Source organism: Pantoea sp. SYBGC1 (genome assembly GCF_057197005.1).
Map to the genome: position 1 here is coordinate 1 of NZ_JBXUNM010000008.1, position 114,058 is coordinate 114,058.

General features: G+C 56.6%; 105 protein-coding genes and 1 other RNA gene (1 of these 106 cut by a window edge). 60 read left to right on the forward strand and 46 right to left on the reverse strand.

Features of this window, described 5'->3' with window-relative positions:
• Nucleotides 1-342: 342 nt before the first annotated feature.
• Nucleotides 343-1,647 carry an MFS family transporter gene (locus AC2CF9_RS13500; RefSeq protein ID WP_484557242.1) on the forward strand — a complete coding sequence of 435 codons (1,305 nt, stop codon included), beginning with the start codon at nt 343-345 and terminating at the stop codon, nt 1,645-1,647.
• Here AC2CF9_RS13500 and AC2CF9_RS13505 read toward each other — a convergent pair whose 3' ends face one another.
• The 5 genes from AC2CF9_RS13505 to trxC all read right to left on the reverse strand — a co-directional run bounded on the left by AC2CF9_RS13505 (nt 1,648) and on the right by trxC (nt 7,390).
• Nucleotides 1,648-1,968 (reverse strand): YfiM family lipoprotein, encoded by a 321-nt coding sequence (locus AC2CF9_RS13505; protein ID WP_150018110.1) that lies wholly within the window; start codon nt 1,966-1,968, stop codon nt 1,648-1,650. It abuts the gene before it with no gap.
• A gap of 4 nt (nt 1,969-1,972) precedes the next feature.
• Nucleotides 1,973-3,328, reverse strand: a complete 1,356-nt coding sequence (gene pssA / locus AC2CF9_RS13510) for a CDP-diacylglycerol--serine O-phosphatidyltransferase (protein WP_484557298.1) — start codon at nt 3,326-3,328, stop codon at nt 1,973-1,975.
• A 75-nt stretch (nt 3,329-3,403) separates the two neighbouring features.
• On the reverse strand, nt 3,404-6,103 hold the full coding sequence (locus AC2CF9_RS13515; protein ID WP_484557299.1) for a bifunctional acetate--CoA ligase family protein/GNAT family N-acetyltransferase: 2,700 nt from the start codon (nt 6,101-6,103) through the stop codon (nt 3,404-3,406).
• Between the two features lie 86 nt (nt 6,104-6,189).
• On the reverse strand, nt 6,190-6,894 hold the full coding sequence (locus AC2CF9_RS13520) for a tRNA-uridine aminocarboxypropyltransferase (protein WP_484557243.1): 705 nt from the start codon (nt 6,892-6,894) through the stop codon (nt 6,190-6,192).
• A 76-nt stretch (nt 6,895-6,970) separates the two neighbouring features.
• Nucleotides 6,971-7,390 (reverse strand): thioredoxin TrxC, encoded by a 420-nt coding sequence (trxC, locus tag AC2CF9_RS13525; protein WP_150018194.1) that lies wholly within the window; start codon nt 7,388-7,390, stop codon nt 6,971-6,973.
• Nucleotides 7,391-7,546: 156 nt separating this feature from the next.
• Here trxC and AC2CF9_RS13530 point away from each other — a divergent pair, with 156 nt between their 5' ends.
• Complete coding sequence (locus tag AC2CF9_RS13530; protein WP_484557244.1) at nt 7,547-8,740, forward strand: tRNA/rRNA methyltransferase; 1,194 nt, start codon at nt 7,547-7,549, stop codon at nt 8,738-8,740.
• Nucleotides 8,741-8,779: 39 nt separating this feature from the next.
• Here AC2CF9_RS13530 and emrB read toward each other — a convergent pair whose 3' ends face one another.
• The 9 genes from emrB to AC2CF9_RS13575 all read right to left on the reverse strand — a co-directional run bounded on the left by emrB (nt 8,780) and on the right by AC2CF9_RS13575 (nt 18,040).
• A complete protein-coding gene (gene emrB, locus AC2CF9_RS13535; RefSeq protein WP_484557245.1) occupies nt 8,780-10,315 on the reverse strand; it encodes a multidrug efflux MFS transporter permease subunit EmrB in 1,536 nt (511 codons plus the stop codon).
• Between the two features lie 16 nt (nt 10,316-10,331).
• Complete coding sequence (emrA, locus tag AC2CF9_RS13540; protein WP_150018113.1) at nt 10,332-11,504, reverse strand: multidrug efflux MFS transporter periplasmic adaptor subunit EmrA; 1,173 nt, start codon at nt 11,502-11,504, stop codon at nt 10,332-10,334.
• A gap of 149 nt (nt 11,505-11,653) precedes the next feature.
• Entirely contained in the window at nt 11,654-12,184 is a 531-nt protein-coding gene (mprA, locus tag AC2CF9_RS13545) for a transcriptional repressor MprA (RefSeq protein ID WP_039379772.1), read from the reverse strand.
• Nucleotides 12,185-12,358: 174 nt separating this feature from the next.
• Entirely contained in the window at nt 12,359-13,537 is a 1,179-nt protein-coding gene (locus tag AC2CF9_RS13550) for an MFS transporter (protein WP_484557246.1), read from the reverse strand.
• A gap of 189 nt (nt 13,538-13,726) precedes the next feature.
• Complete coding sequence (gene nrdF / locus AC2CF9_RS13555; RefSeq protein ID WP_370513345.1) at nt 13,727-14,686, reverse strand: class 1b ribonucleoside-diphosphate reductase subunit beta; 960 nt, start codon at nt 14,684-14,686, stop codon at nt 13,727-13,729.
• A gap of 7 nt (nt 14,687-14,693) precedes the next feature.
• The gene (gene nrdE, locus AC2CF9_RS13560; RefSeq protein WP_484557247.1) at nt 14,694-16,832 is read right to left on the reverse strand and encodes a class 1b ribonucleoside-diphosphate reductase subunit alpha; all 2,139 of its coding nucleotides are present in this window, start codon (nt 16,830-16,832) and stop codon (nt 14,694-14,696) included.
• Nucleotides 16,811-17,215, reverse strand: a complete 405-nt coding sequence (nrdI, locus tag AC2CF9_RS13565) for a class Ib ribonucleoside-diphosphate reductase assembly flavoprotein NrdI (protein WP_039379768.1) — start codon at nt 17,213-17,215, stop codon at nt 16,811-16,813. The genes nrdE and nrdI overlap by 22 nt, the downstream gene beginning before the upstream one ends.
• A gap of 4 nt (nt 17,216-17,219) precedes the next feature.
• Nucleotides 17,220-17,462, reverse strand: coding sequence for a glutaredoxin-like protein NrdH (gene nrdH / locus AC2CF9_RS13570; protein WP_150018117.1), 243 nt, complete (start codon nt 17,460-17,462; stop codon nt 17,220-17,222).
• Nucleotides 17,463-17,725: 263 nt separating this feature from the next.
• The gene (locus AC2CF9_RS13575; RefSeq protein ID WP_150018118.1) at nt 17,726-18,040 is read right to left on the reverse strand and encodes a DUF883 family protein; all 315 of its coding nucleotides are present in this window, start codon (nt 18,038-18,040) and stop codon (nt 17,726-17,728) included.
• Nucleotides 18,041-18,188: 148 nt separating this feature from the next.
• Between AC2CF9_RS13575 and AC2CF9_RS13580 the strand changes: the two genes are divergently transcribed.
• The 4 genes from AC2CF9_RS13580 to AC2CF9_RS13595 all read left to right on the forward strand — a co-directional run bounded on the left by AC2CF9_RS13580 (nt 18,189) and on the right by AC2CF9_RS13595 (nt 21,516).
• Complete coding sequence (locus tag AC2CF9_RS13580) at nt 18,189-18,527, forward strand: DUF2002 family protein (protein ID WP_039379762.1); 339 nt, start codon at nt 18,189-18,191, stop codon at nt 18,525-18,527.
• A gap of 132 nt (nt 18,528-18,659) precedes the next feature.
• Nucleotides 18,660-20,072: an S-methylmethionine permease gene (gene mmuP / locus AC2CF9_RS13585; protein WP_484557248.1), complete on the forward strand. Its 1,413-nt coding sequence runs from the start codon at nt 18,660-18,662 to the stop codon at nt 20,070-20,072.
• A complete protein-coding gene (mmuM, locus tag AC2CF9_RS13590; RefSeq protein WP_484557249.1) occupies nt 20,062-20,994 on the forward strand; it encodes a homocysteine S-methyltransferase in 933 nt (310 codons plus the stop codon). The genes mmuP and mmuM overlap by 11 nt, the downstream gene beginning before the upstream one ends.
• Nucleotides 20,995-21,093: 99 nt before the next feature.
• On the forward strand, nt 21,094-21,516 hold the full coding sequence (locus tag AC2CF9_RS13595; protein WP_094111732.1) for a hypothetical protein: 423 nt from the start codon (nt 21,094-21,096) through the stop codon (nt 21,514-21,516).
• Nucleotides 21,517-22,158: 642 nt separating this feature from the next.
• Here the strand turns inward: AC2CF9_RS13595 and speG are convergent.
• The 6 genes from speG to AC2CF9_RS13625 form a co-directional block, all read right to left on the reverse strand.
• Nucleotides 22,159-22,704 (reverse strand): spermidine N1-acetyltransferase, encoded by a 546-nt coding sequence (gene speG, locus AC2CF9_RS13600; RefSeq protein ID WP_150018121.1) that lies wholly within the window; start codon nt 22,702-22,704, stop codon nt 22,159-22,161.
• 105 nt (nt 22,705-22,809) lie between these two features.
• Nucleotides 22,810-23,475: an ABC transporter ATP-binding protein gene (locus AC2CF9_RS13605; RefSeq protein WP_039379752.1), complete on the reverse strand. Its 666-nt coding sequence runs from the start codon at nt 23,473-23,475 to the stop codon at nt 22,810-22,812.
• Nucleotides 23,468-24,301 (reverse strand): ABC transporter ATP-binding protein, encoded by an 834-nt coding sequence (locus tag AC2CF9_RS13610; RefSeq protein ID WP_150018122.1) that lies wholly within the window; start codon nt 24,299-24,301, stop codon nt 23,468-23,470. The genes AC2CF9_RS13605 and AC2CF9_RS13610 overlap by 8 nt, the downstream gene beginning before the upstream one ends.
• On the reverse strand, nt 24,291-25,148 hold the full coding sequence (locus tag AC2CF9_RS13615; protein WP_065648634.1) for an ABC transporter permease: 858 nt from the start codon (nt 25,146-25,148) through the stop codon (nt 24,291-24,293). Before AC2CF9_RS13615 ends, AC2CF9_RS13610 begins: the two co-directional genes overlap by 11 nt.
• Nucleotides 25,145-26,197, reverse strand: coding sequence for an ABC transporter permease (locus AC2CF9_RS13620; RefSeq protein ID WP_484557250.1), 1,053 nt, complete (start codon nt 26,195-26,197; stop codon nt 25,145-25,147). Before AC2CF9_RS13620 ends, AC2CF9_RS13615 begins: the two co-directional genes overlap by 4 nt.
• Nucleotides 26,197-27,765, reverse strand: coding sequence for an ABC transporter substrate-binding protein (locus AC2CF9_RS13625; RefSeq protein WP_094111730.1), 1,569 nt, complete (start codon nt 27,763-27,765; stop codon nt 26,197-26,199). Before AC2CF9_RS13625 ends, AC2CF9_RS13620 begins: the two co-directional genes overlap by 1 nt.
• An 801-nt stretch (nt 27,766-28,566) precedes the next feature.
• Here AC2CF9_RS13625 and mgtA point away from each other — a divergent pair.
• Together mgtA and AC2CF9_RS13635 are read left to right on the forward strand one after the other, a co-directional pair.
• Entirely contained in the window at nt 28,567-31,278 is a 2,712-nt protein-coding gene (gene mgtA, locus AC2CF9_RS13630) for a magnesium-translocating P-type ATPase (RefSeq protein ID WP_484557251.1), read from the forward strand.
• 155 nt (nt 31,279-31,433) lie between these two features.
• Nucleotides 31,434-32,111 (forward strand): SDR family oxidoreductase, encoded by a 678-nt coding sequence (locus tag AC2CF9_RS13635; protein WP_150018125.1) that lies wholly within the window; start codon nt 31,434-31,436, stop codon nt 32,109-32,111.
• Nucleotides 32,112-32,125: 14 nt separating this feature from the next.
• Here the strand turns inward: AC2CF9_RS13635 and AC2CF9_RS13640 are convergent, their stop codons facing one another.
• Nucleotides 32,126-32,785 (reverse strand): epoxyqueuosine reductase QueH, encoded by a 660-nt coding sequence (locus AC2CF9_RS13640; protein WP_065648639.1) that lies wholly within the window; start codon nt 32,783-32,785, stop codon nt 32,126-32,128.
• Between the two features lie 121 nt (nt 32,786-32,906).
• Nucleotides 32,907-33,263, reverse strand: coding sequence for a hypothetical protein (locus AC2CF9_RS13645; RefSeq protein WP_150018195.1), 357 nt, complete (start codon nt 33,261-33,263; stop codon nt 32,907-32,909).
• A gap of 824 nt (nt 33,264-34,087) precedes the next feature.
• On the opposite strand from AC2CF9_RS13645, the gene AC2CF9_RS13650 reads away from it, so the two are divergent.
• The 3 genes from AC2CF9_RS13650 (at nt 34,088) to AC2CF9_RS13660 (ending at nt 37,869) form a co-directional block, all read left to right on the forward strand.
• Nucleotides 34,088-34,888: a DUF3800 domain-containing protein gene (locus AC2CF9_RS13650; RefSeq protein ID WP_484557252.1), complete on the forward strand. Its 801-nt coding sequence runs from the start codon at nt 34,088-34,090 to the stop codon at nt 34,886-34,888.
• A gap of 609 nt (nt 34,889-35,497) precedes the next feature.
• The gene (locus tag AC2CF9_RS13655; RefSeq protein ID WP_484557253.1) at nt 35,498-37,030 is read left to right on the forward strand and encodes an AAA family ATPase; all 1,533 of its coding nucleotides are present in this window, start codon (nt 35,498-35,500) and stop codon (nt 37,028-37,030) included.
• Nucleotides 37,027-37,869, forward strand: a complete 843-nt coding sequence (locus tag AC2CF9_RS13660; RefSeq protein ID WP_484557254.1) for an HNH endonuclease — start codon at nt 37,027-37,029, stop codon at nt 37,867-37,869. The genes AC2CF9_RS13655 and AC2CF9_RS13660 overlap by 4 nt, the downstream gene beginning before the upstream one ends.
• A 152-nt stretch (nt 37,870-38,021) precedes the next feature.
• Here the strand turns inward: AC2CF9_RS13660 and AC2CF9_RS13665 are convergent, their stop codons facing one another.
• The 6 genes from AC2CF9_RS13665 to AC2CF9_RS13690 are packed head-to-tail and all read right to left on the reverse strand — an operon-like array spanning nt 38,022 to nt 41,986.
• Entirely contained in the window at nt 38,022-40,337 is a 2,316-nt protein-coding gene (locus AC2CF9_RS13665) for a primase-helicase zinc-binding domain-containing protein (RefSeq protein WP_484557255.1), read from the reverse strand.
• Between the two features lie 14 nt (nt 40,338-40,351).
• The gene (locus AC2CF9_RS13670; RefSeq protein WP_285720155.1) at nt 40,352-40,693 is read right to left on the reverse strand and encodes a DUF5375 family protein; all 342 of its coding nucleotides are present in this window, start codon (nt 40,691-40,693) and stop codon (nt 40,352-40,354) included.
• Nucleotides 40,680-40,946, reverse strand: a complete 267-nt coding sequence (locus tag AC2CF9_RS13675; RefSeq protein WP_484557256.1) for a hypothetical protein — start codon at nt 40,944-40,946, stop codon at nt 40,680-40,682. The genes AC2CF9_RS13670 and AC2CF9_RS13675 overlap by 14 nt, the downstream gene beginning before the upstream one ends.
• Nucleotides 40,943-41,470 carry a host cell division inhibitor Icd-like protein gene (locus AC2CF9_RS13680; RefSeq protein ID WP_484557257.1) on the reverse strand — a complete coding sequence of 176 codons (528 nt, stop codon included), beginning with the start codon at nt 41,468-41,470 and terminating at the stop codon, nt 40,943-40,945. Before AC2CF9_RS13680 ends, AC2CF9_RS13675 begins: the two co-directional genes overlap by 4 nt.
• A 13-nt stretch (nt 41,471-41,483) precedes the next feature.
• Nucleotides 41,484-41,732, reverse strand: coding sequence for a hypothetical protein (locus tag AC2CF9_RS13685; protein ID WP_484557258.1), 249 nt, complete (start codon nt 41,730-41,732; stop codon nt 41,484-41,486).
• The gene (locus AC2CF9_RS13690) at nt 41,729-41,986 is read right to left on the reverse strand and encodes a helix-turn-helix transcriptional regulator (RefSeq protein ID WP_293002970.1); all 258 of its coding nucleotides are present in this window, start codon (nt 41,984-41,986) and stop codon (nt 41,729-41,731) included. Before AC2CF9_RS13690 ends, AC2CF9_RS13685 begins: the two co-directional genes overlap by 4 nt.
• 533 nt (nt 41,987-42,519) lie before the next feature.
• Between AC2CF9_RS13690 and AC2CF9_RS13695 the strand changes: the two genes are divergently transcribed.
• Together AC2CF9_RS13695 and AC2CF9_RS13700 are read left to right on the forward strand one after the other, a co-directional pair.
• Nucleotides 42,520-43,236, forward strand: coding sequence for a hypothetical protein (locus tag AC2CF9_RS13695; protein WP_484557259.1), 717 nt, complete (start codon nt 42,520-42,522; stop codon nt 43,234-43,236).
• A complete protein-coding gene (locus tag AC2CF9_RS13700) occupies nt 43,233-43,484 on the forward strand; it encodes an ogr/Delta-like zinc finger family protein (RefSeq protein WP_484557260.1) in 252 nt (83 codons plus the stop codon). The genes AC2CF9_RS13695 and AC2CF9_RS13700 overlap by 4 nt, the downstream gene beginning before the upstream one ends.
• Before the next feature lie 294 nt (nt 43,485-43,778).
• On the opposite strand, the gene AC2CF9_RS13705 is transcribed toward AC2CF9_RS13700, so the two are convergent.
• The 3 genes from AC2CF9_RS13705 to smpB all read right to left on the reverse strand — a co-directional run bounded on the left by AC2CF9_RS13705 (nt 43,779) and on the right by smpB (nt 46,050).
• Entirely contained in the window at nt 43,779-44,969 is a 1,191-nt protein-coding gene (locus tag AC2CF9_RS13705) for an integrase domain-containing protein (protein WP_150018134.1), read from the reverse strand.
• Nucleotides 44,970-45,161: 192 nt separating this feature from the next.
• Nucleotides 45,162-45,524, reverse strand: a transfer-messenger RNA (tmRNA) gene (gene ssrA, locus AC2CF9_RS13710).
• A gap of 43 nt (nt 45,525-45,567) precedes the next feature.
• Complete coding sequence (gene smpB / locus AC2CF9_RS13715) at nt 45,568-46,050, reverse strand: SsrA-binding protein SmpB (RefSeq protein ID WP_065648644.1); 483 nt, start codon at nt 46,048-46,050, stop codon at nt 45,568-45,570.
• 160 nt (nt 46,051-46,210) lie between these two features.
• Between smpB and AC2CF9_RS13720 the strand changes: the two genes are divergently transcribed.
• Together AC2CF9_RS13720 and AC2CF9_RS13725 are read left to right on the forward strand one after the other, a co-directional pair.
• A complete protein-coding gene (locus AC2CF9_RS13720) occupies nt 46,211-46,645 on the forward strand; it encodes a type II toxin-antitoxin system RatA family toxin (protein ID WP_039379733.1) in 435 nt (144 codons plus the stop codon).
• Nucleotides 46,638-46,928: an RnfH family protein gene (locus tag AC2CF9_RS13725; RefSeq protein WP_039379730.1), complete on the forward strand. Its 291-nt coding sequence runs from the start codon at nt 46,638-46,640 to the stop codon at nt 46,926-46,928. Before AC2CF9_RS13720 ends, AC2CF9_RS13725 begins: the two co-directional genes overlap by 8 nt.
• Nucleotides 46,929-46,982: 54 nt before the next feature.
• Here AC2CF9_RS13725 and bamE read toward each other — a convergent pair whose 3' ends face one another.
• From bamE to nadK, 3 genes are all read right to left on the reverse strand, one after another.
• The gene (gene bamE, locus AC2CF9_RS13730) at nt 46,983-47,333 is read right to left on the reverse strand and encodes an outer membrane protein assembly factor BamE (protein WP_094111713.1); all 351 of its coding nucleotides are present in this window, start codon (nt 47,331-47,333) and stop codon (nt 46,983-46,985) included.
• 185 nt (nt 47,334-47,518) lie between these two features.
• Nucleotides 47,519-49,180, reverse strand: coding sequence for a DNA repair protein RecN (gene recN, locus AC2CF9_RS13735; RefSeq protein ID WP_484557261.1), 1,662 nt, complete (start codon nt 49,178-49,180; stop codon nt 47,519-47,521).
• Nucleotides 49,181-49,265: 85 nt separating this feature from the next.
• On the reverse strand, nt 49,266-50,144 hold the full coding sequence (gene nadK / locus AC2CF9_RS13740; protein ID WP_039379723.1) for an NAD(+) kinase: 879 nt from the start codon (nt 50,142-50,144) through the stop codon (nt 49,266-49,268).
• 122 nt (nt 50,145-50,266) lie between these two features.
• Between nadK and grpE the strand changes: the two genes are divergently transcribed.
• On the forward strand, nt 50,267-50,845 hold the full coding sequence (grpE, locus tag AC2CF9_RS13745; RefSeq protein WP_484557262.1) for a nucleotide exchange factor GrpE: 579 nt from the start codon (nt 50,267-50,269) through the stop codon (nt 50,843-50,845).
• Nucleotides 50,846-50,892: 47 nt separating this feature from the next.
• Here grpE and ung read toward each other — a convergent pair whose 3' ends face one another.
• Nucleotides 50,893-51,570 (reverse strand): uracil-DNA glycosylase, encoded by a 678-nt coding sequence (gene ung, locus AC2CF9_RS13750; RefSeq protein WP_094111711.1) that lies wholly within the window; start codon nt 51,568-51,570, stop codon nt 50,893-50,895.
• A 177-nt stretch (nt 51,571-51,747) separates the two neighbouring features.
• On the opposite strand from ung, the gene grcA reads away from it, so the two are divergent.
• The gene (gene grcA / locus AC2CF9_RS13755) at nt 51,748-52,131 is read left to right on the forward strand and encodes an autonomous glycyl radical cofactor GrcA (RefSeq protein WP_484557263.1); all 384 of its coding nucleotides are present in this window, start codon (nt 51,748-51,750) and stop codon (nt 52,129-52,131) included.
• A gap of 184 nt (nt 52,132-52,315) precedes the next feature.
• Here grcA and srmB read toward each other — a convergent pair whose 3' ends face one another.
• Nucleotides 52,316-53,644 (reverse strand): ATP-dependent RNA helicase SrmB, encoded by a 1,329-nt coding sequence (gene srmB, locus AC2CF9_RS13760; RefSeq protein ID WP_150018137.1) that lies wholly within the window; start codon nt 53,642-53,644, stop codon nt 52,316-52,318.
• A gap of 136 nt (nt 53,645-53,780) precedes the next feature.
• On the opposite strand from srmB, the gene trmN reads away from it, so the two are divergent.
• The 12 genes from trmN (at nt 53,781) to acpS (ending at nt 64,235) form a co-directional block, all read left to right on the forward strand.
• Nucleotides 53,781-54,530 (forward strand): tRNA(1)(Val) (adenine(37)-N(6))-methyltransferase TrmN, encoded by a 750-nt coding sequence (gene trmN, locus AC2CF9_RS13765; protein WP_484557264.1) that lies wholly within the window; start codon nt 53,781-53,783, stop codon nt 54,528-54,530.
• Nucleotides 54,531-54,894: 364 nt separating this feature from the next.
• On the forward strand, nt 54,895-55,470 hold the full coding sequence (gene rpoE / locus AC2CF9_RS13770; RefSeq protein WP_039379714.1) for an RNA polymerase sigma factor RpoE: 576 nt from the start codon (nt 54,895-54,897) through the stop codon (nt 55,468-55,470).
• A 30-nt stretch (nt 55,471-55,500) separates the two neighbouring features.
• On the forward strand, nt 55,501-56,160 hold the full coding sequence (rseA, locus tag AC2CF9_RS13775; protein ID WP_484557265.1) for an anti-sigma-E factor RseA: 660 nt from the start codon (nt 55,501-55,503) through the stop codon (nt 56,158-56,160).
• A complete protein-coding gene (gene rseB, locus AC2CF9_RS13780; protein ID WP_071667883.1) occupies nt 56,160-57,116 on the forward strand; it encodes a sigma-E factor regulatory protein RseB in 957 nt (318 codons plus the stop codon). Before rseA ends, rseB begins: the two co-directional genes overlap by 1 nt.
• Nucleotides 57,113-57,577 carry a SoxR-reducing system protein RseC gene (rseC, locus tag AC2CF9_RS13785; RefSeq protein ID WP_150018139.1) on the forward strand — a complete coding sequence of 155 codons (465 nt, stop codon included), beginning with the start codon at nt 57,113-57,115 and terminating at the stop codon, nt 57,575-57,577. Before rseB ends, rseC begins: the two co-directional genes overlap by 4 nt.
• A gap of 217 nt (nt 57,578-57,794) precedes the next feature.
• The gene (gene lepA, locus AC2CF9_RS13790) at nt 57,795-59,594 is read left to right on the forward strand and encodes a translation elongation factor 4 (protein WP_108569434.1); all 1,800 of its coding nucleotides are present in this window, start codon (nt 57,795-57,797) and stop codon (nt 59,592-59,594) included.
• A 9-nt stretch (nt 59,595-59,603) separates the two neighbouring features.
• Entirely contained in the window at nt 59,604-60,575 is a 972-nt protein-coding gene (gene lepB, locus AC2CF9_RS13795) for a signal peptidase I (RefSeq protein WP_104085297.1), read from the forward strand.
• Nucleotides 60,576-60,686: 111 nt separating this feature from the next.
• Nucleotides 60,687-61,367, forward strand: a complete 681-nt coding sequence (rnc, locus tag AC2CF9_RS13800) for a ribonuclease III (protein ID WP_039379698.1) — start codon at nt 60,687-60,689, stop codon at nt 61,365-61,367.
• 48 nt (nt 61,368-61,415) lie between these two features.
• Nucleotides 61,416-62,321: a GTPase Era gene (gene era, locus AC2CF9_RS13805; protein ID WP_150018140.1), complete on the forward strand. Its 906-nt coding sequence runs from the start codon at nt 61,416-61,418 to the stop codon at nt 62,319-62,321.
• A 3-nt stretch (nt 62,322-62,324) separates the two neighbouring features.
• Complete coding sequence (gene recO, locus AC2CF9_RS13810; RefSeq protein ID WP_039379693.1) at nt 62,325-63,053, forward strand: DNA repair protein RecO; 729 nt, start codon at nt 62,325-62,327, stop codon at nt 63,051-63,053.
• 70 nt (nt 63,054-63,123) lie between these two features.
• Nucleotides 63,124-63,855, forward strand: coding sequence for a pyridoxine 5'-phosphate synthase (pdxJ, locus tag AC2CF9_RS13815; protein ID WP_094111706.1), 732 nt, complete (start codon nt 63,124-63,126; stop codon nt 63,853-63,855).
• Nucleotides 63,855-64,235: a holo-ACP synthase gene (acpS, locus tag AC2CF9_RS13820; protein ID WP_039379688.1), complete on the forward strand. Its 381-nt coding sequence runs from the start codon at nt 63,855-63,857 to the stop codon at nt 64,233-64,235. The genes pdxJ and acpS overlap by 1 nt, the downstream gene beginning before the upstream one ends.
• Nucleotides 64,236-64,246: 11 nt before the next feature.
• Here acpS and AC2CF9_RS13825 read toward each other — a convergent pair whose 3' ends face one another.
• Both AC2CF9_RS13825 and AC2CF9_RS13830 read right to left on the reverse strand, forming a co-directional pair.
• On the reverse strand, nt 64,247-64,498 hold the full coding sequence (locus AC2CF9_RS13825) for a YfhL family 4Fe-4S dicluster ferredoxin (RefSeq protein ID WP_071667884.1): 252 nt from the start codon (nt 64,496-64,498) through the stop codon (nt 64,247-64,249).
• Nucleotides 64,499-64,554: 56 nt separating this feature from the next.
• A complete protein-coding gene (locus AC2CF9_RS13830; protein ID WP_071667885.1) occupies nt 64,555-65,394 on the reverse strand; it encodes a MurR/RpiR family transcriptional regulator in 840 nt (279 codons plus the stop codon).
• A 200-nt stretch (nt 65,395-65,594) separates the two neighbouring features.
• Between AC2CF9_RS13830 and yfhb the strand changes: the two genes are divergently transcribed.
• Together yfhb and tadA are read left to right on the forward strand one after the other, a co-directional pair.
• The gene (gene yfhb, locus AC2CF9_RS13835) at nt 65,595-66,233 is read left to right on the forward strand and encodes a phosphatidylglycerophosphatase C (protein WP_150018142.1); all 639 of its coding nucleotides are present in this window, start codon (nt 65,595-65,597) and stop codon (nt 66,231-66,233) included.
• 57 nt (nt 66,234-66,290) lie between these two features.
• The gene (tadA, locus tag AC2CF9_RS13840) at nt 66,291-66,785 is read left to right on the forward strand and encodes a tRNA adenosine(34) deaminase TadA (RefSeq protein WP_150018143.1); all 495 of its coding nucleotides are present in this window, start codon (nt 66,291-66,293) and stop codon (nt 66,783-66,785) included.
• Here tadA and mltF read toward each other — a convergent pair.
• Nucleotides 66,782-68,239: a membrane-bound lytic murein transglycosylase MltF gene (mltF, locus tag AC2CF9_RS13845; protein ID WP_150018144.1), complete on the reverse strand. Its 1,458-nt coding sequence runs from the start codon at nt 68,237-68,239 to the stop codon at nt 66,782-66,784. The two genes, tadA and mltF, sit on opposite strands and share 4 nt — an antisense overlap.
• A gap of 270 nt (nt 68,240-68,509) precedes the next feature.
• On the opposite strand from mltF, the gene purL reads away from it, so the two are divergent.
• From purL to glnB, 5 genes are all read left to right on the forward strand, one after another.
• On the forward strand, nt 68,510-72,400 hold the full coding sequence (gene purL / locus AC2CF9_RS13850) for a phosphoribosylformylglycinamidine synthase (protein ID WP_484557266.1): 3,891 nt from the start codon (nt 68,510-68,512) through the stop codon (nt 72,398-72,400).
• 574 nt (nt 72,401-72,974) lie between these two features.
• Nucleotides 72,975-74,405 (forward strand): sensor histidine kinase, encoded by a 1,431-nt coding sequence (locus AC2CF9_RS13855; RefSeq protein ID WP_484557267.1) that lies wholly within the window; start codon nt 72,975-72,977, stop codon nt 74,403-74,405.
• Nucleotides 74,402-75,073 carry a two-component system QseEF-associated lipoprotein QseG gene (gene qseG, locus AC2CF9_RS13860; protein WP_150018146.1) on the forward strand — a complete coding sequence of 224 codons (672 nt, stop codon included), beginning with the start codon at nt 74,402-74,404 and terminating at the stop codon, nt 75,071-75,073. Before AC2CF9_RS13855 ends, qseG begins: the two co-directional genes overlap by 4 nt.
• Nucleotides 75,070-76,401 (forward strand): two-component system response regulator GlrR, encoded by a 1,332-nt coding sequence (gene glrR, locus AC2CF9_RS13865; protein ID WP_484557268.1) that lies wholly within the window; start codon nt 75,070-75,072, stop codon nt 76,399-76,401. Before qseG ends, glrR begins: the two co-directional genes overlap by 4 nt.
• Before the next feature lie 81 nt (nt 76,402-76,482).
• On the forward strand, nt 76,483-76,821 hold the full coding sequence (glnB, locus tag AC2CF9_RS13870; protein WP_007886217.1) for a nitrogen regulatory protein P-II: 339 nt from the start codon (nt 76,483-76,485) through the stop codon (nt 76,819-76,821).
• Between the two features lie 58 nt (nt 76,822-76,879).
• On the opposite strand, the gene hmpA is transcribed toward glnB, so the two are convergent.
• Nucleotides 76,880-78,064 (reverse strand): NO-inducible flavohemoprotein, encoded by a 1,185-nt coding sequence (gene hmpA, locus AC2CF9_RS13875; RefSeq protein WP_484557269.1) that lies wholly within the window; start codon nt 78,062-78,064, stop codon nt 76,880-76,882.
• Nucleotides 78,065-78,387: 323 nt separating this feature from the next.
• On the opposite strand from hmpA, the gene glyA reads away from it, so the two are divergent.
• Both glyA and AC2CF9_RS13885 read left to right on the forward strand, forming a co-directional pair.
• The gene (glyA, locus tag AC2CF9_RS13880) at nt 78,388-79,641 is read left to right on the forward strand and encodes a serine hydroxymethyltransferase (RefSeq protein WP_150018149.1); all 1,254 of its coding nucleotides are present in this window, start codon (nt 78,388-78,390) and stop codon (nt 79,639-79,641) included.
• A gap of 165 nt (nt 79,642-79,806) precedes the next feature.
• Nucleotides 79,807-80,955 (forward strand): 3-phenylpropionate MFS transporter, encoded by a 1,149-nt coding sequence (locus AC2CF9_RS13885; protein ID WP_484557270.1) that lies wholly within the window; start codon nt 79,807-79,809, stop codon nt 80,953-80,955.
• Here the strand turns inward: AC2CF9_RS13885 and csiE are convergent.
• Nucleotides 80,937-82,205, reverse strand: coding sequence for a stationary phase inducible protein CsiE (gene csiE / locus AC2CF9_RS13890; protein WP_150018198.1), 1,269 nt, complete (start codon nt 82,203-82,205; stop codon nt 80,937-80,939). The two genes, AC2CF9_RS13885 and csiE, sit on opposite strands and share 19 nt — an antisense overlap.
• 157 nt (nt 82,206-82,362) lie before the next feature.
• On the opposite strand from csiE, the gene AC2CF9_RS13895 reads away from it, so the two are divergent.
• The 3 genes from AC2CF9_RS13895 to AC2CF9_RS13905 all read left to right on the forward strand — a co-directional run bounded on the left by AC2CF9_RS13895 (nt 82,363) and on the right by AC2CF9_RS13905 (nt 85,163).
• The gene (locus tag AC2CF9_RS13895; protein WP_484557271.1) at nt 82,363-82,989 is read left to right on the forward strand and encodes a DUF1007 family protein; all 627 of its coding nucleotides are present in this window, start codon (nt 82,363-82,365) and stop codon (nt 82,987-82,989) included.
• The gene (locus tag AC2CF9_RS13900; protein WP_484557272.1) at nt 82,980-83,957 is read left to right on the forward strand and encodes a nickel/cobalt transporter; all 978 of its coding nucleotides are present in this window, start codon (nt 82,980-82,982) and stop codon (nt 83,955-83,957) included. Before AC2CF9_RS13895 ends, AC2CF9_RS13900 begins: the two co-directional genes overlap by 10 nt.
• Nucleotides 83,958-84,149: 192 nt before the next feature.
• Nucleotides 84,150-85,163 (forward strand): hypothetical protein, encoded by a 1,014-nt coding sequence (locus tag AC2CF9_RS13905; protein ID WP_484557273.1) that lies wholly within the window; start codon nt 84,150-84,152, stop codon nt 85,161-85,163.
• Nucleotides 85,164-85,207: 44 nt separating this feature from the next.
• On the opposite strand, the gene suhB is transcribed toward AC2CF9_RS13905, so the two are convergent.
• Nucleotides 85,208-86,011, reverse strand: a complete 804-nt coding sequence (gene suhB / locus AC2CF9_RS13910) for an inositol-1-monophosphatase (protein WP_484557274.1) — start codon at nt 86,009-86,011, stop codon at nt 85,208-85,210.
• Nucleotides 86,012-86,132: 121 nt separating this feature from the next.
• Here suhB and trmJ point away from each other — a divergent pair, with 121 nt between their 5' ends.
• The 5 genes from trmJ (at nt 86,133) to sseB (ending at nt 91,028) form a co-directional block, all read left to right on the forward strand.
• Complete coding sequence (gene trmJ / locus AC2CF9_RS13915) at nt 86,133-86,876, forward strand: tRNA (cytosine(32)/uridine(32)-2'-O)-methyltransferase TrmJ (RefSeq protein ID WP_039385614.1); 744 nt, start codon at nt 86,133-86,135, stop codon at nt 86,874-86,876.
• A gap of 140 nt (nt 86,877-87,016) precedes the next feature.
• On the forward strand, nt 87,017-87,514 hold the full coding sequence (gene iscR / locus AC2CF9_RS13920; RefSeq protein ID WP_039379638.1) for a Fe-S cluster assembly transcriptional regulator IscR: 498 nt from the start codon (nt 87,017-87,019) through the stop codon (nt 87,512-87,514).
• Nucleotides 87,515-87,692: 178 nt separating this feature from the next.
• Nucleotides 87,693-88,862, forward strand: a complete 1,170-nt coding sequence (locus tag AC2CF9_RS13925; protein WP_150018153.1) for an IscS subfamily cysteine desulfurase — start codon at nt 87,693-87,695, stop codon at nt 88,860-88,862.
• Nucleotides 88,863-88,922: 60 nt separating this feature from the next.
• Nucleotides 88,923-90,209, forward strand: a complete 1,287-nt coding sequence (gene pepB, locus AC2CF9_RS13930) for an aminopeptidase PepB (RefSeq protein ID WP_484557275.1) — start codon at nt 88,923-88,925, stop codon at nt 90,207-90,209.
• A 51-nt stretch (nt 90,210-90,260) separates the two neighbouring features.
• Nucleotides 90,261-91,028: an enhanced serine sensitivity protein SseB gene (gene sseB / locus AC2CF9_RS13935; RefSeq protein WP_150018155.1), complete on the forward strand. Its 768-nt coding sequence runs from the start codon at nt 90,261-90,263 to the stop codon at nt 91,026-91,028.
• A 332-nt stretch (nt 91,029-91,360) separates the two neighbouring features.
• Here sseB and sseA read toward each other — a convergent pair whose 3' ends face one another.
• Nucleotides 91,361-92,203: a 3-mercaptopyruvate sulfurtransferase gene (gene sseA, locus AC2CF9_RS13940; protein ID WP_150018156.1), complete on the reverse strand. Its 843-nt coding sequence runs from the start codon at nt 92,201-92,203 to the stop codon at nt 91,361-91,363.
• A 314-nt stretch (nt 92,204-92,517) separates the two neighbouring features.
• Between sseA and ndk the strand changes: the two genes are divergently transcribed.
• The 10 genes from ndk (at nt 92,518) to AC2CF9_RS13990 (ending at nt 104,922) form a co-directional block, all read left to right on the forward strand.
• On the forward strand, nt 92,518-92,949 hold the full coding sequence (gene ndk / locus AC2CF9_RS13945) for a nucleoside-diphosphate kinase (RefSeq protein ID WP_039379630.1): 432 nt from the start codon (nt 92,518-92,520) through the stop codon (nt 92,947-92,949).
• Nucleotides 92,950-93,135: 186 nt separating this feature from the next.
• Nucleotides 93,136-94,305: a dual-specificity RNA methyltransferase RlmN gene (gene rlmN, locus AC2CF9_RS13950; protein WP_039379627.1), complete on the forward strand. Its 1,170-nt coding sequence runs from the start codon at nt 93,136-93,138 to the stop codon at nt 94,303-94,305.
• Between the two features lie 72 nt (nt 94,306-94,377).
• Nucleotides 94,378-95,112, forward strand: a complete 735-nt coding sequence (gene pilW, locus AC2CF9_RS13955; protein WP_150018157.1) for a type IV pilus biogenesis/stability protein PilW — start codon at nt 94,378-94,380, stop codon at nt 95,110-95,112.
• Nucleotides 95,102-96,124, forward strand: a complete 1,023-nt coding sequence (rodZ, locus tag AC2CF9_RS13960; RefSeq protein WP_484557276.1) for a cytoskeleton protein RodZ — start codon at nt 95,102-95,104, stop codon at nt 96,122-96,124. The genes pilW and rodZ overlap by 11 nt, the downstream gene beginning before the upstream one ends.
• Nucleotides 96,125-96,162: 38 nt before the next feature.
• Nucleotides 96,163-97,284 (forward strand): flavodoxin-dependent (E)-4-hydroxy-3-methylbut-2-enyl-diphosphate synthase, encoded by a 1,122-nt coding sequence (ispG, locus tag AC2CF9_RS13965; protein WP_039379618.1) that lies wholly within the window; start codon nt 96,163-96,165, stop codon nt 97,282-97,284.
• Nucleotides 97,285-97,391: 107 nt separating this feature from the next.
• On the forward strand, nt 97,392-98,666 hold the full coding sequence (gene hisS / locus AC2CF9_RS13970; RefSeq protein WP_484557277.1) for a histidine--tRNA ligase: 1,275 nt from the start codon (nt 97,392-97,394) through the stop codon (nt 98,664-98,666).
• A 39-nt stretch (nt 98,667-98,705) separates the two neighbouring features.
• Nucleotides 98,706-99,323 carry a YfgM family protein gene (locus AC2CF9_RS13975; protein ID WP_150018159.1) on the forward strand — a complete coding sequence of 206 codons (618 nt, stop codon included), beginning with the start codon at nt 98,706-98,708 and terminating at the stop codon, nt 99,321-99,323.
• A gap of 19 nt (nt 99,324-99,342) precedes the next feature.
• Nucleotides 99,343-100,524, forward strand: a complete 1,182-nt coding sequence (gene bamB / locus AC2CF9_RS13980; protein WP_071667898.1) for an outer membrane protein assembly factor BamB — start codon at nt 99,343-99,345, stop codon at nt 100,522-100,524.
• Between the two features lie 174 nt (nt 100,525-100,698).
• A complete protein-coding gene (gene der, locus AC2CF9_RS13985; protein ID WP_150018160.1) occupies nt 100,699-102,183 on the forward strand; it encodes a ribosome biogenesis GTPase Der in 1,485 nt (494 codons plus the stop codon).
• A 294-nt stretch (nt 102,184-102,477) separates the two neighbouring features.
• On the forward strand, nt 102,478-104,922 hold the full coding sequence (locus AC2CF9_RS13990) for a glucose/quinate/shikimate family membrane-bound PQQ-dependent dehydrogenase (protein ID WP_484557278.1): 2,445 nt from the start codon (nt 102,478-102,480) through the stop codon (nt 104,920-104,922).
• 40 nt (nt 104,923-104,962) lie between these two features.
• Here AC2CF9_RS13990 and AC2CF9_RS13995 read toward each other — a convergent pair whose 3' ends face one another.
• The 3 genes from AC2CF9_RS13995 to xseA all read right to left on the reverse strand — a co-directional run bounded on the left by AC2CF9_RS13995 (nt 104,963) and on the right by xseA (nt 107,771).
• Entirely contained in the window at nt 104,963-105,289 is a 327-nt protein-coding gene (locus tag AC2CF9_RS13995) for a protealysin inhibitor emfourin (protein ID WP_484557279.1), read from the reverse strand.
• Nucleotides 105,286-106,299, reverse strand: coding sequence for a M4 family metallopeptidase (locus tag AC2CF9_RS14000; protein WP_484557280.1), 1,014 nt, complete (start codon nt 106,297-106,299; stop codon nt 105,286-105,288). Before AC2CF9_RS14000 ends, AC2CF9_RS13995 begins: the two co-directional genes overlap by 4 nt.
• Before the next feature lie 98 nt (nt 106,300-106,397).
• Nucleotides 106,398-107,771 carry an exodeoxyribonuclease VII large subunit gene (xseA, locus tag AC2CF9_RS14005; RefSeq protein ID WP_484557281.1) on the reverse strand — a complete coding sequence of 458 codons (1,374 nt, stop codon included), beginning with the start codon at nt 107,769-107,771 and terminating at the stop codon, nt 106,398-106,400.
• A 169-nt stretch (nt 107,772-107,940) separates the two neighbouring features.
• Here xseA and guaB point away from each other — a divergent pair, with 169 nt between their 5' ends.
• The 4 genes from guaB to AC2CF9_RS14025 all read left to right on the forward strand — a co-directional run.
• Nucleotides 107,941-109,407 carry an IMP dehydrogenase gene (guaB, locus tag AC2CF9_RS14010; protein ID WP_071667901.1) on the forward strand — a complete coding sequence of 489 codons (1,467 nt, stop codon included), beginning with the start codon at nt 107,941-107,943 and terminating at the stop codon, nt 109,405-109,407.
• Nucleotides 109,408-109,479: 72 nt separating this feature from the next.
• On the forward strand, nt 109,480-111,060 hold the full coding sequence (gene guaA, locus AC2CF9_RS14015) for a glutamine-hydrolyzing GMP synthase (protein ID WP_108569447.1): 1,581 nt from the start codon (nt 109,480-109,482) through the stop codon (nt 111,058-111,060).
• Nucleotides 111,061-111,433: 373 nt separating this feature from the next.
• Nucleotides 111,434-112,714 carry a DUF262 domain-containing protein gene (locus AC2CF9_RS14020; RefSeq protein ID WP_484557282.1) on the forward strand — a complete coding sequence of 427 codons (1,281 nt, stop codon included), beginning with the start codon at nt 111,434-111,436 and terminating at the stop codon, nt 112,712-112,714.
• Nucleotides 112,711-114,058: the 5' portion of a DUF262 domain-containing protein gene (locus tag AC2CF9_RS14025; RefSeq protein ID WP_484557283.1), read on the forward strand. It continues 605 nt past the right edge of the window; the window shows 1,348 of its 1,953 coding nt (coding positions 1-1,348); its start codon is at nt 112,711-112,713; the stop codon falls past the right edge of the window. Before AC2CF9_RS14020 ends, AC2CF9_RS14025 begins: the two co-directional genes overlap by 4 nt.

Here is a 114,058-nt window from a genome sequence, read left to right on the forward strand (position 1 = left end):
CTCAGAAGTGAAACGCCGTAGCGCCGATGGTAGTGTGGGGCCTCCCCATGCGAGAGTAGGGAACTGCCAGGCATCCATCCAGTAAGAGAGCCCTGAACGTCTGTTCAGGGCTTTTTTACGTCCGCAGAAAAGCTGGAAGTGCGTAAAAGTTAACCTTTCTTCAGCCAGCTGACGATAAAGTCTGCGATCCGGTCAGGCTGATTAATATCCAGAACCGGCAGCTGCTCTCCTCATTCTTTATTATCGCTTCTCATTCCGGAGCAGAGCCAATTCCCTTATCGGGCAAACTAATGTTTTACTACCCGCTTCGCGTTCTTTCTTCGCAAGGAAATGAGGTAAAGCATGACCCATCAGGAACATCAAAACAGCAGACCGCCTGTATCAGCAGCAGAGACGCGGCAACGGCTCCGGGCAATTATCGGTGCGTCGTCCGGTAACCTGGTCGAGTGGTTTGACTTTTACGTTTACTCTTTTTTCTCCCTCTATTTTGCTCATGTCTTTTTTCCGGCAGGTGATACCACCACCCAGCTTCTGCAAACTGCCGGGGTATTCGCTGCAGGATTTCTGATGCGCCCGATCGGCGGCTGGCTGTTTGGCTATATTGCCGATAAGCACGGACGTAAAACGTCTATGCTGATCTCGGTCTGCATGATGTGTCTGGGCTCTTTAGTCATTGCGTGTTTGCCAGGCTATGGCGAAATTGGCATAGCCGCGCCGGTTATTCTGCTGCTGGCGCGTATGTTTCAGGGGCTGTCAGTGGGTGGTGAGTATGGCACCAGCGCAACCTATATGAGTGAAGTCGCGCTGGAAGGCCGCAAAGGGTTTTATGCTTCTTTTCAGTATGTGACGCTGATTGGTGGCCAGCTGATGGCGGTGTTAACCGTCGTGGTACTGCAGCAGCTGCTGGATGATGAGGCGCTGCGCAGCTGGGGCTGGCGTATCCCGTTTTTCATCGGTGCCGGACTGGCTATCGTCGCACTCTGGCTGCGGCGCTCTCTGAATGAAACCTCTGAAAAGTCACATCGCGCGCATCGTGATGCGGGCAGCGTTATCGGGCTGTTGCGCAATCACTCACGCGCATTCTTTATGGTGCTGGGTTTTACCGCCGGCGGCTCGCTGAGCTTCTACACCTTTACCACCTATATGCAGAAGTACCTGGTTAACAGTGCCGGAATGGACGCGCGCAGTGCCAGCGGTCTGATGACGGGGGCGTTACTGGTCTTTATGGTGATCCAGCCTGTTGTCGGTGCGCTATCAGATAAAATCGGACGGCGTGCTTCCATGATGATATTTGGCGCGGGTGCCGCAACCTGTACTGTACCTGTTCTGCTGCTGCTGCAGCATACCGAGAGCCACTGGGTCGCATTCCTGCTGGTTATGCTGGCGCTCATTATCACCAGCTTCTACACCGCCATCAGCGGGATCCTTAAAGCTGAGATGTTTCCACCGGAGGTGCGTGCGCTGGGCGTAGGACTCTCTTATGCGGTAGCCAACGCGATTTTTGGCGGCTCGGCTGAATATGTCGCTCTGCTGATGAAAAGGGAGGGCATTGAAACCAGCTTCTTCTGGTATGTCTCAGCAATGGGCGCGCTCTCTTTCCTGGTCTCACTGATGCTGCATCGCAAGGGTAAAGGAATTGCGCTGTAGTCAGTGACGGATATTCCAGAGCATGATGCCGCTGGCAGCGCCGGCGGCATCCCACGCAAGGTCTTTCCAGCTCCAGCCGCTTCCTGCCGCACGGCTGTCATAGAGCTCTTTCGCCGCGCCAAAACTGAGAGAAAACATCAGGCCAAAACCCATATTTTGGGCGTTATCCTGCTGCTGATGACGGGAGATTTCGCTGCCGGCGGCGGCAAGCAGCGCTGAAGCGACATAGTGCTGCGCTTTATCTTTACCGGTCCAGCGATCCTGCGCCTGATGCGCACATCCGCTACACAGCAACGCTATACAGAGGATGCACGTCCGCATGACTTTACAGCAGCCGGCTAATCAGCCGATCGATGCGGATGCGCCGCAGTCGACGGATAAGCTTGCGCACTTTCGCAGGGTAGTCAGAGATACTTTCCAGCTCGCGAAAATGAGTGACTACCGTAGTATGCTCGCGGATTAGCGTCAGCTCTTTCTCGCGCTGCTCCGCCAGCTGATTAAGTGGGTCGTGAATCAATACCGCATTTTCCAGATCCAGACGCCACGCGCGCGGATTGAGATTGTTGCCGGTGATCATCATCCACTCATCATCCACCCAGATACCTTTCAGGTGATAGCTGTTTTCACCATCTTTCCACAGGCGTACCGTCAGCTGACCGTTATCAACATAATACTGCAGGCGGCTGAGAAAGCGACGCAGGTTGATCTCATAAAGGTAGGGCAGGGCGCCGATTACTTTGAAGGGTTCAGACGGCGGAATATAGAAATCGTTCGCCGTCTTATCACCGACAATAATCTCAACCTCCTTGCCCTGACGCAGCAGATGGATCAGGTTCCGCACCAGAATGGCGGGCAGATTAAAGTAGGGTGTGCAGAGCGTCAGCTTCTGCTCGGCGCAGGGCATCAGATGGAAAATAGTTTTGTTAAGTAAACTGCGCTTGCCCAGGCCCACCAGCGGCGTCACTGCCAGCGTATCGTTGCCGGCATCTCCGGTAAAATGATAATGAAAACTGCGCAGCTCGCTGCGAAACTGACGCGTTTCATTTTTGATTTCCGGGCTGGAAGGGCGCTCAGCCTGATCGAGGCGGTTGACCGCGTCAGACTGTTTCAGGTTTTCATCGATCCACTCATACATCGCATTCGCCAGCTGCGGATTACGAATCAGTTGATAGCGATCGTAGCGGTATCGCTCATGCTGATGCAGGTAGACATCATTCAGGCTGGCCCCGCTGTAAAGCAGCGTATCGTCGATGATAAAGCCTTTAAGATGCAGGACGCCCAGCGCTTCCCGCGTATTGACCGGAATGCCATAAACCGGGATAGCAATATCCGGATGCCGGGTAGCCATCTCGCAGTACCAGTCAGCATTAGTCAGGCCGCGCGCCGCACCGATACGCCCACGCTGCGCACGATGCCAGTCCACCAGAATGGCGATATCCAGTTCCGGACGAGCCTGACGCGCCGCATACAGCGCTTCCATAACACTGCGGCCGCCATCATCATTTTCCAGATAGAGCGCAGCAATACAGATGCGTTTTTCTGCCGCTGCAATTTTTGCCAGCAGCGTTTCGCGAAACTCAGCAGGCGAAAAAAGCGTGGTCACATCCGACACAGATTGTGACAGTTTAGGCAGCTGTGCGAGGTGTTGTTGGTGTTTATTGCGTTTAAATTTAGACAACATCACAGTGCACTTCTTCTCTGTTCATTTGTATGGCCTTTTGCCATCAAATCATGATCCTAACGTCAAATAATAACATTAACTCACCTGTTGAGGAGGATTTTTACCGTTCTCTACAGGCGGCGTTACGACGTCAATCAACGGTAAATTAAGCGTGACAATGCCATCATCAAGCTGAATATTCACGCGAAAGTTAAGTTTACGCGCCAGCGTAATCATGCCGCTATTGTGCGGCATGGTTATACCGTTCAATTGTTGCAGACCGTGATCGCGGGTATAGCGAATCATCTTCTCCAGCAGCCGTCGCCCCATACCCAGCCCTTTGAGATCGGAACGAACCAGCACTGAAAACTCGGCATCGACATTATCAGCGTCAGATATCGCCCGGGTAACGCCGATAATCTCTTCAGCGCCTTCCCGCTGGCGTACCGCCACAATCGCCATTTCGCGGTCGTAATCTATCTGCGTCATATTGGCTAAATCATCGTGGGTAAATTCGCTGATTTCACTGAAATAGCGGTAGTAGAGATCTTCTTTAGTCACCTGCGCAATAAAAGCGCGCAGCTGCGGCTCATCCTCAGGCAGGATTGGGCGAAACAGGCAGTGCTGGCCATCTTTCAGCTCAACCTGCTCCTCCAGATGCTGTGGGTAAGGGCGGATAACCAGCCGCGCCTCGCTGTCGCCGCTAAAGGGAGCCAGCTGCAGCGTGACATCAATAAGGGTAAAGGTGTCTGCCGATGCCAGCAGCGGATGAATATCAAGTCGCTGGATCTCCGGACAATCCACAACCAGGTTTGATACCTGTACCAGCAGCTGGCTCAGCCCGGCGATATCGAGCGGATGCAGCGCGCTGCGGCTGCGGATCTTGCCGCTTTTTATCGCCTGAATCACCAGATAGCGCGCCAGCGTCATATTCAGCGGCGGCAGCGCTACGGCGGCCTGCTTATCAGGCTGCCATTCAGCCCCCCCTTCACCGAGCAGGATAATCGGACCGAACAGCGGATCCTGGTCTACCACTACACGCAGCTCCTGAGCGCCAGCCCGGCTGGCCATACTCTGTACCAGCAGGCCATCAACGCGCGCCTGCGGGTGCGTGCTGCGCACGCGCTCAAAAATAGCCTGTGCGGCCTGTTTGACTTCCGCAGCGCTGCGCAGATAGAGCATCACACCCTGTACCTCAGATTTATGGGCGATATCCGGCGAGCGCAGTTTGAGGGCTACCGGATAGCCCGTCTGCTCAGCAATAGTGACCGCTTCCTGACTGTCGCTGGCAATCCAGCCAGGCAGCGTTGTCAGACCATAAGCCTGCATAACGGGCTGCACCTCATGGGTATCCAGCGTGGTCACACCGCGGTCAAGAGCCTGCTGCAGCAGCTGATGCGCTTTAGCGCTGTTTTGCTGCAGTCCCGGCGGCAGCGCCGGCGTTTCCCGCAGCTGCTTCTGGTTACGGCGATACTCGACCTGATGCATAAACGCGGTCACGGTGCCTTCCGGCGTGCGCCAGGTCGGAATGCCGGCCTGGGTAAAGGCGCGCCGCGCCGCCTGGGATGAGGATTCACCGCACCAGTTAGTCAGCAGCGTGATCTGCCGGCCGCGCGGATGACGCGCGAGTGCGGCAATAATCTGCTCCGCCGTCTCGGTCGCTGGCGCAACTGCGCTGGGGGAGTGAATAATCATCAGGGCGTCAAACTCATGACTGTCGAGCAGCAGTTCAATGCAGGCAACGTAGCGGGCAGGTGTGGCGTCATCTTTTAAATCCAGCGGGTTTCCCCGGCCAGCGCCCTCCGGCAGCAGTGAGGCCACTCTCTGTCGCATCGCTTCATCCAGCGAAGCCAGCTTACCGCTGCGCGCATAGAGCGCATCCAGCGCCAGAGCAGCCGGCGCAGCGCCGTTGCTGACGATCATCAGACGCTCGCCGCGCAGCGGGCGCATGTGGCTGAGTGATTCAACCGCAGAGAAAAGTTCATGCGTATCCTGCACGCGCAGCAGGCCGGCGCGTTGTATCGCGGCATCCCAGGCGGCATCCAGGCCGCTCAGGGTGCCAATCATCGCCTGCGCCTCCCGGCTGCGTCCGCTTTTAATGACCAGAATAGGCTTATTGCGTGAGGCGCTGCGCGAGGCGGAGACAAAACGCCGGGCATCGCTCAGGTGTTCCAGATAGAGCAGGATAGCGCTGGTCTTCGGGTCGCGGGCCAGAAAATCGAGCACGTCATCGACATCAATATCGAGACTGTCGCCCAGCGCGATAAACCAGGAGAAGCCGAGATTCCGCTGCTGCGCCCAGTCGAGGATAGTATTTGAGACCGCGGCAGATTGTGAAACAAAAGCAATACGCCCTTTAGCGATAGGCACCGGCGAGAAGCTGGCATTCAGCCCCTGCCACGGGGCCAGCAGTCCAAGGCTGTTAGGACCGAGCAGGCGAATCTGCCACTGACTGGCGCAGGTTTTCAGCGTCTCAAGCTGGCTGGCGGGTGAGGAGAGAATAATGCAGGCTCTGCAGCCTTTTTCGCCCAGCTGCTGCAGCAGCTCTGGGTTGCGCTTTGCATGGGTGCAGATAATAGCCAGATCGGGAGCAAAAGGCAGACTGGCGATATCGGGCCATGCCAGCACGCCCTGTACCGCCTTATATTTTGGCGTAACCGGCAGCACCGGACCGCTGAATCCGCCCGCCAGCAGATTGCGCATCAGGAAATAGCCGGCACGCCCCGGCGTTACCGAGGCGCCAATTACCGCAATCGATTTAGGTCTTAACAGCGCTTCCAGTCCACGTTGACTCATCATCCACTCCTGCTGTCGGGATTGGCATGATTGTAAACGCTTTTACGGCGAAAACCGATTTGCTGCTGTCAGGCTGCGAGCCAGCTTCAGTTTTCGCTGCTGTTTATCGCCTGCTGGGAATGAACCGGATGATGGGGTTTGCCCGCAAGGTAGGCGTGACGGAACTGTTCAAAGTGCTGCTGCAGGGCGCTGGCGGCCGCGCTGTCGCCCGCCTGAGCAAGCAGCGCCGCGGCGACCTCTGCCGTGCAGTGCTGTCCTTCGCCGTGCGCCTCCCGCAGGGTATAGCGCGACGGGGTGCTTACGCTAAGCGACATCACCGGAAAATGGTCCAGCCACGGACTTTTACGGAACATTTTGCGCGCCTCAGACCAGGTGCCATCCAGCATGATAAACAGTGGCGGTTTACCGCTAATCGGCGGCGCAGTCAGCACCTCACGTCCGGGATCGGCATAAGAGGCCGGGAACACCACCACCGGCTGATAGTCGCTGCTCTGCACTGCTGCCAGCAGCGCGGGGTCAGGCTCCGTTCGCGACCAGCCGAAGGCGAGGGTATCCGGCAGCACATCGGCAATCAGGCGTCCGGTATTGCTGGGCTTCATCGGTTCAGTATCGAACATCACCAGGCAGAAGCGGCTGCGCGACTGCTGCGGCTGCAGCGTGGCACACAGGCAGTGCCTGTCTGGCAACAGACAGCGCTGACAGCGCACAACGCGATTACCGCGCGCGAGAAAGGGCCGCGTGGCGCGGGCCAGACGTTGCGCCCGTAAGCGCAGAACAGCATTTTCAGACATAGACAGGCAGGGCAGGAAAAACGTCAGTGTAATAGAAGGGGGAAAGCAAGGCCAGCAATCTGCTGGCCTTCAGTAATTACAGGTTTTCGTCGAGCCACTCATTAAACGGCGTTTTCGGCATCGCGCCATTCAGCATATCGACCATTTCGCCCCGTTTAAAAATCATGATGGTCGGGATGGTGCGGATACGAAAACGCGTGCTGAGCGCCTGCTCAGCTTCCGTATTAACTTTAATAAAGCGCACGTTGCCGCTGCGTTCAGCCGCGACTTCTTTAAACACGGGCGCAAAGTTCACGCAGGGGCCGCACCACGGCGCCCAGAAGTCGATCACGACCGGCAGGTCATCCTGCAGATATTTATCCAGCGTAGCGGCTGTGGCATTAACCACCTCGCCGTTGAAAAGCGCTTCGCCGCAGCGACCGCATTTGGCACCGTCGGTCAGACGCGCTTCGGGAACGCGGTTAACTGCCTGACAGCCGGCGCATACAGTATTTATTGTCATCTCAAACCGGTCCTGTAAATCTGATGATAGAGTCATATTATGAAAAAGCTGAATGCTATGCTCAATCTGGATTACCCAATAGGTTCAATAGTTGATAGCTAAGCGCTGGCACATCAGGTAATCTTCGCGCTCTCAATGCTGGAGGAACAGATGAACGACGAATTTAAAGGCAAAAGCGGCAAGGTAAAAGTGATGTATGTACGTGAAGAGGAGGGCGGCAGTAAGCCAAATCCGCGTACCGGCAAAGGCGGCCGTCCTGCTGCGCGCCAGGAAGATAATCGTCGCTCTGCTCCCCGCAGCAATCGCAATAATGACGAAAGCGATCGATCGCGCGCGCCGCGCAGCGGTGACGATTCCGGTCGCTCACGCAATCGTGATGACGCTGGCCGCTCACGCGCACCGCGCAGCAGCGATGATGCCGGCCGCGGCCGCCGCACGAATCGTAATGATCGCAGCGAGCGCAGCAGTCGCCCAGAGCGTAACGATCGCGACGATCGCGGCTTCAGTGATTCGCCGTGGCGCACCGTATCCCGCCCGCCGGTTGCCGCTGCCGGCAGCCCGGCAGATGACGCCGCTGACGCGAAGCCGGTAATCGATTCCGAGCAGATCCGCCGTCAGCGCCAGGAAGAGACGCGCGTCTATGGCGAAAACGCCTGTCAGGCGCTGTTCCTGAGCCGTCCGGAGAGCATCGTGCGCGCCTGGTTTGTCCAGAGCGTTACGCCGCGCTTTCGCGAAACGCTGCGCTGGCTGGCCGCAAACCGCAAAGCGTATCACGTGGTTGAAGAGGCTGAGCTGGCGAAAGCGTCCGGTACCGAACATCACGGCGGCGTCTGCTTTATTATCAAAAAGCGCAGCGGCATGGCGGTATCAGAGTGGCTGAAAAAGGCAGAGCACAAAGATTGCGTGCTGGCGCTGGAAGATGTCAGCAACCCGCACAACCTGGGCGGCATTATGCGCAGCTGCGCGCATTTTGGTGTGAAGGGGCTGCTGGTGAATGATGCGTCGCAGCTGGAGTCGGGCGCCGCCGTGCGTACTGCTGAAGGCGGCGCTGAGCACGTACAGGCGATCAACGGCGAAGATTTCGCTGCAAGCCTTGATGCGTTCCGCAAGGCGGGCTACACCATCGTGACCACGTCGAGCCATGAGGGCACGCCGCTGGCGCGCGCCGAACTGCCGGCGAAAATGGTACTGGTGCTGGGTCAGGAGCGGGAAGGGCTGTCAGACAGCACCTTCCGGCAGGGCGAACTCAACCTGTCGATTGGCGGAACCGGCAACGTCGAGAGCCTGAACGTCTCGGTAGCAACCGGTATTCTGCTGGCCGAATGGTGGCGTCAGAACGCATAAAAAAACGGGCCATCGCGGCCCGTTTTGCATGGTGGCGGCTCAGTGCGCGCCACCCCCTCCGCCGCCTGCACCAAATGGCGGACGGGCAAACCATACCAGCACCAGCAGAATCACAAATACCCCCGCAGACGCCCAGAAAATCTCATTGGCTGAAATAATCAGGCCCTGATTAGTGATCTCCCGCGCAATCCACGCAGACGCCTGCTGGTGGCTCATGCCCATGCCTTCCAGCTGCGCATACATCTCCTGCGAATTCTGGTTGTAAGGATTGACGGATTCGCTCAGATAGCTGTGATGCATCGACTCACGGTTGGTCCACAGGGTCGTGGTAATAGAGGTTCCGATCGATCCTGCCAGGGTACGCACAAAGTTAGAGAGGCTGGAGGCAGCGGCGAGGCGCTCCGGCGGCAATCCCGACAGTGTAATGGTGGTCAGCGGCATAAAGAAACAGGCCACGGCAAAGCCCTGAATAAACTGCGGCCAGGCGGATGCGCCGAAGTCCATGCCGGGCTCAAAGGTGTAGGCGCGCCAGTAGAAACAGACGGCGTACATGATAAAGCTAAAGGTCACCAGCCGGCGCATATCGAGCTTGTGGGCGAACCGGCCAATAATGGGTGAGAGGATCACCGGAATAATTCCGACCGGCGCAGATGCGAGTCCGGCCCAGGTGGCGGTATAGCCGTAGACCTCCTGCAGCAGCTGCGGCAACAGAACAATGGAGCCGAAGTAGAGCATGTAGGCCAGGCTTATCGACAGACAGCCAATGGTGAAGTTGCGCATTTTAAACAGCGACAGGTCAACGATCGGATGATCGTCCGTCAGCTCCCACACCAGCAGCACCGCCAGCGCCACCACCGCCACCACCGCCAGCACGATAATCTCTGTTGAGCTGAACCAGTCGAGCTCCTTACCGCGATCCAGCATCACCTGCAGCGCGCCGATGCCGACCACCAGCAGCACCAGACCGACAATATCGATCGGGCGGATCTCGGTTTTGGTTTCACGGCCGCGCAGCGTCTGCAGCGTCAGCATCACCACCACGATGCCAATCGGCACGTTGATAAAGAAGATCCAGCCCCAGTGATAGTTATCGCTGATCCAGCCGCCCAGGATCGGGCCGCAGATTGGCGCAACGATCACCGTCATCGCCCACAGCGACAGGGCAATACTGCGTTTAGCCGGGGGATAGTTACTCAGCAGCAGGCTTTGCGACAGCGGGATCAGCGGACCAGCCACAACTCCCTGCAGAATACGGAAAAAGATCAGCATCTCCAGGCTTTCTGACATGCCACACGCCCAGGAGGCGAGTGCAAACAGGATGGTTGCCCAGGTAAAGAGCTTCACTTCACCGATGCGCTTTGCCAGCCAGCCGGTAATCGGGATCGAGATGGCGTTAGCCACCCCGAACGAGGTGATAACCCAGGTGCCCTGTGAATTCGACGCGCCCAGATTACCGGCAATGGTCGGGATCGCCACGTTGGCGATAGTTGAGTCGAGCACCTGCATAAATGTCGCCAGCGACAGGGCGATAGTCATCAGAACAAGTGGCGCGCCCTCAAGCGGTTTTTGTGCCATAACAGTCTCCGGCGGATCAGCCCGCGTTGGCACGAACGATAGCGGTAATCATCTGGTTCACCGGTGCAAGATCAATAGCCAGCGCGTTGCTCTCATAGGCGGCCTGCGGACGAACGGCACCAGCCAGCACTGCACCCTCTTTGTTCTGCGTATCAACTTTCACCAGAGTCGAGAGTCCGATGCGCAGCGGATGCGCCGCCACTTCATCCGGATTCAGTTCAATACGCACCGGCAGGCGCTGTACGACTTTGATCCAGTTGCCGGTAGCGTTTTGCGCGGGCAGCAGCGAGAAGGCGCTGCCGGTTCCCATATCGAGCCCCGCGACCTTGCCGTGATAGACCACATCATCGCCATAGATATCGCTGACCACGGTTGCAGACTGGCCGATGCGGACGCCGGCAAGCTGCGTTTCTTTAAAGTTGGCATCTACCCACAGGTTGGTGGCGGGCACTACGGCCAGCAGCGGGGTGGTGGTGGCGATTTGCGAGCCTACCTGCACGCTGCGGCGTGAAACATAGCCATCTATCGGGCTGCGAATATCGGTACGCTGCAGATTAAGCCAGGCGTCGCGCAGGGCAGCAGCGCTCTGCTGCACCGCAGGCTGATTTTCCAGACTGGTATTCAGGATCATCGCCTGGTTGGCATTATATTGCTGCACAGCGACGTCAAGCTGCGCTTTCGCGGTCGCCACGGCGTCACGCGCGTGCTGCAGCTCTTCACGGCCGATCAGATTTGAGGCGCCCAGCGGTTCGCGGCGCTTCAGATCGGCTTCAGCCTGTTCCAGAGCTGTCTGCTGCAGCTTGATGGTGGCCTGATACTGCCTGCCGTTGATCATCAGCTGATGCGTCTGCCGCACGCTGGTGGCCAGGGCGGTCTGCGCTTTTTCAAAGGCCTGCTGCGCATCGGTTTTATCCAGTGAGACCAGCACGTCGCCTTTTTTGACGCGATCGGTATCATCAAACCATACTTTGTTAACGCTGCCGGAAACCTGCGCCATCACCTGCACCTGATTGCCTGCTACATAGGCATCATCAGTCTCCTGGAAATGACGCAGTACCAGATACCAGTAAGTCAGATAGCCAATACCGGCCACAATAAACACGACAGCCAGCAGGATCAGCGCAATTTTACGCTTCTTCTTCTTATTTGCAGGCTGTTGCGGGCTTTGAGCTTCCGCTGTCGCACTCATGTCGTTCTCCACGTTATGCCATAAGCCGGGGTGTGCTGATCCATCAACACGGTGACCCGAATCGAAAAAGCCAGCGCAAAAGGCGCTGGCCAGATAAAGGAAAATTAAAATAGCGATTTCGGCAGGGGGTTGTGTCGCACTTCTTGCTATTAGCGAGAGAGTGAAGCGATAACCTGATCTTCGTCCATTTTATCCAGACGGTTAAGCAGCTTGCGCGTGATGGCTTCCAGCTGCTCCTGCTCGGTGGCGCTCAGTGACGACCAGAGATACTGCAGGCTCTGGTGCTGAGGTGGCAGCAGCTGACGCAGAAACTCGTTGCCTTTTTCCGTCAGATGCAGATGCAGGCAGCGGCGATCGTTGTCGCTTTCACGGCGTTCGATCCAGCCGCGCTTTTCCAGTTCATCCGCAATGCGCGTGGCGTTGGTGCGCGAAGAGCCCAGCGCCGCACTCAGTTCCGATGGCTGAATGCTCTGGTTTTCCTGCGCGTCCAGCGTGATCAGCGCCATAAATAAGGTTTCGTTAATTCCCTGTGCCTTGAGCATTTTGTTGCGGTTATCCAGCAGCTTGCCCTGCATATGCATACACAGGCGGGTCAGGATAATTTCCTGCAGCGGAAAATCTTTATGACGATTTGCCCGGACGTTCAGCATCTGCTCAATGGGAGTAAACGAACTTTCCATCTAAAAAAACCTCTTGATTGCAACGTAGAAATATCACATTCAGCGTGCTAACCGCTTCGCTATGGGATAATTTCGAGAGTAAAAATAACTACGGTGAATAAGTACACTGCTAACGATATCAAACTCACCTGTTAATGGACAGCGCAGCTTACCGATTTACGCTGTTTTTCTTGCTCATGCAGGCTCTGCGCTGGCGTTACGCCACCAGATTGCCAGATTAAGCAGCGTCGCCAGAGCACCCGCCGCACAGACGCCATACCAGCCAAACAGATGAAAGGCGTTAGCCGAGATCACCGAACCCAGCGCACCGCCGGTAAAATAGCTGGTCATATAGCCGGACGTCAGGCGATTACGCGCTTCGGGCAGGGTGCGATAGATAACGCTTTGGTTAGTGATATGTACGCCCTGAACCGCCAGATCCAGCAGCACAATACCGGCAATCAGCGCCAGCAGGCTGCTGCTGCCCAGTGCGGTCACGCCCCAGGAGATCAACATGATCACCAGTCCGGCGCTGGTGGTGAGTTTTGCTTTGCCCCGGTCTGCCAGTCCGCCCGCCTGACGTGCGGCCAGCGCGCCTGCAGCGCCTGCCAGACCCAGCAGGCCGATCTCGCCCTCGCTGAAATTCCACGGCGGTGCAGCGAGTAAAAAGGCCATTGAAGTCCAGAGCATGCTGAAGTTTGCAAAACTCAGGCAGCCGGTCAGCGCCCGGGTACGTAACACCCGATCGGCGCTGAACAGGGAAAACATTGAGCGCAGCAGCTGCAGATAGTTAAGCGGCACGCGCTGCTGGTAGCGCGGCAGATAGCGCCACAGCGCCAGCGCCATCAGGATCATCAGCACGCTGGCGCACCAGTAAACGCTGCGCCACCCGGCAACCTGAGCCAGCGCGCCAGCAACGGTACGCGCCAGTAAAATGCCCAGCAGCAGGCCACTCATGACCGTGCCTACCACTTTGCCACGCTTTTCCGGAGCAGCCAGCGTGGCAGCCAGCGGTACCAGAAGCTGTGCTACCACCGAGAAGAGACCGGTTACCACCGTACCCAGCAGCATCAGCGTCAGCGAAGAGGAGAGGGCGGTCAGCATCATGCCGCCCGCCGCCAGCAGGCTCATCGAAACAATCAGAGCGCGGCGTTCCAGCATATCGCCCAGCGGCACCAGCAGCAGCAATCCACAGGCGTAGCCAAGCTGCGCGGTGGTCACGATAAAGCCCGCTACGCTGACAGAGAGACCAAACTGATGCGCAATCGTATCGAGCAGCGGCTGCACATAGTAGTTACTGGCCACCGCCAGCCCTGTCGCGACTGACATCAGCGCCACTAATGGGGCACTGAGGCGTGCCGGAGATGAACTCATGAGCGGATACACAGTGAAATAATCATATGGGGATAATAGTAACCGAAAAAATTATTTCATAGTTGTGATAATTAACAGGACGTACCAGTACGCTATAGCGCACGCTGCGCTGGCTTTTACCGTGCGGGAAGAAGAGGAGGGTAGCACCACAGAGGCTCTCCCGTGGTGCGGAAAACAGGCTGCGCGCCGCTAGAAATCCCAGTCCTCATCTTCTGTTTCCACAGCTTTGCCCATGACATAGGAGGAGCCGGAGCCGGAGAAGAAGTCGTGGTTTTCATCTGCGTTGGGCGACAATGCCGCCAGTATCGCCGGGTTAACTGCTGCGATCTCTGCCGGAAACAGCGCTTCATAGCCCAGATTCATCAGCGCTTTATTAGCGTTGTAGTGCAGAAAAGCTTTCACCTCTTCCGCCCAGCCCGATTCCCCATACAGCGCATCGGTATAAGCCAGTTCGTTTTCATACAGCTCCAGCAGCAGATCGATAGCGAACTGCTGCAGCGCTTCACGCCGTGCGGCATCGGCGTGCTGCAGCGCCTGCTGATATTTATAGCCAATATAGTAACCATGAACCGCTTCATCGCGAATGATCAGGCGGATCAGATCGGCGGTGTTAGTCAGCTTGCCCCGGCTGGACCAGTACATCGGCAGCCAGAAGCCGGAGTAAAACAGAAACGACTCCAGGAAAACGCTGGCGATCTTTTTCTTCAGCGGATCGTCCGCCTGATAGTGCGCCAGAATGATCTGCGCTTTTTTCTGCAGCGCGGCGTTCTCTTCGCTCCAGCGGTAGGCAGCGTCAACGTCCGCCGTGTTGCATAGCGTGGAGAAAACCGAGCTGTAGGAGCGGGCGTGTACCGCCTCCATAAAGCTGATATTTGACAGCACCGCTTCTTCGTGCGGCGTGGCGGCGTCCGGCATCAGGCCCGGTGCGCCCACGACATTCTGAATCGTATCGAGCAGCGTCAGGCCGGTAAATACGCGGATGGTCAGCTGCTGCTGCGCCGGTTCCAGCGCCTGCCACGCAGGCAGATCGTTGGAGAGCGGCACTTTTTCCGGCAGCCAGAAATTACTGGTCAGACGGTTCCAGACCTCAAGATCTTTATCATCCTGCAGGCGATTCCAGTTAATCGCCTGAATAGCATTAAGTTTCATCATAATTTTACAGGGCGCAGGAGACGCAGCCCTCAACCTCCGTGCCTTGTAGCGCCATCTGACGCAGACGAATGTAATAGAGCGTTTTAATGCCCTTTTTCCAGGCGTAAATCTGCGCCTTGTTGATATCGCGCGTGGTGACGTCGTCGCGGAAAAACAGCGTCAGCGACAATCCCTGATCGACATGCCGGGTCGCTTCAGCATAGGTATCGATAATCGCTTCCGGACCAATCTGGTAGGCATCCTGATAAAACGCCTGGTTTTCATTGGTCATAAACGGCGCCGGATAATAGACGCGTCCGGTTTTACCCTCTTTACGGATCTCAATGCGCGACACAATCGGATGAATACTTGAGGTGGCGTGGTTGATGTAGGAGATAGAACCGGTTGGCGGGATCGCCTGCAGATTCTGGTTAAACAGCCCGTGCTGCATCACCGCCGACCGCAGCGCCTGCCAGTCAGCCTGCGTCGGCAGAACAAGACCGGCATCGTCAAATAGCTGCGCAATGCGCGCGGTGCGCGGCTGCCAGCTGCGCGTAATATATTTGTCGAAGTACGCTCCGCTGGCGTAGTGCGACTGCTCAAACCCGTCAAAGCTGCGCTGACGCTCCCGGGCCAGCTGGTTTGAGGTACGCAGTGCGTGAAACGTGACGCAGTAAAAGTAGAGGTTGGTGAAATCAAGCGCCTCTTCTGAACCGTAGGCGATACCTTCCCGCGCCAGATAGCCGTGCAGATTCATCTGCCCGAGGCCAATGGCGTGTGAACGGCGATTGCCTTCGGCGACGGACGGCACCGAAGCGATCTCACTCATCTCTGACACGGCAGTGAGCGCCCGCACCGCCACCGCCACGGTGCGGGGGAGGTCACGGGAATCCATCGCGTGTGCGATATTCAGCGAGCCGAGATTACAGGAGATATCTTTGCCCGTGCGCCGGTAGCTGAGATCCTCATTCAGTTCGCTGGCGCTGTTCACCTGCAAAATTTCTGAGCAGAGGTTGCTCATATTAATGCGCCCGGCAATCGGATTGCTGCGGTTAACGCTGTCCTCATACATGATATAGGGGTAGCCCGACTCAAACTGGATCTCTGCCAGCGTCTGGAAAAAGTCGCGCGGGTTGATATAGGTTTTGCGGATACGATCGTCCGCCAGCATCGCGTCATAGTGCTCGCTGATGCTGATATCGCCGAACGCTTTGCCATAGATGCGCTCAACGTCATACGGCGAAAACAGCGCCATATCCCGGTTCTCTTTTGCCAGCTGAAAGGTGATATCCGGGATCGTTACGCCCAGCGAGAGCGTTTTGATGCGGATTTTTTCATCCGCGTTTTCACGTTTGGTATCGAGGAAGCGCAAAATATCGGGATGATGGGCGTTCAGCCAGACCGCACCGGCACCCTGACGCGCGCCCAGCTGATTAGCGTAAGAGAACGCATCCTCCAGCATCTTCATGACCGGGATCACGCCGGATGACTTGTTTTCGATACGCTTGATCGGCGCCCCCGCTTCGCGCAGGTTAGAAAGCAGAAACGCCACGCCGCCGCCGCGTTTAGAGAGCTGCAGGGCAGAGTTCACCGCGCGGCCAATCGACTCCATATTATCTTCAATACGCAGCAGGAAGCAGGAGACCAGCTCACCACGCTGCTGCTTGCCGCAGTTCAGAAACGTGGGCGTGGCGGGCTGGAAACGGCCGCTCAGGATCTCTGCCAGCAGCGCCCGCGCCTGCTGCTCATCGCCGCGCGCCAGCGTCAGCGCCACCATACAGGCGCGCTGGGTGAAGGTCTCCAGGTAGCGTTTGCCATCAAAGGTTTTCAGCGTATAGCTGGTGTAAAACTTCCAGGCACCGAGGAAGGTGTGAAAGCGGTGATCCTGCGCATCCGCTTCATCATGCAGTGCGCAGAGAAAGCGAAAGTCATACTGATTCAGGACGCTGGCTTCGTAGTAGCCTTCCTCAACCAGATAGCGCAGCCGCTCAGCGGCGGAGCTGAAGGTCAGCGTATTGGGCTGAACGTGCTGCAGGAAAAACTGCCGCGCCGCTTCGCGATCTTTTTCAAACTGAATATGACCCGCTGTGTCATACAGATTCAGCATCGCGTTCAGCGCGTGGTAATCGAGCTGCGTGCTGTTCAGGGTGTCTGCTGTTGCCAAAATTGGGTTACTCCTGCTTTAACCTGCGCAATGTCTTCCGGCGTGCCCATCATTTCAAAGCGATAAAGGCAGGGCACCTGACATTTACGCGCAATGATGTCGCCTGCCAGGCAGAAACCGCTGCCGAAATTGCGGTTGCCGGCGGCAATGACGCCACGGATGCCGCGACGATTTGCGCTGTCGTTAAGAAACTGAATCACCTGGCGCGGGACGGCCCCCTGCACACCGCCGCCGCCATAGCTCGGCACCACCAGAATATAGGGGTGGTCAACCTGCAGCCGCTGGTTAGCTTCTGCAGGGATGCGGTGCGCCGGCAGCGCCAGGCGGGTAATAAACCTGTGTGTGTTTTCTGACCGGCTGGAAAAATAGACCAGCGGATACATGGCGCTATTCACTTACCGCAGCGGAGTGCCGCAGCGCAGCAATTTTATCTGGACGGAAACCGCTCCAGCTGTCATCCGGCGTCATGACAACCGGCACCTGGCGGTATCCCAGCGCTCTGAGTTCTCCGAGCGCTTCAGGCGCGGTATCAAGGTTGATGAGCTGATACGTCATGCCGCAGCGGTCCAGGGCATTTTTAGTGGTATCACACTGGACACAGTTACTCTTAGTGTAAATAATAATGCTCATGATTCGCATTTCCTTTTAGTGACAGGAAGATAGCGGCTGTTGCCAGTCGCAACCGGTCATAAATCAATATGTAGTGCCTTTTGTATAACTAAATACTAGATGTGGTGCTTGCTGCGGTCAACCCGATAACCGAAGGGGGTATTGCTCTGGCGGTACAACAACCCAGGCAGGCTGCGCTTTTTGCAATAGAAAAAATTTTTCTGGTCGCTGAAAAGCAAAAAAAAGCCCTGCATCAGCAGGGCTTTTTCAGAATCATGTGCCGGTTAGCGGCGGGACACCAGCAGTGCACCCAGAACCAGACCCACGGCGGCACCCACTCCTACGCCATGCCACGGCTTATCGCGTACGTAGGCGTCAACCTGATAGCCGGCATCGCGCGCCGCCTGGGAAACTGAACTATTGCCGTTCATTTTCGCACGGGTCTGCTTCAGCAATTTTTGCGCCTTGTCGCGCGCGCTGTCGACTTCATCTTTAGCATCGCTGCCATAAGACTTGAGCAACGCTTCCAGCGAATCAGCCAGATCGTTTACATCCTGATTGATATCAATGTCATCGTTTTTAGTGGTTCGATTAAACATTTTTCGCTCCCTTTGATTTAAAACGTAATACTAAGTGTAGACGATACGTGATTAAACGCAGCGCTATGCCAGGCTTTAGGGAAAATCCGAATGTCTGTACCATAGGTCTGTTGTAAGGTTGCGGGGCTGTGAGAAGAGAGGAGCAAGCATGTATTTACGTCCGGATGAGGTTGCGCGCGTACTGGAGAAAGCAGGATTCGAAATGGATGTTCTGACGCCAAAAACCTATGGTTACCGCCGTGGTGAAAACTACGTCTATGTTAACCGTGAGGCGCGTCTGGGACGCACGGCGCTGGTGATCCATCCTACGCTGAAAGAGAAAAGCCAGCACTTTGCTGAGCCCGCCTCAGAGATGAAAACCTGCGATCACTACACGCAATTCCCTCTCTACCTGATGGGTGATTCACAGGAACACTACGGTATTCCCCACGGTTTCAGTTCCCGCGTTGCGCTGGAGCGCTATCTGCAGGGCGTGTTTGGCGCCTGATTTCCCGCCCCGTTAACGCGGGGCTCTCCCGGCCTGTACCATCCCCGGTTTCTGCCACGTTGCAAAACGCAGCGCGGATGCGTATAACTCTGTATCCATATAGAAGTTTAGACGTCCATATGGATTATCAGTATGCAAAGCGCGAATACCCCTCCGCAGGAAAGTTTCAAACGCACGATGAAAGTGCGGCACCTGGTGATGCTGTCGCTGGGTGGCGTCATTGGCACCGGCCTGTTTTTCAATACCGGCTATATCATCTCAACCACCGGTGCAGCGGGCACGCTGCTGGCCTATCTGATTGGCGCGCTGGTGGTCTGGCTGGTCATGGCCTGCCTGGGCGAGCTGGCGGTAGCGATGCCGGAAACCGGCGCGTTTCACGTCTATGCCGCACGCTATCTGAGCCCGGCCACGGGCTATACCGTCGCCTGGCTCTACTGGCTCACCTGGACCGTGGCGCTGGGATCGAGCCTGACCGCGGCCGGTTTCTGTATGCAGTACTGGTTCCCGGCGGTGCCGGTCTGGCTCTGGTGCCTGGTGTTCTGTCTGGCTATCTATCTGCTGAATATCATCTCGACGCGCTTTTTTGCCGAAGGTGAGTTCTGGTTCTCAATCATTAAAGTGGTCACCATCATCGCCTTTATTGTGCTGGGTGGCGCCGCGATGTTTGGCTTTATCCCGCTGAAAGATGGCTCTGCCGCGCCTGGCCTGCATAACCTGACGGCGTCAGGCTGGCTGCCGCACGGCACGCTGCCGATTCTGATGACCATGGTGGCGGTAAACTTTGCGTTTTCCGGTACTGAACTGATTGGGATTGCAGCAGGGGAGACCGAGGATCCGCAGAAAGCGCTGCCGCTGGCTATCCGTACTACCGTCGCGCGCCTGATTATCTTTTTTGTCGGCACGGTATTTGTGCTGGCGGCACTTATTCCGATGGATCAGGCAGGCATCGTCAAGAGCCCGTTTGTTCTGGTGTTTGAAAAAATCGGTATTCCCTGGTCAGCTGACATCTTCAATTTTGTGATTCTCACGGCGATCCTCTCCGCCGCTAACTCCGGCCTCTATGCCTCCGGACGCATGCTCTGGTCGCTGGCGAATGAAAATACGCTGCCGCGCTGTTTTGCGCGCGTGAACCGGCGCGGTATTCCGGTGCTGGCGATCACCATCAGCATGCTGGGTGGCCTGCTGGCGCTCTTCTCCAGCGTGATCGCGCCGGATACAGTATTTGTGGCGCTGTCGGCGATCTCCGGTTTTGCCGTGGTGGCCGTCTGGCTCAGTATCTGCGCCTCGCACTACGTTTTCCGCCGGCGCTATGTGCGTGCCGGCAAGGATATCAGACAACTCGCCTGGCGCGCGCCATTCTATCCGGTGGTGCCGGTGCTGGGGTTTGTGCTCTGCCTGCTGGCGTGCGTGGGGCTGGCCTTCGATCCGTCGCAGCGCATTGCGCTCTGGTGCGGTATTCCGTTTGTACTGCTCTGTTATGCTGCTTACTATGTTACCCGGCGACGTAAACCCCTTAAGACGCAGGAGAGCAACCATGCCGCGTAACCCGATTGCTGAAGCACTCACCCAGACCCGTCCGCTGATCCTTGATGGCGCACTGGCCACCGAGCTGGAGGCGCGCGGCTGCGATCTGGCAGATTCCCTCTGGTCAGCAAAGGTGCTGATGGAGCAGCCGGAACTGATTTATGCCGTGCACCGCGACTACTTTGCTGCCGGCGCGCAGGTGGCGATCACCGCCAGCTATCAGGCAACGCCGCGCGGTTTTGCCGCGCGCGGCCTGGAGAGCGGCAAAGCGGGCGAGCTGATTCGCCTGAGCGTGACGCTGGCGCAGCGTGCACGCGATGACTATCGCGCCGCTTCCGGCACCACGGCGCCGCTGCTGGTCGCCGGTTCGGTGGGGCCGTGGGGCGCCTATCTGGCAAACGGGGCCGAATATCGCGGCGATTACGCGCTGCCGCCGGAAGAGATGAAAGATTTCCACCGGCCGCGCGTGGCGGCGCTGCTGGAGGCGGGTGTCGATCTGCTGGCGTGTGAAACGCTGCCGTCGTTTGGTGAAGCGCAGGCGCTGATCGCGCTGCTGGCTGAATTTCCGCAAAGCAGCGCGTGGTTTTCGTTTACGCTGCGTGATGCAGAGCATATCAGCGACGGCACGCCGCTTGAGAGCGTGATGAAGGTGATTAACGCGGCACCGCAGGTGGTGGCGGTGGGGATCAACTGTATCGCGCTGGAGAGCGTCACGCCGGCGCTGCGGACGCTACAGGCGCTGACGCAGAAGCCGCTGCTGGTCTACCCTAACTCCGGCGAGCAGTATGACGCAGAGAGTAAAAGCTGGCATTCAGCACCCTCAGGCTGCACGCTGCAGGAGAAGTTTAACGAATGGCAGCAGGCGGGTGCGCAGCTGATTGGCGGCTGCTGCCGGACGTCGCCTGAGGATATCCGGGCAATTGCTGCCTGTTGTCAACGCTGAATAAGCACAAAAAAAGCACACTGATAGCGCGATTGTCGTCAGTGAAAAGCCAGAGAGCACGGTTTACACTGTGCTCTCTGACTCTGATGCGGATCTGCTATGAACCTGCGACACACTCTTCCCGCCTGCGCGCTGCTGCTAAGCGGCTGTGCCACTATTGTCGGTACAGACACGCAGCCGGTAAAAATCGACTCCATTCCGCAAGGCGCCCGCTTTACGGTACAGGATGAGACCGGGCGCGCGGTGGCGCAGGGCTACACGCCTCAGACCGTGGACCTGGCAAAATCAAACGGCAGTTACTTCGGCAAAAAACATTATCAGGTCATGCTGGAAAGCCCGGGCTATGTCCCGCTGACGCTGCCCATTGAGGCGAGTGCCAATCTCTGGTACGTGTTGGGAAATATTCCGCTGCTCGGCTTCCCGGGCTGGCTGTTAGTCGATCCGTTCTATGGCGGGATGTATACCCTGAAGCCGGATCATCCGCAGCCGGTGCTGAACGTAACGGGCGCGCGCGGCCGCTAACTCCCGCGGGTTCGTAGGGGGCGCATTCATGCGCCCCTGGCAAATTTCCGGTAACGTCGGCCAGGGCGCCATTAATGGCGCCCCTACGAAAGGTTCAGGCGCCGTAGGGGGCGCATTCATGCGCCCCTGGCAAATTTCCGGCAACGTCGGCCAGGGCGCCATTAATGGCGCCCCTACGAGGGATTCAGGTGCCGTAGGGGGCGCATTCATGCGCCCCTGGCAAATCGATGCGCCCTTGGCAGATTCCCGGCAACGTTGGCCAGGGCGCCATTAATGGCGCCCCTACGAAGGTTTCAGGTGCCGTAGGGGGCGCATTCATGCGCCCCTGGCAGAATGTTCAGGTGCCTCAGGATTACCGTAGGGGGCGCATTCATGCGCCCCTGACAAATCAATGCGCCCCTGGCAGATTCCCGGCAGCGTCGGCCAGGGCGCCATTAATGGCGCCCCTACGAAAGGTTCAGGCGCCGTAGGGGGCGCATTCATGCGCCCCTGGCAAATCGATGCGCCCCTGGCAGATTCCCGGCAACGTCGGCCAGGGCGCCATTAATGGCGCCCCTGCGAAAGGTTCAGGCGCCGTAGGGGGCGCATTCATGCGCCCCTGGCAAATCGATGCGCCCCTGGCAAACCTGTAAAATTCGCTGCTTACTGGGCGGTGGGCTTGACCATGGCGTTGCCGGATTTGTGCTGCGCCAGGTACTGCTGCTGAAAAATACACATGCGGATGGTGTTGCGGTATTCACCGTTGATAAAAAATTCATGCTTCAGCACGCCTTCGACTTCAAAGCCCAGCTTACTGTAGATATGAATCGCTTTCTCATTCTCCTGATCAACAATCAGATAGAGCTTGTAGAGATTCAGCACGGAAAAACCGTAATCCATGGCCAGCCGGGCCGCCTTGCTGGCTAAACCTTTCCCCTGATGCCCCGGTGCGATGATGATCTGAAACTCCGCGCGGCGGTGCACATGGTTAATCTCCACCAGCTCGACCAGTCCCGCTTTTTCCTCTTCATACTCGACCACAAAGCGCCGTTCGGTCTGATCGTGAATATGCTTGTCATAGAGGTCGGAGAGCTCAACAAATGCCTCATAAGGCTCTTCAAACCAGTAGCGCATCACGCTGGCATTATTATCCAGCTGATGAACAAAATGCAGATCTTCCCGTTCCAGAGGGCGTAGTTTCACCGTCATAACAGTTCCTGAATTTTTAGTGGAGTGCGCCTGAATAGGAGGTGCGCATCAATGCGCACCCTGCAGATGTGGTGCAGGCATATGCGACCCGGAACCTGTGCGCCGTTATCCCACGATCCGTCCCTGCGCCATATGCGCCGCGCGGTCGCACATATGATCGATAACATCCGGATCGTGGCTGACCAGCACCATGGTCAGCCCGTCGTTCTGTTTGAGATCGTTCAGCAGGTTGAGGATCTCCGCCTGGACTGACATATCCAGCGCCGATGTCGGTTCATCCAGCAGCAGGATTTTAGGTTCCAGCAGCAGCGCGCGCACAATCGCCACGCGCTGGCGCTGTCCGCCTGAGAGCTGATGTGGATAGCGGTTCGCCAGCGCCGGATCGAGACCCACGTGACGAAAGCCTGCGTCGATGCGGTCATCGATATTATCGCGCTTTAACAACTTCAGCGGCTCCGCCAGCGTGCGGCGCAGGCGATGGCGCGGATGCAGCGAGGCATACGGATCCTGAAACACCATCTGCACATCGCGCCGCAGCTGGCCGGTAAAGGCTTTACCGGGCTGGACTGCCGTCTGCGCCAGCGTCATCTCGCCCTGCCAGTGGGGATTCAGACCCGCCAGCACCCATAGCAGCGACGATTTGCCGCAGCCTGAGGGACCAACCAGACCAAAACATTCACCGGCAGCGACCTGCAGGGAGACGTCGTGCACCACGGTACGCAGCTCATAGCCGTGCTTATGGGCGACGCTCAGGTTTGATAACTCAATCATTCTCTCTCTCCAGCGCGGCGCGATCCAGCACCGGCAGACGTTCGCCGTGCGTCGCCTTACCGGGACGACAAGCCCACAGCGTGCGGGTATAAGGGTGGGTAGCATGAGAGAGCTGTGCGGCCGGCAGCGTATCAAGCAGCCGGCCCTTATACATCACCATCACCCGTTCGCAGTGCTCTGAAACCTGCTGCAGATCGTGGCTGATCAGCAGCAGCCCCATATTACGCTGCTCCACCAGCTGGCGGATCAGCGCCAGCACCTGGTCGCGCATGGCGTGATCGAGCGCGGAGGTTGGCTCATCGGCAATCAGCAGCTCCGGATCGGTGATCAGCGCAATCGCCAGCATCACGCGCTGACCCATACCGCCGGAGAGCTGGTGCGGGTAGCGCTTCATCAGCTGACGCGGTTCAGGCAGGCCAACGGCGGCCAGCATCTCACACACTTTCTCGCGTCGCTCAGCGCGGCTCAGCTTGCGATGCAGAATCAGCGGCTCTTCCACCTGCCAGCCGATGGTGCGCGTCGGGTTAAGCGCATATTTCGGGTCCTGCATCACCATCGCCACTTTACCGCCGCGCAGCGTGATCCAGTCACGCTCCTGCAGACGCTGAGCATCAGCACCGGCAATCTGCAGACGTTCAGCCTGCAGCTGCAGGGAGGGGGAGAGCAGGCCCATCAGCGAGCGTGCGGTGAGCGATTTGCCGGAGCCGGACTCACCGACCAGCGCCACGCGTTCGCGGCCAATCTGAAAGCTGATGTTATCCACCAGCAGTGCGTCGCCGCTGCGGATGCTCAGCCCGCGGGCATCAATCAATAACTCATTTGGCATGGCGGGTATCCAGTCGATCGCGCAGGCCGTCGCCTGTCAGGTTAAACGCCAGGCTGGCGAACAGAATCGCAGCGCCGGGCGCAGCCGCCACCCACCACTGATCAAAAATCACTTTACTCCCTTCGGCAACCATCGAGCCCCATTCGGCAGTAGGGGGCTGTACGCCCATACCGAGGAAGCCGAGACCGGCAGCGGAGAGAATAATACCGCCGAGGCTGAGTGCAGCACGCACGACGGCAGTCGGCAGGCAGAGCGGCAGAATATGGCCGAACATCAGCCGCAGGCCGGTGATACCCTGCATGCGCGCGGCGGCAAGATAGTCGCTGCGGCGCAGCGCCAGCGTCTCTGCACGCGCCTGGCGGGCAAACGGCGGCCAGCTGGTCAGCGCCAGCGCCAGTGCGCCGTTCATCAGGCCCGGACCGAGCATGGCGACCAGCGCCAGCGCAATCACCAGGTTCGGTAGCGACAGGAAAATATCGGTAATGCGCATCAGCACGCGCTCGGTCCAGCCGCCGACGTAACCGGCGGTAATACCAATCAGTAATCCCACCGGGATCGTCAGCACCAGGATCAGCGACACCAGCAGCAGCGTCGGGCGCGCGCCGTAAATCACGCGCGACAGCAGATCGCGGCCAAAGCCGTCGGTGCCAAACCAGTGCAGCGCGGAGGGCGGCAGCAGGCGCTGGTTAATGGTCTGCACATTCGGATCGAACGGGGCCAGCCAGGGGGCCAGCAGCGCCATCGCAATCAGAATCACCACCAGCGTCAGGCCGATGGAGAGGGAGGTCACGCGCGCCCGACGACGACGCGGACGCACGCTTTCCAGTTCGTGAAGTTGTTGAGTCATCGGGTTCTCGGATCGGTTAACCAGGTCAGGGCGTCAGCCACGGCGTTAAGCAGAATAAAGCAGCCGCCAATCAGCAGCGTGGCGCCAAGGATAGCCGGCACATCCGCTGAGAACAGGGCGTTGGTCATATAGCGGCCCACGCCCGGCCACGCGAATACGGTCTCTGTCAGCACCGAACCTTCCAGCAGCGTGGCATAGGAGAGCGCAATTACGGTGATCAGCGTACCGGTGACGTTGGGCAGGATATGACGCAGCAGAATGCGCGTGTGGCCTGCGCCTTTTGCGCGTGCCAGAACCACATACTCTTTGCTGCTCTCTTCGAGCAGTGCGGCACGCAGCAGGCGGGTAATGCCCGCCATCGCCAGCAGACCGAGGATCACGACCGGCAGCCAGAGGTGCGCAATCGCATTACGGAACATCTCCGGATCGCCGGAGAGCCAGCTGTCGATCAGCACAAAGCCGGTTTTGGGTTCCAGCGTATAGACCCAGATATCATCCAGCTGGCCCGGTCCGGCTGACCAGTGCAGCACCGCGTAGAACAGCAGCAGGCCCAGCAGCCCGAGCCAGAACACCGGCACCGAATAGCCCAGCAGCGAAATAAAACGCGCCACGTTGTCGATAACACTGCCCGGCTTCCACGCCGCCAGCAGCGCCAGCGCCACGCCAAACACGGCGGCAAAGATCATCGCGCAGGTGGCCAGCTCAATCGTGGCCGGGAAGGTACGCAGCAGATCGGCGCTCACCGGCTGATTCGTCAGATGAGAGAGACCCAGATCGCCGCGCGCCAGATGGCTGATATAGCGCCAGAACTGCACCAGCACCGGCTGGTCAAGTCCGAGATCGTGCCGCACCTGCGCGTAGGTCGCTTCGCTGGCGTGATCGCCGGCAATCTGCTGCACCGGATCGACCGGTGAGAGGTGCGACAGCATAAAGGTAAACGCCAGCAGCCCGAGCAGCGTCACCAGCAGCGAGAGCAGGCTGGTGACAAGGCGGCTGCCGCGCTGCCAGAGTGACCGGGCGAACCCGGTCTGTGAAGCAGATACGGACATTATTTAGAGACCTGCGCGTAATAGACCATATCGGGGTTGATACCCTGCACATAGCCTTTCAGATTGTCGCGCAGCGCCACCAGGTTACGCGCCTGCAGGCCAATCACGTACGGGGAGTTTTTCAGCACTTCGCGCTGCATCGCCTGATAGAGTTCTGCGCGTTTGTTGCTGTCCGCTTCCGCTGTCGCGGCCAGCGTCTGTTTGCTCAGCTCCGGAATGTGCCAGTCAGAGCGGTAGGCGATGGTTTTGCTGCCATCTTCCGGGTTATAGGCAAATGAGGCGGCGTTGGTGTTAGGATCGAAATAATCGGCACCCCAGGCGTTCAGCGTCGCTTCAAACTGATGCGCTTTAACGCGCGTTGAGACTTCAGAGCTGAGGCCCGGCTGCACCTCAACTTTTACGCCGCCCTTCGCAAAGCTGCCCTGCAGCGCCTGAGCGATATCAAGATAAGGCGGCTGGTTGCTGGTGGAGAGCGTAAAGCTCACATTGGTCAGGCCCGCTTTCTTCAGAATCGCTTTGGCTTTTTCCGGATCGTAGCTGTATGGCGTTTCATTCAGCGCGCCCAGGAAGCCTTTTGGCAGGAAGGTCTGATGCACTTCAAACTGCCCTTTCAGCAGGTTATCGGCAATGCCTTTATAATCGAACAGATAGCGTGCCGCTTCCCACAGCGCCGGATTTTTCAGCACCGGATCTTTGCCGACGTTAAACTGAATGTAATAGAGCGACGCCATCGGGATCGCATCAGTTTTGACGCCCGCCTTGCCTTTCAGCGCGGCAATCTGGTCAGCGCCCAGGTTACGTGCGATATCCACATCACCCTGTTCCAGCAGCAGGCGGCGCGCCGCAGGCTCCGGTACGTTTTTGATCAGAATGTTCTTCAGCTTTGGCGCACCGGCGGGAGAAGAGGGGTTTGCCGTCAGCAGAACCGCTTCATGCAGCACGACTTTGCGGATCTGATACGGGCCACTGCCGGCAGAGTGAGTGCCCAGCCACGCATGACCGAAATCACCGTTTTTCGCATTAGCCTGCGCCGTTTTTTCATCAATGATAGAAGAGACCGGTGCCGAGAGCAGGCTCAGCACATAGGCCGGGCTGACGTTAGCGTTCCAGCTGATCTGTACGTGCTGGTCATCCACCTTTTTCAGGAAGCTATCAACGTTATCTTTATTCCAGCCGAGCTGCGTCAGGATAAAAGAGGGATCAAGATTGAGTTTAACCACGCGACCCAGCGAGAAGATCACATCTTCCGGGCGCAGCGGGTTGCCGCTGGCAAAGGTCGCATCTTTACGCAGCTCAAACGTCAGGCTGCGGTTATCGCTGCCCGGCTGCCATGAGGTCGCCAGCGTCGGTTTCAGGTCGGTCGGGTTTTGCGGATCGGACTGAACCAGGCGCTGATAGATATTCGTGAATGACTGTACCGTGGTGAGTTCAAAACCCTGCGCCGGATCGAAGCTGTCAGCATCATCGGTAGACTGTGCAATCACCAGTGTATCTTTGGGTGTGACAGCGTGCGCAGAGAAGGCGGCCACCAGCGACAGCGCCAGCAGTGAGGGAATAATTTTTTTCATGTTGTTTCCTTGCCTTAAAAAAGTAACGCGAGTTTACGAGAGCGTACCAGTGAAGAATAGTCTATTTATGGCTATGCATATGCTTTTAGGTTCTAAGCCCGGCGGTTCTGTTATAAGGGTTATGGCCGCTAATAACCAGCATAGTACGCATCAGATACGCTTTTTCAGAAATGTTTCAGCCCCGGCTTTTCTCCCGATGAATGGGACGGCTGTCGCAGATCGTTAATAGCTTGCTCAACCAAACGGCAACAAAATTTAGATAAAACGCTCATGCGCTATATTCATCTTTACTTCATTAACCGCGTAAATATAATAACGGCAATTAACTATCTGGAGGATCTCGTTGAACAGTCAACTTTATCGATGGCGATACAGGGCAAGCTGAAGCACGGATCCTTTTCCTGCTGCTTGCCACTCTGGCGGGCGGCACATTCTGTTTTCTGCAGAATGCTCCCGGACACTCAATGCGGATAACCAACACAGGTTCGCGGGAGTTATTATGTCTCTGATCTACAACGCGCTATTTCCACCGCCCCGATGCGCACGCTGATTCTCAGCGTGCACCTGTCTGCTGCGCGTTAAACCTGACTGCGCATTTTCAGTCAGGTATTACGCCACACAAATTCACTGGCTCACTTTTATCTGGTGCGGGATCGTCACGCTTTTTATTAATTAAAAGCGCGCCATCTTTTTGCCCGATAATTGCGGGTTCAGCGTGCTGATTAATTAGCAGGCTCTCTCTGCTTATTATGCGTCTGGCGCAGGATAGCGCCTGCCTGAATAACACCATCGGGGTGTCACATGAACAATATGAAATATAATCTGCAGCGGAATAACCGGAAAAAGGATCTGCAGTCGCCGCTTTACCGGATTGAACAGGAAGCGGGCTTTACCGCGGATGAAACGCTGGTACGGCTGTGCAGTCAGGCTTCCGGCCTGACCGAAGAAGAAGCCGCTGCGCGCCTGCACTACTATGGCCCTAACGAAGCGCTGCACGCTAAAGCACCGCCGGTGCTGCTGCAGCTGCTGCAGGCGTTCAGCAATCCGTTTATCTATGTGCTGATGGCGCTGGCCGTCGTCTGTTTTTTCACTGACTACTGGATACCGCGGCAGCGGGGCGAAGAGAGCGATCTGACGGGTATCGCAATCATCCTCACCATGGTCACGCTGAGCGGACTGCTGCGCTTCTGGCAGGAGTTTCGTACCAATAAAGCGGCGCAGGCGCTGAGATCGATGGTGCGCACCACCGCAACGGTGGTACGACGCTCCTCGCTGCAGGCGTCGCCGGTGCGCAGGGGAGTAGATACCGGCTCACTGGTGCCGGGCGATATCGTTTGTCTTTCCGCAGGCGATCTGGTGCCGGCCGATATTCGCCTGCTGGAATCGCGCGATCTGTTTATCAGTCAGGCGATCCTGACCGGTGAGTCGCTGCCGGTGGAGAAATATGACATCACCGATCATGTCACCGGTAAAGCGGCCGGCGCGCGTGAAGCGGGGAGATCGCTGCTGGAGATCGGCAGCATCTGCCTGATGGGGACCAGCGTAGCCAGCGGCAGCGCAAAAGGGGTGGTCGTCGCCACCGGATGCGATACCTATTTCGGCACGCTGGCAACATCGCTGACCGGTAACCGCAGCCAGACGGCGTTCGATCGCGGGGTAAACAGCGTCAGCTGGCTGCTGATCCGCTTTATGCTGGTGATGGTGCCGGTGGTATTGCTGCTTAACGGCTTCACCAAAGGCGACTGGCTGGAAGCCTCTCTGTTTGCGCTGGCGGTCGCGGTGGGTCTGACGCCAGAGATGCTGCCGATGATCGTCAGCTCTAATCTGGCAAAAGGGGCTATCGCCATGTCGCGGCGCAAGGTGATTGTGAAACGCCTGAACGCGATTCAGAACCTGGGCGCGATGGATGTGCTGTGTACCGACAAAACCGGCACCCTGACGCAGGACAACATTACGCTGGCACAGCACGTCGACTGCGCCGGGGTGGAGAACAGCCGCGTGCTGATGCTGAGCTGGCTCAACAGCCTTTACCAGAGCAGCACCGCGAATCCGATCGATCGCGCCATTCTGCACTACGGCGGCGCGCGTCTGGGCAGTGCGGTCAGCGACGCGTGGAGCAAAATCGATGAGCTGCCGTTTGATTTTGTCCGGCGGCGCGTGTCGGTTGTGGTACATAACCGCCGGCTTAACCAGCAGCTGCTGATCTGCAAAGGTGCCGTTGAAGAGATGCTCAGCATCGCGGTGGCAGAGCGTGAAGGCAGGCTGATTCAGCCGCTGGATGAGGCCCGGCGCGCGGAGCTGCTGGCGCTGGCGCACGGGTATAATCAGCAGGGTTTTCGCGTGCTGCTGGTGGCAAGCCGCGTACTTAACGAGCCGGGTCTGCAGCAGGCGCTGAACGTTGCGGATGAGCAGAACCTCATTATAGAAGGGCTGCTCACGTTTCTGGATCCGCCCAAAGCCAGCGCCGCACCGGCGGTCAGCGCGCTGCGCGATAACGGCGTCGCGGTAAAAGTCCTGACCGGAGATAACCCGGTGGTGACCGCGCGCATCTGTGCAGAGGTGGGTATCGACAGCGGCGCCATCGTAACCGGTGAGCAGCTGGCGCGGATGAGCGACGAGCAGCTGGCGCAGGCTGTGCAGCAGAGCGCGGTGTTTGCCAGACTCACGCCGCTGCAGAAAGCGCGCATTGTGACGACGCTGCAGCAGCAGGGGCATACCGTCGGTTTCCTGGGCGACGGCATCAATGACGCCCCGGCGCTGCGCGCGGCCGATGTCGGGATCTCCGTAGACAGCGCGGCGGATATCGCCAGAGAGTCCTCCGATATCATTCTGCTGGAGAAAGATCTGCTGGTGCTGGAGGAGGGGATCATCAAAGGGCGCGAGACCTTCGGCAATATCATCAAGTACCTCAACATGACCGCCAGCTCTAACTTTGGCAACGTGTTCTCGGTGCTGGTCGCCAGCGCGTTTATTCCGTTTCTGCCGATGCTGGCGATCCACCTGCTGATTCAGAACCTGATGTATGACATCTCGCAGCTGGCGATGCCGTGGGACAAGCTGGACAAAGAGTTTCTGCAGAAGCCGCGCCGGTGGGACGCGCGTAATATTAAACGGTTTATGCTGTGGATCGGCCCGACCTCCTCTCTGTTCGACATCACCACTTTTGCGCTGATGTGGTATGTGTTTGCCGCGAATACGCCAGAGATGCAGTCGCTGTTTCAGTCGGGCTGGTTTGTCGAGGGACTGCTGTCGCAGACGCTGGTGGTGCATATGCTGCGCACCCGCAAAATCCCGTTTATTCAGAGCCGCGCCGCGCTGCCGGTGCTGCTGACCACCGCCTGCGTCATGATCGCTGGCGTCCTGCTGCCGTTCTCACCGCTGGGGGCCAGCGTCGGGCTGACGCCGCTGCCGTGGTCCTACTTTCCGTGGCTGGTGGCGACGCTGTGCGGTTACTGCCTGGTGGCGCAGGGCATGAAGACCCTCTACATCAAACGTTTTGGTCAGTGGTTCTGATCTGCAGGAGGAGCGATGAAAAAGCCGGAACTGACAAAGGTGGTCTGCCACCTGGTGTTAATGATGACGGTGATTACCGTGCTAACGTTAGTGTTACGTTAGTTCATCGCGGGCAGCATACGCTGCCCGTTTCGCTATCTGTCCGGGAGAAAGGTATGAGCCAGTCACAACGCGCGTTGATTATCGGTGCTTCAAAAGGGATCGGGCTTGCGGTGGTACAGCAGTTTTTACAGGCGGGCTGGGACGTGACCGCCACCTTCCGCCGCACGGCGGTATCATACCAGCACGAGCGGCTGCGCTGGCTGGCGCTGGATATCACCGACGCCACGGCGCGGGCGACGCTGCTGCAGCAGTTACAGGGTGAGCAGTTTGATGCGGTGCTGATCAACGCCGGCATCTTTGGCCCGGATGCGCAGCAGCTGCAGCAGGCAGAGGATGCGGAGCTGAGCGAGCTGTTTCTCACTAACGCGGTAGCTCCGGTGCGGCTGGCGGAAGGCCTGCTGCCGCTGCTGCGTGATAAGCAGAGCGTGGTAGGGATCACCACGTCACAGCTGGCGAGCCTGAATGAAAACCGCGTCGCCGCGATGCCGCTCTACTCGGCCAGCAAGGCGGCACTCAATATGCTGAGCCGCGCGCTGGCAAAAGAGATGCGACCGCAGGGAGCGACGCTGCTGTCGCTGCATCCGGGCTGGGTGAAAACCGATATGGGTGGCGAGAACGCCGATATCACGGCAGAAGAGAGCGCGGCAGGGATGGTTACCCAGCTGCAGCGCTATCGTGGCGAGGGTGGTCATCACTACCTTGATTATAAAGGTGACGCGCTCGCCTGGTGATGATTCGGGCCGGTTTACGCGTCGTCAGGCGCGTAATACTGCACCCCGATCTCAATGCGTTCGCGGCCGCCGGCCACGCGGTGACGATTGGTATCGCGCAGTGAATAGATGCAGCCGCAGTACTCCTGCTGATAGAAGCGCTCGCGCTTGCTGATCTCAATCATGCGCGACGAGCCGCCGCCTTTACGCCAGTTAAACTCCCAGTAGAGCATATCCGGATAGTGCGCCGCCGCCCGCACGCCGCAGTCGTTGATCTGCTTCATATCTTTCCAGCGTGAAATCCCGAGCGAACTGGTGATCACCGGAAAGCCGTGCTCGTGCGCGTAAAGCGCGGTGCGTTCAAAGCGCATATCGAAACACATGGTGCAGCGTACGCCGCGTTCCGGCTCCCACTCCATGCCGCGCGCGCGCTCAAACCAGTTATCTTTGTCGTAGTCAGCATCCACAAACGGCACGCCAAACTGCTCAGCAAAGCGGATATTCTCCTCTTTACGCAGCTCATACTCTTTCAGCGGATGAATATTCGGGTTGTAGAAGAAAATGGTGTAGTCGATGCCGGAGGCGAGCATCGCTTCCATCACTTCGCCGGAGCAGGGCGCACAGCAGGAGTGCAGCAGCACTTTATTGTGTCCGCCGGGCAGCGGCAGCGGCTGACGTGTGAAGGTTTCAGACATAAGTAACCGTTAAGCTTGCAGAGAATAGGCGTAGTGTAGGGAGTTACAGCGCCGGATGCAAAATGCGGCAGCGGAAAAACAAAAAGGCCGCAGGGCGGCCTTTTTATCACAGCAGTGCAGCTTACTCGCTGACTTTCTGTTTCAGATCGCTGGCACCTTCTTTGGTTTTGTTCCAGCCTTTCTGTGCGCCTTCTTTGGTCGCATCCCAGCCTTTCTCAGTCCCTTCTTTGGTCTTGTTCCAGGTTTTCTGGGTGCCTTCGCTGACTTTGCTGGTCATGCTGTCGCGCTCGCCCTGTGCCGCGTGCTTCGCTTTAAGACGCTGCTCTTCGCCCTGATGCTGTGCCTGATGCAGTTTCTCTTTCGCGGTGTTAGCGCCAGCCTGAGCGTTAGCGACCGTATCGTCAGTTGCGTGTGTGGTAGCCGCAAACGCGGAAGAAGCCAGCAGGAAAGCAGATACAGCAATAATGGTCTTTTTCATCATAGTCCCTCATTTAACGTATTTGGTGATATGAGCGTAGTTAAGAGTGGCACACTGAGCAACGTTGCGCTCCAGGATAAAACTGTAAGTGAATGAAACGTGCTGAGGGGGTTAGGTTAGCTGGGAAAACAGCCGCAGGTATTGTTGAGCAGGTGTGGCTTTTGAAAGGACGAATGCAGGATTTTGGCTGAGTTATCGCTTGAATGGGTGGGGTTGTTGTATGGGCGGGGATAAGTCGGGGAAGAAAATGAAAGTGCTGTATGGTCAGCCTGAATTAGTAAGCAGCAGGTGCAAAAGTCTGAAGGATTTAGTCGTGCAGGCTTTGGGGTCTACTGCGCTGGCGGAATCTGAATAGGGTGCGCAATCCTATGAAATTGATTATTTTTTTGCAATTCAACTTTGGATCATGTACCTAAACGTGTACCAATTACCGGATCCCATACCCCGGACCGGCTGCGCTAGGATATCGAATATTCAGCGCTAAATCCAAAATAAAATGATTTATGAAAAAAGTGTTCACACTGTTAACTTTTGGTTTTTTATGCATTAAATTCATAAGGTTGTGCAGTGAATGGTTTGCGGTGGAATGTCCACTACTGTGCATTAAGGGTAATCACCTTGAATTAAATTTCGTAAAAGTCGTTCTCCGTCGCTACAGGGAGGGTGTCTTATTACATTCTATGCTGACAATGTCAGCTCTTTGTAGAGGCCAGACTTTGATATGCCAAAGTGTTAGTTAACGGAAAGTAGAACACGATCTTTATCAATGACTTAGATTTGTGGTTAAATAACCAGCCTAGGATAAATCCGACGCGAGCTTATCAATGATTGATAATGATAACCCCGGCAAATTAATTTGGCATGTTGCATGTGATGAATCAGGCATTGACGGCCAAAGATTTTACGGTTTCGGCAGTTTGTGGATGAAATATCAGCGACGTGGAGACTTTGCTCGCATTGTTAGAGCATTGCGCGAGAAACATGGATTCTATGAAGAGATTAAGTGGCAAAAAGCCCATTCGAAGCGATATGCCGAATTTTACATTGAACTTATCGATTTGTTTTTCAAATTGCAATGGTTGGCTTTTCACTGCATCATAATTGAAAAATATATAGTGAATAAGAAATATCATAATGGGGATTATGATATTGCTAGAAGAAAACACTTCACGAAGCTGCTAACCACGAAAATCAGCAGCGTAATATCAGCTCATCCTGAGAGAGAAAGTCACTTTAGGATTGAGGTTGATCCAATAGCGTCTCGTTACAAGAAAGCTGACGAAGAGTTTCATGTGATTGCTAACAATATACTTAAAAGGAAATTTGGTAGGCCTGGAATTATTTCTAGCGTGGTTACTAAGGATTCCAAGTCATCTGAGAACATTCAAATAGCGGATTTTTTTCTTGGTGCAGTCATGTGTGCTTATCAGGGGAAAGCTTCTTCTGAGGCAAAAATTACTATCTCAAATAAGGTTGCTTCATATCTTGGCTGGGAGAATTTGCAAAACGATACGTGGCATACTGAGAGGAAGTTCAATATCTGGTATTTTTATGACTCAACAAAAGGCTCTAGGGATATAGAGACAAAAACAGTGCGTTTGAAATATCCACTGCCAAAAAAGTAAAGGAGCCGACCTCACAGCCAGCGCGGTTGGAGTACCAGACCAATTATCGAGTCGAAGTTACCAACTTGGCGGTTTTCTTTCGGGAGCCGCCTCTTTATTCCCAAAGATTGATATGAAAGATGATACACCCTTTTTAAAAATCGTCAATCAACCTGTTAGTTTGAGTGCAAAATAAAGTTTTTTATGATGTAATTTCATTGACGAACATCAAATCGGGATAAGGTTGTTTAGCCGACAAACGAAAAATGCAGGAGAGATAAGGTCAGCTTAATCGTTTCCCTCACCCATTGCTTAACACAGAGTGCTATTAGTAATGTCCTTGCACCTGTCACATGTGCACATCCGCTAACTTATAACATCGGATGCAGTGAATTGTATATGATCTAGCTCTCTATTTTTAAAAGTAATGCTGGGTGAAAATTTAAAAAAATTTTATAATGGATTAAATATTTTGCGATTATTCAAAATGATTTTGATATTTTAATTAGATAGCTTGAATGTTTTCACACTAGGCTTTGATGATTGATATTTTAAGTTTTTATATAAATCTAGCGTGGGGGTGTGTGAATATTCAGGAGCGATTACCAACTAACTATGAATGGGCTGAAAATGAAATTCAAGGTGCTGCCTGCCGGAAGTACGTTACCAATTGAGCAATCTAATTGTGCCTACTTGATTACTGATAACTGGGATGACTGGTTTGAATTTTCCACTATGTATACATTGGTGTATATAAACTCAAAAAATGAAAAAAATGTTATTGGTTCTACTAAGATAGGCCAATTTAATATGGTCAAGGGCCAAAGTAGACCAAATATACCCGACGTTTTTGAAAAATTAGATGGTAAATTTTTCTCTGTCGGTCAAGATGATAGCTTTTACGAAGAGTTGAATGAAATCGGAGAAGATATCCGAAATGAAATATTGTCATCGCTTAATGATATTGCTCTTCGCGAAGACATCTATGATAAAGCAATTAATGAGCGAGTGACAAGTGTTTCACTTCTAAGGTCTGTTAGTCACACATCTATCAAAGGACAGTTCCGCAGGCTTGCTAATGGAGGTGCTCGGCTTTCAAAATATACATTTTCTTATGAGTCACCAATAATGAAAGGTACTGACTCTGAAAGAATCACTTTAAGCTTCAAAGTAGTGCCAGAAAGTAATCCCCCAACAAATATTCACGTATTAATTGGGCGGAATGGAGTTGGGAAAACACATTTAATGAATAATATGATTAATTCATTAATTGACGAAAATAAAACACCAGCAAAAGTTGGTGAGTTTTCATCTAAAGATCAGTTAGCTGGTGAGCTTTTCTCTAACGTAGTGTCAGTCACTTTTAGTGCTTTTGATGAAACAGAACCGTTGCCAGAGAAAAAAGATAAATCCAGAGGCATTCAGTTTTCATACGTAGGGCTTAAAAGAGTAAAAAAAGGCGATGAGAAAAACCTCGCACCCAAGAGCCCTGTAATACTAAAAAATGAATTTGTAAAAAGTATGCTTTCTTGCAGGGCTGGAGGAAAAGTTGAACGTTGGAAAAGGGCAGTGGATAAACTGGAGTCAGACCCTGTGTTTGCTGACATTAACGTAGTTTCAATATTAAATAAGCAAGAAGATGATGAATTCAAAGAAATAGCTGGCAGAATATTTAAAAATTTGAGCTCTGGGCATAAAATTGTATTGTTAACTATTACTAGGCTTGTTGAGACAGTGGAAGAAAGAAGCTTAGTTTTTTTGGATGAACCAGAAGCCCATCTTCACCCACCACTATTGTCAGCTTTCATAAGGTCGCTCTCTGATCTGTTAACTAATAGAAATGCAGTATCTATAATAGCTACCCATTCTCCTGTGGTTCTCCAAGAAGTCCCTCGAAGCTGTACTTGGAAGTTGTGGCGTAGTGGCTATCTTTCTAAAGTAGAGCGATTAGAAATTGAATCATTTGGTGAAAATGTGGGGATACTTACTAGGGAGGTTTTTGGATTGGAAAACACTGACTCAGGATTTCACAATCTCCTTAATGATGCTGTAAATAAATTCGAGGATTATGATTCAGCTGTTGAGAATTTTAATGATCAGCTTGGTGTTGAAGCTAGAGGTATTTTGCGTGCTTTATTCTCAATTAAGAGCAATCAGCCATGAAAAAAATTCTAAAGCCAACTGATAGTGCATTGGACGTATTTACAGTTTGTATTGATAGAATTCGTGATGGAGATTTAAAGTCTAGACTAACGTCATGTTCTCAAGAAATAAATGATTCATCTTTAGAGTTTGATTTGAAAGCAGCTAATGCACAATTACATACAATTTTACCTAAAGACAATGTGGCTTCATCTGTAACGGTTGACGAAATGAAAGCCGTATATACAGGCAGGATGGCGAAAAAATTAGCGCCTGGGCGTATCTTTTACGATAAGTTAATGTCATTGCCAGATCATGGTAGATGCCCACTATGTTCTCAAAGAGTGGTTTCAACATTAGATCATCATTTGCCGAAAGCACATTTTCCATCATTGGCTGTTTCTCCTTTTAATCTCATCCCTGCATGCCAAGACTGTAATAAAACAAAGAGCGAAGATATTCCCACTTGCTCTGAGGAAGAAACTTTGCATCCATATTATGATGATGTAGAAAATTTTGTTTGGATCAAAGCAAGAATAAGCGAATCTATTCCTATAGCTGTTATATTTTATGTAGAGCCGCCTAACGGATGCTCAGTAATTCTAGCTGAACGGATGAAGTATCACTTCAAAGCATTTAAGTTAGCTGCTCTTTATGCGTCACATGCTGCTGAAGAGCTAGCAAGCATTGAGTATATTGCGAAGGATGTTTATGACAAAGGTGGTAGTGAGGAATTAAAAAAATACTTGTCAGAAACTGCAGCAGGGAAAAAATTTGTAAACCTAAATTCTTGGCAATCTGCATTATATACTTGTCTCTCTGAAAATAACTGGTTCTGTGAGATAAGGTTCAGATTGTAGAAAATAAACACAGTTTGTATCTGTGAAATCCAAAGCAGTGTTTCTTTTTCAAAGCGACCAATGTGTTAAGTCTACTGCTCGTTCGTAACTGATATAAGAAAATGCATCAATTATAAAAACCGGCACAAAGCCGGTTTGTGTGGATGAGATGATCAGACGCTACACGCTGGCAACCAATCGGTCTCGCTATCCTCATGTAACGTCAGGTTGGTTTGTATACCGTTATTTGTTCGTCGCTTGAGCAGCACACGCTCATACTCTTTCAGCGTCTGTGGCACAGCCTGGCCGAAAGCCGTCAGGCTGAGCGGATACTGATGACCACGCGATTCCATAAACGACAGGTAGGCATGATAGAGATAGCGCTTCGGATTCAGCGGGCGAATGTTGGCATTGCCAATAAATAGCCCGTTCGGCGTGCTCAGCGGCATCAGGTAGCCACAAAAATCGACCAGCGGATCAGCCTGTCGCTTTATCTCCAGCGCTTCGCCGGATGATTGCTGCGCCTGTAACAGCACTCGTGCTTCGTCAGGTGACGCGAAGCGCTGCATCAGGTGACGCACAATGACGGCCAGCTCGGCGCTGATTTTATCCAGTAACTGCGGATCGCGCTCTTTTGCCGGTATCACCTCCGGGAAGGTCAGGATTACCCGGCGGCGCGACACGCCGCCACTGCGGTCGCTGAAGCGCATCGGATTGTTATTCACCGCCAGAATCACCGCCGGGATATGCGTTGAATAGGCGTCACGGTATTTCGGATCGATTGCTACCGCATCGCCGCCGGTGATCGCCTTGATGCCCGCACCGTCGCCGCTCCATTTCTCCTGGTCTGGCAGGATAATTAGAGAGAAGCCCACCACGCTGGCGCGCTCGCGGGAGGATTCCAGCGTGTCGATGGTGGCTGACGTGGTGTTGTCTTTTCCGGCCAGCAGAGTGGCAATCGAGGCCATAACGCTTTTACCGCTTCCGCCGGGGCCGGTCACCTCAAGAAACATCTGCCAGTCATAGCGGTTTGCCAGCACCATAAATAACGCCGCGAGAATGCGCTCCTGCTTGTCGTGATTATGCCCGGCGGCCCGCGTTAACCAGCGCCAGAAAGCCGGGGCGTGGTCTGCGAGATTTTCACCAGAACGTGGCGCGGTGTAGTCCACGCTGTTGACGGTGCGCAGCCAGTGCTCGCGGCGGTGCGGCCTGAAGGTGCCTGTTGTGGTGTCATACACGCCGTTACGGAAACCAATCAGGCGGCGGGACGGTTCATCCATCTGCGGCACCATCAGCTTGAGCGTGTCCAGCACGCTGCCTATACCGGCGGCCGAGAACGGTGCGCGTACTTTCTGAAACAGCGCGGCTATTTCCCGGCGCAGCGTCTTCGCCTCCATCACCTGCCATGCGCCGTTCTCATAGCGGCAGATTTCCTCTCCGACCGGCGGTACGGCCAGCGCCTCCCCGTAGTGGGCGACTAGCAGCTCGGCTTTCTGGCTGGCGCTCATAGCCTTCAGGTCGGCCTCGCTGACGGATTCAAACGGACTGAGTGGCTGCGGCTGCATGAAGGCGGTGAGCTGCGCCTGTGTGGCGATATCGCCCTGCGCCTGCCACACGTCATTCCAGTCACCCGTTACCGGTGGCAGAGCCGCTTTCCCGGCGCAGGCTTTCGCCGCTTCCTCTGCCTTTAACTGGCCGGTGCCGTTGTCGTCGCGATCGGCGGCAATCATCATCAGCGCGCCGGGGTGTGACTCACGCAGCCGCTTTGCCAGCGCGGGCAGGTTGTTAGCGCTCAGCGCCACGTAAACCGCCTGCCCGGTCAGCCGGTGCACGGTCAGGCCGGTGGCATATCCTTCAGTGAGCCACAGCGTTTTGCCGTCCGGCTCGCCTGCCAGCCAGTATGTGCCTTTCACCTGCCCGCCGGGCAGAGTGCGCTTGTCGCCAGCGGCGCTGATGAGCTGCACGTTAACGGCCGTGCCGTCTTCGCCGGTCAGCGGGATGAGCACGTCCCCGGCGGCAAAGCTTATGCCGCCACAGCGCAGCGCATCCCCAAGTGTGAGCGCCTGCGTACCGTGCAGCCCTTTGGCTGAAAGGTAGGCGTTGTCCGTGCGGCTGACGGCGGCGGCTATCAGTGCCTTTGCCCGTCCGGCGGCGTCTGCCTGCGCTCGGTTTTTGTCTACGGCTTCATCATGCATAACCGGGGCTGACTCCGGCAGCGTGCCGAGCATTCCGGCCACTTTCATGGCGGCCTCTTTAGTGCTGATACTGAGCGCCTTTTCCACCAGGCTAAGGCCGTCGCCGGCCCCGCACTGGTTACAGAGCCACGTTCCGCGCCCGTTCTGATTGTCAAAACGGAAGCGGTCTTTGCCGCCGCACGCCGGGCAGGCACCGTGTCGCCCCCCAGCGTGCACGCTGATGCCGAGGGCGGGCAGAAGCTGCGGCCAGAGTCCGGTTGCCGCCTTTACGGTGTCAGAGACGATATGTTTCATCTGCATGTTCTCCCTCAGTGCAGCGTGATGCGGCTGGCGGCTGCAAGCTGGCTGCGGAAAAGTTCATCCATCATGGTGACGCCGAGCTGCGTCAGGCGCGGCGGTGCGGTCAGCAGGTCCGGCTCAACCATATCGCCCAGCATGGTGCAGGCCATCTCCATGCCTGCATCCGGGCCGTGGCGGCGCACATAGAAGCCTTCCAGCTCAAGGGCAATGGTCATCTGAAGCTCATCGAGCGTCGCTGACACGGTGATGCCGAGGTTTTTGCAGGCATTCAGATAGCCCTGCGCCAGCGCGCGGCGGTAAACGGCGGTGCGTACCTCAACGGGCAGGCAGGAGTGATTAACGGTCATCATGGCGGGCCTCCGTGGCTAACATGCGGGATTCACAGGTTTCAACAACTTTACCGAGCTGGTCGGTGAGCAGGGCAACGACCGAGGCCAGCGCCGCGCCGTCCGGCACGCAGCCGCGCGCGCTCAGGCAGTTCAACGAGTCAAACATATCGAGCACGGTCACGCCGACCGTATGCGCGTGCAGCAGGCGCAGATAGTCAGCATGGGGAATGGGGTAGGTTTCATGGTTATTCAGCTGCCGGGAAAGGGTGTTCATGCCGCCACCGCCTTAACCGGCAGGCGACCGGCAAAGGACAGTACGTAATCGCGGGCCAGCAGGCGGCGGGCGGCAGTTTCGGTTTCGGCAGTGGTGCGCAGCATGCAGGGACGGGCGGCGGCATCAGCGCGGCGCACGGCGGCAAAAATAAAGGTGAATTCGGGGTGAGCGGCAGTAAGGGCCGTTGTCATGAGGACAATCTCCATTGAGTAGCGGTTAACGCCACCACCGGAGCTGCAAATCTCATGGGTGGTGGCCCGAACGGGGTTTGCAGTACCGGCCTCAATGGATACCGGCCAGCCCGAAAGCTGCCCCGCCCGGGCCACCATTATTTGACAGCGGCTGCGGTCTAAGAACCACAGCCTGAAAAATGGGTAAGCCAGAGCAATGACACAAAAAAACACGCCTGGCGCGTGTTGTGTCGCCATTGAGTTACACGGGCTGCAAATCCCGGCTGCCGATTTTGCGGCAGCACGAAAACTGTATAACGGCCGTTCGCCAGAGAAAAGCCTTTTTTCACTCATCGGGACGTTTTCCTCAACAACCGGTCAGGACGTGATCGGATTGCGGCGGATTTGATCGGAATTCACCGTCCTCTTTCTTTGCGCTTCGCTTTGCAGGCTTCGCTTTCTGACTCAGCACGGAAATATGACCTTGCATCCCGCTGGTAAAGGCCGTTGCCGTGGCGGGTTTTCCGCTCACCGCTGCCGTCAGGCTTTCCGCGACAAAGGCGGCTTCTTCGCGGGTGAGGGGGTGAGTTTTCGTGCCAAAATTCAGCGTAATCATGCTGCACCTCCGGCACGCTGCGCGATGCGGGCCTGCATCCAGCCGTCAATCTCTGACGCCAGCCAGGCGACGTTTTTACCTCCAAGTGAAATCTGCGATGGGAACTGCTCCCGGCTGATTAAGTCGTAAATGGTCGAGCGTGACAGACCGCAGGTGCTGATGACTTCCGGCAGACGCATAAAGCGATCACGTGGATAAACGGTATCGCGGGTTACTGGGATGGCGGGTGCCGGTACAGATGAAACTGCGTGCATGGTGTTACCTCATTATGAGTCCGGCCGGTGCTGTCCGGTTACGGTAGTGTCTTCAGGTAACCCCCTATTTTGAGAATATTTTTTGCTGTGTAAACAACCCTGTTTTGGCTTATGACCAGTCAGGTTAGCCTGAAAAATAATCAGTTTGTTCAATTTGGTGCAGTGTGATGCAGTGAAGTGCAGGCAGTAAAAATTAAAGAGGGGTGCAACTATCAAAATTCCATCATTAAAAGGAAATAACGTTGAATAACGCTTGCCAGAAAAAAAATTATTACTGAGCGAAGGTGAACACTGGTGAATACTAAGTGAAGACTAGATTTCAAAGTGTTCACTGCATTAGTTACTGTATTTATTGTATTTTTTATCTCAGTGAATACCAGTGAACAGTTATATAAGAAACATAATCTCTCAAGGGGCTATCTCACACCGGTTGTGCTCTTGTCTGCTCATCGACAGGCGAAAAGCAATGAAATGCGCTGTCCTGTGGTACACGACAGAATGGCCTCATCCTTTACAGACGATGAGAGACCACCATGACCACCCCGGAACAGAAACCCGCTTCACTGGAATGCTTCGAGAAAGCCCGCACTGAACATACCGAAAGAATGAAAGCCTACAACGGCATCTGCGCCGATATCGTCCGCTGTGAAAGAGAGCAGCAGACGGCCATCCAGGCAGGGAAAGAAGCCGAAAGCAACTGGCGCACGCGCTTCCGTAACCTGCGAGGCAATCTCACTAACGAGCTGCGCGCCGAACATTCTCAGCGCATCGCCAGCCGGGAACTGGCTGACGAGTTCGGCGGACTGCTCAAAGAACTGGCGCTGGATAAGCAGGAGGCGATGCTGAAGTGCTGCGGTAGTGGAAAAGAATACGTTGAATCACACCGGAAGGCGTTTACCGGATTCGCAGATGTACACTGGCAGTCGGCCCTGCGTAACGTGAGTCCGTCGCTGCTGTGGGCCATTAAGCTGCGTCTCCGTCGTGAAGAGCTTTCACCGACATTTGCCGGTGAAGACCGTGACCGGATTAATGACGTAGCTTATCTGGTTGGTGAAGCACTGACGCGGGCGGCTGCGGCTCTGCCGGACAGTGTGCTGATAGAGGCACCACTGCTGGAGAATATCGGTCTGCACCGCCCGGCCCTGACGGGGATTGATATGGAGCTTTATACTAGCCCTCTGCGCCGTCAGAAGCTGGCTGAATCAATCCGCGCGCAGCGTACAAAACTTCAGGAGGGCAGCCAGAAATGATGCACTGTCCTTACTGCAAAAGTGCGGCACATACCAAGTCGAGCCGCTATATGTCCGAACAGGTGAAAGAGCGTTATCACCAGTGCACTAACCTGGACTGCTCCTGTACTTTCAAAACGAATGAGAGCATAACAAAGGTGATCACCGCACCGCCACAGCCGGAAACCGTACCGGAAGCACCACCGGAACCAATAAGAGAACGTCAGACGCTGGGCCGTTACGGCTCAGCATTTCGCCAGGTTCATTAATCCCGCACGGCCGCTGCACTACCAGCGGCTTTTTTATGTCTGTACTACGTCTTTCTGAAACCCTTTTTCTGGCCAGCAGCTTTTTAAAAAGCCCTGCATGCATAACGTGCATGAATTTGCATGCAAAACAAAGCACCATTTTCCCATGTTCAGGCCATACCGGACGCGACCCTGCCCGCATCATGCACCTGCATGAAAAGCGATGCATAAAGCGGGCAGGCGAGGGGGGGATAGCATTGCGCGCTGGCCGAAGTTTCAAAAATTACTACCTACATGGTTGCCCTAAAGGGTGAGCTAACTTTTATAGGTAAAAGTGCCCCACCAACTCATCATGTCTTTACGTTGCTCAAGATAAGTTGAACGGTTGTAGGCTCTCCTCACTTCGTTTTTATCGCTATGTGCAAGTGCTGACTCGATAACATCAGGATTAAAACTGGCTTCATTAAGTGCTGTGCTCGCTATGGAACGCAGACCATGAGCAACCAACTTACCGCCATAACCTATTCGCTTTAATGCAGCATTCGCAGTTTGGCTATTCATTGGCTGTTTGGGATCGTTTCGGCTTGGAAAAACATATTGGCGGTTGGCGCTTAGAGGCCGCATAACCTCAAGAATATCGAGAGCTTGTTTCGATAAAGGAACGACATGTTCGCGCTTGGCCTTCATGCGCTCCGCTGGAATAACCCAAAGGTTTAAATCGAAGTCGATCTCTGCCCACTTCGTTCCAGAGGCTTCTGAAGGCCGCACAAGGGTAAGAAGCTGCCACTCAATTAAACAGCGAGTCGTGATTGAGAGATTGGACATAACTAATGAGCGCATTAGCTTTGGCAGTTCTTCCGGTCGTAATGTTGGCATGTTCTGTTTTTTTGGCCTTTCGAAAGCCATACCAACGCCCGAAGCAGGATTCGCGTCAATCAACCCTGTGTTGACTGCAAAAATCATGATCTCGTTAATGCGCTGCACTAACCGGCGAACAGTTTCCAGTGCGCCGCGAGCTTTAATCGGCTCCAATGCTTCAACGATCGTTCTAGCCTTGAGTGCCTGAACAGGAATCTCACCAATCATAGGGAAGATGTCCTTCTCCAGCGATCGCCAAATATCCTTTGCGTAATCCTCGGTGACGCTTTTGCTTTTGAGCTGGAACCATCTTCCGGCTACAACTGAAAAAATGCTATCCAGTTCGATTTGTCGTTGTTCTGATACTTCTTCTTGCTGCTTCTGCGGATCGATCCCCTGCGCAAGCAGCGACAGATATTGGTCACGCATTTGGCGTGCGACAGCCAGCGTCAGGGCGGGGTAAGAGCCTAGGCTCAGATTTGTGCGACTACTACTATTTGGTCGCTGGTAGCGGAAACGCCACAGCTTTTTACCCGAAGTTTTGACGAGCAGGAAAAGTCCGTCGCCATCGTGCAGCGTGAAGTCTTTCTCTTGAGGCTTAGCTTTGAGGATTTCATTATTGGTAAGTGGGCGTGTCATCCGCGCCATGACTGGTTTCCATCCATAATTGGTACACGATTTTGGTACATCTTATAACGTGTACCAATTCGTGTACCAATTTTCACTGGATTCAGGCGGATCGTGTCGGAAGTCTACAGACACAAAAAAGCCCGCAAGGCTTGTGCCGTGCGGGCTTTCAGGACTTCTACGGATGGCTCTGGAACCATCTTTGAAGAATTTTGGTGGAGCTGGCGGGAGTTGAACCCGCGTCCGAAATTACTACACCGTCGGTACTACATGCTTAGTCGGTCTTTACATTCGCCTGGCAGCTGCGGACAGACACGCCACTGACAGACTAGCCTGATTAGTTTTAACGCTTCAACCCCAGGCAGGGCATCCACGCGATCTCTTTTGGGTTTGACCTCTCTTGATCCCCGTCCTAAGAGCGGAGGCTAGGGAGAGAGGGCTCTAAGCAGGTTATTAAGCTGCTAGTGCGTAGTTTTCGTCGTTTGCGACTATTTTTTTGCGGCTTTTTACGAGGCAAACCGCCCCTCGGCATGCACCTTGGGTTTCGCGAATCCCGTCGAATCCAGAATCAGCCCCAAGTTCTAAAACTGTAGCGCAAATCTATAAAAGAATCCAGTGCTTAACGGCTGGCGCTCTTCATAATTCGTGCTTTATCCATCTTCCACTCGCGATCTTTGATATCAGAGCGCTTATCGTGCTCTTTCTTACCGCGTGCGACGCCGATTTTGAGCTTGGCCCAGGCGTTCTTCCAGTAGAGCGAAAGCGGTATGATGGTGTAACCGTCGCGGTTAACGCTGCCAAACAGCGAAGCGAGCTCGCGCTCTTTCAGCAGCAGTTTGCGGGTGCGCGTAGGGTCGCATACCACGTGCGTTGAGGCACCGATCAGCGGCTGGAACGTGGCGCCAAACAGAAACGCTTCGCCGTCGCGCAGCATGATATAGCTTTCGCTGATATTGGCTTTACCGGCGCGCAGTGCTTTAACTTCCCATCCCTGTAACGACAGACCCGCTTCGAACTCCTCTTCGACGAAGTATTCGTGGCGCGCGCGTTTGTTGAGGGCAATAGTGGCTGAACCGGGTTTGTGAGCTTTTTTCTTTGTCATAGTGCGGCGTAGTCTACATTACTCAGTTTGTGGGCGCATCCCCATGTCCTGCGGGGCGGTAAAAAACATCCTATTTTAGCACAGCTGGCAAAAGCATGAATTTTTGTTTAATAGCCTAAAATGGTATAATTCAACGGTTTTGTGACCAACAGGAACCCTTATGGCTCAGATTAGCCGCTCAGCGCTGGTTCCCTATAGCGCTGCACAGATGTACCAGCTTGTGAATGACGTGGATGCCTATCCTGAATTTCTTCCCGGCTGCACCGGCAGTCGCGTGCTGGATAACAGCGGTCATCAGATGACCGCTGCGGTCGATGTCTCAAAAGCGGGCATCAGTAAAACCTTCACCACGCGCAATACGCTGACTGACAACCAGAGCATTCACATGCAGCTGGTTGATGGCCCGTTCCGTAAGCTGACCGGCGGCTGGAAATTTATCTCGCTGGGTGATGACGCCTGCAAGGTTGAGCTGAGCCTCGACTTTGAGTTCACCAATATGCTGGTTGAGATGGCATTCGGGCGCGTGTTTAAAGAGCTGGCAAACAGCATGGTGCAGGCGTTTACCCAGCGTGCCAAAGAGGTCTATCGTGACTAAGATCCGCGTGGAGGTGGTTTATGCACTTCCGGATAAGCAGTATCTGCGCGAGGTTACGCTGGAGCAGGGCGCTACGGTAGAGCAGGCGATAGAGGCATCGGGCCTGCTGCAGCTGCGCCGGGATATCGATCTGGCGCAGAATAAAACCGGGATTTTCAGCCGGCCGGTTAAGCTCGGTGATACGGTTGAAGAGGGCGATCGGGTTGAGATCTACCGGCCGCTGATTGCCGATCCGAAAGAGCTGCGCCGCCAGCGTGCTGAGCGTGCCGCCACAAAGAAATAGCTGACGTTAAGCATTAAAAAAGGCGCCCGGGGCGCCTTTTTTGCTGTCGTCAGCTTAACTGTTTTTCTGACCCGCGAGCCGCGGCTTGTTATCAATATTCGTCAGGACTCCGCTGCGATCAAACGTCAGCGTCAGCGTCTGCTGCTTCACGCGCTCGTGACCGGGCTCCTGGCGGAAAATGTAATACCAGACGTTGCTGCCAAAGGGATCGTGCATCATCGGGGTGCCCAGCGTATAGGCTACCTGCTGCTGCGTCATGCCGGTGTGGATCTTGGCGACATCGTTAGCGGCCAGGTAATTCCCCTGATTAATATCCGGACGATAGACAACGCGCTCCAGCGTGGAGCATCCGGCGGTTGTCATCAACATTACCACTGCCGCAGCAGTCAGCGTCTTAAAGCGCATCTGTACATTCCTTTTTTCGGGCCAAACGCCTTTCAGCAGGCAGTTTTGTTGCCATTACATTCTGAACTCTGCACGCGGCAGGCTTTTATTATGGCGATATCACCGCCGATGATAATAGACCTTTTCCCGGTTGGGAACCTCTACAGAGCATGCATATGACCATCAGGCCGGAAAAAAGTGCGGTCTCAGGCTGCTAAAAGTTCTTTGGCGTTCGCCAGCGTATTACGCGTGACTTCGCTGCCGCCCAGCAGACGTGCCAGCTCCTGCAGACGTGACCGCTTATCCAGCGGCTGCATATGCGTTTCTGTCATCGCACCGTCGGTCTCTTTGCTGACAAAGAAGTGCTGATGGCCGCAGCCTGCAACCTGCGGCAGGTGCGTCACACACATGACCTGCGTTGACTCACCCAGCTGACGCAGCATCTTGCCTACGACAGCAGCAGTAGGCCCGCTGATACCGACATCCACTTCGTCGAAAATCATGGCCGGGGTTTCCATCTTCTGCGCGGTGATCACCTGAATAGCGAGCGCGATACGCGACAGCTCACCGCCTGAGGCGACTTTACCGAGCGGCTGCAGCGGCTGGCCAGGGTTAGTTGTCACCCGGAAATCGATGCGGCTGGCACCTTCGGCCGTCAGCTGATCGGGATTAAACTCCAGCACAATCGCAAACTGCCCGTGCGGCATCGCCAGGATACGCATGCTTTGCGTAATGAGATCGCACAGCTCCTGAGCGGATTTTTCGCGCTGATGATGCAGCGTTTCAGCGCAGGTAATAGCGGCTTTGTGATGTATCACCACGTCGTGCTGCAGGCTCTCCTGATCGCTCTCCTGCTGCGACAGCAGCTCCGCCTCTTCCAGCAGCTGCTGATGCAGAGCTGGCAGCGCTTCAGGGGCAACGTGATGCTTGCGCGCCAGCGCAATCTGCCGCGACAGCCGCTGCTCCAGCTCGTAAAGTCGATTAGGGTCAAGATCGAGACGTTCGCAGTAGTGACGCAGTTCGTCGCTGGCTTCGCTCAGCTGAATCGCCGCTTCTTCCAGCAGGTTAAATACGCCGCTGACTTTATCATCCAGAGAGACCAGTTCGCTGAGCATGTTGCGGGCGCTGTAGAGCAGGCTCTGCAGGTTGGTATCTTCACCGTCGGCAAGGATATGCAGCGCCTGCTGGCTGGTAGAGAGCAGCTGTCCGCTGTTAGCGAGACGCTTGTACTCTTCATCAATCTGCTCATATTCACCCGCCTGCGGAGCAAACTCGTTCAGCTCTTTCAGCTGATACTGCAGCAGCTCACGGCGCGCTTCACGCTCCTGCGACTGCTGCTGATGCTGCGCCAGCACACGGCAGCTGTGATGCCAGCGCTGGTAGTGCTGACGCATCTCCGTCAGCAGCCCGTCATGCGCCGCGTAAGCATCGAGCAGATGCTTCTGGTGATCGGTTTTCAGCAGCAGCTGATGCGCGTGCTGACCGTGGATCTGAATCAGCAGCTGGCCCAGCTCGCGCAGCTGAGAGAGCGGTACGGCCGTGCCGTTGATGAAGCCGCGCGAGCGGCCATCCGCGCTGATAACGCGACGCAGCAGGCACTCATTACCGTCATCCAGCTGATTATCGACCAGCCAGCGCTGCGCTGACGGCGATGATTTCAGCTGAAAGCGGGCACAGATATCAGCCCGGCTTGCGCCCTGACGCACCATATCCGCTTCCGCCCGTCCGCCGAGGCAGAGGCCCAGCGCATCAATGGCAATAGATTTACCTGCGCCGGTCTCACCGGTGATCGCTGTCATACCGCGATGAAAGTCGATCTCAAGCTCACGAACGATTGCGAAGTTACTGATGGTCAGTTGTGCCAGCATACAATCACCTGTATAGAAAAACAGATATGGTTTTTCGTACAGTATAAACTGGTTTTTTAACCAGTAAAGTAGCCAGCACTGATTTCTAGAACAATTTTTTCGACCAGCCGAGTTTTGAGCTTAATGTATTGAAGTAGTTATAGTTTTTAGGATGGATAAGATTAAGGTGGCTGCTGCTGCGCCGGATCAGCACATCTTCACCCTCCTGAATCGGCAGGGCAATCTGGCTGTCGCAGCTGATCTCCAGATCGCTGCGCAGCGAGGAGAAACGCAAGCGAATGGTACTGTTGCTGTTGATGACCAGCGGGCGCGACGACAGCGTGTGCGGGAACATCGGCACCAGCACAATGGCATCAAGCGAAGGGGTAAGGATAGGCCCGCCTGCGGAGAGCGAGTAGGCGGTGGAGCCGGTGGGGGTAGAGATAATCAGGCCATCGGAACGCTGAGAAAAGGCGAATACTTCGTCGATATAGACTTCAAACTCAATCATGTGCGCCACTTTTCCCGGATGGAGCACCACTTCATTGATGGCGCTGCCAATGCGCGGTGAGCAGGTATCGCGGCAGACCTGCGCCTCAAGCAGAAAGCGGCTCTCGACAAAATAGTCGCCCTGCAGGACATCATCCAGTTGCTGCTGCGCATTATCCGGGTCGAGATCGGTCAGAAAGCCAAGATTGCCACGGTTAATGCCAATGACTTTAATATCGTAGCGGGCCAGCACTCTGGCTGCGCCCAGCATATTGCCATCACCGCCGACCACTACGGCCAGATCGGCCTGCTGTCCTATTTCCGCCAGCGTGCCGGTTTTGACATCGGTTAAACTCAGCTCGCGCGCAATCTGCTGTTCGACAATCACCTCGTATCCTTTATCGGTCAGCCAGCGCCAGAGCATCTCATGGGTGGTTAACGCGGTTGGATGGCGCGGATGACCCACGATCCCGATGCAGCTAAAGTGTTTGTTCATGTGGCGGGTATTCCTCATAAGCCAAAACGGCCTGGCAATGTGATGGGTTCACTTGAAACCGTCAAACCGATCCCCATAATAAGCCAACCAGCGAAATGAATGTGCAAAACGCGGAGAAATTCATGAGTAGTAAAGAACAGAACACCCCAAACGAGCAAGTCTCAGACGAAATTCAACAGGATCAACAGCCGGCGGACGCGGAGACAGCAACTGAGGTGGATCCGCGTGATGAGCGCATTGCGCAACTGGAAGCGGAGCTGACCCAGGCGCAGGGTGGCGTACGCGAAGCGCAGCTGCGTGCGCAGGCGGAAATTGAAAACATCCGTCGCCGTGCAGAAATAGACGTCGAAAAAGCGCATAAATTTGCGCTGGAAAAATTTGCCAACGAGCTGCTGCCAGTGATTGATAGCCTGGAGCGCGCGCTGGAAGTGGCTGATAAAGAGAACACCGGGCTCGCCTCAATGATTGAAGGCATCGAGCTGACGCTGAAATCGCTGCTTGGCGCCGTGCGTAAGTTTGGCGTTGAAGTGGTGGGCGACACCCACGTGCCGTTCAACCCGGATCTGCACCAGGCGATGTCGATGATGGAATCGGATGAAGTTGAGCCGAACCATGTGCTGATGGTAATGCAGCGTGGCTATACCCTGAATGGTCGCCTGCTGCGTCCGGCCATGGTGGCGGTCTCTAAAGCCAAAGCCTGAGCAGAGTAGTAGATCACAACGGCCGCCCTGACGCGGCCGTTGTTGTTTCAGGGCAGTACCGGCGTCCAGTCGATCGGCGTTTCTCCCGCCTTGCTGAGCAGCGCGTTGGTCTGCGAAAAGTGCCGGCAGCCTAAAAAGCCGCGGTGTGCAGAGAGCGGAGAGGGGTGGGGCGCTTTCAGTACATGGTGACGCTGCGCATCAATGATGCTGCCTTTCTTCTGCGCATGCGATCCCCACAGCAGAAAAACCACGCCCTCACGGTGCGTATTGATGGCATCAATCACCCTGTCAGTAAACGTCTCCCAGCCAAGCCGCGCATGCGAGTGTGCTTTGCCCGCCTCAACGGTCAGTACCGTATTCAGCAACATTACCCCCTGCGTGGCCCAGCTCTCCAGAAAACCGTGCTGCGGGCGCTGAAAGCCGTCGATATCCTGTTCAAGCTCTTTGTACATATTAAGCAGAGAGGGCGGGATGGCCACGCCAGGCAGCACCGAAAAAGCCAGGCCATGCGCCTGATTGGGTCCGTGATAGGGATCCTGACCCAAAATCACCACCTTGATATCGCCCAGTTCTGTCAGTTTAAACGCGTTAAACACATCTTTCTGTGGCGGATAAACGGTCACGCCCGCTGCCCGCTGCTGCGCAACCGCCTGCAGCGTCTCTTTGAAATAGGGCTTCTCTTTTTCATCTGCCAGCACATCGTGCCAGGTCAGCTTGTCACTCATGGTTAACTCCTGACGATAGTTTTCCTTAGCTTAGCTGCTTCAGCGCGGGAGCAGAAGGATTAACCCCGCCGTTTCAGCTTGATGCAGGTCAAGGCGCTGGCAGCGCCCCGGTGATATACCAGCCTGTCTATCTGTCAACGGCGTTCAGAGACCGAACGCCCCTTTCTGGAGATCGCTATGATTACCGGCATTCAAATTACCCAAACCCATAACCCGCTGCTGCTGAACTCATTCTGGCTGCTGGATGAAGAGGCGGGACAGGCGCGCTGTCTGTGCGCCAGAGGCCTCTATGAGGAGGATCAGGTTGTTGCCCTGAGCGAGCTGGGCGAGATGGCGTACCGTGAAGTGCCCCTGGAGCAGAAGCCGCAGGTGCGCGTTGAGGGCGGACAGCACCTTAACGTCAACGTACTGCAGCGGGAGACGCTGGAGGATGCGGTTAAGCATCCCGAAAAGTATCCGCAGCTGACCATTCGCGTATCCGGTTATGCCGTGCGGTTTAACGCCCTGACGCCCGAGCAGCAGCGCGATGTCATCACCCGTACCTTTACAGGGAGCCTGTAACTGAAGCAGCGATGAAAAGTTGCTCATGCTGCAGGTCAGCGCGGAAGCGGCCTGGAACGCAGGCGCTGTTTGAAAGGCGTATTTTACCGGGGTTCGCACTGGCCTGCGTGGCAGTGGCACGTAAAGCCCGCTGAAAGTAAAAAAAAAGCGCCAGTTCAGGCGCTTTTTTTACTGCGGTGACGTTTTATTCCGCACCGGATTCCGGTGTGGTCGATCCGCTTGGCTTGCGACGTTTACCGATGTTTTTAGTGTCGCGATGGCGTTTTTTCACGCGCGGTTTTTCGTCTTCTTTCGCTTTTTTCTCTTTGCGTTTGGCAAGCGCCTTTTTCGACGGCTTTCCGGTGACTTTCGCACTCGGTGCACGCGATTCAGGACGCAGCTCATCAATCACGCGCGATTTCAGCGGCTCATTCACGTAGCGGCTGATTTTACCCAGCAGAACGTGATCGTGCGCTTCTACCAGCGAGATGGCGATCCCTTTGCGGCCGGCACGGCCGGTACGGCCAATGCGGTGCAGATAGGTATCTGCCGTACGCGGCAGGTCAAAGTTGATCACGTGCGTCACGTCATCAATATCGATACCGCGCGCCGCAACGTCAGTGGCAACCAGCACATTAACGCGACCGTCGTTGATGCGTTTAATCGCTTCATTACGGTTCGCCTGTACCATCTCACCCTCGAGGTAGCTGCTGCGCAGGCCCGCCTCATGCATCCAGGTTACCAGCTCGTGCAGACGTTCACGCTTGCGCACAAACACAATCGCACGCTTCACTTCCGGCTGCTTTAACAGGTGCACCAGCAGTTTGGTTTTGTGCTCAAGGTTATCAGCGCGGTAGTACCACTGCTGAATGCGCTTGCGTTCGCTTTTGCTCGGGTCGGCTTCAATCGCGACCGGATCGTTGAGCAGGCGTTCAGCAAAATCTTTGATGTGCTCGCCTTCCAGCGTGGCGGAGAAGAGCAGCGTCTGTTTGCGCCAGCGCGTCTCACCGGCGATGGTCTCGATATCCTGGGCAAAGCCCATATCGACCATGCGGTCCGCCTCATCGAGAATCAGTGTTTCTACCGCACGGCAGTCAAAGTTCTCTTCTTTGATGTACTGCAGCAGGCGGCCGGTGGTCGCTACCACAATATCCTGATTTTCGCTGAAGACTTCAGCGTGGTTCATGTAGGCAACGCCGCCGGTGATGGTGGCGATATCCAGATGGGTGTGCTTCGCCAGCTCACGCGCCTGATCGGCCACCTGCATCGCCAGTTCGCGGGTAGGGGTGAGGATCAGGATACGCGGCGGACCCGACTTCTTACGCGGGAAGTCCAGCAGGTGCTGTAATGCGGGCAGCAGATAGGCGGCGGTTTTCCCCGTTCCGGTGGGTGCCGAACCTAACACGTCACGGCCTTCCAGCGCGGCAGGAATGGCTTCAGCCTGAATGGCCGTCGGGCGCGTGAAACCTTTTTCCTGCAGGGCATCCAGCAGGCTTTCGTCGAGTTCGAGTTCGGAGAATGTGGTTACTGTCATGTTCTACCTCAGTTTGGGGCGCTGATTATAGACAGATCGGCCGCAATCTTCATCTGTTTGTGTTCATCAGGCGCAGATGAATTCCTTGTGCGACCACGTTACACTCTCGCCAGATAACAATTCAATGGCCGAAAGCATGTCTCAGTACCAGCCGCCAGCGCGGGCAACATTAAGAAAAGATGGGTTTACGTTTAAACAATTTTTTGTCGCACACGATCGCTGTGCAATGAAGGTTGGCACGGATGGCGTGCTGCTGGGGGCGTGGGCGCCCGTGGCCGGGGCGCGGCGTATCCTGGATATTGGCTGCGGTAGCGGGCTTATCGCCCTGATGCTGGCGCAGCGCACGTCGCAACAGGTCACGCTGGATGCGGTTGAGCTTGATAGCGAAGCCGCCGCGCAGGCGCAGGAAAATGTGCAGGCGTCGCCGTGGGCCGCCCGTATCAGCGTGCATCATGCTGATATCCTTAACTGGAGTAAACAGTGCGAAAAGCGCTACTCGCTGATCGTCAGCAATCCGCCTTTTTTTGTACCCGGCATGGCCTCATCCAGCGCAGCACGGGACGCGGCACGCAATACTGCTACGCTCGATCATGCCACACTGCTGCAGTGCGCGGCACAGCTTATCGAAGAAGAGGGGCTGTTTTGCGTGGTGCTGCCGGTGGATAGCGGCGAGGCGCTGGTGCAGCTCGCCCGCGCCGATGGCTGGCATCTGCGGCTGCGCTACGACGTCGCGCCTTACGCACAACGGCCGCCTAACCGGCTGGTACTGGGCTTTTCACCTTCTGCCGGTGAGCTGATACAGGAGCGGCTGGCGGTCCGTAATGAAGACAAAAGCTACTCCGCTGACTGGCTGAGCCTGGTAACAGACTTCTACCTTTTTCGCTGATTATTTTCCGGCACAGCGCGGCAATCGCCGACGCGATCTGCCATTACGATCGCAGGATCCCTGCTGCATCGTGTTGCAACTTAGCGAATTTTGCGCGCTGCCGTCAGCTATGCTGAAAAGAAGAGTAATAAAGATGAAAAAGAGATCGCCTTACGCTACTCTGCCAGCACCGATCGGCACTGCATAAGCCATTGAAAGCGGGTCAGCCGCTGCGTCATAACGGGTTGCAATGCCGCGATGAAAAAAACAGGTCGTAGTGAACTTCAGGCCAGAACAGAACTCAAAGCGCATGCTTGCTCACGGGTATGAGATGTGCTGGCAGTCCACTTACGCATAAAAGAGTTTTGGGGAGACATTACCTCGGATGAGCGAGCAGTTAACGGATCAGGTTCTCGTTGAGCGGGTTCAGAAAGGAGATCAAAAGTCCTTTAACTTACTGGTGGTCCGATACCAGCATAAAGTGGCGAGCCTGGTTTCACGCTATGTCCCTTCGGGTGACGTGCCCGATGTGGTACAGGAATCATTTATCAAAGCCTATCGCGCGCTGGAGTCGTTCCGCGGGGATAGCGCTTTTTACACGTGGCTTTACCGCATCGCGGTAAACACGGCAAAAAATTATCTGGTGGCTCAGGGCCGTCGTCCGCCTTCCAGCGACGTAGATGCAATTGATGCAGAAAACTTCGAAAGTGCGGGCGCGTTAAAAGAAATATCGAACCCTGAGAACTTAATGTTGTCTGACGAACTGAAACAAATTGTTTTTCGGACAATTGAGTCACTTCCTGAAGATCTCCGTATGGCTATCACGCTCAGAGAGCTGGATGGCCTGAGCTATGAAGAGATCGCTGCCATTATGGATTGCCCGGTTGGTACTGTCCGATCGCGCATATTTCGTGCCCGGGAAGCCATTGATAACAAGGTTCAACCGCTTATCCAACGTTAGTGATAACGGCTACTGAAAGGGTACCAAGGCATGCAGAAAGAAAAACTTTCCGCTTTAATGGATGGTGAAACGTTAGACAGCGAGCTGTTGTCCTCGTTGTCAAAGGATGTCGAACTTCAGAAAAGCTGGGAGAGCTACCATCTTATTCGCGATACGCTGCGCGGGGATGTAGGCGAAGTGCTGCATTTTGATATCTCCGCCCGCGTGGCCGCGGCCATTGAAAACGAACCGCTGCGCCCTGCGGCAACACCGCTGATCCCTGAAGCGCAGCCGGAACCGGCACGCTGGCAAAAAATGCCGTTCTGGCGTCGCGGCGGCAACTGGGTAGCATCAGTCATGCAAATTGGCGTCGCCGCCTGCGTGTCACTGGCGGTCATTGTTGGCGTGCAGCACTACAATGGCTCTTCTGCCGATGGGGCAGCAGAATCCTCAGATGCTCCGGCGTTTAATACGCTGCCAATGATGGGTAAAGCGTCACCGGTAAGCCTGGGCGTACCGTCTGATGCCTTTGAGAGCAACAGTTCAAATCAGCAGGTTCAGGATCAGCGGCGTCGCGTTAACGCCATGCTGCAGGATTATGAACTGCAGCGTCGTCTGCATGCCGATCAGGTACAGTTTGAAAACAGCGTACCGCAGCAGGCGCAGGCCACCGTTCCCGGAACGCAGTCGTTAGGAACTCAACAGCAGTAATGAAGCAGCTCTGGTGCGCCGTTAGCCTTATGGCCGGCAGCCTGCTCTGGACATCAACCGCCCCGGCACAGACGTCGTCTTCCGGGGCGTTGTTACAGCAGATGGAGCAGGCGACTCAAAATCTCAATTATGAATTTGCATATATTAATGTCTCACGACTGGGCATTGAGTCTCTGCGCTATCGTCACGCCGTAGTGGACAAGCGCGTCTTTGCGCAGCTGCTGCAGATGGATGGTCCGCGCCGTGAAGTGATCCAGCGCGGTAACGACATCAGCTATTTTGAACCCGGGCTGGATCCGTTTTCACTGCCGGGCAACCATATTATCGACGCGCTGCCCTCGCTGATGTTTGCTGATTTTTCCCGACTCGGTCAGGCGTATGACTTTGTACCGGTAGGGCGGTCGCGTATGGCTGACCAGATGTGCGAAGTTGTGCGTATCGTCTCCCGTGACGGTACCCGCTACAGCTATGTAGTCTGGCTGGACGTGGATACCAAACTGCCGCTGCGAATCGACTTGCTGGATCGCGATGGTGAAACGCTGGAGCAGTTCCGCGTTATCAGCTTTGCCGTCGATGAGGGCGTGCGCAATCTGATGCAGGGGCTTGAGAAAGCCAATCTGCCGCCGTCGCTCTCACTGCCGGCGGGCGACAAAGTGGAACTCAGCTGGCAGCCTGGCTGGATACCGGCGGGCATGAAGCTGATTTCGCAAAGCCGTCGCGCGATACCCGCTATGAACAAAACCGTTGAATCGCGTCTCTACAGCGACGGGCTGTTTAGTTTTGCCATCAACATAGCGCCTGCCGATAAAAATAGCGTGCCTCAGCAATTGCGCACGGGACGTCGTACGGTGCAGACCGTTGTGCGCGATAATCAGGAGATCACCGTGGTGGGCGAATTACCGCCTGCAACCGCGAAACGAATCGCCAGCGCTATTGATGCAGGGGCAAAAAAATGATGAGAGAGTGGGCCACCGTGGTGGCATGGCAGGATGGCATTGCCACGCTGCATTCTGAAGCGAAAACTTCCTGCAACAGCTGTTCAGCGCGTAAAGGCTGCGGCAGCCATGCGCTCAACAAGCTGGGGCCAAAGAACGCCCACGTTATGACCATTCCCAGCGCTGAGCCGCTACAGCCGGGTCAGCGCATTGAGTTAGGCATTCGCGAAAGCAGCCTGCTCGGCTCAGCGCTGCTGGTCTATATGACGCCGCTGTTTGGCTTGTTTGCTGTGGCTGGTATATTCCAGATGCTGTTTCACAGCGACCTTGCGGCCGCCTGCGGGGCGCTGCTTGGCGGCGTGGGAGGCTTTATCATTGCCAAAGGCGTCTCATCCCGCTACGCCGGACGCGAAGCCTTTCAGCCGGTGATCCTCAGCGTTGCGCTTCCGCCTGATGCGCTGCGGGTTGAAGATGTCAGCTGATGCCGCCTGGGCCGCCTGCTGTGCGGCCTTTTCATTTCCGCTTACCCGCTGAATTCTGTTGCAAATCCCACAGGTTCCATTCTTTAACGCGCGGCGTTAACAGTGTAATATGCGACGTCATTAATGAGGCCGACAGGGTTCCGGGTAAAGATCGCTTGCCTGAATGTGTCTGTGCTCACGTTTCCAACTGATTCTCTACGTGAAGATATTCATATAAATGAAGCACATACGAAATTTCTCTATTATTGCTCACATTGACCACGGCAAATCAACGCTCTCCGATCGTCTGATTCAGATTTGTGGTGGCCTGAGCGATCGTGAGATGGCGGCGCAGGTTCTTGATTCCATGGATCTGGAGCGCGAGCGCGGTATTACGATTAAAGCGCAGAGCGTCACGCTCGATTACACAGCGCCAGACGGTGAAACTTACCAGCTCAATTTTATCGACACCCCGGGCCACGTAGACTTCTCGTATGAAGTTTCCCGCTCGCTGGCGGCCTGTGAAGGGGCGCTGCTGGTGGTCGATGCAGGACAGGGCGTTGAAGCACAGACGCTGGCGAACTGCTATACCGCCATGGAAATGGATCTGGAAGTGGTACCGGTACTGAATAAGATCGACCTGCCCGCTGCCGATCCTGAGCGCGTAGCCGAAGAGATTGAAGATATCGTGGGTATCGATGCCGTAGATGCCGTGCGCTGCTCGGCTAAAACCGGCATCGGCGTACCGGATGTGCTGGAGCGCCTGGTGCGCGATATCCCGGCACCGGAAGGCGATCCGGATGGCCCGCTGCAGGCGCTGATTATCGATTCCTGGTTCGATAACTACCTTGGCGTTGTTTCCCTGATCCGTATTAAAAACGGTACGCTGCGCAAGGGCGAGAAGGTCAAAGTCATGAGTACCGGTCAGGTATATAACGCTGACCGCCTGGGTATCTTCACACCTAAACAGGTTGACCGCACCGAGCTGAAGTGCGGGGAAGTGGGCTGGCTGGTGTGCGCCATCAAAGACATTCTGGGTGCGCCGGTGGGCGATACGCTGACGCTGCAGCGCAACCCGGCAGACAAAGCGCTGCCTGGCTTTAAAAAGGTTAAACCGCAGGTTTATGCCGGTCTTTTCCCGGTGAGTTCAGATGACTATGAGTCATTCCGCGACGCGCTGGGCAAGCTGAGCCTGAACGACGCCTCTCTGTTCTATGAGCCAGAGAGTTCAACCGCGCTGGGTTTTGGTTTCCGCTGCGGCTTCCTGGGTCTGCTGCATATGGAGATCATTCAGGAGCGCCTGGAGCGCGAGTACGATCTCGATCTGATCACCACTGCGCCAACGGTTGTGTATGAAGTGCAAACCACCGATGGCGCAGTGGTATATGTCGACAGCCCGGCCAAGCTGCCGCCGCTCAACAATATTGAAGAGCTGCGTGAGCCGATTGCAGAGTGTCACATGCTGCTGCCACAGGAGTATCTGGGTAACGTGATTACCCTGTGCGTGGAGAAGCGTGGCGTGCAGACCAATATGGTTTACCACGGCAATCAGGTTGCGCTCACCTACGATATCCCGATGGCTGAAGTGGTACTCGACTTCTTCGACCGTCTGAAATCGACGTCGCGCGGCTATGCGTCGCTGGATTATAACTTCAAGCGTTTCCAGGCGTCAGACATGGTGCGCGTGGACGTATTAATTAACGCAGAGCGCGTTGATGCCCTGGCGCTGATCACCCACCGCGATAACTCGCAGTACCGCGGTCGCGAGCTGGTAGAGAAGATGAAAGATCTGATCCCGCGCCAGCAGTTTGATATCGCGATTCAGGCGGCGATTGGCAACCATATCATTGCGCGTTCGACCGTGAAGCAGCTGCGTAAAAACGTACTGGCAAAATGCTACGGCGGTGACGTCAGCCGTAAGAAAAAACTGTTGCAGAAACAGAAAGATGGTAAGAAGCGCATGAAGCAGGTCGGCAACGTTGAGCTGCCGCAGGAAGCTTTCCTCGCCATTCTGCATGTCGGTAAAGACAGCAAATAAGGAACCACAATGGCTAACATGTTCGCCCTGATTCTGGTTATCGCTACGCTGCTGACCGGCATCATCTGGTGTATCGATCGCGTGAAGTGGGCACCTGAGCGTCGGGCAAAACAGGCCGCTGCACAGGCGCAGGCGGGTAACTCGCTCGACAGCAAAACGCTGGCGAAAGTGGCTGCGCAGCCAGGCTGGATTGAAACGGCGGCATCGGTATTTCCGGTGCTGGCGGTGGTACTGATTGTACGTTCATTTATTTTTGAACCCTTTCAGATCCCCTCCGGCTCAATGATGCCAACGCTGCTGATTGGCGACTTTATTCTGGTGGAGAAGTTTGCCTACGGTATTAAAGATCCCATTACGCAGACCACGCTGATCCCGACCGGACATCCAAAGCGCGGCGATGTCGCCGTGTTTAAATATCCAAAAGATCCCAGCGTTGACTACATTAAGCGCGTGATTGGCCTGCCGGGTGACAAAGTGGTGTTTGATCCGTTCAGCAAAACGCTGACCATCAATCCTGGCTGCGGTAACGGTAAATGTGATACGGCGCTGCCGGTCACCTATACCAATATTGAGCCAAGCGACTTTATCCAGACGTTCAGCGGCTTTGACGGCAACGAGACCGGCAACGGCTTCTTCCGTAAACCGCAGGGTGAAACGCTGCGCGGTGGCCTGCGTCTCGGGACGCGCAAAGAGACGCTGGGCGATGTGACGCACAATATTCTGCTGGTGAATGAGGCGCAGAGCCAGGCGAACATGTACTATCAGCAGCCGGGCCAGCCGCAGGCGACCTGGGTGGTGCCGCAGGGTCAATATTTCATGATGGGCGATAACCGTGACAACAGCGCCGACAGCCGCTACTGGGGCTTTGTGCCTGAGAAGAATCTGGTCGGTAAAGCGGTCGCTATCTGGATGAGCTTTGAAAAACAGGAAGGTGAGTGGCCGACAGGCGTACGCCTGAGCCGTATCGGCGGCATTCACTAAATACGGGTGGCTTCCTGTCTGACAGGAAGCCACTGCACACGAAACAGAACGCGCTGCTATCAGCCCTGTTTCGTATGCAGAGTTACAGACGCACAGAACAACTGGAATCGCATGAACCCCATTCTCATTACTAAGCTGCAGCGCAAACTGGGCTACACTTTTACTCATCCGGAACTTTTGCAGCAGGCCCTGACACACCGCAGCGCCAGCAGCAAGCATAACGAGCGGCTTGAATTTCTTGGCGATTCAATTCTCAGCTATGTAATTGCCAACGCGCTTTACCACCGCTTCCCGCGCGTGGACGAAGGCGATATGAGCCGCATGCGCGCCACGCTGGTGCGCGGCAATACGCTGGCTGAGATGGCGCGTGAGTTTGAACTGGGCGAGTGCCTGCGTCTTGGACCAGGCGAACTGAAAAGCGGCGGTTTCCGTCGTGAGTCGATCCTTGCGGATACGGTAGAGGCGCTGATTGGCGGCATCTTCCTCGACAGTAATATCCAGACCGTTGAGAAGCTGATTCTCGACTGGTATCTGAACCGTCTGGAGCAGATAAGCCCGGGCGATAAACAGAAAGATCCCAAAACGCGCCTGCAGGAGTATCTGCAGGGTCGCCATCTGCCGCTGCCTTCCTATCTGGTGGTGCAGGTGCGGGGCGAAGCGCACGACCAGGAGTTCACCATTCACTGTCAGGTGAGTGGCATGGCCGATCCGGTTGTAGGCGTAGGCTCCAGCCGCCGCAAAGCGGAACAGGCTGCCGCCGAACAGGCTTTGATTAAGCTTGGACTCGAATAAATTGTTTTACGACAGCGCCATCCCGGCGCTGACTAAGTCAGGACCCGAATGAGCGAACACGAAACTTATTGCGGCTTTGTCGCGATTGTAGGCCGGCCCAACGTCGGTAAATCAACCTTACTGAACCAGCTGCTGGGGCAGAAGGTCTCGATCACCTCACGCAAACCGCAAACCACGCGCCACCGTATTATGGGCATCCACACCGAGGGCGCTTATCAGGCGATCTACGTGGATACGCCCGGGCTGCATATGGAAGAGAAGCGGGCGATTAACCGCCTGATGAACCGTGCTGCCAGCAGCTCAATTGGCGACGTGGAACTGGTAATTTTCGTCGTGGAAGGCACGCGCTGGACGCCAGATGATGAGATGGTGCTTAACAAACTGCGCGACGGCAAAGTCCCGGTGGTGCTGGCGGTGAACAAGGTGGATAACATTCAGGATAAAAGTATCCTGCTGCCGCACCTGCAGTTCCTGAGCCAGCAGATGAATTTCCTCGATATCGTGCCGATCTCTGCTGAGAATGGCAAAAATGTCGATACCATTGCTGAGATTGCCCGCAAGCGTCTGCCGCTGGCGGAGCACCACTTCCCGGAAGATTACATCACCGACCGCTCACAGCGCTTTATGGCTTCAGAGATCATCCGCGAAAAGCTGATGCGTTTTCTGGGCGCCGAGCTGCCTTACTCCGTGACCGTTGAGATTGAACAGTTTGTGGCCAACGAGCGCGGCGGCTACGACATCAATGGCCTGATTCTGGTGGAGCGTGAAGGCCAGAAGAAAATGGTGATTGGCAATAAAGGGTCGAAAATCAAAACCATCGGCATTGAAGCGCGGCGTGACATGGAAGAGATGTTTGAAGCCAAAGTGCACCTTGAACTCTGGGTGAAAGTTAAATCGGGCTGGGCTGACGACGAACGTGCGCTGCGCAGCCTGGGCTACACAGACGATCTGTAACTGATGGAAGGCTGGCAACGCGCGTTTGTGCTGCATAGTCGCCCCTACAGCGAAACCAGCCTGCTGCTCGATCTCTTTACGGAAAGTCAGGGACGCGTTCGCGTTCTGGCTAAAGGCGCGCGCTCGCGTCGCTCTCAGCTGAAAGGCACCCTGCAGCCTTTTACGCCGCTGCTGGTCCGTTGGGGCGGACGCGGTGAAGTCAAAACGCTGCGTAATGCTGAAGCGGTTTCGCTGGCGCTGCCGCTCAGCGGCATCACGCTCTACTGCGGTCTCTATGTCAATGAACTGCTGTCGCGCGTGCTGGAGCAGGAGATCCCCTTTTCTGAACTCTTTTTCGATTATCTGAACTGTATTCAGGAGCTGGCTGCCGGCACCGCCTCGCCGGAACCGGCGCTGCGCCGTTTTGAGCTGGCGCTGCTCGGGCATCTCGGCTACGGCGTCGATTTTCTGCACTGCGCCGGCAGCGGCGAGGCGATCGACGACGCCATGACCTACAGCTACCGCGAAGAGAAGGGCTTTATCGCCAGCCTGGTGCTGAATCAGCGCAGCTTTACCGGTCACCAGCTGCGCGCCATTGAAGCGCGCAGTTTCCCCGATGCCGATAGCCTGCGGGCCGCCAAGCGCTTTACGCGCATTGCGCTAAAGCCCTATCTCGGCGGCAAACCGCTGAAGAGTCAGGAGCTGTTTCGTCAGTTTATTCCAAAGAAGAAACCTGATGCGCCGCAGGCGTAGCGGCGGTCAGACCACCTGAACGTATCGTCGCGATACACTGCACTGACATTAAACCAAGAGAAGCGTAGTTATGGCTGAGTTGCTGTTAGGCGTCAATATTGATCATATCGCTACCGTACGTAACGCGCGTGGCACCCACTATCCCGATCCGGTACAGGCTGCCTTCGTGGCCGAGCAGGCGGGCGCTGATGGTATTACCGTGCATCTGCGGGAAGACCGCCGGCATATCACCGATCGCGATGTGCGTATCCTGCGCGATACCATTCAGACGCGAATGAACCTGGAGATGGCGGTCACAGATGAGATGATCGCTATCGCCTGTGACATCCGGCCGCACTTTGTCTGCCTGGTGCCGGAGAAGCGTCAGGAGGTCACCACGGAGGGCGGCCTGGACGTGGCGGGCCAGCAGGCGAGCGTCAGCGCAGCGGTACAGCAGCTGTCAGAGGCGGGCATACTGGTGTCACTGTTTATCGATGCCGATCGCCGGCAGATTGACGCAGCGGTTGCCAGCGGCGCGCCTTATATTGAAATTCATACCGGCGCGTACGCCGAAGCGCCGGAAGGGCAGGCGCGTGACGCCGAGCTGATGCGTATTCGTGAAGCAGCGCACTACGCTGCCTCTCTCGGGCTGAAGGTCAATGCCGGCCACGGGCTGACTTATCACAATGTGCAGCCAATTGCGGCGCTGCCGGAGATGCATGAGCTGAATATCGGCCATGCCATTATCGGCCGCGCGCTCTTCAGCGGGCTGGCAGATGCGGTAAGCGAAATGAAGCAGCTGATGCGGGAAGCGCGGCGCTGATGGCGATTCTCGGCCTCGGCAGCGATATCGTGGAAATTGAGCGCATCGCCGGCGTTATCGAACGATCCGGCGATCGCCTGGCGCGCCGCGTACTGAGTGACGCGGAGTGGCAGCAGTATCAGGCGCATCAGCAGCCGGTGCGTTTTCTTGCCAAGCGCTTCGCCGTAAAAGAGGCGGCGGCCAAAGCCTTTGGCACCGGGATCCGCGGCGGACTGGCGTTTAATCAGTTTGAGGTGTTCAACGATGCGCTGGGAAAACCGGGTCTGCGCTTTTTTGAGCAGGCGAGCATCATTGCTGAACGGCTTGGCGTGCAGCGCGTGCACGTGACGCTGGCTGATGAGCGCCACTACGCCTGTGCCACGGTGATCATCGAGGACTGAGCGTTACGCGCTCAGTGCGGCCAGAGCTGTACGAATTTCTCCCACAGCGCGTCGCGGCTTTCGGCGCGCTGCGGGTCGCTGATAATCGTATTGTCGATAGGACAGACGCTCTGGCAGGTTGGCGTTTCATAATGCCCCACGCACTCGGTGCAGCGCGCCGGATCGATTTCATATATCGCCTCACCCAGCGCGATAGCCTGATTGGGACACTCCGGCTCACACATGTCGCAGTTAATACATTTCGCCGTAATCAGTAACGCCATTCTTCACATCCATTAATCCTCAATAAAAACGCGGTCATTATAAGCTGGTTTGACGCTTATATCAGCTTTTTCACCAGCGCTTCGCTGTGGCGGATGTGGCTTGATGCCCGCTCCGGATCGTGCTGCACCAGCGCCATAAACAGCAAGTCTGTCAGGGCCAGCTGGGCGCTGGTTGAGGAGATTGCCGCGCTGCGCGTGCTCTGCTCCTCTGCAACGGTATAGAGGCAGATTGACGCGCACTGCTGCAGCGCGTTTGGCGTAAAACCGGTAAAGGCCACCACATCCGCGCCGATAGCGGCCGCTTCCTGCGCCGCCAGATTGATTTCGCGCCGTTCGCCGGTGTAGGAGATCGCCAGCAGGACATCGCCCGGCGCCATCGCCTGTACGCTGGCGAGCAGGGCGTGCATATCCTGCTCTGCCACTGCATTGATACCGATTTTCATCAGTTTCCAGGAGAAATCTTTCGCCACCAGGCCGGATGCCCCGATACCCACCAGCAGAATGCGATTGGCATTTTTCAGCAGATGCAGCGTCTCCATCAGCTTCTCTTCGCTGTTGATATCCAGCGTGGCGCGGATCGCGGAGATCTTCTCCGTCAGCAGCTTCTCTCCCACGATCTTCAGCGGATCGTCACTGAGGATATGGTTATGCACGGTGATCGCATCGCGATCCGCCAGCGATTCACTCAGCGCCAGCTTCAGCGCGGGAAATCCTTTATAACCCAGCTTCTGCGCAAATTTCACCACGCTCGACTGGCTGACGCCCGCCTCTTCAGCCAGCTTCTGCGAGCTGAGATGGCGCGCCCGATCGGGCTGTGACAGTAAAAAATCGGCCAGCCGGCGCTCATTCAGCGCCAGCCGGGGATAGAGCTGGCGGATTCGCAGCAGTGAACTCATGTTCGATCCTTACTCCCGGTTTTATAGCATGGCGCGGGTAACGTCTCCGCAGCATGCGCAGCAATAGTCAATACTCCGTGCTACCAAGAATAAACTATTCAGTGGGCTTTGTAGCTAGCGGAATTAAAAATCACAGCTTCGCTAAGCGCGGTTGCTGGCTACACTTTAGAGCAGCAACTGATTTAAAAAAGGAGAGGGGTTTGACACAGGACTCGCAACGTCGCGTCGTATTTTTCGACCTGGACGGCACGCTGCATCAGCAGGATATGTTTGGCACCTTTATGCGCTTTTTACTGCGCCGGCAGCCGCTGAATCTGCTGCTGGTGGTGCCGCTGCTGCCGGTTATTGGCCTCGGGCTGCTGATTAAAGGCCGGGCAGCGCGCTGGCCAATGAGTCTGCTACTCTGGGCGATCACGTTCGGACACAGTGAAACGCGCCTGCGCGCGCGTGAAGCGGAGTTTGCGCAGTGGTTCCGCGAGCGGGTAGTGGCGTTTCCGGTAGTGCAGCAGCGCCTGACCGATTACCTGCAGAGCAGCGATGCAGACGTGTGGCTGATTACCGGCTCACCGCAGTCGCTGGTGGAGCAGGTCTATTTTGATTCCGCTTTTCTGCCGCGTGTGAAGCTGATTGCCAGTCAGATGCGGCCAGGACGCGGCGGACGCGTGCTGGCGATGCGCTGCCTGGGCCACGAAAAGGTGGCGCAGCTGGAAGAACAGATTGGCACGCCGCTGCAGCTCTACAGCGGCTATAGCGACAGCAAGCAGGATAACCCGCTGCTGTTTTTCTGCCAGCATCGCTGGCGCGTTACGCCGCGCGGTGAACTGCAGCAGCTGGAGTGAATCGCGCGGCGTTTTTGTCTATAATGCGCCGCCTTTTGATTCTGCAGGAGTTACCCGGTGAAGCCACAAACTGATGAATACTGGATGCGTTATGCGCTGCAGCTGGCGCAGCGTGCCCGGGAGCAGGGTGAGGTGCCGGTCGGAGCCGTGCTGGTGCAGGGAGACAAGGTCATAGGCGAGGGCTGGAACCGGCCGATTGGCCAGTGCGATCCCACGGCACACGCGGAGATCATGGCGCTGCGCCAGGGCGGCAAAGTGCTGGATAACTATCGCCTGCTGGATACCACGCTCTATGTCACGCTGGAGCCGTGCGTCATGTGCGCCGGCGCCATGGTCCACAGCCGCATTACGCGCCTGGTCTACGGCGCAAAAGATGTAAAAACCGGCGCGGCCGGTTCGCTGCTGGATGTACTGGGGCACCCGGGGATGAACCATCAGATTGAGATTGCCTGCGGCGTGCTGGCGGAGGAGTGCGCCGGCATGCTGAGCGACTTTTTTCGTATGCGGCGCGAGCAGAAGCGCGCGCTGCGTCAGGCACAGCGCGCAAATTAGTTCATGGCAATTTTAGGCTCAACCGCCGGATAACCGGCGCCCAGCTCCGCTTCCAGCGCCGAACGCTGCGCCAGGCGGCGCTCCTGCTCCTGCAGATAGCCCACCAGGCTTAGCTGATATTTGCGGATATTCTCCACGTAGTTATACGCTTCATGCCCGCGCGCATAGCCATAAGTGGTTTGCGCGTAGTAGCGCTTCTGGCTGAGCATCGGCAGACGCAGCTTCACATCCGCCCAGCTGTCAGGGTTACCGCCCTGTTTTGCCGTCAGCCGGCGCACGTCGAGCATGTGCGCATATCCCATATTGTAGGCTGCCAGCGCAAACCAGATGCGCTCGTCATCAGGCACGCTCGCCGGCACTTTATCCATCATGCGCTGCAGATACTCACTGCCGCCGCGAATGCTCTGCTCCGGATCGAGCCGGTCATCAACGTTGAGACTATCCGCCGTGTTGCGCGTCAGCATCATCATGCCGCGCACGCCGGTGGGCGAGGTCGCCTGCGGATTCCAGTGCGACTCCTGATAGGAGATCGCCGCCAGCAGGCGCCAGTCCATGCTCGCCGCATATTTCTCAAACAGCGGTTTGATATCCGGCAGCGTATTGTCAATCGCGCGCAGGAAGGTGCGGGTATCAACATAATCAAACGTGCCAACGTGACCGAGATACTTCTCCTCCAGCCGCGCCATGGTGCCTTCTTCACCCATCTGGCTGTAGAAATCGAGCATGGCCGCGTTAAGGCTGCTGTCAGCATTGCGCGGCAGATACCAGGTCACCGGCTCTTCATCGGTAATATCAAAGGCTACCGCCAGCTGCGGATGAATACGCTGCAGCAGGCCCACGGTTACCGAGTCGCCTACCGTGTAGTCGAGCTTGCCGTCAGCCACCGCCTCCAGCAGCGCTTTCTGTCCCTGATCGGTGGCGATGGCCCAGTCGAGATCGGGATAGCTGTTGGCTTTTTCTGCCCGCAGCGTAGAGAGATAGGCTGAGCCGGACTGCACCACCAGACGGCCTTTCAGATCGCCCAGCGTGCGCGGACGCGGTTTATCGATACGGTAAACCAGCTGCTGCGACACCGAATAGTAGCTGGGGCCGGCCTGATAGTGCGCCAGACGCTCGCTGTTATAGATAAGCCCGGCGGCGAGCAGATCGGCTTTTCCGTCATCAAGGTCGTCAAACAGATCGCCCAGGCTGGGTCGCACAGTGACTTCCAGCCTGACGCCGAGGTAGTCTGCAAAGCGCTTTGCCAGCTCGTAATCCATGCCAGCCGGTGCCTGATTGACGGTGTAATAGGTCAGTGGCGAATTAACGGTGCTGATGCGCAACACACCGCGTGATTTGATCGCTGTCAGCGCGTCCCGATCGCCCCCGTACCAGGGGATTGCCGGCCACAGCGCCAGCGCCAGCAGCACGGTGATCAGACCGATAAACAGATAATTTAATTTTAGGCGTTTCAAATAGTTGTCTCTTAATGGCTCACAGGCCTCTGTCCTTTAAAGGCAGTATTGGTATTGTTTTTTACTCCCAGAGCGAGGGGCATTTTGCGCAACAAAGCGAAACAGGGCAACTCATATAGCAAGTTTTGCGCAAAATTCAGGCAAATCCCGTATGGCAGTTTTTCTGCGCAAACGGTTTCGTTACCCGCGCGCTTTCTCTATAATACCGCCCGTTTTCCCTGTTGCGCCCAATGAAGCGTCGCCCGGCGCTTCGAAGACGAGAGATCTTTAATGATGGAAATTCTGCGTGGTTCGCCCGCTCTGTCAGCATTTCGTGTAAACAAACTGCTGACCCGCTTTCAGAACGCTCATCTGCCGGTGAGTGATATTTACGCCGAGTATGTCCATTTTGCTGATGTTGCCGCACCGCTCAGCGCGGATGAACACGCCCGCCTGCAGCGTCTGCTGAAATATGGCCCTTCTCTCGCTGAACATGCGCCTCAAGGGCGTCTGCTGCTGGTTACGCCGCGTCCCGGCACTATCTCTCCCTGGTCATCGAAAGCCACGGACATTGCTCACAACTGCGATCTGCCGCAGGTTAAGCGCCTGGAGCGCGGCCTGGCGTTCTATGTTCAGGCGCCGCAGCTGACAGAAACGCAGTGGCAGCAGCTGGCTGGCCTGCTGCACGATCGCATGATGGAGTGCGTATTCAGCGATCTGCAGGCGGCAGAGCAGCTGTTTGCTCATCACGCGCCGCAGCCGCTGCAGAGCGTTGACGTGCTGGGAACCGGACGTCAGGCGCTGGAGCAGGCGAATAGCACGCTGGGCCTGGCGCTGGCGGATGACGAAATAGACTACCTGCTGGATGCCTTTACCCGTCTGGGTCGCAACCCCAACGACATTGAACTCTATATGTTTGCGCAGGCGAACTCAGAGCACTGTCGCCACAAAATTTTCAACGCTGACTGGATCATCGATGGCGAAAAACAGCCCAAATCGCTGTTTAAGATGATCAAAAATACGTTTGAGCAGCATCCCGATCACGTACTGTCAGCCTATAAAGATAACGCTGCCGTGATGGAAGGCTCGGAAGTTGGCCGCTTCTACGCTGATGCGCAGCAGGGCGAGTACGCTTTTCATCAGGAAGCCGCGCATATTCTGATGAAGGTAGAGACGCATAACCATCCAACCGCTATCTCTCCCTGGCCGGGTGCCGCCACCGGTTCAGGTGGTGAAATCCGCGATGAAGGCGCAACCGGGCGTGGCGCCAAACCGAAAGCGGGTCTGACCGGCTTTTCCGTTTCCAATCTGCGCATCCCGGGCTTTGAGCAGCCGTGGGAAGAGGATTTCGGCAAGCCGGAGCGTATTGTTACCGCACTGGATATCATGACCGAAGGCCCGCTGGGCGGCGCAGCGTTTAACAATGAATTTGGCCGTCCGGCGCTGAACGGTTATTTCCGCACCTATGAAGAGCAGGTTAACAGCCACAACGGCGTTGAACTGCGCGGCTACCATAAGCCGATCATGCTGGCAGGCGGTATTGGCAATATTCGTGCGGATCACGTGCAGAAAGGCGAGATCGTCGTGGGCGCCAAACTGATTGTGCTGGGCGGGCCGGCGATGAATATCGGCCTCGGCGGCGGTGCGGCCTCATCCATGGCCTCCGGTCAGTCCGATGCCGACCTCGATTTTGCCTCAGTGCAGCGCGACAACCCGGAAATGGAGCGCCGCTGTCAGGAAGTGATCGACCGCTGCTGGCAGCTGGGCGAAGCCAACCCGATTCTGTTTATTCACGACGTCGGCGCAGGCGGTCTCTCTAACGCCATGCCTGAGCTGGTCAGTGATGGCGGACGCGGTGGTAACTTCAATCTGCGCGACATTCTCAGCGATGAGCCGGGCATGAGCCCGCTGGAAGTGTGGTGTAACGAGTCGCAGGAGCGCTATGTGCTGGCCGTTGCGCCAGAGAAGCTGGCGCTGTTTGATGAGCTGTGCCAGCGCGAGCGCGCCCCTTACGCGGTAATTGGCGAGGCGACTGAAGAGCAGCACCTCTCGCTGAGCGACAGCCATTTTGACAACAAGCCTATCGACATGCCGCTGGATGTTCTGCTGGGCAAAACGCCAAAAATGACGCGCGACGTCACGCGGCAGCAGGCAAAAGGCGACGCGCTGCAGCGTAACGGCATCACGATTGCGGATGCGGTTAACCGCGTGCTGCATCTGCCCACGGTGGCTGAGAAAACGTTTCTTATCACCATCGGCGACCGTTCCGTGACCGGCATGGTGGCGCGCGATCAGATGGTGGGGCCGTGGCAGATCCCGGTGGCAAACTGCGCCGTGACCACGGCCAGCCTCGACAGCTATCACGGCGAAGCTTTCGCCCTGGGCGAACGCGCCCCGGTCGCGCTGCTCGATTTTGCCGCCTCCGGGCGTCTGGCGGTAGGCGAAGCGCTCACTAACCTGGCCGCTACCGCGATTGGTTCACTGAAGCGCGTGAAGCTTTCTGCGAACTGGATGGCAGCAGCCGGACATCCGGGTGAGGATGCCGGCCTTTACGAAGCGGTCAAAGCCGTTGGCGAAGAGCTCTGCCCGGCGCTGGGGATCACTATCCCGGTCGGCAAAGACTCCATGTCGATGAAAACCCGCTGGCAGCAGGGCAATGAAGAGCGCGAAATGACCTCGCCGCTCTCGCTGGTGATCACCGCGTTTGCGCGCGTGGAAGATGTCCGGCGTACCGTAACGCCGCAGCTGCAGGCGGAGCAGGATAACCTGCTGCTGCTGGTGGACCTCGGTAACGGTGCCAACACGCTGGGCGCAACCGCGCTGTCGCAGGTCTATCGTCAGCTGGGCGATAAGCCGGCTGACGTGCGCGATGCCGCACAGCTGGCGGGCTTCTTCAACGCTATCCAGACGCTGGTCAGCGAACAGAAGCTGCTGGCTTACCACGACCGTTCCGACGGCGGGCTGCTGGTGACGCTGGCGGAGATGGCCTTTACCGGCCACTGCGGTATTGAGGCGGATATCGCCGCGCTGGGCAGCGATGCGCTGGCGGCGCTGTTCACCGAAGAACTGGGTGCGGTGCTGCAGATTAAAGAGGCCGATCTGGCGGCGGTAGAGAAGGTGTTTGCTGACCACGGTCTGCGCAGCGTGCTGCACGTGATTGGCAAGGCGCTGCCGGGCGACCGTTTTGTGATCCGCGCCGGCGAGCATCCGGTCTACAGCGAAAGCCGCACGACGCTGCGTACCTGGTGGGCCGAAACCACCTGGCAGATGCAGCGCCTGCGTGATAATCCGGCCTGTGCCGATCAGGAGCATGAGGCGAAGCAAAACGACAGCGATCCGGGCCTGAACGCTCAGCTGACCTTCCGGCCGGAAGAGGATGTGGCTGCGCCGATGATCGCCACCGGCGTGCGCCCGCGCATCGCCGTGCTGCGCGAGCAGGGCGTCAACTCACACGTTGAGATGGCGGTAGCCTTCCATCGCGCCGGCTTTACCGCTGTGGATGTGCACATGAGCGATCTGCTGGCGGGACGTCGCGGCCTGGAGGAGTTCCATGCGCTGGTGGCGTGCGGTGGCTTCTCTTACGGCGACGTGCTGGGTGCCGGCGAAGGCTGGGCAAAATCGATTCTGTTTAACGGGCGCGTGCGCGACGAGTTTGAAAACTTCTTCCATCGTCCACAGACGCTGGCGCTGGGGGTCTGCAACGGCTGTCAGATGATGTCAAACCTGCGCGAAGTGATCCCCGGCAGCGAGCTGTGGCCGCGTTTTGTCCGCAATCAGTCTGAGCGCTTTGAAGCGCGTTTCAGCCTGGTGGAAGTGGCGGCCAGTCCGTCGCTGCTGCTGGAGGGGATGGCGGGTTCGCGCATGCCGATTGCGGTATCACACGGTGAAGGCTTTGTTGAAGTGCGCGACGGCGCCCATCTGGCGGCGCTGGAAGCAAAAGGCCTGGTGGCACTGCGCTTCACGGATAACTTCGGTAAAGTGACCGAAAGCTATCCGGCTAACCCGAACGGCTCGCCAAACGGTATCACGGCGGTCACCAACGAAAGCGGTCGCGTTACGATCATGATGCCGCATCCGGAGCGCGTCTTCCGTACCGTCAGCAACTCCTGGCATCCGGCAGAGTGGGGCGAAGACAGCCCGTGGATGCGCATTTTCCGTAATGCGCGTAAGCAGCTGGGCTAATCTGCGTTTCACAGCAGGTGCCTGTAAACAGTAAAAAAAGCCGCCGCAGTAAAGGGCGGCTTTTTTATCTGACGCAGACGACTGTCGCTCAATTCTGACAAATCGCCTGCCGCACTGTCTCTTTCTGGAGACACTTAACTCTTTGATTTATATTAATCGGAAAAATCCAGGCTAAATGCGTCGCTAAGCAGAGACACTTTCATGTGGTCAGCAGCTCACGGCTACCTGCCGGGCGCAGCGCGGCTATGGCGTCACTCTGATAAATAAAGAGTTTTAAAAAGTGGCACGATAGTTGCTATAATCAGGACGTGGCTCATTCGCCTGTCTGTGATTGCCCCGTAATTTACGGCAGAGCTCACAGAACCCTGAATGACGCACCAAACGGAGCCTGCCGTCCACCTGACCGATAATCGTCTGCATTGCAGCGTTATCAAGCACCGGACGTAACGTTGAGTTAGGCTCCACCTTTTCTGAGCGGCAGACCTTCGGGTCTGCCGTTTGCATTTCCGGCTTTCTAAGCGCGCCAGAGTTAGCTAGCATGCCTGCAGCACACTTTTTACGAGAGCGCGGCAGTATGAGATGGCGTCCGTTTCCCCGATCCCTGCGACAACTGGTTCTGATGGCCTTTTTACTGGTGCTGCTGCCGCTGCTGGTGCTGGCGTGGCAGGCGTGGGAAAGCCTCTCTGCGCTCAGTAATCAGGCGGCAGACACCAATCGCAACACCTTTACCGACGTGCGGCGCAGCGAGGCGATGGCCCGCACCGCCCTGGAGCTTGAGCGCAGCTATCGTCAATATTGCGTACTCGGTGATGCTGCGCTGGTCAGACTCTATACCACCCAGTGGACCCGCTACGGGCAGATGCTGAACAGCCATGCGGCCAGCCTGCCGGAACTGCCCACGTTTACCCTGCTGCGCAGTACGCTGCCGCAGCTCGCCACGGCCGCCTGCGAAAACGGCAATCCTTCAGCATCCGGTGCCGCCGCGCTGGAGCGCTTTTCTGACGCTAACGCGCGTATGGTGCAGGCGACGCGCGACGTGGTGTTTTCCCGCGGGCTGCAGCTGCAGCGCGATATCGCCGAGCGCGGTCAGTTCTTTGGCTGGCAGGCGCTGATCCTGTTCCTGGTTACGCTGATGCTGGTGCTGCTGTTTACCGGCATGATTATCGGGCCGGTAAAGCGCGTGGAGCGGATGATCAACCGGCTGGGGGAAGGGCAGTCGCTGGAAAATAACGTCAGCTTTCGCGGACCGCGTGAGCTGCGCTCGCTGGGACAGCGTATTGCCTGGCTTAGCGAACGGCTGAGCTGGCTGGAGGCGCAGCGACATGAATTTTTACGTCATCTTTCACACGAGCTGAAAACGCCGCTCGCCAGCCTGCGCGAAGGCACAGAGCTGCTGGCCGATGGCATTGCCGGGCCGCTCAACGCAGAGCAGCAGGAGATCGTCGCTATTCTCGACAGCAGCAGTCGCCATCTGCAGCGCCTGATTGAGCAGCTGCTGGATTACAACCGCAAGCTGAACGAGATGCCGCTTACTCCGGAGCCGGTCGCGCTGGATGCGATCGTGGCGGCTGTCACCCACGTGCATTCGCTGCCTGCCAGCGCCCGGCGAATAAAAACGCACGTTGATCTGCAGGCCACCCGCTGTCTGGCGGAAGCGACGCTGCTGGAGCGCGTTATCGATAACCTCTACTCGAACGCCGTGAACTATGGTCGTGAATCCGGTAACATCTGGCTGCACAGCCGGCAAAAAGGCGACCGGGTGTGGATTGACGTGGCGAATAGCGGTACCCCGATTCCGCCAGAGGAGCAGGCGATGATCTTCGAACCTTTCTATCAGGGCAGCCAGCAGCGGCAGGGGCCCGTAAAAGGCAGCGGCCTGGGCCTGAGCATTGCAAAAGATTGTCTGCGTCGCATGCAGGGAGACCTGCAGCTGGTCAGTCACAAAGAGGCAGATGTCTGTTTCCGCATTATTTTACCCGCCGGTGCCAGGAAACCTGAACTATGAAACGCCTTATCAGACAAGCTCTTCTGAGCGTACTTATTTTGAGCGGCGTGAGCGCCTGCCAGCCTCATGCGGTGCCCATGCCCCAGCGTGAGCATATCAGCGTCACAGAACCCGATACCCGGCTGCCGGACTACCTTACCACCGCTTGCCAGAACGTATGGCCTGCTGAAACCGCAGCGGCGGTAAACAATCCGCTTTACTGGCAGCGAGCGATTGACTGCAGCGAACGGTTTTCGGCGGCGGAAGCCCGCGCGGAGGCCCGCCGCTGGCCGGTGCAGAGCTGGGCGCGCGCCTTCAAGCAGGGCATTCTGCTGGCGAACGGTAACGTTACGCCGGTTGAGCGCCGTCAGTATATCGCCACGCTCGACAGCTACAGCGCAGACTTTCCCGCAACGGTGCGTCCGCTGATCCAGCTGTGGCGCAGTAACCAGGCTGCACAGCTGGAGCTGAGCGAGGCGCGCAGCCGCTACAGCGCGCTGCAGCAGAGTCACGATAGCGAACTGGATGCCCTGCGCCATCAGCAGGCCCGGCTGCACCAGGCGCTGAACGAAACCCAGCGCAAACTGGAGCGGCTGACTGACATAGAGCGCCAGCTTTCGTCGCGTAAAGCGCCGGACAGCAGCGACAGCCCGCACGCCGGGGATGAAAGCCGGGAGGAGCAGCCATGAGTGCACGTGCCCGTTTACTGCTGGTAGATGATGACCCTGGCCTGCTCAGGCTGCTCGGGATGCGTCTCAGCAGTGAAGGTTTTCAGGTCGTTACTGCCGCCAGCGGGGCTGAGGCGCTGCGTCAGCTGCAGAAAGAGCCAGCGGATGTGGTCATCAGCGATCTGCGTATGGATGAGATGGACGGGCTGGCGCTGTTTGGCGAAATTCAGCGGCGTCACGCCGGGCTGCCGGTTATTATCCTGACCGCGCACGGCTCCATACCCGATGCGGTTTCTGCCACGCAGCAGGGGGTATTCAGCTTTCTCACCAAGCCCGTGGATCGCGATGCGCTGTATAAAGCGATCGATGAGGCGCTGGCGCTGCGTGCACCGGTCAGTGACGACCGGTGGCGCGAAGCGATTGTCACCCGGAATCCCCTGATGCAGCGGCTGCTGGAGCAGGCGCATATGGTGGCGCAGTCGGACGTCTCCATACTGATTAACGGTCAGAGCGGCACCGGGAAAGAGGTGCTGGCACAGGCAATCCATGCTGCCAGTCCGCGCGCGGCAAAACCCTTTATCGCCATTAACTGCGGCGCACTGCCGGAGCAGCTGCTGGAGTCAGAGCTGTTTGGCCACGCGCGCGGCGCATTTACCGGCGCGGTCAGCGCGCGCGAAGGATTATTTCAGGCAGCAGAGGGCGGCACGCTGTTTCTGGATGAGATTGGCGATATGCCTCCGGCGCTGCAGATCAAACTGCTGCGCGTGCTGCAGGAGCGCAAAGTGCGTCCGCTGGGCAGTAACCGGGATGTGGAGATCAACGTACGTATCCTTTCTGCCACCCATCGCGACCTGCCAAAAGCGATGGAGAAAAAGAGTTTTCGGGAAGATCTCTACTACCGGCTCAATGTGGTGAATCTTAAACTTCCGGCGCTGCACGAGCGTGCTGAAGATATTCCGCTGCTGGCTAACCATTTACTGCGTCAGGCCGCCGGACGCCACAAGCCATTCGTCCGCAGCTTCTCTGCCGGTGCAATGAAGCGGCTGGTCAGCGCCAGCTGGCCGGGTAATGTCCGTCAGCTGGTTAACGTCATTGAGCAGTGCGTTGCGCTGAGCGTTGCACCCGTGATTGGTGAAGCGCTGGTAGAGCAGGCGCTGTCGGGCGAGAACACCGCGCTGCCTACCTTTGCGGAAGCGCGCAACCAGTTTGAGCTGAACTATCTGCGCAAGCTGCTGCAGATGACCAAAGGCAACGTTACTCACGCTGCGCGTCTTGCTGGACGTAACCGTACCGAGTTCTATAAGCTGCTGTCTCGTCATGAGCTGGACGCCAGCGACTTTAAAGAGTAGTTTGCCGCGCCACAGGCGCCGTTAGCGATATATACTTTCTGTTATCCGTCCGTCATGGAGGGAGCGAAAAAGGGATCTGCGATGAAAAAGATCGATGCAATTATTAAACCATTCAAACTTGATGATGTGCGTGAAGCGCTGGCGGAAGTCGGCATCACCGGGATGACGGTGAGCGAAGTTAAAGGGTTTGGACGCCAGAAAGGTCACACCGAGCTCTATCGTGGTGCCGAATATATGGTCGATTTTCTGCCCAAGGTAAAAATCGAGATGGTTGTCGGGGATGACATCGTCGATACCTGCGTGGAAACCATCATGAAAACGGCGCAGACCGGCAAAATCGGCGACGGTAAAATTTTCGTATTTGACGTGGCGCGCGTGGTGCGTATCCGCACCGGCGAAGAGGATGAGGAGGCGATTTAATCCTCTGTCCGGCGCCACAGTAAAAGCCTGCCTGCCGCAGGCTTTTTTATTGCCGCAGTTACAGCACTTTGTGCGGGCCAAAAACCTCATAGTGAATGCGTGCGGTATCGACGCCTGCATCCAGCAGCTGGCGAGCGACAAACTGCATAAACGGCAGCGGCCCGCAGAGCCAGAACGCGCGGTCCGGCTGGTTCAGCTCCGCTGACACGCAGGCCAGATCCATTACGCCCGCTGCATCATACCGGCCGGCATCGTCGCTGGCAGGCTGGCGATACCAGACGTGGCTGCGAAAGTGCGGCAGGGTGGCGCCCAGCGCGGCAACTTCCCGCGCAAAGGCGTGCTGCGCGCCATTTTCAGCCGCGTGCAGCCAGGTCACAGCTGCCGGATGCTGCTGCTGCGCCAGCACTGCGAGCATCGCTAACATCGGCGTCTGGCCGACGCCCGCTGAGATCAGCGTCACCGGCGTCGCTGGTGTGGTCTGCAGCACGACGTCACCCGCCGGCGCGCTGCACTGCACAATATTTCCCACCCGGGCGCAGTCGTGCAGCCAGCCCGACACGGTGCCGTGCGCTTCACGTTTGACAGCAATACGGTAGGCTTTGCCGTCAGGCGCGTGCGTCAGCGAGTACTGGCGATGCTGCATAAACCCGTTTTCTGTCAGACGCAGGCTGAGCGTCAGATATTGCCCCGGCAGAAAACCGGCCACCGGCTGCCCGTCATTGGGAACCAGCTCCAGACTGGTAATCACGCTGCTTTCCGGCGTGATGCGGCGGATACGAAAGTCACGCAGGCCGCGCCAGCCACCGCTCTTCTGCTCAGATGCCTGATAGATAGCTTCTTCACGCTCAATAAAGACCTGCGCCAGCAGCGCATACGCTTTACCCCAGGCCGTAAGTACCTCATCGCCCGGATTGAGCTGTTCTTTGATGGTGGCCAGCAGCGTGGCGCCTACCAGATCATACTGTTCAGGCCGGATATTCAGGCTGGCGTGCTTCTGCGCAATTTTCTCGACCGCCGGCAGCAGCGCTGGTAAATCCTCCAGATGGGTGGCGTAAGCGCAAATCGCATTAAACAGGGCTTCACGCTGATCGCCGCTGCGCTGATTGTTCATGTTAAACACATTTTTCAGTTCAGGATGATCGTTCAGCAGTTTGTGGTAAAAACAGCCGGTAAGAGCGGGTCCCATTTTTGCAATAGCGGGCACGGAAGATTTAATGGTCGCGATAGTCTGAGCGTCGAGCATGGTGTGTTCCTCAGCGGATAATTTAAAAGATGTATTTTAAATGCATCTTATGCCGCGCACGTCCGGCTGTAAACCGGCAGCAGCGGCTTTTAGCGCGAACCGGGTACGCATTCCGGGCGGTTTACGCTTACCGTCCGTCAATCCATGTCTTTTTTCTGCGTGCAGCTGAAGCGTAAAAAAGGCGTTCCAGCGGTATGCCAATCGTTTGCGTAAAAAGAGCGCCCTGGCGCTATCGTCCCCTGGCAAAACCGTTTACACTGTTGGCCTTCGCCCCTAAGCGGGGGCTTAAATTGCCGTTAAAGTTGCTGAGTCAGGAGATGCGGATGTTAAAGCGTGATATGAACATTGCCGATTATGATGCCGATTTGTGGCAGGCTATGGAGCAGGAGAAAGTGCGTCAGGAAGAGCACATTGAACTGATCGCTTCAGAAAACTATACCAGCCCGCGCGTTATGCAGGCGCAAGGTTCACAGCTCACCAATAAATACGCGGAAGGCTATCCGGGCAAGCGCTACTACGGCGGTTGTGAATATGTTGATATCGTTGAGCAGCTGGCAATCGACCGCGCAAAAGCGCTGTTTGGTGCAGATTTTGCCAACGTTCAGCCTCACTCTGGTTCGCAGGCAAACTTCGCTGTTTACACCGCGCTGCTGCAGCCGGGTGATACCATTCTGGGCATGAATCTGGCACACGGTGGTCACCTGACCCACGGTTCACCGGTCAATCTCTCCGGAAAACTCTACAACGTCATCCCTTACGGCATCGATGAAACCGGCAAAATTAACTATGACGAATTGGCCGAGCTGGCACAGACGCATAAGCCAAAAATGATCATCGGCGGCTTTTCTGCCTACTCTGGCGTCTGCGACTGGGCAAAAATGCGTGAAATCGCTGACAGCATCGGCGCCTGGCTGTTTGTGGATATGGCTCACGTGGCAGGTCTGGTGGCAGCTGATGTCTATCCTAACCCGGTTCCGCACGCGCATATCGTGACCACGACGACGCATAAAACGCTGGCGGGTCCGCGTGGCGGCCTGATTCTGGCGCAGGGCGGAGATGAGGAACTGTATAAGAAGCTCAACTCAGCTGTCTTCCCTGGCGGCCAGGGCGGCCCGCTGATGCACGTCATCGCCGGTAAAGCCGTGGCTTTCAAAGAGGCGATGGAGCCGGAGTTCAAAACCTATCAGCAGCAGGTGGCTAAAAACGCTAAAGCGATGGTTGAAGTCCTGCTGGAGCGCGGTTACAACATCGTTTCCGGCGGTACGTATAACCATCTGTTCCTGATCGATCTGGTGAGCAAAGGCCTGACCGGTAAAGAAGCGGATGCCGCGCTGGGACGTGCAAATATCACTGTGAACAAAAACAGCGTGCCAAACGATCCGAAAAGCCCGTTTGTGACTTCTGGCGTGCGTATCGGTACACCAGCGGTAACCCGTCGCGGCTTCAAAGAAGCAGACGTGCGTGAACTGGCTGGCTGGATCGCCGACGTGCTGGATAACGTGAATGACGAAGCCACCATCGAACGCACCAAACAGAAAGTGCTCGATATCTGTGCCCGTCTGCCCGTTTATGCCTGACAGGTTTTAGCTGATAAAAAAGGATGGCTCCGGCCATCCTTTTTTATTGGCGTATTTTCCGCTGCTTAGCGCACGATTGATCCGCTCTGCGGGTTTCTTTTTGGCCGGTGCTTTGCCAAAGTAGCGCCCAAACCGCAGGCAGTGGCGCGCGCCACAGGAGAGAGCATGACCATCGCATCAGCCAGATGGCTGGGACTGAGCTATTTCACCTACTTTTTTTGCTACGGCATCTATTTACCTTTCTGGAGCGTCTGGCTGCAGGGCAGCGGACTCGATGCGGAAAAAATTGGCTTGCTGCTCGGTTGTGGCATGGTCGCGCGCTTCGCCGGCAGCCTGCTTATCGCCTCGCAGGTTAAAAATCCGGCTCAGCTGATTGTCGCGCTGCGGCTGCTGGCGCTTCTGACCGCACTGTTCGCCCTCGGCTTCTGGTTCGGCGGTCAGTGGCTCTGGCTGCTGCTGGTCATGGTGGGGTTCAATCTCTTTTTCTCTCCGCTGGTGCCGCTGAGCGACGCGCTGGCGGCAACCTGGACGCGCCAGATTGGGCTGGCCTACGGTCCGGTGCGGCTCTGGGGATCGCTGGCGTTTGTCATCAGCTCGGCGCTCACCGGCATGCTGGTCAGCGCTTACTCTTATCAGGCGGTTTTGCTGCTGCTGAGTCTGGGCGTAGTGGCCATGCTGAGTGGAATGCTGCTGCCACCGCAGACGCGTGCGCAGGGGGAGGCGCGACAGGGCGCCAGCGGCGGCTGGGCGGCGTGGCGCGATCTACTGCGGGAAAAGAGCGTCTGGCGTTTTATGAGCTGCGTTACGCTGCTGCAGGGCGCGCATGCCGCCTACTATAGTTTCAGTGCCATCTGGTGGCAGCAGGCGGGCTACTCCGCCTCCGTAGTGGGGTATCTGTGGTCGCTCGGCGTGGTGGCGGAGATCGTAATCTTTGCCCTCAGCAACCGGCTGTTCAGACGCTGGAGCGCACGCGATCTGCTGCTGCTTTCCGGCGTCTGCGCGCTGCTGCGCTGGACGCTGCTCGGCGCCACGACCGCGCTGCCGCTGCTGGTTGTCGCACAGATTTTGCACTGCGGCAGTTTTACCATTTGTCACCTGGCGGCGATGCGCTTTATCGCTGCACGCAAAGGCACCGAGGTGATTCGCCTGCAGTCGCTCTACTCGGCGCTGGCGATGGGGGGCGGGATTGCCGTGATGACCATGATCTGCGGCGTCCTGTTTGCCCATCTGCAGGGGCATCTCTTCTGGGTCATGGCGCTGGTGGCGCTGCCGGCGCTGTTCCTGCGTCCTGCGGCTCAGGCGTCCAGCAGCTGAAGAATACGCTGCTGCTGATGATCGCTTAACGGCAGTTCTGCGTGGATCAGCGGCGGCGAAAAGAGCGGCAGCGAAATAGCATAGGGGGTAACCACCAGCGCCACATCGCGCGGTGCGCCCTCGCGCTGGAAGTGCAGCATATCCTGATAGGTTATATTGATCGGCAGCAGCGTCATGTCGCGCAGCTGCTGCTCCAGCAGCTGCTCCAGCGCGGCGTCGACGCCGGTGAGCAGCAGTACCTGCTTCTCCTGCAGTGCGCTCTCCTGCATCATCCAGGCACCAAACAGCACCGCCACCAGGCTGGTCTCTTCCGCGCTGAACTGCGTGCCAAAGTCGCTGCTGAAATGGTACAGCGCGCGCTCGGTAGTGCGCATCAGCCGCGGATAGAGCCGCGCCACATCCAGCGCCACGCTATTATCGATGCCAATGGAGAAATGGCTGCGGTCCAGCGCCTGCGCCAGATGGGTATAGAGCTGGAGCTTCAGCTCATGCTGGTTGCGGATGCGCGTTTTTGCCAGCTGTTCAAAACGCGCAATCAACGCTTCTGTGGCACTCATCAACCGGTGCGCCTGTGGCGCGCTCAGCTGAGTGGCGTCAGGCGCATGAATCAGACTAAAGAGCAGCGTCCAGAAATCAGTTTCGCTGGCATCGGGCATCAGATGACAGCGTTTCTGCCAGTGGTGAATGACATCGTCTGCTGCGGCACGCTCCGCTTTCTCTGCCAGCCAGCTGCGCTGCCGCTCGCTGAACAGCGCCGCCTGACGCTGGCAAAGGGCATACTTCATAAAAATAAGCAGAAAAAGCTGGTCGCGCGGAGAGAAATTGCGCATCAGCCGCAGGCTGCAGTGCTGGATCAGCGCCTGCAGGTTGATCTCATCCCACAGCGCTTTTTCGATCTGCAGAACTTTGAGTCGCTGACGCAGTGCGGGAACAAAATGGTCGCAGACAAACGCCTGCGACAGGCGCAGCGCGCGTCGCAGCCAGTGGATCAGGCAGAGTCTTCTGTCCAGTTCCGTGCCGTGAATGCGAAAGCTGCCATCCACCATCTGATGCAGTTCCAGCTGATGAAAGCGCTGTATCTCATCGCCCACATCCGCGATATCCTGACGGGCAACCGCAGGATCAACGCCGTTCAGCTGGCACAGTTTATCGAGCGTCAGGGCGGGAGCGGGCAGAAATAACAGCAGTAACAGATGGCAACGTCGCTGGGAACGGCTGAAGAGCGGTGCTGTAGCAGGCGCAAAACTCATCACGTATTTTATCCGCAGCTCATTTTTCAGCTAAGAATAGCCAATATCGCGCTGAAATTACGCTATCAGTGCAGACTTTTACTCAGAGCTTCAGGGCGGGTCACAGTTTTTTCGGACCACGTAAACCTTTACCTTATAAATTGTTACTTTATAACATATGAAAATTGCGCTTTTACTGGTTACGCTGTTTTTCTCCGCTGCGGCTGCATGCCATCCGCACAGTTTTATTACGATGAAAGCAGAGCTGAAAAGCCAGAACGATCGGCTGACCGGCATAAAAATGGTCTGGACGATGGACGAAATCACCTCCGCCGACCTGCTTTATGATGCCGGTCAGGCCAGACCAGGCGACGTGGTATGGAAAAAGCTGGCGGCCCAGGTGATGGCTAACGTGCTGGGTCAGCACTATTTTACCGAGCTGTGGCAGGAGAAAACGCGGATAAAATTTCTTAATCTGCCGCAGGAGTACAATTTGTCGCGTAGCGGACACAAGGCCGTGCTCGAATTTATTGTGCCGCTGAGCGAGCCGCAGCCGCTGGCCGGGAAGCGTTACCGTATGCTGACGTTTGATCCCAGCTATTTTGTTGATATGCAGTATGAGACCTCACAGGATATTGCCATGGATGAGAACCTAAAGGCGCACTGCCAGCTGAAGCTCACAACTCCACAGCCGGACGCGTCGCTGCAGCAGTATGCGCTGTCGCTGGATAAAGCTGACGCGCCGCCGGAAGATATGGATTTGGGCCGCCAGTTTGCCCAGACGGTGACGCTGATATGTCGCTGAATATTCCGCTCCCCATGCGGCGTCGCTGGCCGCTGCCCGCCGCCGGGCTGTTGCTGCTGCTGACCGCAATGCTGCTCTGGCACACCTGGCCGCACATCCTGTTACAGAGCGTGCTGTGGCAAAAAGCGCTTAACCATTCCCTGACACAGCTGCTGCAGCAGGTTGCGGCACAGCCGCGCCAGCCGGGGATAACGCTGCTGCTGCTGAGCCTGGCGTATGGCGTCCTGCACGCGCTGGGACCGGGGCATGGCAAAGTCGTGATCGCCACTTTTTTAGCGACGCACCCTGCGCAGTTGCGCACCAGCATTCGTCTGACTCTGCTGGCTGCGCTGCTGCAGGGCGGGGTAGCCGTTGCCCTGGTCACGCTGATGCTGGTGGTACTGCAGACCTCATCGCGCCAGCTCCATCTCAGCAGCTACTGGCTGGAAAAGGGGAGCTACCTGCTGGTTATCGCGCTGGGCTGCTGGCTGGGCTGGCGCGCCGTGAAATCGCTGCGGGCAGCCCTGCATCCGGCAGCGGGCTGGCAGATCCGGACAATATATGCGCAGCATCACCATGACGCATCCTGCGCATGTGGCCATACGCATGTACCGGATGCGCATCAGCTGGCGCACGCGGTGAGCTTCAGGACTCAGCTGCTGCTGGTCCTCTCCATGGGTCTGCGCCCCTGTTCCGGGGCGCTGATGATGCTGCTATTCGCTAAAGTGATTGATGTTTATCTGTGGGGCGTGGCTGCTGCGCTGGCAATGGCGCTGGGAACCGCACTGACGGTGTCGCTGCTGGGCGTTGTGGTTCAGCGTTCACGTGTGCTGGCAGCGAGATTGAGCCGTTCAGCAGCCGATCAAAAACGGACCGCGGTAGTGATGGCGCTGCTCATGCTGCTGGGGGCGATTGCGCTGATACTGGCCGGCGCGCTTCTGTGGCAGAGTGCACTCCCCGCTGCCAGCAATGGCCTGCGCCCCTTTTAACCGGGCTTATGATAAACATCCGGCCACGCGGAATCTGCCGGATGTTTAATTTTCTGCCATCAGAGAAAAATATCCTGCTGTGCGCCTCTGGTGTAAATAGCATTCTCTGTCTACGCTAAATGACATCAGCTGAGAATTAACTTTTTTAAAATAAACTTTTTATCAGTCGTCGTTTTTTGCGAGGAGAATACCATGCCTGAAATCCGGACTCATAATGGCATCACGGAGACCGTGACCGATACCCATGCGGGACTACCGTTAAAACGCATTTCATGGAGCGCAATATTTGCAGGTGTTATTGCTGCGCTGATTGTTCATATATTACTGGGAGTATTGGGTACGGCAATTGGTGCTACGACCATTGATCCACAGCAGGAGCAAAATCCTCTGGAACATCTTGGTACTGGCGCGCTGATCTGGACCGGTGCCAGCATGCTGGTTGCGATGGCGGTAGGGAGTTATATCGCCGGCCGTCTGGCTCAGCGTGAAGGCGCACTGCACGGTTTACTGATGTTTGGTGTCAGTACGCTTATTACTCTGTGGCTGGCTTTCTCACTGGCGAGCGGTATTATTGGCGGCGCCTTTAATATTCTGGGTTCGGGTGTAAACGCGCTGGGTAATGGTATTTCTTCTGTTGCGCCTTCGCTGACTAATATGGCGAAAGAGAAGCTGCAGGAAAATAATATTAACCTCGACGATCTGCAGAATGAGCTGGAGACCACGCTGCGCCAGACCGGCAAGCCGGAATTACAGCCAGAAAATCTGCAGCAGGATGCAAATAACGAAGCGAACAACGCTGAGAACCAGGCAAAAAATACGGCACAAAATCCGCAGAACGCGGATGCTGATTTGAGTAACTGGTTTAAAGGCGTGCTGAGCCGTCATTCTGATACGCTGCAGGCTGCTGACCGCGATGCGCTGAAAAATATTATCAAAGCGCGTACCGGTAAGAGTGACCAGGAAGCGGAACAGATTGTTAACCAGGCAGAGCAGAGCTATCAGCAGGCGATGCAGAAGTATCAGCAGCTGAAGCAGGAAGCGGAGCAGAAAGCACGTGAAGCAGCAGAACAGGCTGCCGCTGCTACGGCGAAAGCGAGCTGGTTCACCTTCATCATGCTGATTATCGAAGCTGTACTGGCAGCGATTCTGGGTGGTGTAGGTCGCCGCACTCAGCCGCGTCAGGTGTTAACGCACGAACGTCGCTAATCAGTACCATTAAAAAAGGCGGCCCGCGGGCCGCCTTTTTTTGCTTAGCGCTTCAGCGCTTCGCTCAGCTCATCGCGCATGCTAGCCAGCATGGCTTTCACGACGCGCGGGTTACCGGCTACGATGTTACCTGAGTGCAGATAACCGTGGTTGCCGGTGAAGTCAGTGACCAGACCGCCAGCCTCACGTACCAGCAGCTCACCCGCTGCAAAATCCCACGGCTTCAGGCCAATTTCGAAATAGCCATCCACGCGGCCGGCTGCGACATAAGCCAGATCCAGCGCGGCTGAACCGCTGCGGCGGAAGTCTGCGCACTGGGTAAACAGTTTGCCAACAATATTGATGTATGGTGTCGCGTGCTGCTTAACCTTGAACGGGAAGCCGGTCGCCAGGATGGTGCCATCCAGATCGCGGGCGCTGCTGCCGCGCAGACGATAGCCATTCAGCTGTGCGCCCTGACCGCGTACGGCGGTGAAGAGTTCATTACGCATTGGATCGTAAACCACAGCCACTTCAGTGCGGCCTTTAATGCGCACGGCAATAGAGACGGAGAAGTGTGGCAGACGTTTGATGAAGTTGGTGGTGCCATCCAGCGGATCGATTACCCATTGAATATCCTGATCCTCACCCGCCAGCTCACCGCTCTCTTCGGTGATGATGGTATGTTGTGGGTAAGATTTACGAATGACTTCGATAATCAGGCTTTCTGCGTCACGGTCAACATTGGTCACGAAGTCGTTGCTGCCTTTCTGGCTGGCTTCGACAGCGTCCGGGGTTTCGTAATTTTTGGCAATTAAATTTCCGGCCTTGCGCGCTGCGCGCACGGCGATGTTGAGCATCGGATGCATCGGTATCTCTCGCTGGATGTTAAAGAACGGGGAAAACGGCGCGGAGTATAGCAGCGTGTTCAGCAAATGTCCTGCATTTATGTTAGGATACGCGCCATCATTTTCTCACCCGCTCATAATTATGCTGCAAAATATCCGAATTGTACTGGTTGAAACGTCCCATACCGGCAACATGGGTTCTGTTGCCCGCGCCATGAAAACCATGGGGTTAAGCAACCTTTATCTGGTGAATCCGCTGGTTAAACCTGACTCGCAGGCGATCTCTCTTGCGGCGGGTGCCAGCGACGTTATCGGCAACGCCCGCATTGTTGATACGCTGGATGAGGCGATTGCCGGCTGCAGCCTGGTGGTCGGCACCAGCGCCCGTTCACGGTCGCTGCCATGGCCGATGCTGAATTCACGCGAGTGCGGCATCAAGAGTGTGGAAGAGGGGCAGCAGGCACCGGTCGCGCTGGTGTTTGGTCGTGAGCGCGTCGGACTGACCAACGATGAGCTGCAGAAGTGCCATTATCACGTAGCTATTCAGGCTAATCCGGAGTACAGCTCGCTGAATCTGGCGATGGCGGTGCAGATCATCGCTTATGAAGTGCGTATGGCGTGGCTGGATGCGCAGGAAAAAGCGGCTCCGCAGCCGGAATATGAAGCCTCACCTTATCCGCTGGTGGACGATCTGGAGCGCTTTTATCAGCATATCGAACAGATGATGCTGGAGAGCGGCTTTATCCGTACCGGCACGCCGAGCCAGGTGATGAGCAAACTGCGCCGCCTCTATACGCGCGCCCGTCCGGAACGCGATGAGCTGAATATTCTGCGCGGTATGCTCTCCTCCTTTGAAAAACCCAAAGGCGACAAGGGTAATAGTTGAGTAAAACGTCAGGTTAAATAGTTGAGTAAATTACTCAGTTAAATAGTTGACCAAAATACTCGGGAATGGCAGACTGCGCTGACTGACATTCCACCGATAACCCGCCTGATTAAGGGCGGATGCCGACGAGGTTTTACGCTATGAGACTGACATCCAAAGGACGCTATGCCGTTACCGCTATGCTGGACGTAGCCCTGCATTCGCATGAGGGGCCGGTACCGCTGGCGGATATTTCCGAGCGTCAGGGGATTTCACTCTCCTATCTGGAACAGCTGTTCTCGCGTCTGCGTAAGCACGGCCTGGTTGCCAGCGTGCGCGGGCCGGGTGGCGGTTATCTGCTGGGCAAAGATGCCAATGCTATCGCGGTAGGTGCGGTGATCACCGCGGTAGATGAGTCGGTGGATGCGACCAAATGTCAGGGTAAAGAGGGCTGTCAGGGTGGCGAACGCTGCCTGACTCACGTTCTGTGGCGCGATCTCAGCGAGCGCATCAGCGATTTCCTGAACAATATTACGCTGGCTGAGCTGGTGAATAATCAGGAAATCCTGGATGTTGCCGATCGTCAGAACAGCGTGGATAACCGTCGTTTTCAGCAGCACCGCGTGCAGGAAACCATCAACGTTAATCTGCGTGCCTGATCGCAAACGTATTGCCTGACTGAAGACTGACTTTTACAAAGCCCCGGGCGCTTAGCGATTAAGCCCCCGGGGCTTTGTGCTGTTAGCGCTCCCGTCACCGGCCGCATGACCGGTTTACTCTCTGCAGGCTGAATCATGCTATAAAGACCTGTGTTTTATTTTACGGAGTTACAGCGCCATGAAATTACCGATCTATCTGGATTACGCAGCGACCACGCCTGTGGATCCACGGGTCGCCAGCAGAATGATGCAGTGTCTGACGCTGGATGGCACCTTCGGTAATCCCGCATCCCGTTCCCACCGCTTTGGCTGGCAGGCTGAAGAGGCCGTGGATGTTGCCCGCAACCAGATTGCGGCGCTGGTTAACGCCGATCCGCGCGAAATAGTTTTCACTTCCGGCGCGACCGAAGCGGATAACCTTGCCATTAAAGGGGCAGCACACGCCCGTCAGGCGCGCGGACGGCATATCATTACCAGCCAGACGGAACACAAAGCGGTACTCGATAGCTGCCTGCAGCTGGCGCGCGAAGGGTTTGATGTGACCTGGCTGACGCCCGGCAGCGACGGTATTGTCACGCCGGATATGCTGGCTGCCGCGCTGCGCGACGATACCGTGCTGGTGTCGCTGATGCACGTGAACAACGAAACGGGTGTCATCCAGGATATTGCGGCGCTGGGCGCCCTCTGTCACGCGCGTGACATTTTGTTCCACGTGGATGCCACGCAGAGCGTGGGCAAGCTGCCGCTTGACGTCAGCACGCTGCCGGTGGATCTGATGTCATTCTCGGCGCATAAGCTCTACGGACCGAAAGGCATTGGTGCGCTCTGGGTACGCCGCAAGCCGCAGGTAAAGATTGACGCGCAGATGCACGGCGGCGGACACGAGCGCGGTATGCGTTCCGGAACGCTGCCGGTGCATCAGATTGTCGGTATGGGTGAAGCCTATGCGCTGGCAGGCGAGGTGATGGCAGAAGAGATGACGCGACTCGCCACGCTGCGTCAGCGGCTCTGGCAGGGTATCAGCCAGCTGAGCGGCGTACAGCTCAACGGCTCGCTGATGCACAGCGCGCCAAATATCCTCAACGTCAGCTTTGCGCAGGTTGAGGGTGAATCACTGATTATGGCGCTGAAAGATCTGGCGCTTTCATCCGGCTCAGCCTGTACCTCGGCAAGTCTGGAACCTTCCTATGTGCTGCGCGCCATGGGCGTTGAGCCGGAGCTGGCCTACAGTTCGCTGCGCTTTTCGCTGGGGCGTTTCACCACGCAGGAGGAGATTGACTACGCGATTGCGCTGGTCAATAAAGCTGTCAGCCGGATGCGGGCCGTTGCCCCGGCAGCCGCCCGCTGATCCATGCCACTCCGCGCCGGTCTGGCGTGGAATGAGACCAAACGTAAACGGAGCGACGCGATGACAACACAACCGATGAATATTACGCTCAGCACGCAGCCTGCTGATGCGCGCTGGGGCGAAAAAGCCCTGCTGAGCAGCAGCGAGAGTGGTATGACGCTGCACCTTACGGGCAGTGATGCGCTGCTGACGATTCAGCGCGCGGCGCGTAAGCTCGACAGCCAGGGGATCCGTCACGTTGCGCTGTGCGGTGACGACTGGGATCTGGAAAAGTGCTGGGCATTCTGGCAGGGCTATCGCAGCCCGAAAGGCGCGCACCAGGTGGAATGGCCGGCGCTCAGCGACAGCGATCGCGCTGAATTCGATCGTCGTCTGCAGATTATTGACTGGGTGCGCGATACCATTAACCTGCCCGCGGAAGACCTGAGTCCGGAACAGCTGGCGCACAGCGCTATCGATCTGATCAGAGACGCGGGTGGCGATGCCGTCAGCTATCGCATCACCAAAGGCGAGGATCTGCGCGAGCAGGGGTACAGCGGTATCCATACCGTTGGGCGTGGCTCATCGCGCGTGCCGGTGCTGCTGGCGCTCGACTTCAACCCGACCGGTGACGCAGATGCACCGGTTTACGCCTGTCTGGTCGGTAAAGGGATCACCTTTGATACCGGTGGCTACAGCCTGAAGCAGAGCGCATTTATGGACTCGATGAAGTCCGATATGGGCGGGGCGGCGACCGTCACCGGCGCGCTGGCGCTGGCGATTGCCCGCGGGCTGACGAAGCGCGTAAAACTCTATCTCTGCTGCGCCGATAACATGGTCAGCGGCAACGCATTCCGTCTTGGCGATATCATCCGCTACCGCAACGGTAAAACCGTTGAGGTGATGAATACCGATGCGGAAGGGCGTCTGGTGCTGGCGGATGGCCTGATTGACGCCAGCGCGCAGCAGCCGGAGCTGCTGATTGATGCGGCCACGCTGACCGGCGCAGCCAAAACGGCGCTTGGCAATGATTATCACGCGCTGTTTACCTTCGACGATGTGCTGGCTGAGTCGCTGCTGGGCAGCGCCACCGGCGAAAATGAAGCGTTCTGGCGTCTGCCGCTGGCGGAGTTTCACCGCAGCCATCTGCCGTCAAATTTTGCCGATCTCAACAACATCGCCAGCCCGGCTCACGCCGCCGGCGCCAGCAGCGCGGCCGCCTTTCTCTCGTGGTTTGTTGAAAAATATCAGCAGGGCTGGCTGCATATCGACTGCTCCGCCACCTACCGCAAAAGCGCGGTGGATCAGTGGTCAGCGGGCGCAACCGGCCTCGGCGTGCGTACCCTTGCCAACCTGTTACTGAAATAATCCCGCTTCGGGCAGGCTATCTCCTGCCCGCTTTTTTGGAATGAAACACGCATGAGTAATCGTCTTGAAGAGGTGCTGAAGCTGGCGGCCACCGAACCGGCACATCGCCCGGAGTTTTTTCAGCTGTTGCTGGCCGCAGATGTCTGGGTGCCAGGCGAAAGCCCGGCTGAACAGTTTAACGCGACCTCGCCCGTCGAGTTACAGCACTGGGAGAAAGAGGGGGGCGGCAGCGTGATCCCGTTCTTCAGCTCTGAGAAGGCTATGCGCGAGGCGATAGCGGATGAACAACCGTGGCTGCGCCTGCCGGCACGTACGCTGTTTGAGATGACGCTGGGTGAAGCGCTGTTTCTGAATCCGAAGTTACCGGCTGGTAAAGAGTTTACGCCGGGTGAAATCGCGCATCTGCTGGGTGAAGAGGGAAGTGCGCTGAGCCAGCAGACGGTGCTGGAGGGCGGCCACGCGCTGCTGCTGTCAGAGGTGGCTGAGCCGCCGGCACAGATGATCGACTCCCTGACCCAGCTGTTTGCTAAATATAAACAGGTGCGCCGCGCCTACATTGCCAGCCTGCGTGAAAGCGTGAACGACGCGCCTAATCTGCTGATTGGTATCGAAGCTGACAGTGATATCGATGAGATTATTCAGGCCGCAGGCAGCGTGGCGACCGATACGCTGACCGATGATGCGCCTGTTGATATCTGCGAGGTGGATGCCGGACAGCAGGGCGTCAGCCATTTTTTTACCGCGCATATCACGCCATTTTATGAGCGGCGCTGGGGCAGTTTCCTGCGCGATTTTAAAGGCAGCCAGCGCATCATTTAATCCCCGCAGGTTGATGTGTATGGCCCCTGGCCCGCGCGTAACGCGGGGCGCATTAATGCGCCCCCTACGGGGGATGGGTGCAAAATTTTCTGTAGGGGCGCCATTAATGGCGCCCTGGTTCCGGGCGGGTACGGATCCGGCGGAGCGCGTCAAGTGCAAAATTTGCCGTAGGGGCGCCATTAATGGCGCCCTGGTTCCGGGCGGGTACGGATCCCGTAGGGGCGCCATTAATGGCGCCCTGGTTTCAGGCGGTTACGGATCCGGCGGGGCGCGTCAAGTGCAAAATTTGCCGTAGGGGTGCCATTAATGGCGCCCTGGTTTCAGGCGGGTGACTATTTTTCGATCGGTAAATCGTCGCGGCTGCCCCATTCGCCCCAGGAGCCGTCATAGAGCGTTGCGTCGCGAACGCCCAGCGCCGTCAGCGCCAGAATCAGCACCACCGCCGTTACGCCCGAGCCGCAGCTGGCAACGATGGGCTTATCCAGCGCCACCCCTGCCTGCGCAAACTGCTGACGCAGTTCGGCGGCGGGTTTCAGCGCGCCGTTTTCTACCAGACTGTTCCACGGCAGATTCAGACTGTGCGGAATATGTCCGCGCAGCAGGCCGGGACGCGGCTCATCCACCTCAGCGTTAAAGCGGTTTGCTGCGCGCGCGTCCACAATTTGCGCGCCCCCTTCATGACTGAGCAGCAGTACATCGTTCAGTCGCTTCACCTGACTGCTGTCGAAGTGTGCCGCGAAGTCACCTTCCGGCAGCGTCACCGGGCCGTCTGCGGTGGTAAAACCTGCGGCTTTCCAGCCCTGCAGACCGCCGGCCAGAATGGAGATGCGCTGACAGCCAAAGGTGCGCAGCATCCACCAGGCGCGCGGGGCAGAAAAGAGATTGCCCTCGTCATACACAATCAGATGCTTATCCTGCATCACCCCCAGCTCGCGCATTGCGACAGCAAAACTCTCCGGGCGGGGCATCATATGCGGGTAAGGGCTGGTGTGATCGGAAAGCGCTTCAATATTAAAGAAAGCTGCCTGCGGCAGGTGACTGGCCAGATACTCTGCGGTGACATCGCGCACTGCATCCTGACCCGGCGGAACCATGCGCGCATCCAGCACCTGTACTTCTTCATCACCGTAGTGCTCATGCAGCCACTCAGCAGATACAAACAGGGGAGCCGTCATTGCCATCTTCTCTCTTATCAGGGAAAAGGCCAGTCTCCGGGAATGTGCAGGCTATCTCAAGCCCGCAATGGCTAAAGTGAGCGCCACGGGATGAAAATGCAGCATCTGTTCTGCTGAAGATATCCGGCCTGTGGCACCGGGAGTAAACCCGCGGCAGGTGCGTCACGGTGCAGCCTGCACCGCAAAAAGCAATTATTTTCAATAATTCCACCAATCACTCATAGGCAACACGCGTCGATCTCCCTATAATCGGCGCGTTTTTCTTACCGGGAGAGGGTTCCCGGTTTATTCAGGATGCTAATTCAGAGGTAATCATGGCAATCGAACGTACTTTCTCCATCATTAAACCAAACGCCGTTGCTAAGAACGTTATCGGTGCTATCTACAACCGTTTTGAGAGCGCGGGCTTCAAAATCGTTGGCGCAAAAATGCTGCACCTGACCAAAGAGCAGGCTGAAGGCTTCTACGCTGAGCACAAAGGCCGTCCATTCTTTGATGGTCTGGTTGAGTTCATGACCTCTGGCCCGGTAGTGGTTTCTGTTCTGGAAGGCGAAAATGCCGTTCAGCGTCACCGTGACCTGATGGGTGCGACTAACCCGGACAACGCACTGGCAGGCACCCTGCGTGCAGATTACGCAGACAGCTTCACCGAAAACGCGACCCACGGTTCTGACTCTGCAGAGTCTGCTGCCCGTGAAATCGCTTACTTCTTCGCTGAAAACGAAGTCTGCGCGCGCACCCGCTAAGTGCATTGCGGCTGAAGCGGACAGGGGAGTTTACACCTTTTACGCTGGCGTAAAACGGTTACCCTGGCATCGTGCCGCAGTTATAGTACAATAATGCGCCCCTGTTGAGCCTGGCTCAGCCGGGGCGCTGTTTTTTCTTCTTCCTAACCAGAGCCGTAACGTGTAACAACGAGGCCAGAGATTATTATGTCCGAACAGATTGTGACGCCAGCTGACGCGTCCCCCGCCGTGGTTTCTCCTAAAAACGAAAAAATTAACCTGCTCGATCTCAATCGTCAGCAGATGCGTGAATTTTTTATCGAAATGGGCGAGAAGCCGTTCCGTGCCGATCAGGTCATGAAGTGGATTTACCACTACTGCTGCGACGATTTCGAGCAGATGACGGATATCAACAAAGTGCTGCGCGGCAAGCTGATGCAGCGCGCAGAGATCCGCGCGCCGGAAGTAGCGGAGGAGATGCGCTCCAGCGACGGCACCATCAAATGGGCGATTCGCGTAGGCGATCAGCTGGTGGAGACGGTCTATATTCCGGAGGCGGAGCGCGCCACGCTGTGCGTCTCTTCTCAGGTAGGCTGTGCGCTGGAGTGCAAATTCTGCTCCACGGCGCAGCAGGGTTTTAACCGCAACCTGCGCGTTTCCGAAATTATTGGTCAGGTATGGCGCGCGGCCAAAATTATTGGTGCTGCGAAAGTCACCGGCCAGCGTCCTATCACCAACGTGGTGATGATGGGCATGGGCGAGCCGCTGCTCAATCTGAACAACGTCGTGCCGGCAATGGATATTATGCTGGATGATTTTGGCTTTGGCCTCTCCAAGCGCCGCGTCACGCTCTCTACCTCAGGCGTTGTGCCGGCGCTGGATAAGCTTGGCGATATGATTGACGTAGCGCTGGCGATCTCGCTGCACGCGCCGAACGATACCATTCGCGATGAAATTGTCCCGATCAACAAAAAATATAATATCGAAACCTTCCTGGCAGCGGTGAAGCGTTATATCGGCAAATCCAATGCCAATCAGGGCCGCGTGACCATTGAGTATGTGATGCTGGATCATATCAACGACAGCACTGACAATGCGCATGAGCTGGCGGCGCTGCTGAAGGATACGCCCTGCAAGATCAACCTGATCCCATGGAACCCCTTCCCGGGGGCACCTTATGGCCGCAGCTCCAACAGCCGTATCGATCGCTTCTCTAAAGTGCTGATGGACTATGGCTTTACCACTATCGTGCGTAAAACCCGCGGCGATGATATCGATGCGGCCTGCGGTCAGCTGGCGGGCGATGTGATCGACCGTACCAAACGTACGCTGCGTAAAAAGATGGCAGGTGACGCTATCTCTGTGAAGGCGATCTGAAACCGCACGCCCGCCGATTCGCTGCGGGCGTAAAGCGTGGCACTCTCCCGGTTTATTCGCAGGGAGAGCGCTATGCTAAAAGGATTAGGTATTGCCGTTGCGGCCGGCTTTGTTGTAACCGGGTGTGTCACCGGCTCATCATCACATCGTGCGGCGGATATTCGTCTGCAGCTGGGACTGCACTATTTAGCCGCAAACAATTTAGCGGCTGCTGAACGCAATCTGCTGCAGGCGCAGCGTGTGGCTCCTGCAGATTACCGCGTGCCCCTGGCGCTGGCGCGGGTTGCTCAGGCGCAGCAGAATAGTATACAGACGCGCCGGTACTACCAGCGGGCACAACAGTTAGCGCCCGCTAATGGTTATGTCGCTAACAATTACGGTGCGTTTCTCTGCAGATTAGGGCAGTATGGCGAAGCGCATCAACAGTTTAAGCTGGCAAGCGCGGCGCCGGAGAGCGATGCCCGTCAGGATCTCCTTCTGATTTCAGGCTATTGTTATCTGCAGGCGGGCGACGAGGCCGCCGGGCGCAAACGGCTGCTGCAGGCGCTGGAAGCCGCACCTGAGCAGGGAAACTGGCTGCTGGAGGAGGGTGAACGGCAGCTGATGCAGCCGGCAGGAAAAATGCTTCCCGTGCTTTTAGAACTCTACCATCAGCGTCTGCCCGCAACGGCAGAGAGTCTGTGGTTACAGATACGTTTCGCCGCGCAACAGGGAAACGCTGCTGACGTTACACGTTATGGCGACCGGTTGGCGCGAAGTTTTCCACAATCGATACAGTACCAGCGTTATTTAGCTAATGAATACTGAAGCCACTCAAGAAAAATCTGCAGTACATTCCACAGGTGAACGCCTGCGTCTGGCCCGTGAGCAGATGGGGCTGACGCAGCAAAACGTCGCTGAGCGCCTGTGCCTGAAACTTTCCACCGTGCGTGACATTGAAGAGGATAAGTCGCCGGCCGATCTCGCCTCGACCTTTCTGCGCGGTTATATTCGCTCCTACGCCCGCCTGGTACATGTACCGGAAGACGATCTGCTGCCGATGATGGCAAAGCAGGCGCCGGTGCGCGCGGCTAAAATTGCGCCGATGCAGAGCTTCTCGCTGGGCAAGCGCCGTAAAAAGCGCGATGGCTGGCTGATGATCTTCACCTGGCTGGTGGCGTTTGTTGTTATCGGCCTGACCGGCGCCTGGTGGTGGCAGAATCACAAAGCCTCGCAGGACGATCTGGTCTCGATGGCCGATCAGAACGGCAGCAGCGACAGCGGCCAGTCGATTCCGCTGGGCGATACCAGCACCGACAGCACCAGTGACAGCGACACCAATGCCGCCGGCACGCCGGTGGATAACGGTGCCGGCGCGGTGACCTCACAGAGCAGCACCGCAGGCAGCGCAGATAACAGCACCCGCGCGCCGGTAGCCTCTTCTGCCCCCTCTGGTGATAACGCGGTCGTTTCTCCTTCCCAAGCGCCGGTTGATAATGCGCCGCCAGCGGCCACTTCACCGGCACCGGCCAACAGCGTCGCGGCCGGCAGCATGCCAACCGCGAACGCGGCTGTCAGCCAGCCTGCAGGCGACCCCAACGCTGTTGTCATGAATTTCAAGGCCGACTGCTGGCTGGAAGTCAGCGATGCAACCGGCAAAAAACTGTTCAGCGGGATACAGCGCAGCGGTGGCAAGCTCAGCCTCTCGGGCACGCCTCCGTATCGTCTGAAAATTGGCGCACCGCGTGCGGTTGACGTGCAATATCAGAATCAGCCCGTTGATTTAAGCCGTTTTATCCGTAATAACCAGGTTGCCCGTCTGACGCTGGGTGCGCAATAACGCGCAGCGCGCTTTCCGGGGAATTGTGGAGAGAAAATATGCATAACGAAGCACCCATTATCCGTCGCAAATCAACGCGTATTTACGTCGGCAAGGTGCCAGTCGGCGATGGTGCTCCCATCGCCGTTCAGTCCATGACCAATACCCGCACCACCGACGTAGAGGCTACGGTTAACCAGATCCGCGCGCTGGAGCGCGTGGGCGTGGATATCGTGCGCGTCTCGGTGCCGACCATGGACGCGGCGGAAGCCTTTAAACTGATTAAGCAACAGGTCAACGTGCCGCTGGTAGCGGATATTCACTTTGACTACCGTATCGCTCTTAAAGTGGCGGAGTATGGCGTCGACTGCCTGCGTATCAATCCGGGCAACATCGGCAACAACGAACGTATTCGTCAGGTTGTGGACTGCGCCCGCCACTACAATATTCCGATTCGTATCGGGGTGAACGCCGGTTCGCTGGAGAAGGATCTGCAGGAGAAGTATGGCGAACCCACGCCGCAGGCGCTGCTGGAATCCGCTATGCGCCACGTCGATCATCTCGATCGTCTGAACTTCGATCAGTTCAAAGTCAGCGTTAAAGCTTCTGATGTGTTCCTGGCCGTAGAGTCTTACCGCCTGCTGGCAAAAGCGATCGATCAGCCGCTGCATCTCGGGATCACCGAAGCAGGCGGCGCGCGTGCGGGCGCGGTGAAGTCGGCAATCGGCCTTGGTCTGCTGCTGGCAGAGGGCATCGGCGATACGCTGCGTATTTCGCTTGCGGCCGATCCGGTAGAAGAGGTAAAGGTTGGCTATGACATCCTGAAATCGCTGCGCATTCGTTCACGCGGGATTAACTTTATCGCCTGTCCGACCTGCTCACGTCAGGAGTTTGATGTGATCGGTACCGTGAATGCGCTGGAAGAACGGCTGGAAGACATCATTACGCCAATGGATGTCTCCATTATCGGCTGCGTAGTCAACGGTCCGGGCGAGGCTACCGTTTCGACGCTCGGCGTCACCGGCGGCAGCAAGAAAAGCGGTTTCTACGAGGATGGCGTTCGTCAGCGCGATCGTCTCGACAACGATGACATGATCGATCAGCTGGAAGCGCGCATTCGTGCCAAAGCATCCATGCTGGATGAGAGTCGTCGAATCAGCGTGCAGCAGCTGGAAAAATAACCAGGCGGTGCGCGCCCGGCGCGCACCAGTTTATGAATGAACCTGTGCGGTTTCATCCTCATAAGGTATGATGCCGGACAGGTTTTTTTGTATTAAGAGATTTTAACGTGGCGAAGAATATTCAAGCGATTCGCGGGATGAACGACTTCCTGCCAGCTGATACCGCAATCTGGCAGCGTATTGAGGGCACCCTGAAGCAGGTGCTGGCCAGCTATGGCTACAGTGAAATCCGTCTGCCAATCGTCGAGCATACCCCGCTGTTCAGCCGTGCCATTGGTGAAGTGACCGATGTGGTTGAAAAAGAGATGTACACCTTTGAAGATCGTAACGGCGAGAGCCTGACGCTGCGTCCGGAAGGCACAGCGGGCTGCGTACGTGCCGGTATTGAACATGGTCTGCTCTATAACCAGGAGCAGCGCCTCTGGTATGTCGGTCCGATGTTTCGCTACGAGCGTCCGCAGAAAGGACGCTATCGTCAGTTTCATCAGATGGGCGTTGAAGTGTTTGGCCTGCAGGGGCCGGATGTTGATGCTGAGCTGATCATGATGACCGCACGCTGGTGGAAAGCGCTGGGCATCGCTGACCACGTTGAACTGGAGCTGAACTCTATCGGCTCTCTGGCGGCGCGCGCGGACTACCGCAGTGCGCTGGTGGCGTTTCTGGAGCAGCATCAGGATGTGCTGGATGAAGATTGCAAACGCCGCATGTACACCAATCCGCTGCGCGTGCTGGACAGCAAAAATCCGGAGATCCAGGCGCTGCTGAATGATGCGCCAACGCTGGGCGAATTCCTGGATGAAGAGTCGCGCGCCCACTTCACCGGACTCTGCGCGCTGCTGGATGATGCCGGTATTCACTATCGCGTCAACCAGCGTTTGGTGCGCGGCCTCGACTACTACAACCGCACCGTCTTTGAGTGGGTCACCAGCAGCCTCGGCTCGCAGGGCACCGTATGCGGCGGCGGGCGTTACGATGGCCTGGTTGAGCAGCTGGGCGGACGTGCCACGCCAGCGGTAGGATTTGCCATGGGTCTGGAACGGCTGGTGCTGCTGGTGCAGGCGGTGAATCCTGAATTTGAACCGACGCGGGTTGTCGATGTCTATGTTATCGCTTCAGGGCAGGGCGTTCAGTCTGCGGCTATGCAGCTGGCGGAAACGCTGCGTGATGCCAACCCGGCGCTGAAGCTGATGACCAACTTCGGCGGCGGCAACTTTAAGAAGCAGTTCGCCCGTGCAGATAAATGGGGCGCACGCATTGCGCTGGTGCTCGGCGAAGATGAAGTGAAAGCGGGCCAGGTGGTAATTAAAGATCTGCGCACCGGCGACCAGCAGACGCTGGCTCAGCAGGACGCCGCTGCGACGTTGCAGACGCTGCTGCAGTAAGCAGCACGCGGCAACAGCCATTTTAAGGAGAGGGATTGCGTGGAAGTTTACAGCAACGAGAATGAACAGGTTGATGCGCTGCGCCGCTTTTTCGCCGATAACGGCAAAGCGCTGGCGATTGGCGTGGTAGTAGGGATCGCGGCGCTGGGCGGCTGGCGCTACTGGAGTTCGCATCAGGAAAATTCAGGTAAAGCGGCCTCCGCACAGTATCAGCAGCTCACCAGCGCGATGCAGGCGGATAAACCGGAAAGCCTGGAGGCCGTTGCCAGCTTCGCCAGTGAAAACAGCAATACCTACGGTGCGCTGGCCGCGCTGGACCTCGCGAAGCAGTACGTTGAGACCAGCCAGCTTGATAAAGCCATTGCGCTGCTGCAGAAAGGACTAAACGACACCAAAGATGCCAACCTGCAGGCGGTCATCAACCTGCGTCTGGCACGTATTCAGCTGCAGCAGAAGCAGGCTGATGCCGCGCTGGCTACCCTGGATAACGTCAAGGGTGACGGCTGGAGCGCGATTGTGGCAGATATTCGCGGTGAAGCACTGCTGAGCAAAGGTGACAAGCAGGGCGCGCGCGATGCCTGGAGTAAAGGCGTGGGTTCGCAGGCTTCTCCGGCACTGAAGCAGATGCTGCAGATGAAAATAGATAACTTAAGTTAAGCCAGACAAGAGAGCGCACATGGAATTACGTAAATACCTGCTGCCAGGGCTGATTTCCGTCACTCTGCTCAGCGGTTGCTCGCTATTCAGCGGCGAAGAAGATGTAGTGAAGATGGCTCCGCTGCCGAAAGTGGAAAATCAGTTCACGCCGGAAACTGTCTGGAGCACGTCAGTAGGCGACGGCATTGGCGATTTCTACTCCAACCTGCATCCGGCATGGCTGGACGGCACCGTTTACGCTGCCGACCGTTTTGGCGTGGTAAAGGCGCTGGACGCCAGCAACGGTAAAGAGAAGTGGAAAGTCGATCTCTCTGAGAAGACCGGTTTCTTCTCGAAAAACATCTCTGCGCTGCTCTCCGGCGGCGTTACCGCCAGCGGCGATCGGATCTATATCGGCAGCGAGCGCGGGCAGGTATTTGCACTCAACAGCAGCGACGGCTCGCTGGCGTGGCAGACCAAAGTCGCCGGTGAAGCGCTCTCCCGTCCGGTGGTCAGCGATGGCCTGGTACTGGTCCACACCAGTAACGGTATGCTGCAGGGACTGGATCAGAGCAGCGGTGCGGTAAAATGGACCGTAAACCTCGATATGCCGGCGCTTTCGCTGCGCGGTGAGTCTGCGCCTGCGGTCGCCTTTGGCGGCGCTATCGTTGGCGGTGATAACGGTCGCGTCAGCGCGGTGATCCTGAACCAGGGGCAGCTGATCTGGCAGCAGCGCATTTCACAGCCGAGCGGCGCGACGGAGATCGATCGTCTGAGTGACGTCGATACCACGCCGGTTATCGTTAATGGCGTGGTCTATGCGCTGGCATACAACGGCAACCTGACCGCACTCGACCTGCGTTCCGGTCAGATTATGTGGAAGCGTGAAATCGGCGGCGTTAAAGATTTGATTGTCGACGCCGGACGCATTTATCTGGTGGATCAGGACGATCGCGTGATTGCGCTTAACGCCGATGGCGGCGTAGCGCTGTGGCGTCAGAGCGATCTGCTGCACCGTAATCTGACGGCACCGGTGCTGTTTAACGGTTATCTGGTTGTGGCAGACAGCGAAGGTTACGTGCACTGGATCAATACCCTGGATGGTCGCTTTGTGGCACAGCAGAAACTGGACAGCGACGGCTTCCAGACCGAGCCGGTTGTGGCCGGTGACAGACTGCTGATTCAGGCGAAAGGCGGCGAGGTTTACGCCATCAGCCGTTAAGTTCTGAGCGCGCGGGAACGGATTTCCGTCAGTAATTACGGCTCCTGATTCGTCAGGAGCCGTTCTGTTTTTTGTCAGGCGTGATATTCTAGGCGCCTTAAGCCTGAAGCGGGCGGCAAATGTCGTTATACTCACGCCATTCGGGCGATTCATTTTTAAACTGAGGCAAGTGTTATGGTACCTGTGGTCGCGCTGGTTGGGCGTCCCAATGTGGGGAAATCCACGCTGTTTAACCGCTTAACGCGCACCCGTGATGCGTTGGTGGCCGATTTCCCTGGACTGACTCGCGATCGCAAATATGGTCGCGCCGAAGTGGAAGGGCGCGAATTTATTGTTATCGATACCGGCGGTATTGATGGCACCGAAGAGGGCGTAGAGAACCGCATGGCGGAGCAGTCGCTGCTGGCGATTGAAGAAGCGGATGTGGTGCTGTTCATGGTTGATGCCCGCGCAGGCGTTATGCCGGCGGATCAGCAGATCGCTAATCATCTGCGCTCCCGTGAAAAAGCGACGTTCCTCGTAGCGAACAAAACGGATGGCCTGGACGCCGATGCCGCCGTGCTGGACTTTTACGCGCTCGGTCTGGGTGATATTCATCCGATTGCCGCGTCGCACGGTCGCGGCGTTACCTCGCTGCTGGAAACCGCGCTGCTGCCGTGGATGGATGTGGCAGACCCGCAGGAAGTGAGCGAAGAGGATGAAAACGAAGCCTACTGGGCCGCGTTAGCCGCAGAAGAGAGTGGCGAAGAGGCCGAAGAGGAAGAGGAGTTTGATCCGACCGGCCTGCCGATTAAGCTGGCTATCGTGGGTCGTCCTAACGTAGGTAAGTCAACGCTCACTAACCGTATTCTTGGTGAAGATCGCGTGGTGGTTTATGACATGCCAGGCACGACGCGTGACAGCATCTATATCCCGATGGAGCGCGACGAGCGCGAATATATCCTGATCGACACCGCCGGGGTGCGCAAGCGTGGCAAGATCACCGATACCGTTGAGAAGTTTTCGGTGATCAAAACCCTGCAGGCGATCGAAGATGCTAACGTCGTGATGCTGGTGATTGACGCGCGTGCCGGTATCTCCGACCAGGATCTCTCCCTGCTGGGCTTTATCCTCAACAGCGGACGTTCGCTGGTGATTGTGGTCAACAAATGGGATGGCCTGTCGCAGGAAGTGAAAGATGAAGTGAAAGAGACGCTGGATTATCGTCTCGGCTTTATCGATTTTGCCCGCGTACACTTTATTTCGGCGCTGCACGGCAGCGGCGTAGGTAACCTGTTTGAATCCGTAACGGAAGCGTACGACTGCTCAACCAAACGCGTAAACACCTCTATGCTGACGCGGATTATGAATATGGCAGCAGAAGATCATCAGCCGCCGCTGGTGCGGGGTCGTCGCGTTAAGCTGAAATATGCGCACGCCGGTGGTTACAACCCGCCTATCGTGGTTATTCACGGTAATCAGGTAAAAGATCTGCCTGATTCCTACAAGCGTTATCTGATGAACTACTTCCGTCGCTCGCTGAACGTCATGGGTACGCCAATCCGTATTCAGTTCAAAGAGGGGGATAACCCGTATGCCGGCAAACGCAATCTGCTGACGCCGACGCAGCAGCGCAAGCGCAAGCGCCTGCTGGCGCACCTGAAAAAGAATAAGCGTTAAGTCAAAAAGAGCCCGCCGGGCTCTTTTTTTTGCCTGTGATTTAACAGCGGCTTAGCGCGGCAGATGTAGCAAAAATGCTATTGGCCGGTAAACCCTGCGTTATGATCGTTCACTTTCAATTGTACCATCTGGTACAATCCTGCCGCCTTATGGTGAGCTCGCCCTGATATGTCGCGTTCTCATGCATGAGTGCGCGGTTGCGGACTGCTTTGCGGTTCGTCATTAAACAGGGTGCTGCTGTGTCCCGCGAAGAAGCCGGACAGGCGGCATGCACTATTTTTCAGGAGAGTTTGTGTGAAGGCAGAACATTCCACTCGCCCCGGCAGGGGACTCAGCATCTGGTCCGTGCTGTTCGGGCTGGTGCTGCTGGCGATCGGCCTGTTTTTCGCTATTGGCGGCGGTAAACTGGTGGCGCTGGGTGGCAGTAAATACTTTCTGATTGCCGGTATCGTTATGACAGCGTCGGCGATCCAGTTTGTGCGGCGCAAAGCGTCAGCGGTGACGCTGCTGGCCCTGGCGTTTATCGGAACCCTGATCTGGGCGGTAATGGATGCCGGCTGGCACTTCTGGCCGCTGGTTTCCCGGCTGATGGTGCCGGCGGGCCTGATGCTGTTCGCATTCCTGACGTGGCCTGCGCTGCGCAAAAGCGAAGGCAAAGCGCCGCTGGCAACGTTCTCTTACGCGCTGTCAGCGCTGATTGCAGCTGGCATGATCGTCACCGTGGTGCAGATGTTTCAGCCGCATCCGACCGTGGCTTTTACCGGGTCGCAGCTGCCGCTGATCCCAACAGATAAAAGCAAACCGCAGCAGGACTGGAGCAGCTACGGCCGCACCCCGGAAGGGGATCGTTTTGCGGCGATTGATCAGATCACGCGTGACAACGTTAACGAACTGCAGGTTGCCTGGACCTTCCGTACCGGCGACACGCCGCTCAGCCCGACCGGCAATGGCGCTGAAGATCAGCAGACGCCGCTGCAGGTCGGCAACACGCTCTATCTCTGTACGCCGCACAACAATGTGATTGCGGTAGAAGCGGACAGCGGTAAGCAGATCTGGAAGCGTGAAATCAACGCGCAGGCGGAAGTGTGGAACCGCTGCCGCGGTCTGGCCTACTTTGACGCCACTAAACCGGTGACGCAGCCCACGCAGCCAGGCTCCACGCCGGTGCCGGCACCGGTTCTGGCCGCAGGCGACAGCTGCCAGCGCCGTATCCTGATGAACACGATCGATGCGCGTCTTATCGCGATTAACGCCGACAACGGCGAGTTCTGCGCCAGCTTTGGCAACAACGGCGTGGTTGACCTGAAGCAGGGGCTGGGCAAGGCGCCCGATCCGCTCTATCAGCTGACCTCTGCACCGCAGGTTGCCGGTACCACCGTGGTAGTCGGCGGTCGCGTGGCGGACAACGTGCAGACCGATATGCCAGGCGGCGTACTGCGCGGCTTTGATGTGATCAGCGGTAAAATGCGCTGGGCGTTCGATCCGGGCAACGACGATCCGAATGCGGTACTGATGCCGGGCCAGGATTATACCCGCAGCACGCCAAACTCCTGGGCGCCGCTCTCCTACGATCCGGCGATGAACACCGTGTTCCTGCCGATGGGCAGCTCGTCAGTGGATCTGTGGGGCGCGAATCGCACAAAGCTCGATCACACCTACGGTGCATCTATCCTTGCGCTGGATGCCACTACCGGCAAACAGAAGTGGGTCTATCAGACAGTCCATAACGACCTGTGGGATTTCGACCTGCCGATGCAGCCAAGTCTGGTCGACTTCCCGATGAAGGATGGCACCACCAAACCGGCGGTGGTCATCGGGGCAAAAACCGGCATGATCTGGGTGCTGGATCGCCTGACCGGCAAGCCGCTGACCAAAGTGGAAGAGCGGCCGATGCCGCAGGGGCACATCCCGAACGAGCAGTACACCAAAACCCAGCCGCACTCGGTTGAGATGCCCAATATCGGCAACCAGACGCTGACGGAATCCGATATGTGGGGCGCGACGCCGTTTGACCAGCTGGCGTGCCGTATCGCGTTTAAAGGCATGCGCTATGACGGTCTGTTCACCGTACCGGACACGGACAAATCGCTCAGCTTCCCGGGGTCACTGGGTGGTCTGAACTGGGGCAGCATTTCGTTTGATCCCAACAACCAGTATATGTTCGTCAATGATATGCGCCTCGGCCTGTGGGTACAGATGATCCCGCAGGACACCAGCAAAGTGGCCCGCGGCAGCAACGGCGGTGAATCGGTTAACACCGGCATGGGCGCCGTACCGCTTAAGGGCACGCCGTATGCGGTGAATAAAAACCGCTTTATGTCGCCGCTCGGCATTCCGTGTCAGGCCCCGCCGTTTGGTACGCTTTCAGCCATCGACATGAAAACGCGTCAGATCGTCTGGCAGGTGCCGGTGGGTACCGTGCAGGATACCGGCCCGTTTGGTATCAAAATGCACGCGCAGATGCCGGTAGGTATGCCAACGCTGGGCGGTACGCTGGCAACGCAGGGTGGACTGGTGTTTATTGCCGGTACGCAGGACTACTACCTGCGCGCCTTTGACAGCTCAACCGGTAAAGAGGTGTGGAAAGCGCGCCTGCCGGTCGGCAGCCAGGGTGGCCCAATCAGCTATGTCTCGCCCAAAAATGGCAAGCAGTACATCCTGATCTCTGCCGGTGGCGCACGCCAGTCGCCGGATCGCGGGGATTATGTGATTGCTTACGCGCTGCCAGACAGCAAGTAAGAGCAGCAGGGCCGGCAGAGGATGCCGGCCTTTTTTTTGCCTACTCTCCGTTCTGCCACAGCGCCTGCAGCGCTGGCGGCGCATCTTTTTCCGCTACGTAAATCACGATAGCACCCGCCTCATGATGGGTGGCGTAGGTGATCTGGATACGGAAATAGTGTTGATCGCCACTGCCTGCGGAGGCAGCCTGTCCCGCCTGCTCGCCGAGCGGCAGCGCCTGCTCCAGCACCTGGCAGACCCGCTGTTTCTGCGGCTCCGGCAGCTGGGCCAGCGCAAAACGCCGCTCTTTACGCAGTTTGGGAATAAAGGCGAAGCCGCCCTCCCGCGCCAGCTCTACGATGGCGTCATCCGTCAGTTCTATGTTCACTTCACACCCACCTCTTGCCAGGCGGCCTGGATCTGCTCCGCGACCTGCCGATCAAAGCGTTTTGCCGCATGTTCAACGGTAAAGCGGGCAAAGGTGCTGAAATCAGCGTCCTGCGGCAGGGTTTTGTCGCACAACGTGTCATACCACGCCTGACCGGCGCGTTCCCACGCAAAGCCGCCCAGCGCGGTGGCCGCAAGATAAAACGCGCGGTTAGGAATACCGGAGTTGAGATGCACGCCGCCGTTGTCATCACGCGTTTCGATATAGTGCGCCATATCCGCCGGCTGCGGATCTTTACCCAGCAGCGGGTCATCATAGGCGGTGCCGGGTGCTGACATTGAGCGCAGACCGCTGCCGTTAATGCCTTTAGCCAGTAACCCTTCGCCGATGATCCAGTCCGCTTCCTCCGCGCGCTGCTGCCGCTGATACTGTTTTACCAGCGAGCCAAAAACATCAGACATCGACTCATTCAGCGCGCCCGCCTGCTGAAAGTAGATCAGTCCCGCTTCGCTTTCCGTGACGCCGTGCGTCAGTTCATGGGCGACCACGTCAATCGCGATGGTGAAGCGATTAAAAATCTCGCCGTCACCGTCGCCAAAGACCATCTGCTGGCCGTTCCAGAAAGCGTTCTGATAATTCTGGCCGTAGTGCACGGTGCCGTCCAGCTTCAGCCCTTTGTTGTCGAGCGAGTTGCGCTGATAAACGTTCCAGAAAAAATCATAAGTGACGCCCAGATAGTCCCAGGCTTCATCTGCGGCCACGTCGCCGTTGCCAGGCTCGCCTTCCTGACGTATCAGCGTGCCGGGCAGCGTCTGACTCTCTCCGGCATCAAAAATGGCGCGCAGCACCTGGCCTGGTCGGGCGATATCCGCCGGTGCGATGACGCGGTGCGGCTCCGCCATTAGCTGCTGAACGTGAGTAAGCGTGCGGCGCGCCGACGCCTGTTGCGGCCCTGCACAGTTGTCGATGATGTTACGCAGGATATAGGGGGGAATTACGCTGTATGACATGCCGGACTCCCTGAGTGATGGGTATGCAAAGAGTATAGACCGGGGTCAGGCAGAGCAGGGAACGTGCAGGCAGGGAGGGGATCTCCCTGCCGGGCTGGTCAGGACTGGCGGGGTTTACGGCGGCGTTTCAGCGGCGTGAGGGCGGTGACTTCGCTCTCCACCCAGCCATCTTCCAGCCGGGTGCGCAGCCTGTCGCCCGGCTGCAGCGGCGCGATCTGTTTTACAACCTCGCCCTGCGCATCGGTGGTAACGCTGAAGCCGCGCGCCAGCGTCGCCAGCGGACTGACCCCTTCGAGCTGCGCCATCAGCGTGCCAAAGCGCTGGCGATCCTGCCCCAGCTGCTGCTGCATGCTCTGCTGCAGCCGGTAGTGCCAGTGCGCAAGCTGCTGCTGCGCGCGCAGGATGCGCCCCTGTGGCTGCTGCGCACTGAGTCGCTGCAGCAGCCGATCCTGCTGGCGCTGGGCGCTGCGCAGCTGCCGATCGGCGGCCGCGCCTAAGCGACGCTGCAGCTGAAACAGGGCGGTCTGTTGCCGCGCCAGGCGCAGCTGCGGATGCTGCTGCTGCAGGCGATGCTGAAGCTGCGTGAGGTAACGCTGCTGCCCGGCGAGATAGTAGTCCATCGCCATCTCCATGCGCTGCTGCTGTGACTGCAGCTGCCGCAGCAGCTCAACCTGATTGCGGCTGACAATCTCAGCGGCGGCAGAGGGCGTGGGCGCGCGCAGATCGGCGACAAAATCGGCGATGGTGACATCCGTTTCATGCCCCACGGCGCTGACCACCGGCAGGCGGCTGGCAAAAATCGCACGCGCCACGCGCTCATCGTTGAAGCACCAGAGATCCTCCAGCGAGCCGCCGCCGCGCCCGACAATCAGCACGTCACATTCGTTGCGCTGGTTGGCCAGCTCGATGGCACGCACAACGGCAGCGGGCGCATCGGCACCCTGCACCACGGTGGGGTAGATAACCACCGGGAGTGAGGGATCGCGGCGGTGCAGCACGCGCAGCACATCATGCAGCGCGGCGCCGGTTGCGGAGGTGATCACCCCGACCTGGCGGGCCGGATCGGGCAGCGGCTGTTTGAACTGCTGATCGAACAACCCTTCTGCGCTGAGCTGCGCTTTCAGCTGCTCAAACTGCTGCTGCAGCAGGCCTTCACCCGCCGGATGCATGCTTTCAATGATTAACTGATAGTCGCCGCGCGGCTCATACAGCGTGACGCTGGCCCGCACCAGCACCTGCTGCCCGTGCTGCGGCCGGAACGTCACGCGCCGGTTGCTGTTGCGGAACATCGCGCAGCGCACCTGGGCGCCATCATCTTTCAGCGTGAAGTACCAGTGGCCGGACGCGGGCTGCGTGAAATTGGAGATCTCAGCGCTGAGCCACACCAGGCCCATCTCATTTTCCAGCAGCGTGCGCACCGTGGTGTTGAGGCGGCTGACGGTAAAAATATTGGCGGTTGCAGGTAGCGACATGTGATGAAGATCAAATTTTAAATCAGAGGGTTAATTCATCGATACTACAGGGCTGCTGCGCAGGATCAAGACTTTTTCTGAAAAAGCAGTAGAGGCAATCGGTTTCGTCCTGTATAATGCCGCGGCAATATTTTATCTGTTTTCAACGCCCCCAGGTGGAGATATTGCAATGCTAAGAATCGCGAAAGAAGCCCTCACATTTGACGACGTCCTGCTCGTTCCCGCTCACTCCACTGTATTGCCCAACACCGCTGACCTCAGCACCCAACTGACCAAAAACATCCGTCTGAACATTCCTATGCTCTCTGCGGCGATGGATACCGTGACCGAAGCGGGTCTGGCGATCGCGCTGGCACAGGAAGGCGGCCTCGGCTTTATTCATAAAAATATGTCGATTGAGCGTCAGGCTGATGAAGTGCGTAAGGTGAAAAAGCATGAGAGTGGCGTGGTAACAGAGCCGCAGACCGTGCTGCCAACCACGACGCTGGCGGAAGTGAAAGAGCTTACCGATCGCAACGGCTTCGCCGGCTATCCGGTCGTCAACGCCGGTAACGAGCTGGTGGGGATCATCACCGGTCGCGATGTGCGCTTTGTAACCGATCTGACGCTGCCGGTTACCGCGGTCATGACGCCGAAAGAGCGTCTGGTTACGGTAAAAGAGGGGGAGGCGCGCGAAGTGGTGCTGCAGAGGATGCATGAAAAGCGCGTTGAAAAAGCGCTGGTGGTGGATGAGAGCTTCCACCTGCTGGGCATGATTACCGTAAAAGATTTCCAGAAAGCTGAACGTAAACCCAACGCCTGTAAAGATGCGCAGGGTCGTCTGCGTGTAGGTGCGGCGGTGGGTGCCGGCGCCGGTAACGAAGAGCGCGTGGATGCGCTGGTTGCCGCGGGCGTTGATGTGCTGCTGATTGACTCTTCACACGGCCACTCTGAAGGCGTACTGCAGCGCATTCGTGAAACCCGCGCTAAATACCCCGACCTTGAAATCATTGGCGGCAACGTTGCCACCGGCGCCGGTGCCCTGGCGCTGGCTGAAGCGGGCGTTAGCGCGGTGAAAGTAGGTATCGGTCCCGGCTCTATCTGCACCACCCGTATCGTCACCGGCGTGGGCGTTCCGCAGATCACCGCTGTTTCTGACGCCGTTGCGGCGCTGGAAGGCACCGGTATTCCGGTCGTGGCAGATGGCGGTATCCGCTTCTCCGGCGATATCGCTAAAGCGATCGCTGCAGGCGCAGCCGCAGTGATGGTTGGCTCTATGCTGGCCGGCACCGAAGAGTCTCCGGGCGAGATCGAACTCTATCAGGGGCGCGCATTCAAATCGTACCGCGGCATGGGCTCGCTCGGCGCAATGTCCAAAGGCTCTTCTGACCGTTACTTCCAGACCGACAACGCCGCAGATAAGCTGGTGCCGGAAGGTATCGAAGGCCGCGTTGCCTATAAAGGCCGTCTGAAAGAGATCGTCCATCAGCAGATGGGTGGCCTGCGCTCCTGCATGGGTCTGACCGGCTGCCCGACCATTGATGACCTGCGCACCAAAGCGGAGTTTGTCCGCATCAGCGGCGCCGGCATCAATGAGAGTCACGTGCACGATGTGACCATCACCAAAGAGTCACCGAACTACCGCATGGGTTCCTGATCCCTGAAGATTTCCCGCCCGGCTCTGGCCGGGCGCTTTTATTGTTAAGTCCATCCCACTGGAAATGCCTCAATGACGACTGAAAATATTCATAAACATCGTATCCTGATCCTCGATTTTGGTTCGCAGTATACGCAGCTGGTTGCGCGCCGCGTGCGTGAGCTGGGCGTCTACTGCGAACTCTGGGCGTGGGATGTCACCGAAGAGCAAATCCGTGCGTTTAACCCGAACGGAATTATCCTGTCAGGTGGCCCTGAGAGCACCACCGAGCTGGACAGCCCGCGTGCGCCTGAGTACGTCTTTAACGCTGGTGTGCCGGTACTGGGCGTCTGCTACGGCATGCAGACCATGGCGATGCAGCTGGGCGGCAAGGTTGAAGGCTCAAATGAGCGCGAGTTTGGCTATGCGCAGGTGGAAGTCACCACGCAGAGCGCGCTGGTGCGTGATATCGAAGATGCGATCAGCGCCGCCGGCAAGCCGCTGCTGGATGTCTGGATGAGCCACGGCGATAAAGTCACCGCAATCCCGGCTGACTTCGTCACCGTCGCCAGCACTGAAACCTGTCCGTTTGCCATCATGGCGAATGAAGAGAAGAAATTTTACGGCGTGCAGTTCCATCCGGAAGTGACGCACACCCGTCAGGGACTGCGCATGCTGGAGCGCTTTATCCGCGATATCTGCGGCTGTGAAGCGCTCTGGACGCCGGCGAAAATCATTGAAGACGCCGTTGAGCGTATCCGCCAGCAGGTAGGCAGCGACCGCGTGATCCTCGGCCTCTCCGGCGGCGTTGACTCCTCGGTGACCGCGATGCTGCTGCACCGCGCCATTGGCGATCGCCTGACCTGCGTATTTGTTGATAACGGTCTGCTGCGCCTGAATGAAGCGGAGCAGGTGATGGATATGTTTGGCGACCATTTCGGTCTGAACATTGTCCACGTACCGGCGGAAGCGCGCTTCCTCGATGCGCTGGCGGGTGAAAACGATCCGGAAGCCAAGCGTAAAATCATCGGCCGCGTGTTTGTTGAAGTGTTCGATGAAGAAGCGCTGAAGCTGACCGAAGTGAAGTGGCTGGCGCAGGGCACCATCTATCCGGACGTAATTGAGTCCGCCGCTTCTGCCACCGGTAAAGCGCACGTCATCAAATCGCACCATAACGTGGGTGGCCTGCCGAAAGAGATGAAGATGGGCCTGGTTGAGCCGCTGAAAGAGCTGTTCAAAGATGAAGTGCGCAAGATCGGTCTTGAGCTGGGCCTGCCATATGACATGCTCTATCGTCATCCGTTTCCGGGACCCGGTCTCGGCGTGCGCGTGCTGGGCGAAGTGAAGAAAGAGTATTGCGATCTGCTGCGCCGCGCCGACGCCATCTTTATTGAGGAGCTGCGTAAAGCGGATCTCTACAATAAAGTGAGCCAGGCGTTTACCGTGTTCCTGCCGGTGCGTTCCGTTGGCGTAATGGGCGACGGCCGTAAGTATGACTGGGTCGTCTCACTGCGCGCGGTGGAAACCATCGACTTTATGACCGCACACTGGGCGCATCTGCCATACGATTTCCTTGGCCGCGTCTCCAACCGCATCATCAATGAAGTCAACGGCATCTCCCGCGTGGTGTATGACATCTCCGGTAAGCCACCGGCGACGATTGAGTGGGAATGAGACTATTATTTAATTTATTTTTTTAATTGATTTAGTGAATGCCATTGATGATATTGACTGCATTATCAATGGCATTTTTCATGATATAAGGCCGACGCTGAATCGAAGATATAGCAAATATCAAGTGACCGTATCAGCAAATACCATGGTATCGACAATCGGGTGCATTGTAGATGCCATCAATGCCCGCTTTTGGTCAGAACCGTTCTCTCGACCCAAACATCCAGATCGTTAAATATGCGGCAGAGGAGCACCTCGTAATCGAAATTGTGAATAAAACAGCCGCCGCTCGGAATCGAAGTCTCCATACGGGTGAATAAAGTTTGCGGAAAACATGCTAAGAAATTAGAAAAGATTTAATAACAGGACAGCAATGGCGATTAACGGAGAATACGGTGTTAGTGCAGTCACCGTGGATGAACTACTCAAGCAAGGCCTTCGAATACCAAACTATCAACGCCCATACAGTTGGGAAGTATCGACCGCTCTACAACTGGTGGATGATCTCAGCGAGGCTCTTCGAGATACCGAACGAAATGATATTCCCTATGTTTTGGGTGCGATCATTCTTCACGATGATGGTGAGTATCTTAATGTAGTCGACGGACAGCAACGTCTGCTAACTTTGCGAATGATTCTTGCGGCCTTAGATCCGATAAATCATCAGATTTCGGTGTCTGGTAACAGCGAAACCCCTGTCTCCCTGGTTTGGATGGAGCTTCAAAAACGCCTGTCGCAGTTGGAAGATAAAAAAGAATTTTTGGATTTTATCCGCCACAAATGTCAATTGGTGCGTATTGTGACGGACGATATTGATGAGGCATTTCGTGTCTTTGATTCCCAGAACTATCGCGGCAAACCGCTTGCCCCTCACGACTTGCTAAAAGCACATCACCTGCGCGAAATGCATGATGAGTCCGCTGCTATGAAAGTGGCTGTCGTTGAGGCTTGGGAAGCCGTAAAAGACGAGGATCTGGACAGGCTTTTTTCTACTTTTTTATACCGGATATCCAAGTGGTCACGAGGCGAAAGCTCGCTCGAATTTGCTATTCGGGACATCGGCATGTTCAAGGGGATTTCATCACGATCCCACAGATCATTTTCGCCAAATCAGCGATATCACCTTGCAGCACAAGCCGCTATGCCACTTCTAAGTGCATGGGCGGAGCCCTCTACACATGATGCACGAAATGCCGGTCGTAGCCGCTTTCAGCTTGATGCACCAATAATCGCTGGGCGCTCATTTTTCGAGATGGTGACATTCATGCTTGACGAATTGAAGATACTGGAAAAAGAGGTTATCGACAAAGGTTTCAAAAACTTTGGCCCATCTCAAAGTCGCTACCGCTACGTGTACGAATTGTTCATTGCCGCGCTGCTTTGCTATACAAACAAGTTTGGCGATGAAGATGTGGATGAAGTGCGAAATAGGTTATTCGCATGGGCATATGCCTTGCGAGTCGAGTTACTTCGTGTGCAATTTGTATCTGCTGACAACCGAGCGCGAGGTAAAAACGATGCAAATAAATCGCCTTTTGTTTTGCTACGCAACGCGATGAATGGAAGTGTTGTCCGCAAACTTCCAATAGCAAGTCAGCCATACAACACCAACCACGAAAAGGAACTCGTTATTTTTATCAAGGGGCTGCAATGAGTAAAAAGGAGTTGAAACCTGAACTGCTAACAGTAGGCAAGCTATTCACGGACAATTATCTGATTCCTGTTTATCAACGGAACTATGCTTGGCGTGCCGAACAAATTGAGCAACTTATCAGCGATATTCACGACTCGGTAATTGGAGGTCAGGACGGCTATTTTCTTGGGAACCTTGTTGTAATCAAGCGGGGTAGAGAAGATGAGTTCGAGGTCATAGATGGACAACAAAGACTTACAACCCTCTATTTGCTTCTGACCTTCTTGGAGCAGGACGGTGAGGGTGAGAAGCCGTCGGTTGGCCATGCAGGCCATTTGCAATATGAGTCGCGCGCACGGGCAACGGAAGCCCTGCGGCGAGTAGCACAGGAGGCGGCTAAGGAACATGTCCGACCGCAGTACTCCATAAATAATGCAGATGCTGGCATTCATGAAGGCTACAGCATCATCAATCAGTTCTTCAAACAAAATGAAGCCCTTAATCGCTCACGCAAAAAATTCTCCGATTTCTTGCTAACGAAGGTGACTGTTGTCCGTGCCTCGCTGCCACTCAATACCGACCTCAATCGCTACTTCGAGATCATGAACACTCGTGGGCAGCAACTCAGGCAGGTTGATATTGTTAAGGCTCGCCTGATGAGCAAACTGCCCAATCAATCTGAACGCGAATGCTTCGCGTGGATTTGGGATGCCTGTGCTGACATGGATTCTTATGTCCAGATGTCTCTGACCCGTGGTGACACCAGTTTGCGAAACAAAGTATTTGGCGATGAATGGTCCTGGCTGGAGGTGACCAGCTTCGCGTCGCTAATGGAAAGTTGTCCGCAATCCAGCAACAATTCATCAAGGCAATCCTCCGAAGGAGTATCGTTGTCCCTGGATGAGGCGTTGTCAAAATACGCTAAAGAGATCGAGTCAAATTCAACTGAAGACGAGGGCAACGAGCGGTTTCGTTCGACTATTGAGTTTCCAGCCTTTCTGCTACACGTTCTAAGAATCATGAAAAGCGATGAGGTCGAAGACGAAGGCCAGCTTGACGACAAGCGCCTCATCAAGTCATTTGACGACGCTGTAAAGAATGTACCCGATGCTAAAGCCGATTGGGTGCGTAGCTTTGCATTCATGCTTCTCAAGTGCCGCAATCTCTTCGATGGCTTCATCCTGAAGCGTCAATTCACAGCGAACATTGGTGACGATGGCGATTGGTCTCTCCAGCGATTGAAGAAAGGCGGCGCGGACAAGAAGTTAACTCCGACGTACATCCATGTTTTCTCGACCAGCAATGGAAACGTAGAGGAGGACGGCGGTGCTGACCCATATACCCGAGATGTGTTGCTACTTCAGT

Excerpts from the sequence above, each read along its gene's own strand:
- AC2CF9_RS13500 (WP_484557242.1), top strand. The coding sequence starts at position 343 with ATGACCCATCAGGAACATCAAAACAGCAGACCGCCTGTATCAGCAGCA.
- AC2CF9_RS13505 (WP_150018110.1), bottom strand. The coding sequence starts at position 1,968 with ATGCGGACGTGCATCCTCTGTATAGCGTTGCTGTGTAGCGGATGTGCG.
- pssA (WP_484557298.1), bottom strand. The coding sequence starts at position 3,328 with ATGTTGTCTAAATTTAAACGCAATAAACACCAACAACACCTCGCACAG.
- AC2CF9_RS13515 (WP_484557299.1), bottom strand. The coding sequence starts at position 6,103 with ATGAGTCAACGTGGACTGGAAGCGCTGTTAAGACCTAAATCGATTGCG.
- AC2CF9_RS13520 (WP_484557243.1), bottom strand. The coding sequence starts at position 6,894 with ATGTCTGAAAATGCTGTTCTGCGCTTACGGGCGCAACGTCTGGCCCGC.
- AC2CF9_RS13530 (WP_484557244.1), top strand. The coding sequence starts at position 7,547 with ATGAACGACGAATTTAAAGGCAAAAGCGGCAAGGTAAAAGTGATGTAT.
- emrB (WP_484557245.1), bottom strand. The coding sequence starts at position 10,315 with ATGGCACAAAAACCGCTTGAGGGCGCGCCACTTGTTCTGATGACTATC.
- emrA (WP_150018113.1), bottom strand. The coding sequence starts at position 11,504 with ATGAGTGCGACAGCGGAAGCTCAAAGCCCGCAACAGCCTGCAAATAAG.
- mprA (WP_039379772.1), bottom strand. The coding sequence starts at position 12,184 with ATGGAAAGTTCGTTTACTCCCATTGAGCAGATGCTGAACGTCCGGGCA.
- AC2CF9_RS13550 (WP_484557246.1), bottom strand. The coding sequence starts at position 13,537 with ATGAGTTCATCTCCGGCACGCCTCAGTGCCCCATTAGTGGCGCTGATG.
- nrdF (WP_370513345.1), bottom strand. The coding sequence starts at position 14,686 with ATGAAACTTAATGCTATTCAGGCGATTAACTGGAATCGCCTGCAGGAT.
- nrdI (WP_039379768.1), bottom strand. The coding sequence starts at position 17,215 with ATGTATCCGCTGGTCTATTTTTCCAGCCGGTCAGAAAACACACACAGG.
- nrdH (WP_150018117.1), bottom strand. The coding sequence starts at position 17,462 with ATGAGCATTATTATTTACACTAAGAGTAACTGTGTCCAGTGTGATACC.
- AC2CF9_RS13575 (WP_150018118.1), bottom strand. The coding sequence starts at position 18,040 with ATGTTTAATCGAACCACTAAAAACGATGACATTGATATCAATCAGGAT.
- AC2CF9_RS13580 (WP_039379762.1), top strand. The coding sequence starts at position 18,189 with ATGTATTTACGTCCGGATGAGGTTGCGCGCGTACTGGAGAAAGCAGGA.
- mmuP (WP_484557248.1), top strand. The coding sequence starts at position 18,660 with ATGCAAAGCGCGAATACCCCTCCGCAGGAAAGTTTCAAACGCACGATG.
- mmuM (WP_484557249.1), top strand. The coding sequence starts at position 20,062 with ATGCCGCGTAACCCGATTGCTGAAGCACTCACCCAGACCCGTCCGCTG.
- AC2CF9_RS13595 (WP_094111732.1), top strand. The coding sequence starts at position 21,094 with ATGAACCTGCGACACACTCTTCCCGCCTGCGCGCTGCTGCTAAGCGGC.
- speG (WP_150018121.1), bottom strand. The coding sequence starts at position 22,704 with ATGACGGTGAAACTACGCCCTCTGGAACGGGAAGATCTGCATTTTGTT.
- AC2CF9_RS13605 (WP_039379752.1), bottom strand. The coding sequence starts at position 23,475 with ATGATTGAGTTATCAAACCTGAGCGTCGCCCATAAGCACGGCTATGAG.
- AC2CF9_RS13610 (WP_150018122.1), bottom strand. The coding sequence starts at position 24,301 with ATGCCAAATGAGTTATTGATTGATGCCCGCGGGCTGAGCATCCGCAGC.
- AC2CF9_RS13615 (WP_065648634.1), bottom strand. The coding sequence starts at position 25,148 with ATGACTCAACAACTTCACGAACTGGAAAGCGTGCGTCCGCGTCGTCGT.
- AC2CF9_RS13620 (WP_484557250.1), bottom strand. The coding sequence starts at position 26,197 with ATGTCCGTATCTGCTTCACAGACCGGGTTCGCCCGGTCACTCTGGCAG.
- AC2CF9_RS13625 (WP_094111730.1), bottom strand. The coding sequence starts at position 27,765 with ATGAAAAAAATTATTCCCTCACTGCTGGCGCTGTCGCTGGTGGCCGCC.
- mgtA (WP_484557251.1), top strand. The coding sequence starts at position 28,567 with ATGAACAATATGAAATATAATCTGCAGCGGAATAACCGGAAAAAGGAT.
- AC2CF9_RS13635 (WP_150018125.1), top strand. The coding sequence starts at position 31,434 with ATGAGCCAGTCACAACGCGCGTTGATTATCGGTGCTTCAAAAGGGATC.
- AC2CF9_RS13640 (WP_065648639.1), bottom strand. The coding sequence starts at position 32,785 with ATGTCTGAAACCTTCACACGTCAGCCGCTGCCGCTGCCCGGCGGACAC.
- AC2CF9_RS13645 (WP_150018195.1), bottom strand. The coding sequence starts at position 33,263 with ATGAAAAAGACCATTATTGCTGTATCTGCTTTCCTGCTGGCTTCTTCC.
- AC2CF9_RS13650 (WP_484557252.1), top strand. The coding sequence starts at position 34,088 with ATGATTGATAATGATAACCCCGGCAAATTAATTTGGCATGTTGCATGT.
- AC2CF9_RS13655 (WP_484557253.1), top strand. The coding sequence starts at position 35,498 with ATGAAATTCAAGGTGCTGCCTGCCGGAAGTACGTTACCAATTGAGCAA.
- AC2CF9_RS13660 (WP_484557254.1), top strand. The coding sequence starts at position 37,027 with ATGAAAAAAATTCTAAAGCCAACTGATAGTGCATTGGACGTATTTACA.
- AC2CF9_RS13665 (WP_484557255.1), bottom strand. The coding sequence starts at position 40,337 with ATGAAACATATCGTCTCTGACACCGTAAAGGCGGCAACCGGACTCTGG.
- AC2CF9_RS13670 (WP_285720155.1), bottom strand. The coding sequence starts at position 40,693 with ATGATGACCGTTAATCACTCCTGCCTGCCCGTTGAGGTACGCACCGCC.
- AC2CF9_RS13675 (WP_484557256.1), bottom strand. The coding sequence starts at position 40,946 with ATGAACACCCTTTCCCGGCAGCTGAATAACCATGAAACCTACCCCATT.
- AC2CF9_RS13680 (WP_484557257.1), bottom strand. The coding sequence starts at position 41,470 with ATGAGTGAAAAAAGGCTTTTCTCTGGCGAACGGCCGTTATACAGTTTT.
- AC2CF9_RS13685 (WP_484557258.1), bottom strand. The coding sequence starts at position 41,732 with ATGATTACGCTGAATTTTGGCACGAAAACTCACCCCCTCACCCGCGAA.
- AC2CF9_RS13690 (WP_293002970.1), bottom strand. The coding sequence starts at position 41,986 with ATGCACGCAGTTTCATCTGTACCGGCACCCGCCATCCCAGTAACCCGC.
- AC2CF9_RS13695 (WP_484557259.1), top strand. The coding sequence starts at position 42,520 with ATGACCACCCCGGAACAGAAACCCGCTTCACTGGAATGCTTCGAGAAA.
- AC2CF9_RS13700 (WP_484557260.1), top strand. The coding sequence starts at position 43,233 with ATGATGCACTGTCCTTACTGCAAAAGTGCGGCACATACCAAGTCGAGC.
- AC2CF9_RS13705 (WP_150018134.1), bottom strand. The coding sequence starts at position 44,969 with ATGGCGCGGATGACACGCCCACTTACCAATAATGAAATCCTCAAAGCT.
- smpB (WP_065648644.1), bottom strand. The coding sequence starts at position 46,050 with ATGACAAAGAAAAAAGCTCACAAACCCGGTTCAGCCACTATTGCCCTC.
- AC2CF9_RS13720 (WP_039379733.1), top strand. The coding sequence starts at position 46,211 with ATGGCTCAGATTAGCCGCTCAGCGCTGGTTCCCTATAGCGCTGCACAG.
- bamE (WP_094111713.1), bottom strand. The coding sequence starts at position 47,333 with ATGCGCTTTAAGACGCTGACTGCTGCGGCAGTGGTAATGTTGATGACA.
- recN (WP_484557261.1), bottom strand. The coding sequence starts at position 49,180 with ATGCTGGCACAACTGACCATCAGTAACTTCGCAATCGTTCGTGAGCTT.
- nadK (WP_039379723.1), bottom strand. The coding sequence starts at position 50,144 with ATGAACAAACACTTTAGCTGCATCGGGATCGTGGGTCATCCGCGCCAT.
- grpE (WP_484557262.1), top strand. The coding sequence starts at position 50,267 with ATGAGTAGTAAAGAACAGAACACCCCAAACGAGCAAGTCTCAGACGAA.
- ung (WP_094111711.1), bottom strand. The coding sequence starts at position 51,570 with ATGAGTGACAAGCTGACCTGGCACGATGTGCTGGCAGATGAAAAAGAG.
- grcA (WP_484557263.1), top strand. The coding sequence starts at position 51,748 with ATGATTACCGGCATTCAAATTACCCAAACCCATAACCCGCTGCTGCTG.
- srmB (WP_150018137.1), bottom strand. The coding sequence starts at position 53,644 with ATGACAGTAACCACATTCTCCGAACTCGAACTCGACGAAAGCCTGCTG.
- trmN (WP_484557264.1), top strand. The coding sequence starts at position 53,781 with ATGTCTCAGTACCAGCCGCCAGCGCGGGCAACATTAAGAAAAGATGGG.
- rpoE (WP_039379714.1), top strand. The coding sequence starts at position 54,895 with ATGAGCGAGCAGTTAACGGATCAGGTTCTCGTTGAGCGGGTTCAGAAA.
- rseA (WP_484557265.1), top strand. The coding sequence starts at position 55,501 with ATGCAGAAAGAAAAACTTTCCGCTTTAATGGATGGTGAAACGTTAGAC.
- rseB (WP_071667883.1), top strand. The coding sequence starts at position 56,160 with ATGAAGCAGCTCTGGTGCGCCGTTAGCCTTATGGCCGGCAGCCTGCTC.
- rseC (WP_150018139.1), top strand. The coding sequence starts at position 57,113 with ATGATGAGAGAGTGGGCCACCGTGGTGGCATGGCAGGATGGCATTGCC.
- lepA (WP_108569434.1), top strand. The coding sequence starts at position 57,795 with ATGAAGCACATACGAAATTTCTCTATTATTGCTCACATTGACCACGGC.
- lepB (WP_104085297.1), top strand. The coding sequence starts at position 59,604 with ATGGCTAACATGTTCGCCCTGATTCTGGTTATCGCTACGCTGCTGACC.
- rnc (WP_039379698.1), top strand. The coding sequence starts at position 60,687 with ATGAACCCCATTCTCATTACTAAGCTGCAGCGCAAACTGGGCTACACT.
- era (WP_150018140.1), top strand. The coding sequence starts at position 61,416 with ATGAGCGAACACGAAACTTATTGCGGCTTTGTCGCGATTGTAGGCCGG.
- recO (WP_039379693.1), top strand. The coding sequence starts at position 62,325 with ATGGAAGGCTGGCAACGCGCGTTTGTGCTGCATAGTCGCCCCTACAGC.
- pdxJ (WP_094111706.1), top strand. The coding sequence starts at position 63,124 with ATGGCTGAGTTGCTGTTAGGCGTCAATATTGATCATATCGCTACCGTA.
- acpS (WP_039379688.1), top strand. The coding sequence starts at position 63,855 with ATGGCGATTCTCGGCCTCGGCAGCGATATCGTGGAAATTGAGCGCATC.
- AC2CF9_RS13825 (WP_071667884.1), bottom strand. The coding sequence starts at position 64,498 with ATGGCGTTACTGATTACGGCGAAATGTATTAACTGCGACATGTGTGAG.
- AC2CF9_RS13830 (WP_071667885.1), bottom strand. The coding sequence starts at position 65,394 with ATGAGTTCACTGCTGCGAATCCGCCAGCTCTATCCCCGGCTGGCGCTG.
- purL (WP_484557266.1), top strand. The coding sequence starts at position 68,510 with ATGATGGAAATTCTGCGTGGTTCGCCCGCTCTGTCAGCATTTCGTGTA.
- AC2CF9_RS13855 (WP_484557267.1), top strand. The coding sequence starts at position 72,975 with ATGAGATGGCGTCCGTTTCCCCGATCCCTGCGACAACTGGTTCTGATG.
- qseG (WP_150018146.1), top strand. The coding sequence starts at position 74,402 with ATGAAACGCCTTATCAGACAAGCTCTTCTGAGCGTACTTATTTTGAGC.
- glrR (WP_484557268.1), top strand. The coding sequence starts at position 75,070 with ATGAGTGCACGTGCCCGTTTACTGCTGGTAGATGATGACCCTGGCCTG.
- glnB (WP_007886217.1), top strand. The coding sequence starts at position 76,483 with ATGAAAAAGATCGATGCAATTATTAAACCATTCAAACTTGATGATGTG.
- hmpA (WP_484557269.1), bottom strand. The coding sequence starts at position 78,064 with ATGCTCGACGCTCAGACTATCGCGACCATTAAATCTTCCGTGCCCGCT.
- glyA (WP_150018149.1), top strand. The coding sequence starts at position 78,388 with ATGTTAAAGCGTGATATGAACATTGCCGATTATGATGCCGATTTGTGG.
- AC2CF9_RS13885 (WP_484557270.1), top strand. The coding sequence starts at position 79,807 with ATGACCATCGCATCAGCCAGATGGCTGGGACTGAGCTATTTCACCTAC.
- csiE (WP_150018198.1), bottom strand. The coding sequence starts at position 82,205 with ATGAGTTTTGCGCCTGCTACAGCACCGCTCTTCAGCCGTTCCCAGCGA.
- AC2CF9_RS13895 (WP_484557271.1), top strand. The coding sequence starts at position 82,363 with ATGAAAATTGCGCTTTTACTGGTTACGCTGTTTTTCTCCGCTGCGGCT.
- AC2CF9_RS13900 (WP_484557272.1), top strand. The coding sequence starts at position 82,980 with ATGTCGCTGAATATTCCGCTCCCCATGCGGCGTCGCTGGCCGCTGCCC.
- AC2CF9_RS13905 (WP_484557273.1), top strand. The coding sequence starts at position 84,150 with ATGCCTGAAATCCGGACTCATAATGGCATCACGGAGACCGTGACCGAT.
- suhB (WP_484557274.1), bottom strand. The coding sequence starts at position 86,011 with ATGCATCCGATGCTCAACATCGCCGTGCGCGCAGCGCGCAAGGCCGGA.
- trmJ (WP_039385614.1), top strand. The coding sequence starts at position 86,133 with ATGCTGCAAAATATCCGAATTGTACTGGTTGAAACGTCCCATACCGGC.
- iscR (WP_039379638.1), top strand. The coding sequence starts at position 87,017 with ATGAGACTGACATCCAAAGGACGCTATGCCGTTACCGCTATGCTGGAC.
- AC2CF9_RS13925 (WP_150018153.1), top strand. The coding sequence starts at position 87,693 with ATGAAATTACCGATCTATCTGGATTACGCAGCGACCACGCCTGTGGAT.
- pepB (WP_484557275.1), top strand. The coding sequence starts at position 88,923 with ATGACAACACAACCGATGAATATTACGCTCAGCACGCAGCCTGCTGAT.
- sseB (WP_150018155.1), top strand. The coding sequence starts at position 90,261 with ATGAGTAATCGTCTTGAAGAGGTGCTGAAGCTGGCGGCCACCGAACCG.
- sseA (WP_150018156.1), bottom strand. The coding sequence starts at position 92,203 with ATGACGGCTCCCCTGTTTGTATCTGCTGAGTGGCTGCATGAGCACTAC.
- ndk (WP_039379630.1), top strand. The coding sequence starts at position 92,518 with ATGGCAATCGAACGTACTTTCTCCATCATTAAACCAAACGCCGTTGCT.
- rlmN (WP_039379627.1), top strand. The coding sequence starts at position 93,136 with ATGTCCGAACAGATTGTGACGCCAGCTGACGCGTCCCCCGCCGTGGTT.
- pilW (WP_150018157.1), top strand. The coding sequence starts at position 94,378 with ATGCTAAAAGGATTAGGTATTGCCGTTGCGGCCGGCTTTGTTGTAACC.
- rodZ (WP_484557276.1), top strand. The coding sequence starts at position 95,102 with ATGAATACTGAAGCCACTCAAGAAAAATCTGCAGTACATTCCACAGGT.
- ispG (WP_039379618.1), top strand. The coding sequence starts at position 96,163 with ATGCATAACGAAGCACCCATTATCCGTCGCAAATCAACGCGTATTTAC.
- bamB (WP_071667898.1), top strand. The coding sequence starts at position 99,343 with ATGGAATTACGTAAATACCTGCTGCCAGGGCTGATTTCCGTCACTCTG.
- der (WP_150018160.1), top strand. The coding sequence starts at position 100,699 with ATGGTACCTGTGGTCGCGCTGGTTGGGCGTCCCAATGTGGGGAAATCC.
- AC2CF9_RS14000 (WP_484557280.1), bottom strand. The coding sequence starts at position 106,299 with ATGTCATACAGCGTAATTCCCCCCTATATCCTGCGTAACATCATCGAC.
- xseA (WP_484557281.1), bottom strand. The coding sequence starts at position 107,771 with ATGTCGCTACCTGCAACCGCCAATATTTTTACCGTCAGCCGCCTCAAC.
- guaB (WP_071667901.1), top strand. The coding sequence starts at position 107,941 with ATGCTAAGAATCGCGAAAGAAGCCCTCACATTTGACGACGTCCTGCTC.
- guaA (WP_108569447.1), top strand. The coding sequence starts at position 109,480 with ATGACGACTGAAAATATTCATAAACATCGTATCCTGATCCTCGATTTT.
- AC2CF9_RS14020 (WP_484557282.1), top strand. The coding sequence starts at position 111,434 with ATGGCGATTAACGGAGAATACGGTGTTAGTGCAGTCACCGTGGATGAA.